This is a genomic window from Streptomyces sp. NPDC025651 (genome assembly GCF_055558735.1).
On sequence record NZ_JBVHLZ010000001.1, the window covers coordinates 1,262,810 to 1,375,276 of the forward strand.

The window sequence follows — 112,467 nt, forward strand, 5'->3', positions numbered from 1 at the left end:
GGTGAGCCGGAGGAGGCGGCCGATCGCATCGTCACCCTGCTCGGTGACGCGGAGCTGCGGGCCCGCATGGGGGAGCGGGGCAGGGCCTGGGTGGAGGAGAAGTGGCGTTGGGACCTGTTGGCGGAGAGGCTGAAGGAGCTTTTGTAGCGCCTACTGGGCTGCCGCCGGGGGTGCGTTGGCGACTTTCCGCCGTCATGGGCTGATCGCGCAGTTCCCCGCGCCCCTAAAGCATTGGGGCTGCGCCCCGCTTTCTGCTGGAAGCGGGGCGCAGCCCGCCTTCCAGGGGCGCGGGGAACTGCGCGAGCAGCCAGAGCGGACCCGTGGTCGCACACGAGCGCACGGCCCCCACGGCGAGTGGGCGCGTCAGCCCCGATAGATCGCTTCAATCTCGTCGGCGTAGTCCTTGGCCACGACGTTCCGCTTGAGTTTCAGCGAAGGCGTCAAGTGCCCCGACTCCTCCGTGAACTGCGAAGCCAGCACACGGAACTTACGCACCGACTCCGCCTTGGACACCGCCGCGTTGCCGTCGTCCACCGCGCTCTGGATCGCGGCGAGGAGATCCGGGTCCTCCCGGAGCGACGCCGCCGTGGAGCCCGCCGGCTTCCCGTGGTCGGAGGCCCAGCGGCCCAGGAACTCGTCGTCGACCGTGACAAGGGCGCCCACGAAGGGGCGGCCGTCGCCGACGACCATGCACTCCGCGACCAGCGCATGCGCGCGGATGCGGTCCTCGATCACCGCGGGAGCGACGTTCTTGCCGCCCGCGGTGACGATGATCTCCTTCTTGCGGCCGGTGATCCGGAGGTAGCCGTCCTCGTCGAGCGTGCCGATGTCGCCGGTGTGGAACCAGCCGTCGGCGAGGGCCTCTTCGGTGGCCCCCTCGTTGTTCCAGTAGTGCGAGAACAGGTGCTCGCCGTGGAGCAGGACCTCGCCGTCGTCGGCGATGCGGACGACCGAGCCCGGCAGCGGCTGCCCGACCGTGCCGATCTTCTGGCGGTCCCACGGGTTGAAGGCGGTGGCGGCACACGACTCGGTCAGGCCGTAGCCCTCCAGGACCGTGAAGCCGATGCCGCGGAAGAAGTGGCCGAGGCGCTCGCCGAGCGGGGCGCCGCCGGAGATCGCGTACTCGCCGCGGCCGCCGAGGACGGCGCGCAGCTTGCTGAAGACCAGCTTGTCGAAGACCTTGTACTTGATCCGCAGGCCGAGGGACGGACCCGACGGGGTGTCGAGCGCGCGGCTGTACGCGATGGCCGTGTCCGCGGCCTTGTCGAAGATCTTGCCCTTGCCGTCGGCCTGGGCCCTGGCGCGCGCGGCGTTGTACACCTTCTCGAAGACGCGCGGGACGCCGAGGATCAACGTCGGCTTGAACGCGGCCAGTTCATCGGTGAGGTGCTTGATGTCCGGCGCGTGGCCGAGTTTGATCGGCGCCATCAGCGCGGCGACCTCGACCAAGCGCCCGAAGACGTGCGCGACGGGCAGGAAGAGCAGGACCGAGCACTCGCCCGTGCGGAAGAGGGGCTTGAGGCGCTCCACGACGTTGCCGCACTCCGCGAAGAAGCTGCGGTGCGTGAGGACGCAGCCCTTGGGGCGGCCCGTGGTGCCCGAGGTGTAGACGATGGTGGCCGGGTCGTCGGCGCCGGCGACCGCGCTGCGCTCGTCGACGGTCTCGTCGGGGACGTCGGCACCCGTGCGGTGCAGCTCCTCGACGCCGCCCTTGTCGATCTGCCAGACATGGGCGAGGGAGGGCAGCCTGTCGCGCACGGACTCGACGGCGGCGGCGTGCGTGTCCAGCTCGACGACGCAGGCCACGGCGCCGGAGTCGCCCAGGATCCACTGGATCTGCTCGGCCGAGCTCGTCTCGTACACCGGCACGGTGACCGCGCCCGCGCTCCAGATGGCGAAGTCGAGGAGCGTCCACTCGTAGCGCGTGCGGGACATCAGGCCGATGCGGTCGCCGGGGCGCACGCCCGCGGCGATGAGCCCCTTGGCGGTGGCGCGCACGTCGGCGAGGAAGGCCTTGGCGGTGACGTCCTGCCAGGTGCCGTCGACCTTGCGGCCGATGACGGCGACATCCGGGTGCTGCGCGGCATTACGGCGGACGATGTCGGTCAGATTGCCGTCCGCTGGGACCTCGTACAGGGCCGGAAGGCTGAACTCGCGCAAGACTGCTGCTCCTACATAGGGCGCCGGCGCCACGACGTTGTGTGCTGCGACGGTGCGGTCCAAGATCGGGCAGGTGCTCGAACAGTGGGGGGCTGAGCACTACTGGACTGCCCGGACGTTACCCATCGGTATGGCTGGTTCGGTAGGGGGGCAGGGCCAGATGTTCGGTGCGTCACACGTCGTTGTGGTCTGAATCGCACAGTACGCCACCGTCTTCCCGACTCGGAAGTAACCGCAGGTCCGGCCGCTGTCCCGAGCCTCTACCGCCCGTGCGGCGGCCGTCCTAGGGTGATCTGTATGCCAGCTTTCCGGGTCAATGTGGTCAGTGACGTGCACGGCAACGCCGAAGGCCTCGCCCGTGCGGGGGACGGCGCGGACGCGCTCGTCTGCCTCGGTGACCTCGTGCTCTTCCTCGACTACGCCGACCACTCGCGCGGCATCTTCCCCGATCTCTTCGGCGCGCGGAACGCGACCAGGCTGGTGGAGCTGCGCACCGAGCGCCGCTTCGACGAGGCCAGGGAGTTCGGCAGGGAGCTGTGGGCGGGCCTCGACCGCGTCCCCGCGATCGAGGCGGCGGTCCGCAAGCAGTACGCCGAGATGTTCGCCGCCTTCCCGACCCCTACGTACGCCACGTACGGCAATGTCGACATGCCGACCCTCTGGCCCGAGTACGCGGGCCCCGGCACCACCGTCCTCGACGGCGAGCGCGTCGAGATCGGCGGCCGCGTCTTCGGGTTCGTCGGCGGCGGCCTGCGCACCCCCATGCGGACGCCCTACGAGATCAGCGACGAGGAGTACGCCGCCAAGATCGAGGCCGTCGGCGAGGTCGACGTCCTGTGCACCCACATCCCGCCGGACGTCCCCGAGCTCCTCTACGACACCGTCGCGCGCCGCTTCGAGCGCGGCAGCAGGGCGCTGCTCGAAGCCATCCGCAGGACCCGTCCGAAGTACGCCCTCTTCGGCCACGTGCACCAGCCCCTGGTCCGGCGCATGCGCGTCGGCGCGACCGAGTGCGTGAACGTCGGGCACTTCGCCGGGTCGTCGAGGCCCTGGGCCCTGGAGTGGTGACCACTCCACGCGCGGTAGCCTTCACGCGGTAGACACCCCCTTATTCCGGACCGCACCTGGAGGAGCCACAGCGATGGCGGAACACACCAGCTCGAGCATCACGATCGAGGCGGCACCGGCCGAGGTCATGGGGGTGATCGCCGACTTCGCCCGCTACCCGGACTGGACCGGAGAGGTGAAGGAGGCCGAGGTGCTCGCCACCGACGCCCAGGGCCGTGCCGAGCAGGTCCGCCTCGTCATGGACGCGGGCGCGATCAAGGACGACCAGACGCTCGGCTACACCTGGACCGGGGACAACGAAGTCAGCTGGACCCTCGTCAAGTCCCAGATGCTGCGCTCCCTGGACGGCTCCTACCTCCTGAAGCCCGTGGGCTCCGGCACCGAGGTCACCTACCGGCTGACCGTCGACGTCAAGATCCCGATGCTCGGCATGATCAAGCGCAAGGCGGAGAAGGTCATCATCGACCGCGCGCTGGCGGGGCTGAAGAAGCGGGTGGAGTCGGGCAAGGAGTAAAGAGGGGAGCGGGGCGCAGCCCCTGCTCCAGGGGCGCGAGGAACTGCGCGAGCAACCCCCGACGACCGGGAGTCGCGAAACAACACAGCTCCCCACGGCGAATGGGCGCCCCCGGCACCCGCGCACGCGCTCACGTACCGTTCACCCTTATGCGCACCCTCCTCGTCACTGGCCCCGGTGGCTCCGGGCGAACCACCGTCGCCGCCGCCACCGCGCTCGCCGCGGCGCGCTCCGGTCACCGGGTCCTCGTGCTGTCCGCCGACCGCGCCGACACCCTCGGCGCCGCGCTCGGCGGACCGGGACCGGACGCGCACCCCGGGCTCACCACCCGGCACCTCGCCCCCGACGACCGGTTCCGGGACGACCTGCTCGCCCTGCAGGAACGTGCCGCCTCCGGGCTCGACCTGCTCGGCGCCGACCGGCTCGACGGCGAGGAGCTGACCCCGCTGCCCGGCAGCGAGGAGCTGGCCCTGCTGCGGGCCCTGCGCGACGCCGCCCACGACGACGCGTACGACACCCTGGTCGTCGACCTGCCGCCCGCGCCGAAGGCCCTCGCCACCCTCGCCCTGCCCGAGCAACTGCGCCGCTATCTGCGCAGGCTGCTCCCGCCCGAGCGGCAGGCGGCCCGCGCCCTGCGCCCCATGCTCGGCCGCCTCGCGGGCGTCCCGATGCCGGCCACCTGGCTGTACGAGACCGCCGCCCGCTGGGAGGACGAACTCGCCGCCGCGCAGGCCGTGCTCGAAGCTCCCGGCACCACCGTCCGCCTGGTCGCCGAGCCGGGCCCCGCGGGCGCCGACGCCGTGCGCACCGCCCACGCGGGCCTCGCCCTGCACGGCCTGCGCACCGACCTCCTGATCGCCAACCGGATCCTCCCGGACGCGAGCGCCGACACCTGGCTGGCCGGGCTCTTCGCCCAGCAGCACAAGACGCTCTCCGAGTGGGAGACCGCGTACGACCAGGTCGTCAGGGCCCCGCACCTCGGCCGCGACCCACGCGGCACCGACGACCTCGCCGCCCTCGGTCTCGCGGCGCCCGCCGCCGCCCCCGACCCCGCCGCCTGGCCCGTCACCGAGGCCCCCGACGGCGACGGGAGCCACGCGTACGTCTGGCACATCCCGCTCCCCGGCGTCGTCCGCGACGAGCTCGGCCTGATCCGGCGCGGCGACGAACTCGTCGTCACCGCGGGCCCCTTCCGCCGCATCGTCACCCTGCCGTCCGCGCTGCGCCGCTGCACCGTCGCCGGGGCGGGCCTGCGCGAGGGCGAGCTGCGGGTGCGGTTCGCGCCCGATCCGGACCTGTGGCCGCGCGACCGCTGAATCCGCCGCCGCGCACACGGTGAACGGGCTACCGCCATTCGGGTAACGTCGTAAGACATGAGCGATGCCACCGAGCGCGAAGCCCCCGAAGCCGACGCCGACGCCTGGGAGAAGGCGTGCGCCGAGGACCTGGAGGCGGAGAAGGCACGCCGCCGCGCGCAGTACGGCCCGCCGCCCGGGTCGGCCGCCGAGGAGCTGCGCAAGCTCGTCGACGCCGTCTCCGACAAGCTCTCCGGACTCCAGGCCCCGCTGCTCGGCGCGGTCGCACAGGGTGCCGTCGAGCAGACCCTGAAGCAGGTCGTCAGAGAGGCGAAGGCCGTCGTCGAGCCGGTCATCGAGCGCAACCCCGACGTCTTCGACCACCTCGCGGCGGCCGGATCCGAGCTGCTCGCCGCCTACCGTTCGGCGGTCGAGGGCCAGGAGAGCCGGTGGACCCGCGGCGAGCGCACGGGCGGCGACGCGCCGGGCGCGGACCGCGGCGACGAGGGCCCGTCGGCGGGCGAACACATCGATCTGGACTGACCCCCCTCGGGTACGGTGGGCCGTAGCGGGGCTCGATCGAACTGAGGGATTCATGGGACTCACCATCGGCGTCGACATCGGCGGCACCAAGATCGCGGCCGGAGTGGTCGACGAGGACGGCAACATCCTCTCGACCTTCAAGGTGCCGACCCCTGGTACTTCCGAGGCCATCGTCGACGCGATCGCCTCCGCCGTGGAGGGCGCCCGGGCCGGGCACGAGATCGTCGGCGTCGGCATCGGCGCCGCCGGCTACGTCAACCGCCAGCGCTCCACGGTCTACTTCGCGCCGAACATCGACTGGCGGCAGGAGCCGCTCAAGGACGAGGTCGAAAAGCGCGTCAGCCTGCCGGTCGTCGTGGAGAACGACGCCAACGCCGCGGCCTGGGGCGAGTACAAGTTCGGCGGCGGCAAGGGCCACCGCAACGTCATCTGCATCACGCTGGGCACCGGCCTCGGCGGCGGCATCATCATCGGTAACAAGCTGCGCCGCGGCCACTTCGGCGTGGCCGCCGAGTTCGGCCACATCCGGATGGTGCCGGACGGGCTGCTGTGCGGCTGCGGCTCGCAGGGCTGCTGGGAGCAGTACGCCTCCGGGCGCGCCCTCGTGCGGTACGCCAAGCAGCGCGCCAACGCCACCCCCGAGAACGCCGAGTACCTCCTCTCGCTGGGCGACGGCACCCCCGAGGGCATCGAGGGCAAGCACATCTCGATGGCCGCCCGGCAGGGCGACGCGGTCGCGGTCGACTCCTACCGCGAGCTGGCCCGCTGGGCCGGTGCCGGCCTCGCCGACCTGGCCTCGCTCTTCGACCCGTCCGCGTTCATCATCGGCGGCGGCCTCTCGGACGAGGGCGAGCTCGTCCTCGACCCGATCCGCAAGTCCTTCAAGCGCTGGCTCGTCGGCAGCAACTGGCGCCCCGAGGCCCAGGTCATCGCCGCCCAGCTGGGCAACAAGGCGGGTCTCGTCGGCGCGGCCGACCTGGCGCGGGAGCCCGACCCGGTCATGTGACCGCCCCTGTGCGCACCGCCGAGCGCCCGTCACGTCCCCCAAGGACGCGGCGGGCGCTCGGCGTATCCGACGCACGGTGACCGGGTGCCCGGCGTATCTTGATCGCCATGGTCAGCGATTCGCTTCCCAACTCCCGCACCGAACCCGACGGTTCGGCCGTCGTCCGGGTGCTCAGCTACAACATCCGCTCGATGCGCGACGACACCGCCGCGCTCGCCCGGGTCATCGCCGCCTGCGCCCCCGACCTCGTCCTGATCCAGGAGGCGCCGCGGTTCTTCCGCTGGCGCAAGAAGCTGGCCCGCCTCGCGCGCGCCGCCGACCTGGTGATCCTCTCCGGCGGCGGCACCGCGTCCGGACCCGCGCTGCTCTGCTCGCTGCGGGCCACGGTCGAGCGCACCGAGGACGTGCTGTTGCCGCTGACCCCCGGGCTGCACCGCCGTGGTTTCTCCACCGCGGTCGTACGGTTCGGGCGCGCGCGCCTCGGCGTCCTGAGCTGCCATCTCTCGCTGCAGACCGACGAGCGCCACGACCAGGGCGGCATGCTGCTCGACCGGCTCGCGGGCATGGGCGCGGAGCACACGGTCGCGGGCGGCGACCTCAACGAACGGCCGAACGGCCGCACGTTCAAGCTGCTCGCGGGCGCGCTCCAGGACTGCTGGGCGGTCAAGCCCTGGGGCGGCGAGTACTCCTCGGAGGCCGACAACCCGCGCCAGCGCATCGACGCGATCTTCGCTTCGCGCGGGGTCGAAGTCCTGGGCTGTGGCGTCCCGTTGGACCTCCCCGGGGTGACCGGCGCGGACCTGAGGGCGGCCACGGACCATCTGCCGGTCCTGGCCGCCCTCAGGGTTCCCCCTTCCCGGTGAGGCCCACGAGGCGGGCGCCCGGTGAGACCTACGGGCGCTGCCTCACCTTGTCGACGATCCCCCACTCGACCGTGTGCGACAGCTGGGTGTACGTCTTCTTTCCGTCACGCGAGGCCCGCTCGTCGCGGAAGCCCAGGAATTCGTAGGACTTCGCGTCGAAGATGAGGTACCTGCCCTTGAAGTGGCCGGGGTAGGCGACCCCCACACCGGTGCGCCCGGCGGAGTCCTCGACCCCTTCGACCGTCCTGACGCCGGGCACGAGCGCCAGCCCTTCGTAGGCCGCGGCGCGCAGCCCTTCGGGCAGTACCGGCGACTTCAGGAGCTCGCCGAGCAGGAAGTAGGCCTCCCGCCGCTCGTCCTTGGTGAATGCGCTGATCGGCTTGTCGGAGGTGCCCATGGAAACGATGGCCGGGACGAGCTTCTCGGGGTCGGTGGGCAGCTCCTTCAGCTCGTCCCACCTGCGGGGCGGCCACACTCCCTCGCCCTCGCCCAGGGGCTCCTCCCACATGACGTTGCCGAGCTCCATGGTCAGGGAGCGCCGGGAGCCGTCCACCGAGTCCCACATCTCGTCGGTGTAGGTCCTGACCTTGCCGGTCCTCCGCTCCGTCTCCTTGATGATCCGCTTGGAGTAGATGAACTGGTCGTCGCGGGGCACCACGGTCTGCTTCTCGTGCTTGCGCTCCCAGGCGGCCGCGCCGTTGAGCACCTCCGTCACGGCGACGTTGGCCACGTTCGGGGAGCTGCCGGAGGGCGGCTTGGCCTGCTGCCCTTCCTGCGCGCCGTCGACGGTGACCAGGACGGTCGCCGCCACCGCGGCCGTCACGAGGCCGGTCAGGGCGATACGCAGCACCGGCCGGCGTCCCAACCGCCGTACCGCTGCGGGCTGTTCGTTCATCGCGGCGAAGAGACGGACCCGCGCGCGGTGGCGCGCGTCGTCGTCCAGCGGGGGAGCCCCGGCGTCCCAGTCGCGCAGTTCATCGAGCTCGTTCATGGGCGTGTGCCTCCTGGAAAGCTGTCGGGTCGGATCCGCCCAGTGCTTCGCGCAATCTGCTGCGAGCCCGGTGCAGCCGTGATCTGACGGTGCCGACGGGCACCCCCAACGCCTGGGCCGCCTCTTCGTAGTTGAGGTCGGCCCACGCCACCAGGAGGACCACGTCGCGGTGGCGGGCGGAGAGCCCGGCGAGGGCCGCCGCCAGGTCGCTCCGTATCCCCTCGGCACCCGCGCGGGCGACCGCGAGGTCGGCGACCGGCTCGTCGTGCGACACCGGGGCGGGCAGCTGGGCGAGCGCCTTGAAGCGCCGCGCCTCGGCCCTGCGGTGTCTGCCGATGAGGTTGGTCGCGATGCCGAACAGCCAGGGGCGGGCGTCGTCCCGCGCCAGGTCGTAGCGGTGGCGCTGTTTGAAGGCGGTGACGAAGGTGTCCGCCATCAGGTCTTCCGCCGCCTCGGGGCCGAGCCGGCGGGCCGCGTACCGGTGGACGGCGTCGGCGTGCCGGTCGTAGAGGGCGGCGAACTGCTCGGGCTCCTCCCGGGACCGCTCGATGGACCAGGCGTCACTCTGCGCGCGCTGCCCCGTGCGAAGGGGGACGCCGGGCTCGACGGTCATCGGGGCTCCTTTCGTTCGTCCGAACGCCTCGAAGGCTTGGGCTCGTGCGGATGGTTCACCTCTCCTTCGCCGCTCGGCCGGATCGGGTTCCATCGGCGCGGCCCACGACGCCGAAGGCCCGCCCGGAGCATCTCCGGGCGGGCCTCTCGCGGTGCACGTAGGGGTGCCTACAGGTACGGGTCAGACGACGGCGCCGCGCCCCGGGTCGTCGTCCTCGTCGTCGTCCCCGCTGTTCATCCGGGTCACGAGCGTGGCGAAACCGCCCAGGAAGCCGCCGATGCCGAGCGTGGCCAGCCACCACGTCATCTGCCAGCCGAACAGCACGGCGAGCAGGATCAGCAGGGGGCCGCCGAGCACGGCGAGCCAGGCGAACTTCGCCGTCACGTCGGCCTCGGGCAGCGGCGGCGGCTCCGGAGGCACGAAGTGCCCTTCGTCGTCCGGGTCGAAGTCGTCCTCGGAGGGCTCCGGCGTGGTGTAGTCACGCGGGCCGCCGACGCCCGGCGCGAAGGAGACGGAGCTGCCGAGCGGTTTGTCCTTGCCGGTGCCGGCACCGGACTTGGCGTCGGGGTCCTTGTCGGTGTCCCGGCCCGCGGCGCCTTGCGCGGGGGCGTCCTTGGCCGGGCCGTTCGTCTCCGTCTCCAGGAGCGCCAGGTCCTCGACCGACTTGAAGGGCTTGGCGCCGGGCGGGTCCGCGGGCTCCTCGCCGTACCCCGCGACGATCGCCCGCCAGGCGGCCTCCTCGTCCAGGGGCACCCCGTCGCGGGGAGTCCCGCTCTCGGGGCTCTTCTCCGGGTCGCGGCTCTCGTCGCGGTCCGCCTCGTGCTCAGCCACCGGTGGCCGTCCCTTCCTTACCGACGCTGGGGGCGAGCCGGCCGATGAACGCGTAACTCTCCTCGAAGATCCGGTCCGCGTCGTGGTCCAACGTCGCGACGTGGTAGCTCTGTTCCAGCAGGATCTCCCTGACGTCCGTCGAGGAGACGCGGCTGAGGATCCGGACCGAGTCGGCGGGCGAGACGACGTGGTCGCGCGGGCTGTGCAGGACCACCAGCGGCTGGGTCACCTGCGGCAGCTCACCGTCGACCAGGCGGTAGAACATGCGCAGGGAGTTCGCCGCGTGCAGGGGGACGCGGTCGTACCCGAGCTCGTCCTCGCCCTCCTTGGCGATGTCGTTGACGATGCCCTTCGTCGTCCGTACGAGATGGCGGGCGACCGGCAGCGCGTACGGCGCGAGGCCGTGCAGTTTGTTGCCCGGGTTGACCACGACGACGCCGCTGATCGCGTCCCCGTGCTTCGCCGCGAGGCGCAGCGTGAGCGTGCCGCCCATGGAGAGGCCGAAGACGAAGACCTGCTTGCACCGCTCCAGGAGGGCGCGCAGCTCGCGCTCCACCTCGGCGTACCAGTCCTGCCAGCCCGTGATCGCCATGTCCTCCCAGCGCGTGCCGTGCCCCGGCAGCAGCGGCAGGGCGACGGTCAGGCCGCGCTCCGCGAGGTACTCGGCCCAGGGGCGCATCGACTGCGGGGATCCGGTGAAGCCGTGGCAGAGGAGGACGCCGACCTCGCCGCCTTCGTGGCGGTACGGCTCGGCTCCGGGGCGGACCGGCACGTTCGGTCTCCTTCGTGAGATGTGGCGGGGGGGGGAGAGCGGGAGTTTCGAGGGGTACTTCACCGTACGCGACCGGACTGACACCGACCAGGGTCGTCGGGCCCATTGCCCGCACCCCGGGTTAAGGTCTGATCCACAGAAACAGGAGGCACTCGGTTTGATCTACGGCGCAATGAAGGTTGCCATCGGAGGGCCGCTGAAGCTCGGCTTCAGGCCCTGGGTGGAGGGCCTTGAGAACGTCCCCGCCGAGGGCCCCGCGATTCTGGCGAGCAATCACCTGTCGTTCTCGGACTCCTTCTTCCTTCCCGCGGTCCTCGACCGCAAGGTCACCTTCATCGCCAAGGCGGAGTACTTCACCTCGCCCGGCGTGAAGGGCAAGCTCACCGCGGCCTTCTTCAAGGGTGTCGGCCAGCTCCCGGTGGACCGCTCCGGCGCGCGCGGCGCGGGCGAGGCGGCCATCAAGAGCGGCATCGAGGTCCTGGAGCGCGGCGAGCTCTTCGGCATCTACCCCGAGGGCACGCGTTCGCCCGACGGACGGCTCTACCGCGGCAAGCCGGGCGGCCTCGCGCGCGTGGCGCTCGCCACCGGCGCTCCCGTGCTGCCCGTCGCGATGATCGACACGGAGAAGATCCAGCCGCCCGGCAAGGTGGTGCCGAAGCTGATGCGCCCCGGCATCCGCATCGGCAAGCCCCTCGACTTCACGCGCTACCAGGGCATGGAGCAGGACCGCTTCGTGCTGCGGGCGCTGACCGACGAGGTCATGTACGAGATCATGAAGCTCTCCGGCCAGGAGTACGTCGACATCTACGCGACGGCCGCGAAGCGCCAGATCAGCGAGGCGGCGAAGGCGGCCAAGGCCGGGGAGAAGGCCGCCGAGAAGGACAAGGCGCAGGACGGGGAACGGTCCGGCTCCTAGCCGCGTCCGTTCAGGGGTGGGGGACATGGCCAAGCGCGAGAGAGTCATGAGGATGTCGGTCGAGCAGCCGCTGTGGCGTGCGCTCACCGGCTACCGCGTGCTGACGATGCTGTACGCGATCGGGCTCTTCGTGGCGGCCCACGAGAAGCTCGACCACCCCTGGGTGGCGATCGCGTACTACGCGGTGCTCGCGCCCTGGACCCTGGCCACCCTGCCCCGCGTCGCGAACGCGGCGAGCTGCACCCGGCGCTTCCTCGTCGCGGACTTGACCATCGCCATCGTCGGCATCCTGCTGACCCCGCTCGCCGACTCGCACCAGCGGATCGTCGACGGCGGCCCGACGCTGCCCTCGATATGGACCGCGGGCGCCGTCCTCGCGTACGCGATCAAGGGCGGCTGGCGCTGGGCGGCGTGCGCGTCGCTCCTGGTGGGCGTCGCCAACGTGGTGCAGCGCGGGGCGTTCAGCCGCGACACCCTGCACAACGTCCTGCTGGTCTGCATCGCCTCCATCGCCATCGGCTACGTCGTGGAGGTGGCCCGCGCCTCCGAGCGCACCCTGGCCCGCGCCCTGGAGATCGAGGCCGCGACCCGCGAGCGCGAGCGGCTCGCCCGTGACATCCACGACAGCGTCCTGCAGGTCCTCGCCATGGTCCAGCGGCGCGGCACGGCCATCGGCGGCGAGGCCGCGGAGCTCGGCAGACTCGCGGGCGAGCAGGAGGTCGCGCTGCGCACCCTGGTCGCCGGGGGCCTGGTGCGCACCTCGTACGCGTCGGAGGACGCCTCGCAGGGCGCCGTCGTCCGCGCCGTCGAGGTGCCGGACGACGAGCCCGACGACACGGCGCCCCTGGACCTGCGCACGCTCCTGGCCCCGCACGCCGGGTCGAAGGTGACCCTCTCCGAGCCGGGCGCGCCGGTGTTCCTCGTGCCGCGGGCCGCGGGCGAACTGGCCGCCGCCGTCAGTGCCGCACTGGACAATGTCCACCGGCATGCCGGAGCGGACGCGCGCGCCTGGATCCTCGTCGAGGACGAGCCGGACGAGGTGGTCGTGACGGTCAGGGACGACGGTCCCGGCATCCCCGAGGGGCGGCTCGCGGAGGCCGAGGGGGAGGGGCGCCTCGGCGTCGCCCTGTCGATCAGGGGGCGGCTGCGGGACATCGGGGGCACGGCCGAGCTGATCTCGGTGCCGGGCCAGGGCACGGAAGTGGAACTGAAGGTCCCGCGTGAACAGGCGCGGGAGCCACGGGGGAAGGCAGGAAAGGCACGATGAGCGAGCACCAGCAGGAACTGGCCACGCGGGCGACGCGGGCCCCGGAGGCCGTCGCGGGGGACGCGGCCGCAGAGCCGATCAAGGTCATGGTCGTCGACGACCACCCCATGTGGCGCGACGCGGTCGCCCGCGACCTGGCCGAGGCGGGCCTGGACGTGGTCGCCACCGCGGGCGACGGCGAGCAGGCGGTCCGCCGCGCGCAGGCCGCGGCCCCCGACGTCCTGGTCCTCGACCTGAACCTCCCGCTGAAGCCGGGCGTCCAGGTCTGCAAGGAGCTCGTCGGCGCCAACCCGGCCCTGCGCGTCCTGGTCCTCTCCGCGAGCGGCGAGCACGCCGACGTCCTGGAGGCGGTCAAGTCCGGTGCCACCGGCTATCTCCTGAAGTCGGCCTCCACCGAGGAGCTGATCGACGCGGTGCGCCGCACGGCCGTCGGCGACGCGGTCTTCACACCGGGCCTCGCGGGCCTGGTCCTCGGCGAGTACCGCCGCCTGGCCACCGAGCCCGCGGCCGGCACCCCGGACGACCCGAAGGCCCCGCAGCTCACCGACCGCGAGACGGAGGTCCTGCGCCTGGTCGCCAAGGGCCTGAGCTACAAGCAGATCGCCGAGCGCCTGGTCATCTCGCACCGCACCGTGCAGAACCACGTCCAGAACACCCTGGGCAAGCTCCAGCTGCACAACAGGGTCGAGCTCGTGCGGTACGCGATAGAGCGGGGCCTCGACGACGCGTGACCCCCGCGGAGGGCGCCGAGGCCCGACCCTCATAAGGGTGAACACGCGTGATCAACTCCCCAGTACCGCACGGGAATTGACCGTTCGCCCCGTCCCGGAGTGACCTGGATCACCATTAGCGTGACTCGCATCAGGTCACTGAGGCGAAGGGACTTTTCCATGACGGCCAACAAAATCGGAGTACTGACCGGAGGCGGCGACTGCCCCGGGCTCAACGCCGTCATCCGGGGCATCGTCCGCAAGGGCGTGCAGGAGTACGGCTACGACTTCGTCGGCTTCCGGGACGGCTGGCGCGGTCCACTGGAGGGCGACACCGTCCAGCTCGACATCCCCGCGGTCCGCGGGATCCTGCCGCGCGGCGGCACCATCCTCGGCTCCTCGCGCACCAACCCGTTCAAGGCGGAGAACGGCGTACGGCGCATCAAGGAGCAGCTCGCCAAGAACGAGGTCGACGCACTGATCGCGATCGGCGGAGAGGACACGCTCGGCGTCGCCGCGCGCCTCACCGACGAGTACGGCGTCCCGGTCGTCGGCGTCCCCAAGACCATCGACAACGACCTCTCCGCCACCGACTACACCTTCGGCTTCGACACGGCCGTCGGCATCGCCACCGAGGCGATCGACCGCCTGCACACCACCGCCGAGTCCCACATGCGCGTCCTCGTCGTCGAGGTCATGGGCCGGCACGCGGGCTGGATCGCGCTGCACTCCGGCCTCGCCGGCGGCGCGAACGTCATCCTCATCCCCGAGCAGCGCTTCGACCTCGACCAGGTCTGCGCCTGGGTGACCTCGCGCTTCAAGGCGTCGTACGCCCCCATCGTCGTCGTCGCGGAAGGGGCCATGCCCAAGGACGGCGAGATGGTCCTCAAGGACGGCACGCAGGACTCCTTCGGGCACGTCAGGCTATCCGGCGTCGGCGAGTGGCTGGCCAAGGAGATCGAGGGGCGCACCGGCAAGGAGGCGCGCACCACCGTCCTCGGACACGTCCAGCGCGGCGGCACCCCCAGCGCCTTCGACCGCTGGCTGGCCACGCGCTTCGGGCTGCACGCGATCGAGGCCGTGCGGGACGGCGACTTCGGGAAGATGGTCGCGCTGCGCGGCACGGACGTCGTGCGCGTCCCGATCGCCGAGGCCACGGCGAAGCTGAAGACGGTGGACCCGGCGCTGTACACCGAGGTCGGCGTCTTCTTCGGCTGACCGGAGCGCTTCCTCACGCGGGCAGACACGGCGGGACGGCCCCGGCTCCGGGTGCCGTCCCGCCGGACCGTCCCTAGACTCACGCCCATGGAGATCCTCGCCTTCGGTGTCCAGTCCGACGAGAAGCCGCTGATCGAGAAGGCTTTCGAGGGGCATCACGACGTCCGCTGTCTCGACGTCTTCCTCAACGAGGACACCGCCCCCATCGCCGCCGGGTACGAGATCATCTCCTCCAGCGTCAACGCCACCCTGGACAACCGCGTCCTGCAGACCCTCGCCGCCGGCGGGACGCAGATGATCGCCCAGCGCTCCACCGGGTTCAACAACATCGACCTGCGGGTCGCCGAGCGCCTGGGCCTGACCGTCGCCCGTGTCTCGTACTACTCGCCGTACTCCGTGGCCGAGTTCGCCTGGACCCTCGCGATGGCCGTCAACCGCCGCATCGTCCGCGCGAGCAACCGCACCCGCGACTTCGACTTCCGCCTCGACGGCCTGATGGGCCGCGACCTGCGGGGCCGCACGGTCGGCGTGCTCGGCACCGGCAAGATCGGCGAGGCGTTCACCCGCATCGCGCACGGCTTCGGCATGCGCCTGCTCGGCTGGGACGTCGCGGAGAACCCCGCCTGCGTCGAGCTCGGCATGAAGTACGTCGACAAGGACCAGCTGTTCACCGAGGCCGACCTGGTCAGCCTGCACGTCCCGCTGCTCCCGGCGACGCAGCACATCATCGGCGCCGACGCGCTGCGGGCGATGAAGGACGACGCGATCCTGGTGAACTCCAGCCGCGGCGGCCTGATCGACACCGAGGCGCTGGTCGCGGAGCTCCGCGCGGGACGCTTCACGGGCGTGGGTCTGGACGTGTACGAGGCCGAGGCGGGGCTCTTCTTCCTCGACAAGTCCCTCGAGGTCGTCGAGGACGACACCCTGGCCCGCCTCGTCACGTTCCCGAACGTCGTGGTCACCTCCCACCAGGCGTACTACACCGTGGACGCGGTCGGGCAGATCATCGAGACCACGGTGCAGAACGTCCTGGACTATCAGGCGGGCCGCCGCTCGGAGAACGTCCTGGTGCCCGCCGCGGCCAGGAGCTGACCGAGCAGCTCCCGCACGATCCGCGACCCCCGCAGCGTCAGGACCGACTCCGGGTGGAACTGCACACCCGCGAACCCCGGCCCGCGCACCGCGTGCACCTCGCCGCTCGCCGCCTCCCTGCTGACCTCGACGCCGTGCGCGGCCAGCTCCGCCGCGGCCTCGTCGTCGCAGCGCGCCACAAAGCTGTTGTAGAACCCGACGGTCTCGGCCCTCCCGAACAGCTCGACCTCCGTCTGCGCGCCCTGGTACGGCACTTCCTTGCGTACGATCTCCAGGCCGAGCTCGGCGGCGATCAGCTCGTGCCCCAGGCAGACGCCGAGCACGCCGTGCCGGTGCTCCCGGATCACCTCCGCCGCAAGCGAGCGCAGCAGCCGCATCTTCGGGTCGGCGAGGTCGGACGGGTTGCCGGGACCCGGGCCGAGCACGACGGGCCCCTCGTGCGCGAGGACGGTCTCCCTCAGCCCCTCCTCGTCGTAGCGCCGCACGGACACCCGCAGGCCCGACGAGCGCAGCACGTGCGCGAGCATCGCGGTGAACGTGTCCTCGCCGTCCACGACGAGCGCGTGCCCGGTCAGCTCGTGCCCTTGTTCCTGCATCCGCAGCCAGAACGGCGCGAGGGCCGCGCGCCGCCCGTCCAGTGCCGCCCGCACCCGCGGGTCGTCGGCGAGGGCGGGCCGCTCGCCCTCCTCGCGCGGGCGCCCGGGGCGCACGCCGAGGGCGGCAAGCACCCCCGCGGCCTTCGCGTGCGTCTCGGCGACCTCGCCCATCGGCTCGGAGCCGCGCACCAGCGTGGCGCCCACCGGCACCCGCAGCGCCCCGGCCGCGGAGATGTCGGCGGTGCGGATCAGGATGGGGGAGTCCAGGGTCTGCGCGCCGCCCGCGTCACGGCCGATGAGGGCGAGGGCGCCCGCGTAGTAGCCGCGGCCCCCGGCTTCGTGGCGCTCGATGACCCGGCACGCGTTCTGCACGGGTGAGCCGGTGACGGTCGCCGCGAACATCGTCTCCTTCAGGACCTCGCGCACGTCCAGCGACGACCTGCCCCTCAACTCGTACTCGGTGTGGGCGAGATGGGCCATCTCCTTGAGCCGGGGGCCGATGACGACACCGCCCATGTCGCCGACCGTGCACATCATCTTGAGCTCCTCGTCGACGACCATCGAGAGCTCCTCGATCTCCTTGCCGTCGGAGAGGAAGGCGAGCAGATCCTCCGCCGTGGGCCCCTTCGCCGGGTAGCGGTAGGTGCCGCTGATGGGGTTCATGACGACGGTCCCGCCGGACATCCGCACATGCACCTCGGGGCTGGCCCCGACCAGGGTCCTGTCCCCGGTGTGCACGACGTACGTCCAGTAGGCGCCGCGCTCCCCCACGAGCAGCCGCCGGAAGAGCGCGAGGGCGTCCGCCCTGCCAAAGCCCGGGATCCGGCCCTCGTACGTACGCCGGATGACGAAGTTGGCGCCCTCGCCCCGCCCGATCTCCTCGCGGAGCACCCGGCCCACGATGTCCGCGTACGCCGCGTCGTCCACGTCGAAGGCGCCCTCCTCGACCCGGACGTCGTGCGCGGGCAGCGCCGCGAGGGCCTCGGCGAGCGGGATCTCGTGGGTCTCCTCGGGGGTCAGGACGGTCAGCGGCGTGCCGTCGTCGCGGACGTCGAAGCCGCGCTCCCCGATCTGCCGGAAGGGGACGAGGGCGAGCCCTTCGGGGATGTCCGCGAGGCGTTCGTACGTATCCGTCGGGCCGATGAGGACCTCGACGGTGTCGTGGTCGCGGCCGGGCGTGCGGCGGCGCAGAAGAGCGAAAGGGGTCTGCTCGTGGAGCAGCCGGTTGAGGGGGGTGGCGGGCGACGGGCGGTCGTCGGGCAGGAGGCTGGTGAGCTCCATCGGTTCTGTTCCTTCTCACTCGGAGAGGAACGGCCCGGTCCCGGATGGTCCGGAGAACACTGAAGGCCGCCCCTCGGGCGGCCTTCGCGAGTCTGTGTGCGCGCAGAAGTCAGTGGGCCGCCGGATGAGCGGGCCACCACCAGTTCTGGTTCGTCGGGAACGACGTCTGCGCGAGCATGTCCGGCACCCTACCCGATCCCGGGACGCAGCAGCGGGGCGATGACGGAGTCGAGATAGGCGTCCAGCTCCTCGCCGGCGGGGAGCGCCGAGGGCACGGCGTGGGCGAGCTGGGTGTGGCCGAGGTAGGCGCTGTAGCCGAGCAGGCCGCGGCGGCGGGCCTCCGCGGGCGCGAAGCCGAGCTCCTCGAAGAGGCTCGCCACGTACGCGACGCGCCGCTCGGTCACCCGGCGCAGCACCGGTTCCACCCGGGGGTCGTCGGCGGTGGCCAGCAGGGAGACCTCCAGGGGGTCGACGGCCGCCGAGCGCACGGCCTCGGTGAGCAGCAGGCGCAGCTTCCGCTCGGCGTCGGGCTCGGCCTCGACCGCCGTGATCACGTGCTCCGTCTCGGTCTCGGCCCAGCGGGCGAGCGCGGCATCGACGAGGGCGTCCCGGTTCGCGAAGTGCCAGTAAAAGCTGCCCTTGGTGGTCTTGAGCCGGGCGGCGAGCGGCTCCACGGCGACGGCCGCGAGCCCTCCCTCGCGCATGGCGGCGAGCGCGGCGTCGGCCCAGTCCTCTGCGCTGAGGCGGGGTTTCGCGGGGTTCTTCGGCTGCCGTTGCACCATGACCGTACGGTACCGTACGGTGAACCATACGCCAGCGTATGGAGGTGCCTCATGAGTGTGGTGCGCAACGAGCACGAGCGGATCGTCGAGGCCCCGGCGCGGAAGGTCGGGGCCCTGATCGACCGCCTCTCCGCCGAGGACGACCCCGTCTTCCCCGCGCCCGCCTGGCCCGCGATCGCCTTCGACCGCCCGCTCGGCGTGGGCGCGGTCGGCGGCCACGGCCCGGTGCGGTACGAGGTCACGGTCCACGAACCGGGCCGCCGCCTCCGCTTCGACTTCACCGAGCCGGCGAACGGCTTCCACGAGATCGTCGTCGAGCCGCTGGGGGAGGGCAGGTGCCGGGTGCGGCACGTCCTGGAGATGCGGCCGCGCGGCATGGAGCGCCTGCTGTGGCCGGCCGTCGTACGGTCCGTGCACGACACGATGATCGAGGAGCTGCTCGACAACGTGCAGCGCGCCGCGACCGGCCGTCTGCCCCGCCCCACCCATTGGCCCCGCCGTGTGCGGCTCTTCAACCGCCTCGCCTGGGACCGCCCCGAAGCGGTCGGCATCCCCGAAGGCGCCCGCCTGATCCGCGCCGCCCTGGACCGCCCCGCCTATCGCGACGCCTACCGCATGGAGCTCCTGCCGGGCCTGCCCCGCGACCCCGCCGCCTGGACGGCGGTCCTGCGCGACGCCTTCCCGGTCCTGGCCCGCGAGGGCGGCGAACTGCTCATGGACGTGGACACGGCGGGAGTGACGGCCCGCGCCTCGATCCTCGTCGATGAGAGCCACGTCACACTCAGCACCGTCGCCCGCGCCGACACCGTGCGCGGCCGCCTCTACTGGGGTGTGGTGAGGCTCGGTCACCCGTTCATGGCGCGCCTCATGTTGCGTCGTACGCATCGTGCGTTCGCCCTCGCGGCGCCGAGCGCGGCGGAGCGCGCGGCGAGTGCGCCGGTGAGGTCGACGGGAACCGATCACTCCACTGTGTCTGCTCCGTCTCACTTCGTGAGCGGGTGACTGGACGGCGCGCCGGACCCCTTAATGTTGACCGGGTGACCGTGAACGCTAAGTCCACCGCAAGCGGTGGCAACACCTGGCGAAACCTGCCCGCGGCGCAGCAGCCCGAGTACCCCGATGCCGAGGCTCTGCGCGATGTGATCGCGGACCTCGAGTCGTATCCGCCGCTCGTCTTCGCGGGCGAGTGCGACCAGCTGCGCGCCCGACTGGCCTCTGTCGCCAAGGGAGAGGCGTTCCTGCTCCAGGGCGGCGACTGTGCCGAGGCCTTCGACGCCGTGTCGGCCGACCACATCCGGAACAAGCTGAAGACCCTGCTCCAGATGGGCGCCGTCCTCACGTACGCGGCCTCCGTGCCCGTCGTGAAGGTCGGCCGCATCGCGGGGCAGTACTCCAAGCCGCGCTCCAAGCCGACCGAGACCCGCGACGGCGTGACGCTCCCGACCTACCGGGGCGACTCCGTCAACGGCTTCGACTTCACCGAGGCGGCCCGCGTCCCGGACCCCGAGCGCCTGAAGCGGATGTACAACGCCTCCGCCTCCACGCTCAACCTGGTGCGCGCCTTCACCACCGGTGGCTACGCGGACCTGCGCCAGGTGCACGCCTGGAACCAGGACTTCGTGAAGTCGTCCCCCTCCGGCCAGCGGTACGAGCAGCTGGCCCGCGAGATCGACAACGCGCTGAACTTCATGCGGGCCTGCGGCACCGACCCGGAGGAGTTCAAGACCGTCGAGTTCTACGCCTCCCACGAGGCGCTCCTGCTCGACTACGAATCGGCGCTGACCCGCACCGACTCCCGCACCGGCAGGCTGTACGACACCTCGGGCCACATGGTCTGGATCGGTGAGCGCACGCGCCAACTGGACCACGCGCACATCGAGTTCGCCTCCCAGGTGCGCAACCCCATCGGCGTCAAGCTCGGCCCGACCACGACGGCCGAGGAGGCGCTGCAGTACATCGAGCGCCTCGACCCCGACCGCGAGCCCGGCCGGCTGACCTTCATCGTCCGCATGGGCGCCGACAAGGTCCGCGACAAGCTGCCCGAGCTGGTCGAGAAGGTCACCGCGTCCGGCGCGACCGTCGCCTGGATCACCGACCCGATGCACGGCAACACCTACGAGGCGGCCTCCGGCCACAAGACCCGCCGCTTCGACGACGTGCTCGACGAGGTCAAGGGCTTCTTCGAGGTCCACAAGGGCCTCGGCACCCACCCGGGCGGCATCCACGTCGAGCTCACCGGCGACGACGTCACCGAGTGCGTGGGCGGCGGCGACGAGATCTTCGTCGACGACCTCCACCAGCGCTACGAGACGGCCTGCGACCCGCGGCTCAACCGCAGCCAGTCGCTGGACCTGGCGTTCCTGGTGGCGGAGATGTACCGCGACCAGTAGTTCTCGCCCGTACGTACGTGTGGGGCGCGGATCCGTGTGATCCGCGCCCCACCGGCGTATCCGGGGCTTTTGCGCGCCCGACGTCGCGGGTAAGGTTAGGTTAGCCTCACCGATCAATCGGGACGGCGCTACCGATAAGTCCTGTCCGGGAGGTGAACCGCGTGTACGTCTGCAACTGCTTCGGGGTCACCGAGGCGCAGGTGAAGAAGCACGCGGCGGACGGTGCCTGCACCCCCCGCCAGATAGCGTCGGCCTGCAAGGCGGGCACGGACTGCGGTTCGTGCGTGCGGCGCATCCAGGCGCTGCTCGGCCGGGGCGCGTGCCCCCGTCGTGAGCTCGTGGACCAGGGGGAGCCGGTGCTCTCCGACCTGGACGAGGCGGCCTAGCCCCTCTCCGCGAGGTGCCCCGTCTCCGCGGGGCCCTCAGCCCTCCGGCTGCTCGATGAGCTGCGCGATGTAGAGCGCCTCGCCCAACTTCTCGACCAGTTCGAGCTGGGTGTCCAGATAGTCGATGTGGTGCTCCTCGTCCTCGAGGATCGACTCGAAGATGTTCGCGGACGTGATGTCCCCCTTGCCGCGCATCACCTCGATCCCGCGCTTGAGGCGGTCGATCGCCTCGACCTCGACCTGCCGGTCGGCCTGGAACATCTCGGTGACCGTCTGGCCCACGCGGACGTGGAAGAGCCGCTGGTAGTTGGGCAGGCCGTCGAGGAACAGGATCCGGTCGGTCAGCACCTCCGCGTGCTTCATCTCGTCGATCGACTCGGACCGGGTGTACTTCGCGAGCTTCGTCCAGCCGAAGTTTTCCTGCATCTTGGCGTGGAGAAAGTACTGGTTGATCGCCGTGAGTTCGGCGGTCAGCTGCTCGTTGAGAAATTCGATGACCTCGGGGTCGCCCTGCATCGCAGAGGCTCCTTCCACACGGGTGACTGGGCAGGTAGCGCGCATCCTTGCACCGGCGTTCGGAGGCCGTCCAGTAAGTGCACGCTTAGTAGGAGTTGCCCCAATCCATGCGCCCGGGGCATCGCCTGGTCACGTCCACCGCCCCGGGTCTGTCAGGATGGAGTCATGGGTCAGCCGGCGGAACGCGCATCTCGACAGGCAGCGGAGCCGGAGCTTCCGCCGGGGCAGCGGCTGCAGCGCGGCTGGCCGGTCACGCACTACGGCCCGGTGCCGAAGTTCCGCCCGGAGCGCTGGGAGTTCAGGGTCTTCGGGGCCACCGCGGACGGTGAGAAGCACTGCTGGACGCACGAGGAGTTCTCCGCCCTGCCGTACGACACGGTGGTCGCCGATCTGCACTGCGTCACGAAGTTCAGCATGCTGGGCGCCGAGTGGGGCGGTGTGCCCGCCCGCACCCTCCTGGAGATCGCGCCCCCCGCACCGAACGCCACCCATGTGATGGTCTGGGCCGAGTACGGCTTCAGCTCGAATCTGCGGATGGCGGACTTCGCCTCGGAGCGCGCGATTTTCGCCACCCACAAAGGCGGCGAACTGCTCACCGCGGAGCACGGTTTCCCGCTCCGCCTCGTGGTCCCTCACCTCTATGCGTGGAAGGGCCCGAAGTGGGTCCGCGGCATCGAGTACATGACCGCCGACCGCCGCGGCTTCTGGGAGGAACGCGGCTATCACAACATCGGCGACCCCTGGCGGGAGCAGCGCTACTCCTACCAGGAAGAGCCCGGGGACGGTCCCGAGCTCTAGTCCTGCGGGTCTGTCGTGATCAGTGGTGGTACTGGTGCACCACGGCGTGGCCCTTGCCGCGGCCGATCATCCACTTGTTCACCGGGGTCGTGATCACGAACGCGGCGGCCAGGGCGATGGCGAGGATCCACCAGAACATCGGGTCCGACAGGTGCGCTTCCATGGCGCCGGGCCACAGGGCGATCACGCCGTTGTCGATCAGTTCCATCACGGCGATGGACAGGGTGTCGGCGGCGAGCGCGACGCGGAACGCCGTCTTGAAGTCGACGCCTGCCGTGAGGATGCCGCGCAGCGTGAGGGCGTACCCGAAGGTGAAGGCCAGGGCGATCGCGAGGGCCATCGTCGGTACGTTGCCCCAGCCGAGCGCGGTGCCGATGATCATGCCGAGCACCTCGCCGATGGCGCAGCCGGTGAGGCAGTGGAGGGTGGCCTGAGCGGCCGTGCGCCAGCTGACCTTGCCCATGCCGTGGTGGTGATGGTGCTGGTGTCCGTGGTCATCGTGGTGGCCGTGATGCGTGTGTCCGGCGTGAGTGTCGTGCCGCATGGAATTCCCCCAACGTAGGACAACGGTTCCTGTCACCCGACAGGAACCGTATACCCCTGGGGGGTATTCCTCAAGGGTCGTCGACCGCCCCTCAGCCCCTCAGCCCTTCAGTTCCTCAGCCCCTCAGCTCCTTGAGCCGAGCCACGTCCGCGGCGTGCCCCTCCTTGCCGCCGGGCGTCTCGATGACCAGCGGCACGCCTTCGGTGGCGGGGTGGGCCATCAGCGCGCGGAAGGGCTCCTCGCCGATGTGGCCGGTGCCGATGTTCTCGTGGCGGTCCTTGTGGGCCCCGACGACGTCCTTGGAGTCATTGGCGTGCACGAGCTTGAGGCGGCCCTCGCCGACGGTCTCCACGAGCAGGTCGAGGGTCTGCTTCATGCCGCTGGGCCCCGTCAGGTCGTGGCCCGCCGCGAAGATGTGGCAGGTGTCCAGGCAGACGCCCAGCTTCGGGTGGGCGTCGAGCGCCTCGAAGTACGGACCGAAGTCCCAGGTGCGGGAGCAGAGCGAGGAGCCCTGGCCGGCGGTCGACTCCAGGAGCAGGAACGGGTCGTCGTCGTGTGTCAGTTCGTCGAGCAGCGGCAGCATGTGGTCGCGCACCTGCTTCAGGGCCACCGAGCGGTCCCGGCCGCCGGTCGCCGAGCCGGTGTGCACGACGACGCCGAGCGCGCCGATCTCCCGGCCCCTGCGCAGCGAGTGGCGCAGCGACTCCACGGACTTCTCGACGGTCGCCTCGGTGTGCGAGCCGAAGTTGATGAGGTAGGGCGCGTGGACGTACGCGGGAATGTTCTCGGCGGCACAGGCCGCGCGGAACTCCTCGTCCTGCTTCGGGTTGCCGGGCGGGGTCGCCCAGCCGCGGGGGTTGGCGACGAAGACCTGGACGGTCTCGGCGCCGAGCTCACGGGCGTACGAGAGCCCGACGGAGGCGAGCCCGCCGGCCACGGGGACGTGGCCGCCGACGGGGTTGCGGGACGCTGGATCAAGGGACTTGTTGCTGCTCACGCGCTCAAGGGTGACACGCGCGCGGGTGCACCCCTGAAACGGTCCCGAGTTCCATCGGCGGCAGCCCCTCCGGCGAACCCGCAGACGAACCCCGAGCACGGACCTCCGCCGAGCCGGGCGGAGCGGAGCGGAGGCTCAGCGGATCACGATGGTGATCGACGAGCCCTTCTCGGCCTCGTCGCCGCCCTCCACCGACTGGCTCTTCACGGTGTCCCCGAAGAGCCCGAGCAGCCCGCGGTCCACGTCGACCTCGAAGCCCGCACCCTCCAACTTGTCCGTGGCCTCGCCGATCTTCATGCCCGTCACGTCCGGGACCTCGACCATCGGCGGGCCCTTGGAGAGCGTCAACTCGACCGTGTCGCCCTTGGCGAGGGGCCGGCCCTCGGGGACGGACTGCTTGACGACGGTGCCCTTGTCCTCGTCGGAGGCGACCCGCTCCTCGGCGATCTCGACCTTGAGCCCGGACTCCTCCAGCTCGCTGGTGGCGTCCGCCTGGGAGTCGCCGATCACGTCCGGGACCTCGACGGCCTCGCCCTTGCTGACGACCAGGGCGACGGCCGAGCCCGCCTTGCGGGTGAAGCCGGCCCGCGGGTCCGTGCTGATCACGGAGCCCTTCTTGACGCTGTCGTCGAAGCGCCTGGTCACCATGCCCGGTTCGAGCCCGGAGTTCTTGAGCTCCTTCTTGGCCGTGGCCAGCGGGATGTTCTTCACGTCCGGGACCTTCACGGTCTCCGGGCCCAGCGAGACGGTCAGCGTCACCTTGCCGTTGTGCCGGATGCGGTCGCCCGCGGCGGGGTCGCTGTCCATGACCGTGCCGCGCTTGTCCGTGTCGCTGTACTCGCGCTTGATGTCCTTCACTTCGAGCCCGGCCTCGTCGAGCCGCTGCTTCGCCTGCGCCTCGGTCTTCGCGAGGAGGGGAGGGACCTTCGTGAACTGGCCGGAGTTGATGTACCAGACGCCGGTGCCGACGCCCAGCACGAGCAGGACGGCGGCTATCAGCGTGACCGTGCGGCGGCGCGGGTCGAAGCGCCGACGGGAGGCCCGGCGCCCGGCGGGCGGTCCGGGCGGTCCCTGCGGCGGGGGCGCGAGGATGCTGGTGCGGTTCAGGGCGTCCTGGCCGCTCTGCCCGCCCTGCTCGCCCTCGGCGGGCAGCGAGAGCTGGACGGAGCGCACCGCGCGCGGGATCACGCTCGTGCGGTCCTCGGCGTTGTCGTGCCCGGTCGCGTGCGCCTGCGGGGGCACCGCGTCGAGCTGCTCCTCGGTCAGGGCGGCCCGTGCCTCCCTGAGCTGGGCGAGGAGCGCCACGGCGTCGTAGGGCCGGACGTCGGGGGTGCGCGCGGTGGCGGAGGCGACCAGCTCGTCCAGCTCGAAGGGGAGCCCGGGGACGGCGGCCGACGGCGGCGGCACGTCTTCGTTGAGGTGCTGGTAGAGGACCTGGGCCGGGGAGTCGCCGGAGTGCGGCTTGCCGCCGGTCAGCATTTCGTAGAGGACGACGCCGCACGCGTACACGTCCACGCGGGTGTCCGCCGTGCCGTGCTCGATCTGCTCGGGGGCGAGGTAGGAGACGGTGCCGAGGACGGTGCCCGTCGTGTTCGTGACGGTGTCCACCGCGCGGACGAGCCCGAAGTCGGCGACCTTCACACGGCCGTCGTCCCCTATGAGGACGTTCTCGGGCTTCATGTCGCGGTGCACGAACCCGGCGCGGTGCGCGGCGCCGAGCGCGGCGAGGACCGGCTCCAGGATGTCGAGCGCGGCCCGGGGCTGCAGGGCGCCCCGCTCGCGCAGGACGTCGCGCAGGGTGCAGCCCGCGATGTACTCCATCGCGAGGTAGACGTACGACCCGTCGGTGCCCTGGTCGAAGACACCGACCACGTTCGGATGGGACAGGCGCGCCACCGACTTGGCCTCGCGGATGAAGCGGTCGACGAAGGAGGCGTCGGCCGCGAGCGTCGGGTGCATGACCTTGAGCGCGAGCACACGGTCGAGGCGGGTGTCCACGGCCCGGTAGACCGTGGCCATCCCGCCGACCGCGATGCGCCCGTCGATCCGGTAACGGCTGTCGAGCAGCTGCCCGACGAGGGGGTCCTGAAGGGTCGTGTCCACGGAGGGGAGTCTACGAGCCGACGCCGACAGCCCATCCCGTCCGGGGGGATTCACAGCCGTACTGCAGCCGAGCTGTAACAGGGCCCCCGGCTTCCCGGTCCCTCAGAACGCGGGCCGCTCAGGATCGAGCCGCGCCATGCCCTCCGCGGGCGACGACGCCTCCGCGAAGTGCCGCCGCGGGATCCGCCCGGCCCGGTGCGCGAGGCGCCCCGCCTCGACCCCGTGCCGCATGGCCTCGGCCATCAGGACCGGCTCCTGCGCCCGCGTCACCGCGGAGGCGAGCATCACGCCCGCGCACCCCAGCTCCATCGCGAGCACCGCGTCGGACGCCGTGCCCGCGCCCGCGTCCAGGATCACCGGCACGCGCGCGTGCTCGACGATCAGCTGGAAGTTGTGCGGGTTGCGGATGCCGAGCCCGGAGCCGATGGGGGAGCCGAGCGGCATGATCGCCGCGCACCCCGCGTCCTCCAGCTTCCGGGCGAGCACCGGGTCGTCGTTCGTGTACGGAAGGACCGTGAACCCGTCGTCGACCAGCGTCTCGGCGGCGTCCAGGAGCTCGATCGGGTCGGGCAGCAGGGTGCGCTCGTCGGCGATCACCTCCAGCTTCACCAGGTCCGTGCCGAGCGCCTCGCGCGCCAGCCGGGCGGTGAGGACGGCCTCGCCCGCGGTGAAGCAGCCCGCCGTGTTGGGCAGCACGCGGATGCCGAGCCGGTCGAGGACGGAGAGCACGGAGCCCTGCACGCCCGGGTCCAGGCGGCGCATCGCGACCGTCGTCAGCTCCGTGCCGGACGCGACGAGGGAGCGCTCCAGGACGTCGAGGCTGGGCGCCCCGCCCGTACCCATGATCAGGCGCGAGGAGAGGGAGAGCCCGCCGATGAGGAAGGGGTCGTCTGCCATGGCCGGTTCAGCCTCCCTGGACGGCGGTGAGTACTTCGACGCGGTCGCCCGAGGCGAGCGTCGTGGTGGACCACTGCGCGCGCGGGACGACGGTTTCGTTGAGGGCGGCGGCGACACCGGAGTGGGCCGCGGTGAGGGTGGCCACGAGGGCTTCGAGCGTGGTGCCCGAGGCCACGTCGCGTGCCTCCCCATTGACGGAGACACGGACGGAAACGGCGGAAGGCGTGCTCATGCGGGCTGCTCCGTGAGGGACTGCGTGGGGGATGCGAGAGGGGCGCCGGTGAAGCGGCGCGGGGTGAACGGAAGCGCCTCGTCCGGCAGTTCACCCGTGGTCAGCGCGTGCGCCATGACGTCGCCGGTGAGGGGCGTCAGGAGGACGCCGTTGCGGTAGTGCCCGGTGGCCAGCTGGAGCCCGTCGAGCCGGGTCGGGCCGAGCAGCGGCGCGTTGTCGGGGGAGCCGGGGCGCAGGCCGGCGCGGGTCTCGGTGAGCGGCAGCTCCGTGATGCCGGGCACGAGTTCGTGGGCGTCCCGCAGGAGTTCGTACACGCCGCCCGCGGTGACCGTGGTGTCCCAGCCGAGCTCCTCGCTGGTCGCGCCGACGACGAGCTCGCCGTTCTCGCGCGGCACCAGGTAGACGTGGCTGCCGCGCACGACCGCGCGCACGGTGCGGCTCAGGAACGGCGCGTACGGCTTCGGCACCGTCAGGCGCAGCACCTGCCCCTTCACCGGGCGCACGGGCGGCAGGACGTCGTCGGGGACGCCCGCGAGGCGCCCGCTGAGGCTGCCCGCCGCGAGCACGGTCTGCTCCGCGCCCAGCTCGGTGCCGTCCGCGAGGACCACGCCGCGCGCCCGCTCGCGCACGACCGAGAGCCGCTCGGCCCAGGCGCGGTGGAAGACCACGCCCGCCCGCTCGCAGGCGACCAGGAGCGCCGCGGCGAGCCTGCGCGGGTCGATCTGGTGGTCGCCGTCGACCCGGAGCCCGCCGCGCACCCCAGGCGCGAGCATCGGTTCGAGGCGCCGGCACTCGCGGCCGCTCAGCCACTCGGAGTCGAGCCCCGAGCGGCGCTGCAGGGCGTGCAGCTCGCGCAGGTGGGCGCGGTCGTCCGCGTCGAGCGCCACGGCGAGCGTGCCGCACGCGCGATAGCCGAGGTCGCGCCCGCTCGCCTCGGTCAGCTCGGCGGCGAAGGCGGGGTATCGGCGGGCGGATTCGAGGTTGATGCCGAGCAGCGTCTGCTCGCCGTAGTGCAGTTCGGTGACGGCGGCCAGCATGCCCGCCGCGACCTGCGCCGCGCCGCCGCCCGGCTCGGGGTCGACGACCCCTACGGAGAGCCCGCGCAGCGCGGCCCGCCAGGCCGTGACCAGGCCGATGACACCGCCTCCGACGACCAGGACGTCAGAGGTGGCGGATGGTGTTGTCGTACGTGGATGCATGGGCGTCCAGCCCCTCCCTTCGCCGGCATGACCCGGATCAGGTTCGTACGGTCGGAGGCCGTCCCAGCCTCCCTCTCAGCCCGGTGCGTCCGGGCTCCCGCGAGTGCTCTGCACCGGCCACCCTAGCCCGTCGCCCCGCGCGGCAGTAGGGGGAGCCGCCCGGGTACGGGCGGTGACCATGTGTCAGAGATCTCCTCGTCGGCCCCTGAGGACGTCAGCGCCCGCCGCCCTACAGTGATCGGGTGAGCGAGCAGCAGAGGCAGAGCGAACAGCGGCCGGACGGCCGGCACAAGCAGCCGGAGCGGCACGTCGTCATCGTCGGCGCGGGGATGGCCGGCGTACAGACCGCCGTGGCCCTGCGCGAGCAGGGATTCACCGGCGCGGTCACCCTCATCGGGGCGGAGCCGCACCAGCCGTACGACAGGCCGCCGCTGTCCAAGGCGGTGCTGCTCGGCAAGGCGGAGGGCTCCGCCTTCGACATCGACTTCGAGGCGCTCGGCATCGAGCTGAGCCTGGGCCGCGAGGTCACCGGGGTGCGCCCGGCCGACCACGAGCTGATCACCGGGTCGGGCCCGGTCGCGTACGACGTGCTGGTCCTCGCGACTGGCGCCGAGCCGATCCGGCTGCCCGGCACGGAAGGCGTCCCCGGGGTCCACCTCCTGCGCACCCTGGACGACGCCGAGCGGCTGCGGCCCGTACTCGCCGAGCAGCACGACGTCGTGGTCGTCGGCGCGGGCTGGATCGGCGCGGAGTTCGCGACCGCCGCGCGCGAGGCGGGCTGTTCCGTCACCGTGGTCGAGGCCGCCGAACGGCCGCTGGCCGGGGCTCTGCCCGCCGAGGTCGCGGCTCCCATGGCGAGTTGGTACGCGGACTCCGGAGCGGTCCTGCGCACCCACGCGCGCGTGGAGCACGTCGAGCCGGGCACGGTGGTCCTCTCCGACGGGACCCGGCTGCCCGCGGGCGCCGTCGTCGTCGGCATCGGGGCGCGGCCCGCCACGGACTGGCTGACCGGTTCCGGCATCGAGCTCGGCATCCACAAGGAGGTCGTGACCGACGACCGTCTGCGCACGTCGGCGCCGGACGTGTACGCGGTCGGCGACTGCTCCTCCTTCCCTTCGGGAAGGTACGGCGAGCGCCTTCTCGTGCACCACTGGGACAACGCCGTCCAGGGCCCGCGCACGGTGGCGGCGAACATCATCGGCGAGACCCCGGCGCCGTACGACCCCGTGCCGTACTTCTGGTCGGAGCAGTTCGGCCGCTTCGTGCAGTACGCGGGACACCACGCGGCGGCCGACGAGCTGGTCTGGCGCGGCGACCCGGCGGGCATGGCCTGGTCGGTGTGCTGGCTGCGGGAGGGCGCCCTGGTGGCGGTCCTCGCGGTGGGCCGTCCCCGGGACCTGGCCCAGGGCCGCAAGCTCATCGAGGCGGGCACCCGCCTGGACGCGGCCAAGGTCGCGGACCCCTCGATTCCGCTGAAGAAGGCGGAGTACGCGTAAGGAGTGAGGGCAGGGGGAGCGCGAAGGGCGGGGGCCGGCCCGGACGGGGTGAGTGCCCGCGCCCCGGCCTGTGCGCCCGAGCGGCGATACGCTGGACCATGTGACCGAGATTGACGCAAAGACCGATGCTCTCGTCCCCGCCTGGCTCCACCTCCCCGACATCGCGGAAATGCTCGATGTCGAGGTGACGCGCGTGCGCCAGCTGGTCAAGGAGGGCCAGCTGATCGCCGTGCGCCGTGGTGAGAACCGCGCGCTTCAGGTGCCGGCCGCCTTCATCGACGGCGACAAGGTCGTCAAGGGCCTCGCGGGCACCTTGACGCTCCTGAAGGACGACGGTTTCTCCGACGAAGAGATGCTCGAGTGGCTCTTCACCCCCGACCCGACCCTGCCCGGCACCCCCGCGCAGGCACTGAGCGAGAATCGCGGCACGGAGGTGAAGCGCCGCGCCCAGGCGCTCGCCGTCTGAGCAGGCGCTTGGCCGTCTGACCTGAACACCATCGTCCGGCGCGGGAGCCGCGTGACACCACGCGGCTCCCGCGCCACCGACAACGGGGGGACTTCTCCATGGCTGCCGACCACCGCGCTCAGCTCGCCGACGCCCGGCTCTATCTGTGCGTGGACGCCCGCAGGCGTCAGGGAGACCTGCCGGAGTTCCTCGACGCCGTCCTCGCGGGCGGTGTCGACATCGTGCAGCTGCGGGACAAGGGCATGGAGGCGGGCGAGGAGCTCGAACACCTCCAGGTCTTCGCCGACGCCGCGCGGCGGCACGGCAAGCTCCTCGCGGTGAACGACCGCGCGGACGTCGCGCACGCCGTCGGGGCCGACGTGCTCCACCTCGGCCAGGGCGACCTGCCCGTCCCCGCGGCCCGCGCCATCCTCGGCGAGGACGTGCTCATCGGCCGCTCCACGCACGCCGAGTCCGAGGCCGCGGCGGCCGCCGTCCAGGACGGCGTGGACTACTTCTGCACCGGTCCCTGCTGGCCCACGCCCACCAAGCCGGGCCGTCACGCCCCGGGCCTCGACCTGGTCCGCTACACCGCCTCGCTCGGCACGGACCGCCCCTGGTTCGCCATCGGCGGCATCGACGCGGGCAACCTCGACGAGGTGCTCGAAGCGGGCGCCCGCCGGGTCGTGGTCGTACGGGCGATCACCGAGGCCGACGACCCGGGCGCCGCCGCGGCGGAGTTCGCGAAGCGGCTCCGCACGGTCTGAGCGCCGAGCGCGCGGATGCGTACGCGTGTGTGAGCAACAGCCCGGGAGTGTCCGATCCGTGGACAACAAACCGGCAAACCGGCCAAATCTCCCAGGCCTGGTTGGGTGACCGCCGCCGCCTGGCTAACCTGCGGGTATGGCCCTAGGTACAGCTTCCACCAGGACTGACCGCGCACGCACCGTGCGCGACATGCTCGCGACCGGCAAGACGACGTACTCGTTCGAGTTCTCCGCGCCGAAGACCCCGAAGGGCGAGCGGAATCTGTGGAACGCGCTGCGCCGGGTCGAGGCGGTGGCCCCGGACTTCGTCTCCGTGACCTACGGCGCGGGCGGTTCGACCCGCACCGGCACGGTCAAGGAGACCCAGCAGATCGTCGCCGACACGACGCTCACGCCCGTCGCCCACCTGACCGCGGTCGACCACTCGGTGGCCGAACTGCGCAACATCATCGGGCAGTACGCGGACGCAGGCATCAGGAACATGCTCGCGGTCCGCGGCGACCCGCCCGGCGACCCGCTCGGCGACTGGATCGCGCACCCCGAGGGCCTCACCTACGCCGCCGAACTGGTCGAGCTCATCAAGGAGTCGGGCGACTTCTGCGTGGGCGTCGCCGCCTTCCCCGCGATGCACCCCCGGTCGCCCGACTGGGAGTCCGACACCCGGCACTTCATCGACAAGTGCAGGGCCGGCGCGGACTACGCGATCACGCAGATGTTCTTCGACCCCGAGGAGTATCTGCGGCTGCGCGACCGCGTCGAGGCGGCGGGCTGCGAGACGCCGATCATCCCCGAGATGATGCCGGTCACCAACGTCCGTCAGCTCGACCGGCTGCCCCAGCTCAGCAACGCGGTGTTCCCGGCCGCGCTGAAAGAGCGGATCCTCTCGGTCAAAGACGATCCCGCCGCTGTACGCTCCATTGGCATCGAGTTCGCGACGGAGTTCTGCGCGCGGCTGCTGGCCGAAGGTGTGCCGGGGCTGCACTTCATCACGCTCAACAACTCCACGGCGACGCTGGAAATCTACGAGAATCTCGGCCTGCACCAGCAGGCCTGAACGGCGCTACCCCCACGGGCGGCGGCCGTAGGGGAGAGGGGCGTACATGGGCTGGACGGTCCTCTATGTCGCGTTTGGCTTCGTCGCGTTGTGGCTGCTCGGCGAGGTCCTGCTGCAGTACAAGGCCCGGCTGCGCTGGCGCCTGCTGGCCTTCGCGGGCTTCCTCGGCGTCGTCCTCGGGGTGCTGATCCCCTCGGTGTGGGTCATCGGGGCGGGCGCCATCGCCTTCGCCGTCGGCCAGACGTACGTGACGCTGTCGTTCCGCCGGGGCTTCTCCACCGGCTGGGCGCTCGGCGGGCAGCCGGGCCTGAGCAAGCGCCGCAGGTCGCCGCGGCAGGACGCCGCCAAGCAGGAGCCGACGCTGCAGGTCTCCGACCTGGAGTACGAGCAGGTCCCGCCGCCGCCCGCCCACGACCCCGGGGTCTACGAACCCGAGCCGATGCCCGACGACACCGGGCAGTACGGCGTCTACGACGACGCGGCGTACGCCCCGCCGACCGCGGGCGACGCCTATCAGAACGACGGCTACCAGAGCGACGCGTACGGCTACGACGCCGCGGCCTACACCGGCTACGACCAGCAGAGCTACGGCTACGACGAGACCGGCCAGCAGCAGTACGCCGCGTACTCCGACCCGTACATCGGCACCCAGACCTACGGCGCCCGCCAGAGCTACGACAGCTACGGCGACCAGCAGGGCTACGCCCCGTACGGCGGCGACACCTACGGCGGTCTCGGCGAGACGTACAACGAGACGCCGCCCGGCGGCGTCTGGGTGCCGCACCAGCGCACCACCGACGAGCCGTACAGCGGTGAACTGCCGCCGGAGCAGCCGTATCCGTACCAGGGCGGGAACGCCGGGGGGAACGACGGCTCGGGGCACAACGAGCAGCAGTACCGGTACTGACACCGGAGCGCCGCTGCCGGCGCTCCGGTCACTGGGAGCCGCGGAACTCCGGCCCCTCGACGATCAGGCCCGCGACCAGCGTGCCCGACATGCCCGCGTGGGGGAGGCCCCCGCCGGGGTGCGCCCAGCCGCCGACCGCGAACAGCCCCGGCAGCCGGGTGCTGTTGGACGGGTGCAGGAGCTTGCCGCCGGCCGCGGCGAGCGTCGGCGCGGGCACCGCACCGCCGTCGGCGCCGGTGGCCTCGGCGATGTCGGCGGGGGTGCGGACCTCGTGCCACAGGAGGCGGCTTCGGAGGTCAGGGATCGCCGCCTCGGCGCGGCAGACGACCCGCTCCACCTCCGCGGCGCCGACCTCCAGACCCGCGGGCACCGTGGCGGTGAGCGTCACCGCCTCATGCGCTCCGTCCGGCGTCAGGTCCGGGTCGTCGGGGCGCAGCACGGTGAGCGTGGGGGAGGCGGGGAGGCCGGGCGCGCCCCCGAAGACGCGGTCGAGCTCGTCCTGCCGGTCGGCCGAGTGCACCACCGTCCGGTGCGGGGCGCCGCCGGGGCGTGCGCCGGACAGGGCGAGCAACACCGTCAGCCGACTGGGCATCCCGGAGCGCGCGGGGACGTCACCCTTCGCCCGTATGTCCACCCCGGGCAGCATTCCGTCCAGGACGGCGGGCGCGACGCCGGCGACCACGAAGTCCGCCTCCGCCGTGCTGCCGTCCGCGAGCTCCACACCCGCTGCCCTGCCGTCCTTCTCGACGATCCGGGTCACCGCCGCGTCGAACACGAACTCCACCCGCCGGGCCAGGCACCGCTCGTACACCGCTTGTGCCAGCGCGCGCATGCCGCCGCGCACCGCCCAGACGCCGAAGGTCTGCTCCATGTACGGCAGGACGGCCGCGCTCGCCGGGGTCGTACGGGGATCCAGGCCGTGCGCGAGTGCGAACTGCTCCAGGAGTGCGACCAGGCGCGGGTCACCGCCCAGTTCGAGAGCGCCGACCTCAGCGAGCGTGGCCGCGCGGCGCTCGCGGCGCAGCAGGCGCTTGTGCGGCACCGAGGGGTAGGGCTCGCGGTCGGCGAGCACCTCCCAGTTCGGCCAGAGGGGCTCTTCCAGAAGGGGGCGGCGGGTGCGGTCCCAGGCCTCCCGGGCGCGGTTCATGAACGCCGACCAGCGCGCGCCCGCGCCGGCGCCGAGGGCCGTGTCCAGGGCCTCGCCCACTCCCGCGCGCGAGGCGTTCGGCAGGTCGGCCGTGGTGCCGTCCGCGAAGACGTGGCGCACGGCGGGCTCCACCTGGGAGAGCTCGACGCACTTCTCCAGGGGCTCCTTGCCCGTCTTGACGAACAGGTCGCGGTAGACCGCGGGGAGCTGGAGCAGCCCCGGTCCGGTGTCGAAGGAGAAGCCGTCCCGCTCGACGAGGCCGAGCGCGCCGCCGTACGTCGCGCCGCGTTCGTACACCACCACCCGGTGGCCCGCGACGGCCAGCCGGGCGGCCGCCGTCATCGCGCCCATCCCGGCGCCGATCACCACAATCCGTGCCATGCCAGGGACTTTATCGGCCGCCACTGACAGTCACGAAGGAGCCCCGGTCCCCCCGGATCTCAGGGCGGCGGGGGCCCTGTGCGGCCCGCGAGCCGCTTCTCCTCGCGCCGCTGCGCCCTGCGCCGCAGGAACCGCCGGATCCGCGAGACCAGGAAGAACAGCAGGAACAGGCCGAGCAGCAGGAGCACGGCCGCGATGATCGCCGCCGCCTCGGGATGGAACATCGCGAAGGTGATGATCCCGCCGACCCCGAGATCCTCGGCCGTGCTCATGACGAAGTTGCTGAACGGCTCGGGCGAGGTGTTGACCGCCATCCGCGTCCCGGCCTTCACCGCATGGCTGGCCAGCGCGGTCGACCCGCCCACCGCGCCCGCGGCCAGATCCGAGAGGGACCCGCTCTGCCCCGCGAGCAGCGCGCCCACCACGGCACCGGACACCGGCCGGACCACGGTGTGCACCGTGTCCCAGACCGAGTCGACGTACGGGATCTTGTCGGCGACGGCCTCACAGGCGAAGAGCACACCGGCGGCGATCAGGACGTCGGGCCGCTGGAGGGACTCCGGGACCTCGTCGCTGATCCCGGTCGCACCGAAGACGCCGAGCAGCAGGACAACGGCGTACGCGTTGATCCCGCTCGCCCAGCCGCTGGTGAACACCAGGGGGAGTACGGACACGGACGCGATCGTAACCAGTCGGGGGCGAGGCGGCCTGGGGATGAGTGCGTACGTCTGAGTATCCGTACCTAGTGAGTGAGATGAGTACGCGCGCGGATGGGGCCCCACCTGCGAAGACGGAAGAGTGAGGGGCACGGAGAAGGGCGCGGCACCGGTACCGCCGACACGGGGCGGCGGAACGGTGCAGCGCCCTTGACCGCTCCTTCTGCCGCGAGGCGGAAGTGAGGTACGGGGGTGACTCGGGGGGACGACCACACGGGGGTCGAACGGGGGTTACGGGGGGACACGAAGAAAGCGCCGGTCCGGTGCCGCCTGGCGACAGGGGCACCGGACCGGCGCCTTCGTGTGCGCACGCATCTCTGTGACGTCCCTACGCGCGCGTGCCGCTGACCCGGCCCTGGAGCAGCCGCGAGAGCGCCGCGTGCACGTCGTCGAGGGAGCGCTCCGGCTGGAAGGCCTGCCAGTCGAGGGCGGCGACCAGCACCATCCCGACGAGCGCGGCGGCCGTCAGAGGGATGTCGATCTCCTCGCTGAGCTCGCCGTTCCCGACGCCCTCCCGCAGGACGTCCTCGACCACCGCGACGGCCTGCTGCCTGACCACCAGGAGGGTGGACTGCCAGGCCCGGTTGGTCCGCCACAGCTCGGCGACGTAGAGCTGGGTGAAGGCCGGGTACCGGTTGATGAAGACGAGGCCCGCCCTGATCATCGCGTCCAGGGCGTCGACCTTGCTGCCGCCGTCGCGGCCCACTGACTCGGCCGCCTCCTTCAGGGAGGCGGTGAGCAGGCCGACGCCGTGCCGCAGCAGCTCTTCGAAGAGGACCGATTTGCTGGCGAAGTTGTAGTAAACGGTGCCCTTCGCGACCCCGGCCCGCTCGGCGATCTCGTCGACCGTCGTGGCGGAGAACCCCTGTTCCGCGATGAGGGTGACGGCGGCCTCGTAGAGCTTCTGCCGGGTGGCCTCGCGCCGGGTGCTGCCTGCACTGCTGTCCATGGCCTTGATTCTCACAGGTCTCGCCGTGCCCTCAGGACCGGCCGCCGCCGGGGCGCTCACAGGCTCAGCTCCGGGTGCAGCCGGTCCAGGGTCCACACCTGCTTGCGGCGCGCGGAGAGCGCGGTCAGCGCGAGGGCGCCCAGGGTGAAGGCCGCAAGGACCGCGCACGCCTGCCAGACGGGGCCGAGCCCACCGCCCGTGATGAGCCTCCGGAGTGCGTCGACGACGTAACTCATCGGCAGGAAGGGGTGGATCCAGTTGAAGAAGCCGGGGCTCGTCTGTACGGGGTACGTGCCGCCGGCCGAGGTCAGCTGCAGCATCAGCACGGCCAGGACGAGGATCCGCCCGGCCGCTCCGAAGCGGGCGTTCAGCCACTGCACGATCGCGGCGAAGCACGCCGTCACCAGGCAGAGGAAACCGGCCGTCCCCGCGGCCCGTGCCATCTGGAGGCCGAGCCCCCAGTGCAGGACCGAGAGCAGGGCCGCGGTCTGGAGCACGCCCAGGGCGGCCACCGGCAGCCAGCCCGCGAACGCGATCCGCCAGGCGGAGGCACCGGCGGCGAGCGCACGCCGGTTGAGCGGCTGGATCAGCATGTACGCCACCATCGCGCCGACCCACAGGGACAGCGGGATGAAGTACGGCGCGAAGCCGGTGCCGTAGTTGGGCGCCTTGTGCAGCGACTGGGAGGCGAGCTGGACGGGGTCGGCCATGACTCCGGTGCGCTCGTCGCGGTCCTTCTTGTCGTAGTCGGGGATCTTCTTGACGCCGTCGTGCAGCCCGCCGGAGAGCTCCGCGGAGCCGTCGGCCAGCTTGAACATGCCGCCCTTGAGGTCGCTCGCGCCCGTCTCCAGCTTGCCGACGCCGGTGTCGAGGTCGGTCGCGCCGGTCTTGGCGGTGCCGAGGCCCGTGTGCAGCTTCTTGGCGCCCGCCGCGACCTTGCCCGCGCCCTTGTTGAGGTCGTTGATCTGCGTGACCGCCGTCTCCAGGTCCTCGTCGAGGTGCGGGGCGCGGTCGGCCAGGGCCTGCGACTTCTTCTGCAGCGTGGCGAGGTGCTTGTCGAGCTGCTTGACGTCGCTGTTCTGGTCCTTGATGACGTCGTTCAGGTCGTCCGCGATGGTCGACACGTTCGCGGACGCCTCCTTGCCCTCCTTGAGGGCCGGGCAGAGGGGGCCGGGCTCGGCAGGCGGTTCGCAGTACTTGATGTAGAGCCCGCTCAGCTTCTCGGAACTCTCCTTCGCGCGCTCCGCCGCCCCGGGCGCGATCTTGACCCAGGTGCTCAGGTTGCGACGCATCGCCTTGGAGGAGTCGGCGACGAGCTGGGCGGTGTCCCCGATGGTCTTGCCGTTGTCCTTGAAGAAGGGCCGCACCTGGTCCGCCGTGCCGTTCACCTTGCCGGCCAGCTTCCGCGTGCCCTCCGCGACCTTCTTGGAGCCGTCCTCCAGGTCGCCCGCGCCCTTGTGGAGCTTCTTGATGCCACCGGCCAGGTCGCCGCTGCCGTCCTTGGCGTCCTTCAGGCCGTTGGCGAGGTCCTTGGAGCCCTTCTTCGCCTTGCCGATGCCGTCGTCGAGCTTGTCGGCGCCGTCGGCGGCCTTCTTCGTCGCGCCGTGGATGTCCGAGAACGAGATGAAGATCTTGTCGAGGAAGGAGCGCGACGCCTTCGTGGACGCGGCGGTGCGCACCTCGGAGAAGACCGTCCGCGAGATCTGCCCGACGATGTAGTTGTTGGCGTCGTTCGTACGGACCTGAAGGGCGCCCGTCTCCGGAGAGTCCCCCGAACTCGACGCGATGCGCTTGCTGAAGTCCGAGGGCATCGTCAGCGACAGGTAGTACGTCCCGTCCTCGACGCCCTTGCGGGCCTCGGCCTCGCTCACCTCGTGCCAGTCGAAGGTCTCGCTGTCGCGCAGCTTCTCGACGATGTTGTCGCCCGCCGTGAGCTTCTTGCCCGCGGCGGTGGCTCCCTTGTCGTCGTTGACGAGCGCCACGGGGATGCGGTCGAGGCGGCCGTACGGATCCCAGAAGGAGCACAGGTACAGCGCGCCGTAGAGCAGGGGCAGCAGCAGGAGGGCGACGAGCGCCGCGCGCGGCAGCTTCCCCCTGCCGAAGCGCCTGAGCTCAAGCGCGGCCAGCTTCGGCGAGCGCATCCGCCGTCTCCTTGTCGTCGTCGGTGCTGCCGTCGGGCTGGTCCCGCTCGGTGTCCTTGGCGCCGGTGTCCGTGGCGCCTGTGTCCTCGGTGGTGCCGGTGTCCTTGGTGGCGCCGGTGCGCACCACGACCGCGCCGTCGGGTGCTTCGCTGCACACCGCCACGACGGTCGTCCCGCGCTCGGCGAGGGACTTCAACAGCCCCCAGGCCTCGGCCCGTTCGGTCTCCGAGAGCTTCAGGTCGGTGTCGTCCACGCCGAGCACGCGCGGCCGGCTGATCAGGGCGAGCGCGATGGAGAGCCGCAGGGCCTCGAGCCGCTCCAGGTCGCGCACGGAGGTGCGCCGCCCCTTGGGCAGCGTCTCCATGTCGAGCCCGGCGGCGGCCAGCGCGGTGTCGATGCGCAGCCGCGTCTCGTTCGTCCGCTCGGCACGCGGCCGCAGGAGCCCGCGCAGCGACCCGCTGAACCGCCGCTCCAGGAGAGCCCGTTCGTGCAGGTGCTCGGCGACGGTCAGGGCCGGGTCGAGGTCGGTGACGCCGGGCACGGGACCGAGCCCGCTGATCCGGCGCACCGAGGCCAGCTGCTTGGGCAGCCCGAAGCGGCCCACGGACGCCTGTCCCTCGGTGGCGCGCATACGTCCCGTGAGGGCGAGCAGCAGACAGGTGCGGCCCGACCCGGAGGGGCCTTCCAGCGCGATCAGCGACCCGGGCTCGGCCCGTATGCCGATGCCGCGGAACGCCCAGCCCCGCGGCCCCTTGAGCCCGAAGTTCTCGGCGGTGACGGCGGCTCCGCGCGCGCCGTCGGTCGGACCGTCCACAGTCCCCCCTGACCCCTCTTTTGAACTGACTGGTCAGTGCAAAAGTAAGCCCGAACCCCCGATCGAGGCAAAAGCCCAGGTCAGGGCCGATTGTCAGTGGCGTACTCCACGATGGGCACATACGGCCACTGCGCCGTCACACGACGACAGGAGGTTCGTCATGGCCAGTACTTCCGCAGCAGCCGCACACCGGCACCGCGCCGTCGGCCCTGCCCCCTCACTGACCGGCCCGGCGAGCGATGTCCACCCCGTCCTGCGCCGCGCCACGGCACCGCCGGCCGCCCTCGAACTGCTCGCCCAGGCCCGCGCCGGGATCGACGAGGCCGCCCGCCTCGACGCCCCGAACGAGCGCTATGCCACCGCCCACCTCGCCGCCCTGCGCACCGCGGCCGCGGTCCTCGCCGCGCGCGGCCGCCCCGAGACGACCCCGCGCCGCAGGCAGCGCATCCGAAGCGCCTGGGAAGTCCTGCCCGAGATAGCCCCCGAACTGACCGAGTGGAGCGCCCTGTTCGCCTCGGGCGCCGCCCGCCGTGCCCGCGCCGAGGCGGGCATCCAGGGCGCCGCCACCGTCCGCGACGCCGACGACCTGCTCCGTGACGTGGCGATGTTCCTGCGTATCGTCGAGCGGATGCTGGTGCTCCAGCCCGTGCTGCCCCAGCCCAGGCAGGAGTCGCAGGACGCGGGCAGGGAGCCGCCGGACGCGGGCTGACCGGCGGGTCCTCGCCGGGAGAGGCATGGCCGGGGCAGTGCGCGGCAGGCAATAGGGTGGGGGTAATCGAACCCCACGCGACGAGGAGTCAACTGCCGTGTCGGACCCGATGCGCCCGCCCGTCTCCCACCACCGCCCTGAAGCGGCGTCGCTGCGCTCCGACACCCCCCGTCCGCGCGCCTCTCTCCGTACCGCCGTGGTCTGGGACGTCCTGGAGGACGCCCTGGACCGCCGCGTCAAGGCCACGGGCCGGGAGTCACTCGACGTACTCGACACGGGAGGCGGCAGCGGCAACTTCGCGGTGCCGGTCGCCCGCCTCGGTCACCGCGTCACCGTCGTCGACCCCAGCCCGAACGCCCTCTTCGCGCTGGAGCGCCGGGCCGCCGAGGCGGGCGTCGCCGAGCGCGTGCGCGGCGTCCAGGGCGATGTGCTCGGCCTCTTCGACGTCGTCGAGCGCGGCGGCTTCGACGCCGTCCTGTGCCACGGCGTCCTGGAGTACGTGGACGACCCGGCCGAGGGCGTGCGCCTCGCCGTCGACGCGCTGCGCCCTTCCGGGATCCTCAGCCTGCTCGGCGCGGGACTCGGCGGGGCCGTGCTCGCGCGGGCCCTCGCCGGGCACTTCAAGGAGGCCCGGACGGCGCTCACCGACCCGGCGGGCCGCTGGGGCGCGGGCGACCCCGTGCCGCGGCGCTTCACCGCCGACCAGCTCACCGAGCTGGTCGAGGCCGCGGGTGTGCGCGTCGGCGCGGTGCACGGCGTCCGGGTCTTCGCCGACCTGGTCCCCGGCGTCCTCGTCGACACCGAGCCCGGCGCCCTGGAGGCGCTCCTGAAGCTGGAGGCCGCCGCGGCCGAGTTGCCCGCGTTCCACTCCGTGGCCACCCAGCTGCACGTGCTCGGTGAGGCGCGAGGCGCCGACGAGGCCTGAGGTGCGCCTGCGGCTGCCCCGCTGATCAGCGGCGCAGCCGCACATGGAGTACGCCACAGGACCCCCGAACGGGCTACGGGCGCCGTATGATCGAGGGACACCGTCCTGCATGACGGTTCGGCCGCTGGGGAATGCACGCTTCAGCGAGCCGGAGCGGCGTGAAGGTCCGGTTTGGCGAAGTTGGCGCAGAGGGGCGGGTTTCACGGGGGCGATTCCCTGCCTATCCTGAAGGGGACCCCCGGTCGCCCCGGCGACTGCACGATGAGGAGGACTCCGTGCCGCTCTCGGAGCACGAGCAGCGCATGCTCGAGCAAATGGAGCGAGCGCTGTACGCCGAAGATCCCAAGTTCGCGACAGCGCTTGAGGGAAGCGGGCTGCGTACGTACACCCGGAAGCGGGTCTACCAAGCGGTCGCGGGCTTCCTGGTGGGTATCGCCCTCCTCATGGCCGGAATGGTCGCCCAGCAGATCTGGATCAGCGTGGTGGGCTTCCTCGTCATGCTGGGCTGCGCGGTGCTGGCCGTCACCGGTTGGCGCAAGGCGCCGAAGCCGGGTGAACAGCCCTCGGGCGCGGCAGCCGCGCAGGGCGGACAGGCGGCCCGTCGGCAGACGAGGCAGCGCCGTTCCGTCATGGACCGCATCGAGCAGCGGTGGCAGCGCCGCCGCGACGAACAGCAGGGCGGTCAGTGAGCCGGACCGCTCGGCACTGACCGAACAGACTTCTTCATGCATGTGTGAGGGGCGACCACCCACCGGGTGGTCGCCCCTCACACATGTCCTGGCCGCTCGGCCGACGGCCGGCTTCCGCAGGGTGTGGTCGGGGACCCGGCCCTCGGGCCCCCGGACCTGCGGCTCAGCCCTCCTGCGGGGTCCGGCGCGGCAGCTTGCGCGTCAGTGCCGTCCACCGCTTGGCGATCCGCTCGCCCCAGCGCGCGCCGAACGCGTCCCACCGGTCCGACACCGCCCACACCACCCGTGCGGCCGAACGCGGCGCGAGCGTCGCCCGCAGACGGCCGGTGCGGTTCGCCGAGGCGTTCAGCCCGTCGTGCACCCGCCGTACGTCATCGGCGAGGCCCGAGACCGGCTGCGGGCGCGGGGCGTAGAGCACCTGCTCCACCGCGGCCGCCACCCGATGGACGGCCTCCGCGGGCCCGGCGGTCAGCTCCCCGACGCGGACGATCCGCGCGGCCGCCTTCCGAGGGGTCAGTGACTCGTCCGGCTCAATGCCGTGGTCCCAGGCCGTGTCGGTCACTTCGAGCCAGGCCGCAAGGGTCCGCGCCGCCCCGTCCGCCTCGGTACGGCCACCGGATCCCAGCCGCACCGCCCGCACCCTGGTGCGCCACAGCATCGGCAGGAAGGGCACCGCGAGGATCAGCAAGGCCGTCAGAGAGACGCCCACGATCATCCCGATGGGTGGCCCGTCGCCGCCCGAACCGGCCGCGACCTGCGGGGCCGCGCTCGTGCAGCCGCCCTGCTGCCGCATGTCGGCCGGGCAGCTGTCGGACGCCGAGGGGGCCGCGGACGGCTCGGAGGAGGTGGAGGGCTCGGGGGTGTCCGGGTCGCTCGCGCCACCGGAGGGGGCGTCCGAGCGGGTGTACTCGGGCAGTGTGCCGCGGGTCGGCGTCGGCTCGAAGCGGGTCCAGCCCACGCCCTCGAAGTACAGCTCGGGCCACGCGTGCGCGTCCCGGAGCCCGACCGACATGCTGCCGTCCGCCTGCGCGGAGCCCGGTGTGAAGCCCACCGCGACGCGGGCCGGGATCCCCAGCGTCCGCGCCATGGAGGCCATCGCGAAGGAGAAGTGGACGCAGAACCCTTCCTTCTGCTCCAGGAACCGGCCGATCGCGGCGGAACCGCTGCCCGCCCGCACCTGGACGCTGTACCGGAACCCGCCGTCCGACGCGAAGTAGTCCTGGAGCTTGACCGCCTGCTCGTACGGGTTCGCGGCGCCCTTGGTGACCTGGCGTGCCCGGTCCGCGACCACGTCGGGCAGCGAGTCCGGCACCTTGGTGAACTCGCGCCGCAGATCGTCGGGCGGCGGGGGCGCGCTCGCCAGCTGCTCGGCCGTGGGCTCCACGACCAGGCTCTTGACCTCGTACTGCTTGCCGCGCGTGGTCTGGCCGCGGTCGCCGACGAGAGCGCGGCCCACCGGCTCGTACCGCCAGCGGCCGTCGATCTTCACCTGGCTGGCCGGGTAGGGCATGGGCAGCCAGTTCTGCGCGTAGCCGTCGGCGGCCGAGATATTCGTCTGGATCTCGGTCCTGCGGACGTCCGGGCGCAGGCCCTGCGGGGTCGGCAGCGGCGAGGGCACGTCCTCGATGCGCCGGACGGTGGTCTTCCACGTCGTGCCGTCGAACTGGTCGAGCGAGACGATCCGCAGATACAGCCCGTCGGTCTGCTCGGCGTTCGTGCGGTACGAGAGGACCTCGCGGTCCTCCGGCTGGTTCAGGCTGTCCTGGAGCGCGACCAGCGGGTTCACCGCGGAGATCGTTCCACCGCCGCCCGAGCCGTCGCCTCCGGGACCGCCGGAGCCGCCGAGGAGGCCGCCGTCCAGGGCGGGCAGGGCGAGCGGCACCACCAGCGCGACGCCCAGCGCGACCGCGCCGATGCGCCGTCCCGTGCGGACCGGGGCGACCGCTCCCGTGTTGCTCTCCAGACCGCCGGAGACGCGCCCCGGCGTGCGCGGCGAACCGCCGAACACCCGGCCCCACTGGGAGAGCCGGTCCCTCCCCTCCGCCAGGAGCAGCAGCAGATAGCCGGCCGCCGCGAGCAGGAACCACAGCCATCCGGCGCCGTCCCCGGAGAGCCCCGCAGCCACCGAGTACAGCGCGAGCAACGGCAGTCCGGCGGGCGCCGCCGTGCGGAACGTCACCGCGAGCGCGTCCACCGCGAGGCCGATCACCAGGACGCCGCCGACCAGCATCAGCCGGATCCCGTCGCTGAGCGGCGCCGGGATCGCGTACCGCCCGACGTCATTGCCGCCCGCCTCCAGGAGCACGCCGAACCGTTGGAACACGTCGGGTCCCGGCAGGATCCCCGCGATGGCCTGCTCACGGGCGAACACCAGGGTGAGCAGCAACAGCGTCACCAGTGCCTGCACCGCCACGGTGAGCGGCCGGGCCAGGGGCACCCGCCGGGCCAGCGCGCCCACCCCGCTCTGCAGGACGAGCAGGATCACCGCCTGCAGGTACCACGTCGCCGGATCGACGAGCGGCAGCAGCGCTCCCGATGCCATCAGCGTGGCCGCGGTGGCACACAGCGCGAGCCGCGCGCGTCCGCTCATGACCGTCCCCCCACTGTCGTACGTACTCCTGTCGAGCCGTGGCGCCCCCTCATGCCCAGCCTCCGGTGGTCGTTCCGGCGGCGGGCGCGGGGCCCGCGCTCGTGCGCGCGCGGTCCGCCTGGCGCCACAGGTCCGCGAGCCCCGCGCCCGGCGGCACCACGAGGGCCGTCCAGCCCGCCTCGCGCAGCATCCGCACCCGCGCGTCGCCGGCTTCGGAGGGCAGGCCTCCGGGACCCTGTGCCCACGCCGCGCCGTCCAGGACGAACGCGACCGCGGAGCCGCTGCGCTGACGCATCTTGGCGACCACCGCCGCCTGCTCCTCGTCGAGGTCGCCGAGGAAGGCGACGAGCAGGCCTTCGTTGCCGCCGCGCAGGACGTCGTAGGCCCTGGAGAGTCCGGCGCCGTCCGAGTGGTCGACCACCGCGAGGGTGTCCATCATCAGCCCGGCCGCGTCCGCCGACTCCTGGCTCGCGCCCGCGAAGCCGTCCGAGCCCTCGCCCGGCACCGAGGTGCCGGTGTCGGTCAACAGCCGTACCGAGAAGCCCCGTTCGAGCATGTGCACAAGGGCGGACGCCGTGCCCGACACCGCCCACTCGAAGGCCGAGTCGGGTCCCGCGCCCCGGAAGCCGGCGCCCCGGGTGTCCAAGAGCACCGTGCAGCGGGCCCGCTGCGGCTGCTCCTCGCGGCGCACCATCAGCTCGCCGTAGCGCGCGGTGGAGCGCCAGTGCACCCGGCGCAGGTCGTCGCCGTGGCGGTACCCGCGCGGGATGACGTCGTCCTCGCCGGCCAGCGCCAGCGAGCGGTTGCGCCCGTCGCCGTACCCCTTGGCCTCGCCCGTGAGCCGCACCGGAGGCAGCGGCTCCACGCGCGGGATGACCGTCAGGGTGTCGTACGTCGAGAAGGAGCGCGTCAGTTCGCACATCCCGAACGGGTCCGTCAGGCGCAGCTGCAGCGGCCCCAGCGGATAGCGCCCGCGCAGGTCGGAGCGGACGCGGTAGGACACCTCGCGGCGCCCGCCCGCCTCGACCCGGTCGAGCACGAACCGGGGGCGCGGCCCGAGCACGTAGGGCACGCGGTCCTGGAGCATCAACAGGCCCGTGGGCAGCCGCGAGACGTTGTCCATCCGCAGGTGGACGCGGGCCTCCGAACCGGCCGGCACGCGCCCGGGGGAGAGCCTGCGGCTGCCCGCGACGCGGTAGCGGGTGCGGAACAGGACGAGGGCGCAGATCAGCGGCAGCACGGCGAGCAGCAGCCCGACGCGCAGCAGGTCGCTCTGGCCGAGGACGTAGGCGCAGATGGCGGCGGCGATGCCGGCCGCCAGGAAGGAACGCCCGCGGGTGGTCAGGCCCGCGAGAGCCGTGCGGAGCCCGCCCTTGTCGCCCTCGGCGTGGCCCGTCGGCTTCCCCCCTGCCGTCATCACAGCCTCCGCGCGCCGGGCGGCTGCTGGTTGAAGTAGGCGCCGGGACCGGGCTGCGCGTTGGCGGGCACCGGGGTGCGCTGCAGGATCTCCAGGACGACCGATTCTGCTGTACGGCGGTTCAACTGGGCCTGCGCGGTGGGCAGCAGGCGGTGCGCGAGGACCGCGACGGCCAGGGCCTGCACGTCGTCCGGCAGGGCGAACTCACGGCCGCTGAGCGCGGCGGAGGCCTTGGCGGCGCGCAGCAGGTGCAGCGTCGCGCGCGGGGAGGCCCCGAGTCTCAGGTCCGGGTGGTTGCGGGTCGCGGCGACCAGGTCCACCGCGTAACGCCGCACGGAGTCGGCCACGTGGACCGTGCGGACGGCGTCGATGAGCTTCACGATGTCGTGCGCGTGCGCCACCGGCTGGAGGTCGTCCAGGGGCGAGACGCCGCCGTGGACGTCGAGCATCTGCAGCTCGGCCTCCGGGTTGGGGTAGCCGATCGAGACCCGCGCCATGAACCGGTCGCGCTGTGCCTCGGGCAGGGGGTAGGTGCCCTCCATCTCGACGGGGTTCTGCGTGGCCACCACCATGAAGGGGCTGGGCAGTTCGTAGGTCTGCCCGTCGATGGTGACCTGGCGCTCCTCCATGGACTCCAGGAGCGCGGACTGCGTCTTCGGAGACGCGCGGTTGATCTCGTCGCCGATCACGATCTGCGCGAAGATCGCGCCCGGCTTGAACTCGAAGTCCCTGCGCTGCTGGTCGAAGATGGACACACCCGTGATGTCCGAAGGCAGCAGGTCCGGAGTGAACTGGATCCGCCGCACGGAGCAGTCGATGGACCGCGCGAGCGCCTTGGCGAGCATGGTCTTGCCGACGCCCGGCACATCCTCGATGAGCAGGTGCCCCTCGGCGAGGAGCACGGTCAGCGAAAGCCGTACGACCTCCGGCTTGCCCTCGATCACACCCTCCACCGACCCGCGGACACGCTCCGCTGTGGTGGTCAGATCTGTGAGGCTCGCTCGATCGTCATAGGTCGTCACCCGGCCCTCCTCGGCCCGTTCTCCGGGCCGGCGTTCACACGCGCGGCCCGGTCCACCCCGAATTCACCGACACCACGCGTGAATGGGCCGCGTGATGTCACCCCCGCATTGTTGTTGGGCATAGCGGGTCGTGTCACTCGCCTGTGGATAACTGGCGCCGATTTGTCGGGTCTTGCAACCCTTTGTCAGTCACGCAGGGTCGATCTCCCGCAGCAGACCGGTGGTGACGTCGAACACGAATCCGCGGATGTCGTCGGTGTGCAGGAGGAACGGCGAGGTCCGCACGCGCTGCATCGACTGCCGAACGTCCTGGTCGACGTCGCGGAAGGACTCCACCGCCCACGTCGGCCGCTGCCCGACCTCGTTCTCCAGGTCCTGCCGGAACTCCTCGGTGAGGGACTCCAGGCCGCAGCCGGTGTGGTGGATGAGGACGACGCTGCGGGTGCCGAGGGCGCGCTGACTGATGGTCAGGGAGCGGATGACGTCGTCCGTGACCACACCGCCTGCATTGCGGATGGTGTGGCAGTCGCCCAGCTCCAGGCCGAGCGCGTCGTGCAGGTCGAGACGGGCGTCCATGCAGGCCACGACGGCGACGTGCAGCACGGGACGGGCGTCCATGCCGGGATCGGTGAACCCGGCGGCGTACGTCTTGTTCGCCTCGACCAGACGGTCGGTGACGGTGCCGACGACCATGTCGCCGATCGGTTCTGCGGGAGTGCGGTCCGAAGGGGATGCGGAAGTCGACATGGCTATGACGTTAGTGCGCACTGATCGCGGGGGCCCGCCGTGAGGAAGGACAAAGAACGTCAAAGACTCTTGTTGTGAGGTAACCCACAGGAGTGCCGAGGCTGCGGCCGGACGGGTGACTCCGCCGGTTTCGCACCCCCGCCCCGGACCCGTCTGCGACGCGCAGGCCGGTTGATTGACCGGGCGACAGCGTGGACTAAAGTGGCGCGAAGCGGGAGAGGTGACCTGCTCCCTGCGGACTGCACATCACGGAGATTTTCTGAATCCCCCCACGTGCGCGGCGCGTACGTACGGCTCGGCCTCCTCCCGCTCCCGGTCGGCTGACGCCACTTCCCCGGCGCCAGCAGGCCATTCCCCTTCACAGAGCGGGCGGGGACCCGGCAGTGCGTACGAACGCCGCGCCGGACCTGAGAGGGCCCTTTGAGCGACAACAGCCGACACGTCCCGGTGATGCTCCAGCGGTGCCTGGACATGTTGGCCCCCGCACTCGCCGAGCCGGGAGCGGTCGTCGTCGACTGCACCCTCGGTCTCGGCGGCCACAGCGAGGCGCTCCTGTCCACGTTCCCGTCGGCGCGGCTCATCGCCCTCGACCGCGACAAGGAAGCGCTGCGCCTGTCCGGCGAACGGCTCGCCCCCTACGGCGACCGGGCCACCCTGGTGCACGCCGTCTACGACGAACTGCCCGACGTACTCGAGCGCCTCGACGTCCCGCGCGTCCAGGGCGTCCTGTTCGACCTCGGCGTCTCCTCCATGCAACTCGACGAGGCGGACCGGGGGTTCGCGTACGCCCAGGACGCCCCCCTGGACATGCGCATGGACCAGACGACCGGCATCAGCGCGGCCGAGGTCCTCAACACGTACGCACCCGGCGAACTGGTCAGGATCCTGCGGGCGTACGGCGAGGAGAAGCAGGCCAAGCGCATCGTGAGCGCCGTCGTGCGCGAGCGCGAGAAGGAGCCGTTCAGTAACAGCGCGCGGCTCGTCGAACTCATCCGCGACTCCCTGCCGCAGGCCGCCAAGCGCACCGGCGGCAACCCCGCCAAGCGCACCTTCCAGGCCCTGCGCATCGAGGTCAACGGCGAGCTGAGTGTCCTGGAGCGGGCCATCCCCGCGGCCGTCAAGGCGCTCGCCGTCGGCGGCAGGATCGCCGTCCTGTCGTACCACTCGCTGGAGGACCGCCTGGTCAAGCAGGTGTTCGCGGCCGGTGCCGCGACGACGGCGCCGCCCGGCCTGCCCGTCGTCCCCGAGCGCTACCAGCCGCGGCTCAAGCTTCTGACCCGCGGTGCCGAACTGCCCACCGAGGAAGAGGTCGCCGAGAACCGCAGGGCGGCACCGGCCCGGCTGCGGGGCGCCCAGCGCGTCCGCGAAGACGTCGAGTGAGCCGTCGGGCGGGCCGCCGCCCGCGCACCGGCTCCTGAGCATCGTCCGCTGAGCAGAACCAGCTGAGCAGAACCCGCTGATCAGAGTCCGCGAGGAGGCTCCATGAGCAAGAAGCCCGAGCTGAGGGGGAGGGCCGCCCGCCTCGCGCGGCTGCTGCCACAGGGGCCGACGCAGGCCGCGCGCACGCCCTTCGTCCTGCTCGTCGTGCTGCTCCTCGGCGGTGGCCTGATCACGCTGCTCATCCTGAACTCCTCCCTGAACGAGGGCTCGTTCCAGCTGAGCGAGCTCAAGAAGGAGACGAAGGAGCTCACCGAGGAGGAGCAGGAGCTCCAGCGCGACGTGGACGGCTATGCCGCGCCCGACGCCCTCCAGCGCCGCGCCCGCGAGCTCGGCATGGTCCCCGGCGGCGACCCGGCCTTCCTGAACCCCGACGGGACCGTGCGCGGCGTGCCCGGCGTCGCGGCCCGGCCCTCGTCGCTGCGGCAGCCCGCGCCGCGCCCGCAGGAGGCGGCCTCCCCGGCGCCCGCCGTTCCCGCCCCCGAGCCGCCTCCCGCGTCGCCCAGGCCCCCCGCCCCGGCGAGCCCCGCCGCGGAGCCGACCACGCAGCCCACGAAGCCCGCCCGTACCACCCCCGCCGCCCCGCAGCGCCCCACCGCGCAGGGCGCGGTGCCCGGCCCCACGACGACCTCCGGCAGGTGACGTAAGTGTCCGAAAGGCAACCCCCGCGGCGCAGGGTGCCAGGACCCGCGAGGCCCGCGCGCCCCGCACGGCCCGGCGCGCCCCGGCGCCCGTCGTCCGGCGGGCGCCCCGCAGGCCGCCGCCCCGCCGCCAAGGGCAAGGCCCGCACCATCCGCCTGGGCAGCCCGCGGCCGCGTCTGCGCATGGTCAGCCTCGGACTGACCCTGGTGATGCTGGCCTTCGTCGTGCGGCTGCTCCAGGTGCAGGCCGTCGACGCGAGCGCGTACGCCGCCAAGGCCGAGAAGAACCGCTACTTCACGCACACCCTGGCGGCCGAGCGCGGGCGCATCACCGACCGCGGCGGCGTCGAGCTGGCCGCGAGCGTGGACGCGTACGACATCACGGCCGACCCCACGCTGTTCACGCCGAAGGAGACCAAGACCAAGGACGCGCCCGAGCAGGCGGCCGCGCTCCTCGCGCCGATCCTCGGCAAGGACGTCGAGGAGCTGACGAAGAAGCTCAAGACCCCCGACACCCGCTACGTCCTTCTCGCCCGCCGCCAGACCCCCCAGGTCTGGAAGCAGATCAAGGACCTGCGCGGCGCGCTCGCCGAGAAGGCGGGCACGGACCCGAAGTCCCCGAACGTCCTTGCCGGCGTCCTCGCCGACCCCAGCAGCAAGCGGGTCTATCCGAACGACGACCTGGGCGCCGGGATACTGGGCTGGGTCAACGCCGACGGCAAGGGCGCGGGCGGCCTGGAGCAGCAGCTCGACAAGCAGCTGGCCGGCGAGGACGGCAAGATCCGCTACGCCCAGTCGGGCGGGCGCCGCGTGCCGACCGCGGGCTCCACGGAGACGCCCGCCGTGCCCGGCTCCGACGTCGAGCTCACCATCGACCGCGACATCCAGTGGGCCGCGCAGAACGCCATCAGCGAGCAGGTCAAGAAGTCCAAGGCCGACCGCGGCTACGTGATAGTGCAGGACACGCAGACCGGCGAGGTCCTCGCGATGGCCAACGCCCCCGGCTTCGACCCGAACGACCTCTCGCAGGCCAACGGCGCCGCCCTCGGCAACGCCGCGCTCCAGGACGCCTTCGAGCCCGGCTCCACCGCCAAGGTCATGTCGATGGCCGCCGTCCTCGAGGAGAACGCGGCCACGCCCGGCACGCACGTCACGGTGCCCAACCGGCTGCACCGCGGCGACCGCCTCTTCCAGGACGACATCGACCACCCGACCTGGCACCTGACGCTCAACGGCGTGCTCGCCAAGTCCTCCAACATCGGCACGATCCTCGCCACCGGCGAACTGGGCAGGACGCAGAAGGAGGCCAACGAGTCCCTCTACTCGTATCTGCGCAAGTTCGGCATCGGCAAGGAGACCGGGCTCGACTTCCCCGGCGAGACGTCCGGAATCCTCGCGCCCCCCGCCAAGTGGTCCACCTCGCAGCAGTTCACGATCCCGTTCGGCCAGGGCGTCTCGATCAACGCCATGCAGGCGACCTCGGTCTACTCGACCATCGCCAACGGCGGCGTACGCATCGAGCCCACGCTGGTGCGCGGCACGAAGGGCCCCGACGGCCGCTTCACGCCCGCGCCCAAGCCGAAGAAGACCCGGGTGGTGAGCGACAAGACCGCGAAGACCGTGTCGCAGATGCTCGAATCCGTCGTCGACGACGAAGAGGGCACCGGCACCAAGGCCCGCATCCCGGGCTACCGCGTCGCGGGCAAGACCGGCACGGCCAACCGGGTCGACCCGGCCACCGGCCGCTACAAGGGCTACACCTCGTCCTTCGCCGGCTTCGCGCCCGCGGACAAGCCGCGCGTCACCGTCTACTGCGCCATCCAGAACGCCACCAAGGGCAGCTACTTCGGCGGGCAGATCTGCGGACCCATCTACAAGGAGGTCATGGAGTTCGCCCTCAAGACGCTCCAAGTCCCGCCCACCGGAAGCACCCCGGCCCGCCTTCCGGTGACCTTCAAGCCCTGAGACCCACCAGGAACAGCCCGTGACAACCATCACGCCCGGCACGGGGAACCACCCCTCGCCACGCCCCTCACTTCGCTCCGAGAGGGGTACGCCCGGTACGCTCACCGCCGTGCCACACGCTGATCAGTCCCAAACCACCCAGAAGGGCGTTCCCGTGACCTATCCGGGACCGCCGCGGCCGGACCAGGTCTCCGCGACCTCACTGACGGAGCTCGCGGGCCAGCTGGGCGTCGCCGTCCCGGGCAGCGCGGAGATCACGGGCATCACGCACGACTCGCGCGCGGTGCGCCCCGGCGACATCTACGCCGCCCTGCCCGGCGCCCGGCTGCACGGCGCCGACTTCGTCGCGCAGGCCGCCGACCTCGGTGCCGCCGCGGTGCTCACCGACCCGACCGGCGCCGAGCGCGCGGCCGCGACCGGCCTGCCGGTCCTGGTCGTCGACGACCCGCGCGGAAGCATGGGCGAGCTGGCGGCGACGGTCTACGGCCACCCCGGCCGCGACCTCCTCCAGATCGGCATCACCGGCACCTCCGGGAAGACCACGACCGCGTACCTCATCGAGGGCGGTCTCAAGCGCGTCCGCGCGACCGGCCTCATCGGCACGGTCGAGATGCGCATCGGCGACGAGCGCATCAAGTCGGAGCGCACGACCCCCGAAGCCACCGACCTGCAGGCGCTGTTCGCGGTGATGCGCGAGCGCGGCGTCGAGGCGGTCGCCATGGAGGTCTCCAGCCACGCGCTGGTGCTCGGGCGGGTGGACGGCTGCGTCTTCGACGTCGCCGTCTTCAACAACCTCAGCCCGGAGCACATGGAGTTCCACTCCGACATGGAGGACTACTTCCAGGCCAAGGCGCAGCTGTTCACCAAGCGGCGCTCCCGGGTCGGCGTGGTCAACTTCGACGACGAGTACGGCCGCCGGCTCGTGACCGAGTCCGAGGTCCCCGTCACCACCTTCTCCGCCGAGGGCCACCCCGACGCCGACTGGCGTGCCGAGGACGTCGAGGTCGGGCCGCTCGACTCGACGTTCGTCGCGGTCGGTCCCAAGGGCGAGCGGATCACCGCCACGTCGCCGCTCGCGGGCCCCTTCAACGTCGCCAACACCCTCGCCGCGATCGTCTCGCTGGCCGTCGCGGGCATCGACCCGCAGCAGGCCGCCGACGGCGTCGCCGCGGTGCCCGGCGTGCCCGGCCGCCTGGAGCGCGTCGACGTCGGCCAGCCCTACCTCGCCGTCGTCGACTACGCCCACAAGACGGACGCCGTCGAATCGGTCCTGCGCGCGCTGCGCAAGGTCACCGAGGGCAAGCTGCACATCGTGCTCGGCTGCGGCGGCGACCGCGACAAGACCAAGCGGATGCCGATGGGCGCGGCCGCGGCCCGCCTCGCCGACACCGCCGTACTGACCTCCGACAACCCCCGTGGCGAGGACCCCCTCGCGATCCTCGCCACGATGCTCGCCGGCGCCGCCGACGTGCCGGCCCACGAGCGCGGCGAGGTCGCCGTCTTCGAGGACCGCGCCGCCGCCATCCGAGCTGTCGTCGCCCACGCTGGCCCGGGCGACACCGTCCTGGTCGCGGGCAAGGGCCACGAGCAGGGGCAGGACATCGCCGGGGTGGTGCGTCCCTTCGACGACCGCCAGGTGCTTCGCGAAGCTATCCAGCAAACCCAGGGATGAAGTTGTGATCGCCCTCTCCCTCGCCGAGATCGCCACCGTCGTCGGCGGGCAGACGTACGACATACCGGATCCGGCCGTCCAGGTCACCGGATCCGTCGTCCGGGACTCCCGTGAGGTGGAGCCCGGCAGCCTCTTCGTCGCCTTCGTCGGCGAGCGCGTCGACGGCCACGACTACGCGGCCGACGTGGTCGCCAAGGGCGCGGTCGCCGTGCTCGCGTCGCGGCCCGTCGGGGTGCCCGCCATCGTCGTCGACGACGTGCAGACGGCGCTCGGCGCCCTCGCGCGCCACGTCGTGGAGCGGCTCGGCGCGACCCTGGTGGCGCTGACCGGCTCCGTCGGCAAGACCAGCTCCAAGGACCTGCTCGCCCAGGTCCTTCGCCGCCACGCGCCCACCGTCTGGACGCCGGGCTCGCTCAACAACGAGATCGGGCTGCCGCTGACCGCGCTCAGCGCCACCGACGAGACGAAGTTCCTCGTGCTCGAAATGGGAGCGCGCGGAATCGGCCACATCCGGTACCTCACCGGTCTCACGCCGCCGAGGATCGGCCTCGTCCTGAACGTCGGCACCGCCCACATCGGCGAGTTCGGCGGACGCGAGAAGATCGCGGAAGCGAAGGGCGAGTTGGTGGAGTCGCTGCCCGACGACGGCGCCGCGATCCTCAACGCCGACGACCCGCTCGTGCGCGCGATGGCCTCGCGTACGAAGGCCCGCGTGCTCCTCTTCGGAGAGTCCGAGGACGCCGACGTACGGGCCGAAAATGTCCGGCTCACAGAGAACGGACAGCCTGCTTTTACGCTGCACACACCCTCCGGGTGCAGCGACGTGACGTTGCGGCTGTACGGTGAGCACCACGTGTCGAACGCGCTTGCCGCGGCCGCCGTCGCCCATGAGCTGGGCATGTCCGTGGACGAGATCGCCCTCGCGCTCTCCGAGGCGGGCACGCTGTCCCGCTGGCGGATGGAGGTCACCGAGCGCCCGGACGGTGTGACGGTCGTCAACGACGCCTACAACGCGAACCCCGAGTCCATGCGAGCGGCGCTGCGCGCGCTCGTGGCCATGGGCAAGGGGCGTCGTACGTGGGCGGTGCTCGGGCAGATGGCCGAGCTCGGGGACGAGGGTCTCGCCGAGCACGACGCGGTCGGACGCCTTGCCGTCCGGCTCAACGTGAGCAAGCTCGTGGCAGTCGGGGGCAGGGAAGCGTCCTGGCTCCAACTGGGCGCATACAACGAGGGTTCGTGGGGTGAGGAGTCGGTGCACGTGTCCGACGCACAGGCGGCGATCGACCTGCTGCGCAGCGAGCTGCGCGCGGGAGACGTCGTACTGGTGAAGGCGTCCAGATCGGTCGGTCTCGAGCGGGTCGCCACGGCGCTGCTCGACGACGCCGCGGTGTCTTCTGAGGGGCAGGTCTCCGGCCGATGAGGCAGATCCTCTTCGCGGGTGTGATCGGGCTCTTCCTGACCCTGGTCGGCACCCCGCTGCTGATCAAGCTCCTGGCCCGCAAGGGTTATGGCCAGTTCATCCGGGACGACGGCCCGCGCGAGCACCACAGCAAGCGCGGTACGCCGACCATGGGCGGCATCGCCTTCATCCTGGCCACGCTCATCGCGTACTTCCTCACGAAGATCCTCACCGGCACGGAGACCACGCTCTCCGGTCTCCTGGTGCTCTTCCTGATGGCGGGCATGGGCCTCGTCGGCTTCCTCGACGACTACATCAAGATCGTCAAGCAGCGCTCGCTGGGTCTGCGCGCCAAGGCGAAGATGCTCGGCCAGCTGATCGTCGGCATCGGCTTCGCCGTGATGGCGCTCAACTGGCCGGACAACCGCAACCAGACGCCGGCCTCCACCAAGCTGTCGTTCGTCACGGACTTCGGCTGGTCTATCGGCCCGGTCCTGTTCGTGGTCTGGGCGCTGTTCATGATCCTCGCGATGTCGAACGGCGTGAACCTCACCGACGGTCTGGACGGCCTCGCCACCGGCGCCTCCGTGATGGTCTTCGGCGCCTACACCTTCATCGGTGTCTGGCAGTACCAGGAGTCCTGCGCCAACTCGGCGACGCTGATCAACCCGCAGGCCTGCTACGAGGTCAGGGACCCGCTCGACCTCGCGGTCGTGGCCTCCGCCCTGATGGGCGCCTGTTTCGGCTTCCTGTGGTGGAACACCTCGCCCGCCAAGATCTTCATGGGTGACACCGGTTCGCTCGCCCTCGGCGGCGCGCTCGCCGGCCTCGCGATCTGCTCCCGCACGGAGCTGCTCCTCGCGCTGCTCGGCGGCCTCTTCGTCCTGATCACCATGTCGGTCGTCATCCAGGTCGGTTCGTTCCGCCTCACCGGCAAGCGCGTCTTCCGCATGGCGCCACTGCAGCACCACTTCGAACTCAAGGGGTGGTCCGAGGTCCTTGTGGTGGTCCGCTTCTGGATCATCCAGGGCATGTGCGTGATCGTCGGCCTCGGTCTCTTCTACGCGGGATGGGCAGCCGAAAAGTGACCACAGCGTCCGACTGGCAGGGCAGGAACGTCACCGTCGCCGGTCTCGGCGTGAGCGGCATCAGCGCCGCCCGCGCCCTGGCCGGCCTCGGCGCGACGGTGACCGTCGTGGACGGCGGCTCCGGCGAGGCACACAGGGAGCGCGCCGCCTCTCTTGAGGGCGACGGCATCTCCGTACGCCTGGGAGACGCGGAAACGCTTCCCGAGGGCACCGACCTGGTGGTCACCTCGCCCGGCTGGAAGCCGTCGTCGCCGCTCTTCGCCGCGGCCGCCGCCGCGGGCGTGGACGTCGTCGGAGACGTCGAGATCGCCTGGCGCCTGCGCGGCCCGGACGCCGCTCCCTGGCTCGCCGTCACGGGCACCAACGGCAAGACCACGACCACGCAGATGCTCGCCTCGATCCTGACGGCGGAGGGGCTGCGCACGGCCGCCGTCGGCAACATCGGCACCCCGATCGTGGACGTGGTCCTGGAGGGCGACGACGCGTACGACGTGCTCGCCGTCGAGCTGTCCTCGTACCAGCTGCACTGGGCGCCCTCCCTGCGCGCCCACTCCGCGACGGTCCTGAACCTCGCGCCCGACCACCTCGACTGGCACGGCTCCATGGAGGCGTACGCCGCCGACAAGGGCCGCATCTACGAGGGCAACCGGGTCGCCTGCGTCTACAACGTGTCCGACAAGGCCACCGAGGACCTGGTCCGCGAGGCCGACGTCGAAGAGGGCTGCCGCGCCATCGGATTCACGCTGAACGCGCCCGCGCCCTCGCAACTGGGCGTCGTGGACGGCATCCTGGTCGACCGTGCCTTCGTGCCGGACCGCCAGAAGCAGGCCCAGGAGCTCGCCGAGATCTCCGACGTCCAGCCGCCCGCTCCGCACAACATCGCCAACGCGCTGGCCGCGGCGGCCCTCGCGCGCGCCTTCGGCGTGCGGGCGACGGCCGTGCGCGAGGGCCTGCGCGCCTTCCGCCCGGACGCCCACCGCATCGAGCACGTCGCCGACGTGGCCGGTGTCGCGTACGTCGACGACTCCAAGGCCACCAACACCCACGCCGCGCAGGCGTCGTTGGCGGCGTACGAGTCGATCGTCTGGATCGCGGGCGGGCTCGCCAAGGGCGCCACCTTCGACGAGCTCGTGGGCACCGCGGCGAAGCGGCTGCGCGGCGCCGTCCTGATCGGCGCCGACCGCGAGCTGATCCGCGAAGCCCTCGCGCGACACGCGCCCGAGGTCCCGGTCGTCGACCTCGACCGCACCGACACTGGTGCGATGTCCGAGGCGGTACGGCGTGCGGCGGAGCTGGCTCAGCCGGGGGACACCGTCCTGATGGCTCCGGCCTGTGCGTCGATGGACATGTTCACCAACTACAACAAGCGTGGTGAAGCGTTCGCGGACGCCGTCCGCGAACTCGGCTCCACAAGCGCCTGACCGGGCTTTCTGTCCGGCGGGGCGCCGGGCACACCCTTGGGAGGGGAACGTGGCCAGGTCTTCCGTGCGGGTCGCCAGACGACCGGCTCCGGTACGCGCCAGAGGTGCCTCCCACCCTCCGGGCGAGAGCGGGCCCCGGCGGCTCTACACCAGGGCTCGCCGGGCGTGGGACAGGCCGCTCACCGCGTACTACCTCATCTTTGGCAGCAGTCTGCTGATCACGGTGCTGGGCCTGGTGATGGTCTACTCGGCGTCGATGATCCAGGCGCTGCAGCTGGACCTGCCCGCCTCGTACTTCTTCCGCAAGCAGTTCGTGGCCGCCGTGCTCGGCGCGATCCTGCTGCTCGTCGCCATGCGGATGCCCATCAAGCTGCACCGCGCGCTCGCCTACCCGATGCTCGCGGTGACCGTCTTCCTGATGGTCCTCGTGCAGATCCCGGGGATAGGGCGCAGCGTCAACGGCAACCAGAACTGGATCTACCTGGGCGGCCCGTTCCAGCTGCAGCCCAGTGAGTTCGGCAAGCTCGCCCTCGTCCTGTGGGGCGCCGACCTGCTCGCGCGTAAACACGACAAGCGGCTGTTGACCCAGTGGAAACACATGCTGGTGCCGCTCGTCCCGGTCGCCTTCATGCTGCTCGGACTCATCATGCTCGGCGGCGACATGGGGACGGCGATCATCCTCACGGCGATCCTTTTCGGACTGCTGTGGCTCGCGGGGGCGCCGACACGGCTCTTCGCCGGCGTGCTCGGCGTCGCGGCCGTGCTCGGTGTGATTCTCATCAAGACCAGCCCCAACCGCATGGCCAGGCTGGCGTGCATCGGCGCCACGGATCCGGGCCCCGGGGACCAGTGCTGGCAGGCCGTGCACGGCATCTATGCCCTGGCCTCCGGCGGATTCTTCGGTTCCGGTCTCGGCGCGAGTGTGGAAAAATGGGGTCAACTGCCTGAACCGCACACCGACTTCATCTTCGCCATCACGGGGGAGGAACTCGGCCTGGCAGGGACACTGTCGGTGCTCGCTCTGTTCGCGGCTCTAGGCTATGCGGGTATCCGCGTGGCCGGACGCACGGAGGACCCCTTCGTGAGGTATGCCGCGGGAGGTGTGACCACCTGGATCACGGCCCAGGCCGTGGTCAACATCGGTGCGGTGCTCGGTCTGCTGCCGATCGCCGGTGTCCCGCTCCCGCTGTTCTCCTACGGGGGTTCGGCCCTGCTGCCGACCATGTTCGCCATCGGACTCCTCATCGCCTTCGCGCGATCGGACCCCGCGGCGAAGGCGGCCCTGGCCATGCGGCAACCTCGGGTGAGATGGAACACGATGCGACGGCGCGTCAAGGCGCGTTCGTCCGGAGAGCGGTGAATTTCGGTGCATGTCGTACTCGCCGGTGGGGGGACCGCCGGCCACATCGAGCCCGCGCTTGCCCTCGCGGACGCCCTGCGCAGGCAGGACCCGACCGTGGGCATCACGGCCCTGGGCACGGAGCGTGGACTCGAGACCCGACTCGTACCCGAGCGGGGCTACGAACTCGCGCTGATCCCGGCCGTACCGCTGCCGCGCAAGCCCACTCCTGAGCTGATCACCGTCCCGGGACGGCTGCGCGGCACCATCAAGGCGGCCGAGCAGATCCTGGAGCGCACCAAGGCGGACTGCGTGGTCGGCTTCGGCGGCTATGTCGCCCTGCCCGGCTACCTCGCGGCCAAGCGGACCGGGACGCCGATCGTGGTGCACGAGGCCAACGCGCGCCCCGGCCTGGCCAACAAGATCGGTTCGCGGTACGCGCACGGGGTGGCCGTCGCCACACCGGACAGCAAGCTGCGCAACTCCCGCTACATCGGCATCCCGTTGCGCCACACCATCGCCACGCTCGACCGGGCCCGGGTCCGCCCCGAGGCGCGCGCCGCGTTCGGCCTCGACCCGAACCTGCCGACCCTGCTGGTCTCCGGCGGTTCCCAGGGCGCCCGCCGCCTGAACGAGGTCATCCAGCAGGTCGCTCCGGTCCTGCAGCGTGCGGGCATCCAGATCCTGCACGCGGTCGGCCCGAAGAACGAATTGCCGCAGGTGCAGCAGATGCCGGGGATGCCCCCGTACATCCCGGTACCGTACGTGGACCGGATGGACCTCGCGTACGCCGCGGCCGACATGATGCTCTGCCGCGCGGGCGCGATGACCGTCGCCGAACTCTCCGCCGTCGGGCTCCCGGCCGCGTACGTCCCGCTGCCGATCGGCAACGGCGAACAGCGGCTCAACGCCCAGCCGGTGGTCAAGGCGGGCGGCGGACTGCTGGTCGACGACGCGGAACTGACGCCCGAGTGGGTCCAGGGCAACGTCCTGCCCGTGCTCGCCGACCCCCACCGGCTGTACGAGATGTCCCGAGCCGCCTCGGAGTTCGGCCGCAGGGACGCCGACGAGCTTCTGGTCGGCATGGTGTACGAGGCGATTGCGTCACGCCGTAACGCGTGAGAAGGCAGGGGACCGTGGCCGGACCGACCACCGCCGAACGGCAGCAGCAGAAGTCCGGCCCGCCCCGCCCGCAGCGCACCCGCCGCCTCGGGCTGCCCCGTTCGCGCACCCTGATCATCTGCCTGGTCCTCGCGGTGCTGCTCGGCGCGGGCGGCGTCTGGGTGCTCTACGGCTCGCAGTGGCTGCGCCTGGAGCGTGTGACGACGTCCGGCACCCGGGTGCTGACGCCCGAAGAGGTGCGCGAAGCGGCCGACGCCCCCGTCGGGGCACCACTGATTTCGGTCGACACTGACGCCCTCGAAGACCGCCTCCGCTCGAAATTGCCCCGAATTGACTCGATTGACGTCGTGCGGTCCTGGCCGCACGGAATCGGGCTCAAAGTGACGGAACGTAAGCCGGTTCTCCTCATCGAAAAGGGCGGAAAGTTCGTCGAAGTGGACGCCAAGGGAGTGCGATTCGCCACGGTCGAGCGCGCTCCGAAGGGCGTACCGCATCTCGAATTGACGCCGGATCAGGAGAGCGGCGCGGCCAGCCTGCGCCGGTTCGGCGCCGACCGGCTGCTGCGCGAGGCGGTGCGGGTCGCCGGCGACCTGCCCGAGTCCGTGGCCCACCGGACCAGGAACGTCAAGGTCCGGTCGTACGACTCCATCTCGCTGGAGTTGGGCGACGGACGCACGGTCGCGTGGGGGAGCGGCGAGAAAGGTCGGGCCAAGGCCGCGGCCCTCACCGCCCTGATGAAAGCGGCACCCAAGGCACGGCACTTCGATGTGAGCGTTCCCACCGCCCCTGCGTCAGCGGGGAGTTGACGCATATCGTCGCAGGCCAGCACCCTGGTTCGGCAGCGCTACGGCTGATCACATAGGGTGAAAAGAAAAACGGGAGGTTCGGCGTGTTCGTTGAACGTGCGCCACTTGTCGACTTAGTGTCCTGTTCGGAAGAGTCCAGGGAACAGACACACTGGTAACCCTAAACTTCAGCGTTAGGGTTCGGGTCGGCGTTCGGACCGTCCCATTCGGCATCAGTCGTCGCATCGCGTCAGAGCGAAACGGCGACACGTAACTCGAGGCGAGAGGCCTTCGACGTGGCAGCACCGCAGAACTACCTCGCAGTCATCAAAGTCATCGGTGTCGGCGGCGGTGGTGTCAATGCCATCAACCGGATGATCGAGGTCGGTCTCAAGGGCGTCGAGTTCATCGCCATCAACACCGACGCGCAAGCCCTGTTGATGAGCGACGCCGACGTCAAGCTCGACGTCGGCCGTGAACTCACCCGCGGACTCGGCGCCGGCGCCAACCCGGCCGTCGGCCGCAAGGCCGCAGAGGACCACCGCGAGGAGATCGAGGAGGTCCTCAAGGGGGCCGACATGGTCTTCGTCACCGCCGGCGAGGGCGGCGGCACCGGCACCGGCGGCGCACCCGTCGTCGCCAACATCGCGCGCTCGCTCGGCGCCCTCACCATCGGTGTGGTCACGCGGCCGTTCACCTTCGAGGGCCGTCGCCGCGCCAACCAGGCCGAGGACGGCATCGCGGAGCTGCGCGAAGAGGTCGACACCCTCATCGTCATCCCCAACGACCGGCTCCTGTCCATCTCGGACCGCCAGGTCTCGGTCCTCGACGCCTTCAAGTCGGCGGACCAGGTCCTGCTCTCCGGTGTCCAGGGCATCACCGACCTCATCACCACGCCCGGCCTGATCAACCTCGACTTCGCCGACGTCAAGTCGGTCATGTCCGAGGCCGGTTCGGCCCTCATGGGCATCGGCTCGGCCCGCGGCGACGACCGCGCGGTGGCCGCCGCCGAGATGGCGATCTCCTCGCCGCTCCTCGAGGCGTCCATCGACGGCGCCCGCGGTGTGCTGCTCTCCATCTCCGGTGGGTCGGACCTCGGCCTCTTCGAGATCAACGAAGCGGCCCAACTGGTCAGCGAGGCCGCGCACCCCGAGGCCAACATCATCTTCGGCGCGGTCATCGACGACGCGCTCGGCGACGAGGTCAGGGTCACCGTCATCGCGGCGGGCTTCGACGGCGGACAGCCACCGTCCAAGCGGGACAACGTCCTTGGCTCGGCGTCAGGATCGGCCAAGCGCGAGGAGCCCGCGGCACCCACGCGTCCTGCCGAATCGTCCCGCCCGGCCTTCGGCGGCCTCGGCAGCGTCACGTCGCGCGAGGAGCCCTCGACGCCGGAGCCCGCGGAGGCACCCCCGGTGAGCGAGGCCCCGTCCGCGCCCGCGACGGCGCCGCACGTCCCGCCGGCCCGTCCCTACCAGGACAGCCAGGCCGAAGAGCTGGACGTGCCGGACTTCTTGAAGTGATAAGCAAGCACAGCACCGTGAGCGGCGCGCACTTCGCCTTCACCGACAGGTGGGGCGGGGTGAGCGCCGTTCCGTACGAAGAGCTCAACCTCGGCGGCGCGGTCGGCGACGACCCGGAGGCCGTGCGGACCAACCGCACGCTGGCCGCCAAGTCCCTCGGCATCGACCCGGTCAGGGTCGTCTGGATGAACCAGGTCCACGGCCGCGACGTCGCCGTGGTCGACGGGCCCTGGGGGTCCGACGCCGAGATCCCGGCCGTCGACGCGGTGGTGACCGCCCGCAGGGGCCTCGCCCTCGCCGTCCTCACCGCGGACTGCACGCCCGTCCTGCTCGCCGATCCGGTCGCCAAGGTCGCGGCCGCGGCGCACGCCGGACGCCCCGGCATGGTGGCGGGCGTCGTTCCCGCCGCCGTCGAGGCCATGGTGCGGCTGGGCGCGGACCCGGCCCGCATCGTCGCCCGCACCGGGCCCGCCGTCTGCGGGCGTTGCTACGAAGTGCCGCAGGCGATGCGCGCCGACGTGGCCGCCGTCGAGCCGGCGGCGTACGCCGAGACGAGTTGGGGCACGCCCGCGGTCGACGTGACCGCCGGGGTGCACGCCCAGCTCGAGCGGCTCGGCGTGCGCGACCGGGAGCAGTCGCCGGTGTGCACGCTGGAATCCGGTGACCACTTCTCGTACCGCCGCGACCGCACCACCGGTCGTCTCGCGGGCTATGTCTGGCTGGACTGATAGGGCATGACGGAGCGTAAGTCTCAACTCGCCGCAAATCTGGCGCAGGTCGAGGAGCGCATCGCCGCGGCGTGCGCCGCGGCCGGGCGCAAGCGGGAAGAAGTGACCCTGATCGTGGTCACGAAGACCTACCCCGCGAGCGATGTGCGGATCCTGTCGGAACTCGGTGTGCGTCATGTCGCGGAGAACCGCGACCAGGACGCGGCACCGAAGGCGGCCCAGTGCACGGACCTTCCCCTCAGCTGGCACTTCGTCGGTCAGTTGCAGACCAACAAGGTCCGTTCCGTGGTCGGTTATGCCGATCTGGTGCAGTCAGTGGATCGTCCCAAGCTCGTCACAGCTTTGTCGAAGGAAGCGGTGCGCGCGGAGCGCGAGCTCGGCTGCCTGATCCAGGTCGCGCTCGACGCGGAGGAGAACGGCCGGGGCGAGCGCGGGGGCGTGGGGCCGGGCGGAATCGAAGAGTTGGCCGACCTCGTGGCCGGGGCGCCGGGGCTGCGGCTCGACGGTCTGATGACCGTCGCGCCGCTCACCGGACCGTACGCGGGGCGGCAACAGGCGGCGTTCGAGCGGTTGATGGAATTCTCAACCCTCATGCGCGCGGCTCATCCGGCTGCGAACATGGTGTCGGCAGGGATGAGTGCGGACCTCGAACAGGCCGTTGCGGCCGGGGCGACACATGTGCGCGTCGGTACGGCGGTACTCGGAGTCCGACCCGGGCTCGGGTAACGTCGCCAAGAAGTCGGACCACAGCAGAAAATATGGTCATTCTCGCTGTTGGGCGGGGATACCTCGTGGATCGCGGGCAGTTGGTGACGACAGCCGATCCACCACAGAGCGGAGGACTCAGAGCATGGCCGGCGCGATGCGCAAGATGGCGGTCTACCTCGGCCTCGTGGAGGACGATGGGTACGACGGTCCGGGGTTCGACCCCGATGACGAGTTCGAACCCGAGCCGGAGCCCGAGCGCGACCGCAGGCGGCATGAACCGCCGCATCAGTCGCACCAGCCCCATCAGCCTCAACGGGACGAATCGGTACGAGTGGTGCAGCCGCCCGCCCAGCGCGAGCCGGCGGCCCATTCGTCCTCGCTGGCCGCGGAATCCGGACGTCCGGCACGAATCGCCCCCGTGGCATCCATCACACCTGAACGTCAGAGCCTGGAGAAGAACGCACCGGTGATCATGCCCAAGGTCGTGTCCGAGCGGGAGCCCTACCGCATCACCACATTGCACCCCCGGACCTACAACGAGGCCCGTACCATCGGGGAACACTTCCGCGAGGGCACTCCGGTGATCATGAATCTGACCGAGATGGACGACACGGATGCGAAGCGACTTGTCGACTTTGCCGCCGGTCTGGTCTTCGGTCTGCATGGCAGCATTGAGCGCGTGACGCAGAAGGTGTTCCTGTTGTCGCCTGCTAACGTCGATGTAACGGCGGAGGACAAGGCTCGCATCGCAGAGGGCGGGTTCTTCAACCAGAGCTGAGACGCAAGTGACGCAGTAGCAGTACCGGATCGAGCAGCACGGATACATGGGGAGAGGGAAGCGCGAAGATGGGCGTTGTTGGACAGGTGCTCTACATCGCGTTGATGTGTTTCCTCGTCGTGCTGATCTTCCGGTTGGTCATGGACTACGTCTTCCAGTTCGCCCGCTCATGGCAACCCGGCAAGGCGATGGTGGTCGTTCTGGAGGCCACCTACACTGTCACTGATCCACCGCTCAAGCTTCTGCGGCGGTTCATTCCGCCGCTGCGTCTCGGGGGCGTGGCGCTCGACCTGTCCTTCTTCGTATTGATGATCATCGTCTACATCCTGATCACCATTGTGAGGTCGGTGTTGGTGTGAACGATACGGTCTTGCCGAATGCCGACGACTACGTTGAGGTGAAGAGATGCCGTTGACCCCCGAGGACGTGCGGAACAAGCAGTTCACGACCGTCCGCCTCCGAGAAGGCTATGACGAGGACGAGGTCGATGCCTTCCTCGATGAGGTCGAAGCCGAACTGACCCGTCTCCTCCGTGAGAACGAGGACCTGCGCGCCAAGCTCGCCGCGGCCACCCGTGCCGCCGCGCAGAACCAGCAGCAGGGCGGAATGCGCAAGGGCCCCGACGGGCCCCAGGACCAGCGCGGTCCCGGCGCGCCCGTGCCTGCCGCAATATCTGGCCCGCAGCCGGTCCCGCCGCAGCAGCAGATGGGCGGCCCGATGGGCGGCCCGCCGCAGCTGCCGGGCGGTGCGCCGCAGCTGCCCGCAGGCCCCAGCGGCCACGGCCCGCAGGGCGGTCCGCAGGGTCCGGGACCGATGGGTCAGGGTCCGATGGGTGGCCCGATGGGCGGTCCCATGGGCGGCCACGGTCCGCAGATGCCGCAGCCCGGTCAGGGCCCCGGTGGCGACAGCGCCGCCCGTGTCCTCTCCCTTGCGCAGCAGACCGCCGACCAGGCGATCGCGGAGGCCCGTTCCGAGGCCAACAAGATCGTCGGCGAGGCCCGTTCGCGCGCCGAGGGCCTCGAGCGTGACGCCCGTGCCAAGGCCGACGCCCTGGAGCGGGACGCGCAGGAGAAGCACCGCGTCGCGATGGGCTCGCTGGAGTCCGCCCGCGCCACGCTGGAGCGCAAGGTCGAGGACCTGCGCGGCTTCGAGCGCGAGTACCGCACGCGTCTGAAGTCCTACCTGGAGTCGCAGCTGCGTCAGCTGGAGACCCAGGCCGACGACTCGCTGGCCCCGCCGCGCACTCCGGCCACCGCCTCGCTGCCGCCGTCCCCGGCGCCGTCGATGGCCCCGGCCGGCGCAGGTGTCCCGTCCTACGGCGGCAACCAGTCGATGGGCGGCAACAACCAGCCCGCCGGCGGTCCGTCCTACGGCGGCCAGCAGCAGATGTCCCCGGCGATGACCCAGCCGATGGCGCCGGTGCGGCCGCAGGGTCCCGCGCCGATGCAGCAGGCTCCGTCGCCGATGCGCGGCTTCCTCATCGACGAGGACGACAACTGACGGGCGTGAGCACGCCATAGGCGTCGGCAGCGTTCAGGGCCGGGCCCCCAGAGACTCTCTGGGGGCCCGGCCCTTTTGTGCGCGGTGGTTGCAGAAACGTTCATCTGTACGTGGGGACGCAACGCCGAAGGCCCGGTCCCGCCAAGATCTTTGGCGGGACCGGGCCTTCGTACGACTGCTTGCGCCTTGCGCCTTACGCCTTGCGGAGGCGGAACTCCAGCTTCAGGGAGTCGTCGGTGAACGGCTGCCCGAAGGTGTCGTCCGCCTCGCCCTGGGCGAAGTCCGTGGCGAGGACCTCGTCCGCGATGAGCTCGGCGTGCTCGGACAGGGCCGTCAGGACCGCCGGGTCCGTGGAGGTCCAGCGCAGGGCGATCCGGTCCGCGACGTCCAGGCCGCTGTTCTTGCGGGCCTCCTGGATCAGGCGGATCGCGTCACGGGCCAGGCCCGCGCGGCGCAGCTCCTCGGTGATCTCCAGGTCGAGCGCGACCGTGGCGCCGGACTCGGACGCCACCGACCAGCCCTCGCGCGGGGTCTCGGTGATGATGACCTCGTCCGGGGCCAGCGTCACCTTCTCGCCGTCGACCTCGACGAAGGCCGTGCCCTCGCGCAGGGCCAGGGACAGCGCGGCCGCGTCCGCCTCGGCGACGGCCTTGGCGACCGCCTGCACGCCCTTGCCGAACCGCTTGCCGAGTGCACGGAAGTTCGCCTTCGCGGTCGTGTCGACCAGGGAACCGCCCACTTCGGAGAGCGAGGCCAGCGAGGAGACGTTGAGCTCCTCGGTGATCTGGGTGTGCAGCTCCGGGTTGAGCGACTCGAAGCCGGTCGCCGCGATCAGCGCGCGGGACAGCGGCTGGCGGGTCTTGACGCCCGACTCGGCGCGCGTGGCACGGCCGAGCTCGACGAGGCGGCGGACGAGAACCATCTGCTTGGACAGCTCAGGGTCGATGGCGGAGAGGTCCGCCTCCGGCCAGGAGGAGAGGTGCACCGACTCCGGGGCGTCCGGGGTGACCGGCACGACCAGGTCCTGCCAGACGCGCTCGGCGATGAACGGCGTCAGCGGGGCCATCAGCTTCGTGACCGTCTCGACGACCTCGTGCAGGGTGCGCAGGGCCGCCTTGTCGCCCTGCCAGAAGCGGCGACGGGAGCGGCGTACGTACCAGTTGGAGAGGTTGTCGACGAAGACGGACAGGAGCTTGCCGGCCCGCTGGGTGTCGTAGCCCTCCAGGGCCTGGGTGACCTGGTCGGTGAGCGCGTGCAGCTCGCTGAGCAGCCAGCGGTCCAGGAGCGGGCGGTCGGCGGGCGCCGGGTCGGCGTCGCTGGGGGCCCACTTCGACGTACGGGCGTACAGGGCCTGGAAGGCGACCGTGTTCCAGTACGTCAGGAGCGTCTTGCGGACGACCTCCTGGATGGTGCCGTGGCCCACGCGGCGTGCGGCCCACGGGGAGCCGCCGGCCGCCATGAACCAGCGCACGGCGTCGGCGCCGTGCCGGTCCATCAGCGGGATGGGGTCGAGGGTGTTGCCCAGGTGCTTGGACATCTTGCGGCCGTCCTCGGCGAGGATGTGGCCGAGGCAGACCACGTTCTCGTAGGACGACTTGTCGAAGACCAGGGTGCCGACGGCCATCAGCGTGTAGAACCAGCCGCGGGTCTGGTCGATGGCCTCCGAGATGAACTGCGCGGGGTAGCGGCTCTCGAAGAGCTCCTTGTTCTTGTACGGGTAGCCCCACTGCGCGAACGGCATCGAGCCCGAGTCGTACCAGGCGTCGATGACCTCGGGCACGCGCACCGCTTCGAGGGAGCAGCCCTCGTGGGTGCAGGTGAAGGTGACGTCGTCGATGAACGGGCGGTGCGGGTCCAGGGCCGACTGGTCGGTGCCGGACAGCTCGGAGAGCTCCGCGCGCGAGCCGACGCAGGTGAGGTGGTTCTCCTCGCAGCGCCAGATGGGCAGCGGGGTGCCCCAGTAGCGGTTGCGGGACAGCGCCCAGTCGACGTTGTTGGTCAGCCAGTCGCCGAAGCGGCCGTGCTTGACCGAGTCCGGGAACCAGTTGGTCTTCTCGTTCTCCTGGAGGAGACGGTCCTTGATGGCCGTGGTGCGGATGTACCAGGACGGCTGCGCGTAGTAGAGGAGGGCCGTGTGGCAGCGCCAGCAGTGCGGGTAGCTGTGCTCGTACGGGATGTGGCGGAAGAGCAGACCTCGGTCCTTGAGGTCCTCGGTCAGCTGTTCGTCCGCCTTCTTGAAGAAGACACCGCCCACCAGCGGTACGCCCTCTTCGAAGGTGCCGTCGGGGCGGACGGGGTTCACCACAGGGAGGCCGTACGAGCGGCAGACCTTGAGGTCGTCCTCACCGAAGGCGGGGGACTGGTGGACCAGACCGGTGCCGTCCTCGGTGGTGACGTAGTCGGCGTTGACCACGAAGTGGGCCGGAGCCGGGAACTCCACCAGCTCGAAGGGACGTTGGTAGGTCCAGTGCTCCATCTCGGCGCCGGTGAAGGTCTCGCCGGTCGTCTCCCACCCCTCGCCGAGAGCCTTCTCGACGAGCGGCTGGGCGACGACGAGCTTCTCGGGATTCTCTGAGCCCTTCGTCGCGACGACGTACGTGACGTCGGGGTGCGCGGCGACGGCCGTGTTGGACACCAGCGTCCAGGGGGTCGTCGTCCAGACCAGGAGGGCGGCCTCGCCCGCGAGCGGACCGGAGGTGAGGGGGAAACGGACGTATACGGACGGGTCGACGACCGTCTCGTAGCCCTGTGCGAGCTCGTGGTCGGACAGGCCCGTGCCACAGCGCGGGCACCAGGGCGCGACGCGGTGGTCCTGGACGAGGAGGCCCTTCTTGAAGATCTCCTTCAGGGACCACCAGACCGACTCGACGTACTCCGGGTTCATCGTGCGGTACGCGTCGTCGAGGTCGACCCAGTAGCCCATGCGGGTCGTGAGCGCGGCGAAGGCGTCGGTGTGCCGGGTCACGGACTCGCGGCACTTGGCGTTGAAGTCGGCGATGCCGTACGCCTCGATGTCCTTCTTGCCGTTGAACCCGAGTTCCTTCTCGACGGCGAGCTCCACCGGGAGGCCGTGGCAGTCCCAGCCGGCCTTGCGGGCCACGTGGTAGCCGCGCATGGTGCGGAAGCGCGGGAAGACGTCCTTGAAGACGCGGGCCTCGATGTGGTGGGCGCCCGGCATGCCGTTGGCGGTGGGCGGGCCCTCGTAGAACACCCATTCGGGGCGGCCCTCGGACCGCTCGAGGCTCTTGGCGAAGATCTTCTGCTCGTCCCAGAATTCGAGCACGGCGTGCTCAAGGGCGGGCAGGTCGACCTGGGCGGGCACCTGGCGGTACTGCGGCGGCGTCATCAACGAGCTCCTCCAACGGATGTGCTGCCTTCCGTCGGAGGGACGAGAGCCGATCGCGCCGTGCTGGGGCGCGCTCCCGCGGTACCACCCTCCTTGGCTCTCCGGAACGGGGTCTGTGCCGGTGAGCCCCCTCATTGGGGTCGCGAAACCGGGTCTACTCGCCTGGGCTTGCGGCTTCGGCTTTCTTCCGGCGGCTCCGGGGTGATCTTCACGTCGCGCTGGCCCCCGGGCTCACACCGTCCCCGGGTCGCTCATGGCTGCGTACGCCGCTACTCGTCCCCATCCACGCTTTTCGCTGTGGCCCAGTGTACGGCGCCCGGGGAGGGGTGGCCGACCGGTTTTCCGGGAGCCGTGCGGGGCGCGGGGGCGCGGGTGTGGAGTGACCCGAATGGCGACATGCGGGTCGGACGGATCCCGGCGCGCGTCGGCCGGCGGATTACCCGGCAGGGAGTTGGGCACAACGCATGCAGGCTCGCCGCGCGGCACCCGCGGGGCGGGCGAATCGGGCGGCGTGCCCCGTTGCCGCGGGCCTGGAGTCGATTTATCGTCCCAGCACGATTCGCGAGCAAGATCACAATATGTGAAGGGGCCGCGGCCATGGTGGCGAAGAAGACCGCCGTACAGCAGTCGGCGTCCGGCAGATCCACAGGCGCGGCCGCCGGGACGGCCAAGAATGTGAACGGCAAGAAGAGCACGCACGGGGCCAAGGCGTCGACGTCCGGGGAGGCGGAGCCAGGGGCGCCGAAGGCCGCGGCCACGAAGAGCACCGCCAAGAAGGCTGTCGCCAAGAAGACGGCGGCCAAGAAGGTCACGGCTACGAAGGCAGCGGCCACCAAGACGGCGTCTACGAAGGCAGCGGCCACCAAGACGGCCGCTACGGAGGGCACCGCGAAGAAAGCCGCCGCCAAGAAGACGGCGGCCAAGAAGACCACCGCCAAGAAGACGGCGGACAAGGAGGCGGTCGTCAAGAAGGAGGCGGTCGCTCAGGACGCAGGGGCCGGCACGGCCTCTGAGAGCGCTGCCAAGAAGGCCGCCCCCGCGAAGAAGGCGGCCGCGAAGAAGAGCACCGCGACAAAAAGCACGGCCAAGAAGAGCACGGCCAAGAAGACGGTCGCGTCCGCGGCCGAGGATGCGGCTGAGGCCGCGGAGACGACGGGAGCCACGACGGTGGTTGCGAAGAAGACTCCGGGCACGGCGACGGCAGCGAAGAAGCCGACGGCGGTGCCCAAGGCGCGTGCCGCCGCGGTGGAGCCCGGCGAGCTCGCGGTCCGGCCCGGCGAGGATCCCTGGACTCCGGAGGAGGTCGCGGAGGCCCGTGCGGAGCTCCAGAGCGAGGCGCTGCGGCTGAGCAGCGAGATCGCGTCCTCCGAGGAGTCCCTGGCGGGCCTGATGCGGGACTCCGGCGACGGTGCGGGCGACGACGACGCGGACACCGGCACGAAGAACATCACGCGGGAGCACGAGATGGCGCTCGCCGCCAACGCGCGCGAGATGCTCGTGCAGACCGAGCGCGCCCTGGAGCGCCTCGACGCGGGGACCTACGGCCTCTGCGAGAACTGCGGCAATCCCATCGGCAAGGCGCGGATGCAGGCCTTCCCGCGCGCGACGCTGTGCGTGGAGTGCAAGCAGAAGCAGGAACGGCGTTACTGAGCGCGGCCTGGACGCCTGGGCCCGTACGTGTGTGCCGTACGCTCGTCCCCAGTCAGGTACCTAGGTTGAGGGACTCACGTGGCAGAGGCGGAGCGCATCATCGGTACGCCGGACATCCCTGAGGCGGCTGGGGCCGAGACGGAGCAGTCCGACTCGGCCCGCGACGAGACGGCGGCGGGCACGTCCGCGTCCGGCGACGCCACGGGCGAGAAGTCCGGCGGTGCGGCGGCAGACAAGTCCGAGGACGCCTCGGCGGAGAAGTCCGCCGGGGCCGCGGCCGCCGAGCCTGCCGAGGGCGAGGACGGGGAGAAGCCCAAGGGCAAGCGCAAGATCGCCGTGCTGTTCGCGGTGGCCGCCTTCGCGTACGCCCTCGACCTGATCAGCAAGATGATCGTGGTCGCCAAGCTGGAGCACCACGAGCCGATCGAGCTCATCGGCGACTGGCTGCGCCTCTCGGCCATCCGGAACGCGGGCGCGGCCTTCGGCTTCGGCGAGGCCTTCACCGTGATCTTCACCTGCATCGCGGCGGCGGTCATCGTGGTGATCGCCCGGCTCGCGCGCAAGCTCTACAGCCTGCCCTGGGCCATCGCGCTCGGCATGCTGCTCGGCGGCGCGCTGGGCAACCTCACCGACCGGCTGTTCCGCGCGCCCGGCGTCTTCGAGGGCGCGGTGGTCGACTTCATCGCGCCCAAGGGCTTCGCGGTCTTCAATCTCGCGGACTCGGCGATCGTCTGCGGGGGCATCCTGATCGTGCTGCTGTCCTTCCGCGGCCTGGACCCGGACGGCACCGTCCACAAGGACTGAGCCCCTCGGCCGCCGGGGGCCGGGAGCCCTCGGCGGGAGCCTGTGGTGCGGGAGTGTCGGTGGGCTCCTGCATACTCAATGGGTGAGCACGATTCCCGAGATCCGTACCCTGCCCGTGCCGGACGGCCTGGAGGGCGAGCGCGTCGACGCCGCCATCTCGCGCATGTTCGGGTTCTCCCGTACGAAGGCCGCCGAGCTCGCCGCGGCGGGGAAGGTCACGGTCGACGGCTCGGTGGTCGGCAAGTCCGAGCGGGTGCACGGCGGCGCCTGGCTGGAAGTGGAGATGCCGCAGGCGCCCGCTCCGGTGCAGATCGTCGCGGAGCCCGTCGAGGGCATGGAGATCGTGCATGACGACGACGACATCGTCGTGATCGTCAAGCCGGTCGGCGTGGCCGCGCACCCGAGCCCGGGCTGGACCGGGACCACCGTGATCGGCGGCCTCGCCGCTGCCGGGTACCGGATCTCGACCTCCGGCGCCGCCGAGCGCCAGGGCATCGTGCACCGCCTGGACGTCGGCACGTCCGGCCTGATGGTGGTCGCCAAGTCGGAGCGCGCGTACACCTCGCTGAAGCGCCAGTTCAAGGAGCGCACGGTCGACAAGCGCTACAACGCGCTGGTGCAGGGCCACCCCGACCCGATGAGCGGCACCATCGACGCCCCCATCGGCCGCCACCCGAACCACGACTACAAGTGGGCGGTCACGGCCGAGGGCAAGCCCTCCGTGACGCACTACGACCTCATCGAAGCCTTCCGCGCCGCCTCCCTGCTCGACATCAAGCTGGAGACGGGGCGCACCCACCAGATCCGCGTCCACATGTCGGCCCACCGACACCCGTGCGTGGGCGACCTGACGTACGGCGCGGACCCGACGCTCGCCAAGCGCCTCGGCCTCACGCGCCAGTGGCTGCACGCCGTCAGGCTCGGCTTCGAGCACCCCGGCGACGGCCAGTGGGTGGAGTTCGAGAGCCAGTACCCCGACGACCTCCAGCAGGCGCTCGACCGGGTGCGGGCGGAGAGCTCGTGACCGGTGTGACGGTCCGGGTCGCCGAGGGTGCGGACGACCTGGAGGCCTGCTTCGCGGTCCGCAAGGAGGTCTTCGTGGTCGAGCAGCAGGTGCCGGAAGACCTCGAGTACGACGCGTACGACGCCGGAGCGCTGCATGTCCTCGCCCTGCGCGAGGACGGCTTTCCGCTGGGCACGGGCAGGCTCCTGACCGGCGTCGCCGCGGCCGCCAAGAACGGCGGGGACGCCGGCGTCGGCGCGCTCGGCCGACTCGCGGTGACGCGGGCCGCGCGCGGCCTCGGCGTGGGCGCCTCCCTGGTCCGGGCCATCGAGGACGCGGCACGCGCGCGTGGCCTGACGGCGGTGGACCTGCACGCGCAGACCCACGCCCTCGGGTTCTACGAGCGCCTGGGGTACGAGGCCTACGGGCCGGAGTTCCCCGACGCGGGGATTCCGCACCGGGCGATGCGGAAGTCGCTGCGCTAGCCGGGCAGTTGGGCAGTGGGTGGCTGTGGGGCGGGTGCCGCTCCGGCGGCGCCAAGGGGGCGGTCGCGACGCCAAGGGGGCGGTCGCGGTGCCCAAGGGGGCGGTCGCGGCGTATCTGAACGGCGCCAAGGTAGGGCGCGGCTACGAGGACGTTGCTCCCTGAGTCGCCCTTGAGCGGCCCTTGAGTGACCCCTGAGCCGCGTGTGGGCTGTCTCCGCGCCAGCCCTGAACGGAGGGCATTGGTCCGGTTCGCGGTGAATGCGTGGCAGGGTTGAGGTCTTGATCGTCCGAGTCTCGACCGTCCGGAGGGCGCACCGTGGATCAACTGGCGCTGGTGCTCATCTTGTTGCTCGGTGCCGTGGTCACCGTGCCCCTGGGGGACCGGCTCGGGCTGCCCGCGCCGGTTCTGATGACGCTGGCCGGGATCGGCATGGCACTGCTGCCGTTCGTGCCCAATGTCGAGATCCCGCCGGACTACATCCTTCCGCTGGTGCTGCCGCCGCTGCTCTACGCCTCCGTGCAGCGCACCTCCTGGCGGCAGTTCACGGCCAACGTACGCCCCATCCTGCTGCTCGCCGTGGCCCTGGTGTTCGTCACGACGGCGGCGGTCGCCGCGGTGGCCAACGCCGTCGTGCCGGGGCTGCCGATCGCGGCGGCCGTGGCGCTCGGCGCGCTCGTCGCGCCGCCCGACCCCGTCGCCGCGACCGCGGTGGCCGGGTCCCTCGGGCTGCCCCGCAGGCTCGTCTCGATCCTGGAGGGCGAGGGGCTCTTCAACGACGTCACGGCGATCGTGCTCTACCACGTGGCGATCGCCGCGGCGCTGAGCGGGACCTTCTCCTGGCCGTCCGCCGTGGGCCTGCTGGTGCTGTCGGCCGTGGTCGCGGTCGCCGTCGGCCTCGTGCTCGGCTGGCTCACCAACAAGCTCATGGGGCTGCTCGGCGACGCCACCCTGCAGACCGGCCTGACGCTGCTCGTGCCGTTCGTGAGCTATGTGCTGGCCGAGGAGCTGCTCGGCTCCGGTGTGCTCGCCGTCCTCACCACCGCGCTCTACCTCGCGGAGAACGCCGTGGACGCCGACGACGTGCTCGGGCGGATCACCGGGCAGACCTTCTGGCAGATCGTCGACACCCTGGTCACCGGCATCGCGTTCGGGCTCATCGGCCTCGAACTGCACAACGTGTTCGGCATCGCGAGCGGCCGCGAGTGGGAGATGTTCGGCTGGGGCGCGGTGATCGTCGCGGTCGTCGTCGGCGTACGCCTGTTGTGGCTGCTGCCCGCGACCTGGCTGGCCAAGCGGTTGCACAAGCGGCGCGACGTCGACGAGGAGATCCCGACCAGCTGGCGCGAGACCGTCGTCATGTGGTGGTCGGGGATGCGGGGCGTGGCGTCCGTGGCGCTCGCGCTCGCCATTCCGCTCAAGACGGACGACGGGTCTCCGTTCCCGGCCCGCGAAGAGATCATCTTCATCGCGTTCTGCGTGATCATGGCGACTCTCGTCGCCCAGGGACTCACCCTGCCCTGGCTGGTGAGGAAGCTCGGGGTGCGGGCGGACGCCGACGCGGAGCGGGAGCTGGAGCGCGAGCTCGCGTTCCGCGCCGCCAAGGCCGCCAAGCGCCGCCTCAAGGAGATCGAGGAGGTCGAGGAGCTCCCGGAGGACGTCGCCGAGCGGCTGCAGCGCGGCGCGTTCGACATCGGGGCCAGGATCAGCCCCGACCTGGTCGACGACGAGCGGCGCGAGCGCTACGCCAAGCGCGTCGACCGGCTGAAGGCGGTCCAGCGCATCCAGCGCGAGATGATGTCGGCCGCCCGCCACGAGGTGCTCGCCGCGCGCAGCGAGCCCGGCGCCGACCCGGAGATCGTCGACCGGGTCCTGCGCCACCTCGACGTACGCAGTCTGAGGTGACCGTCGCCGAGGGGCGCGGGCTCAGCCGCGGCCGGTCCGCGGCACGTCCGGTGCGAGCGGCTCGGGCCGCGGGCGGTGGCCGTTGGGCATCGGCTCGGCCGTGGCCGTGGTGACCTTCGGCAGCGCGTACTGATGGTGCTCGGCCAGCCAGCGGATCAGCTGTTCGCGCACCGTGACCCGCACCGTCCAGATGTCGTCCGCGTCCTTCGCGGTGACCAGGGCGCGGACCTGGATGGTGGTCGGCGTCGTGTCGGTGACCGCGAGGCCCCAGTCCCTGCCGTCCCACGCGGCGCACTCGCGCAGGATGTCGTGGAGCTTGTCGCGCATCTGCGCGATCGGCGCGGAGTGGTCCAGCTGGAAGAAGACCGTGCCGGTCATCTGGGCGCCGCCCCGCGACCAGTTCTCGAAGGGCTTCGACGTGAAGTACGAGACGGGCATCGTGATCCGGCGCTCGTCCCAGGTGCGGACGGTCAGGAAGGTGAGCGTGATCTCGTCGATCGTGCCCCACTCGCCGTCCACCACCACCGTGTCCCCGAGTCGCACCATGTCGCCGAAGGCGATCTGCAGGCCCGCGAAGAGGTTGCCGAGGGTGGACTGGGCGGCGACACCGGCGACGATGCCGAGGATGCCGGCGGAGGCGAGCAGCGAGGCCCCCGCGGCCTGCATCGCGGGGAAGGTCAGGAGCATCGCGGCGACGGCCACCACGGCGACGATCGCGGTGACCACCCGCTGGATGAGTGTCACCTGCGTACGGACCCTGCGGACCCGGGCCGGGTCGCGGTGGGCGGCGGCGTAGCGCGCGTACGACGACTCGACGACGGCCGCGGCGATCCGCACGACGAGCCAGGCGGTGGAACCGATGAAGACGAGCGACAGGGCGCGGCCGATACCCGCCTGGTGGTCCTCGAATATCTTCGTCTGGCGGTAGGAGCCTCTCAGCAGGGCGGTGCACAGGACGAGCTGCAGCGGTATGCGGCTGCGGCGCAGCAGCCCCCACAGCGGGGTCTCGCGGTGCCGTTCGTCGGTCCGGCGCAACAGCACGTCGACCAGCCAGCCGACGACCACCGTGAGCACGACCGAGCCGCCGATCACGATCAACGGACGCAGTACGTTCTCCATGCCTCCGAGAGTAGGGGTCCGGGGGTGGATGGCACGATGGCCCCATGAACATCGTGCTTTTCCATTCGACGTACGGTCTGCGGCCCGCGGTGCACGCGGCGGCCGACCGGCTCCGTGCCGCGGGGCACGAGGTGTGGACCCCCGACCTCTTCGAGGGCCGCGTCTTCGACGACGTCGAGGAAGGCAGGGCCTTTCAGAGCGAGCTCGGCAAGGACGAGCTCCTGAAGAGGGCGATCCTCGCCGCCGCCCCCTACTCCGAGCGGGGGCTCGTGTACGCCGGCTTCTCGCTGGGCGCCGCGACCGCGCAGACCCTCGCCCTCGGCGACGAGAAGGCGCGCGGCCTGCTGCTCCTGCACGGCACCTCCGACATCGCGGAGAACGCGTCCGTGGACGAGCTGCCGGTGCAGCTGCACGTCGCCGAGCCCGACCCGTTCGAGCCCGACGACTGGCTGAGCGCCTGGTACCTCCGGATGGGGCGGGCGGGGGCCGACGTGGAGGTCTACCGCTACGCGGGCGCGGGCCACCTCTACACCGACCCGGACCTCGACGACTACGACGAGGAGGCGGCGGAGGCCACCTGGCGCACGGCGCTCGGCTTCCTGGAGACGCTCTGAGGCCGGGTAGGCCCTACGCGCGCGTGCACCTGCCCACCGGGGCGCTCGCGGGCGGTTTGCACTGCAGGCCGTAGTCCGCGCTGTCGCGGCTGAGATAGCGCCCGACGCAGGTGTTGCCGGTGGTCCTGCCGCGCTCGGCGCAGAATCGCAGGGCCGCGCGGCCGTCCTTGAAGGGGCCGGGGGCGTAGATCACCCAGAAGCCGGGGCGCAGCGAGGCGTAGTCGTCGCTGTGCAGGTAGCGGGCCTCGGGCACGTCCTCGCGCACGGCCGCGAGGCGGCGGTCGCGGGTGGCGGTGCCCGAGGTGTCCGGCTCGGAGAAGAGCTGGGCGATCCATGTGCCCGAAGCGGGTGGCTCGGCGGGGCCGGGTGATGACGGGGACGGGCTCTTGGTGGGGGCCGTCGTGGTGGAGGTCTCCGGGCTCTTCGACGGCTTCTCCGGAGACGTACGACTCGCGGAGGCGGGCACGGAACCCGCTTCGGTGCTCTCCCTCTCGCCGCCCTTGCCCTCCGTCCCCGAACCGTCCCGCAGGGCGAACACCAGCGCCGCGCCGGCCACCAGCGCGAGGGCCACGGCCAGCGCCGCGGCGACCACGGGCATACGTCTGCGGGGCTCGGGAGACGGGGGAGGCGCGGGAGGCGGTGGCCCGACCGTGACCGCCGGGCGCTCCGCGGTCTCGGTCGGCTGCCGGGCGATGCCCTCGGCCACCGCGGCGAGCATCGCGTCGAGCCGGGCGGCGTCCGGGCGCAGCGCCGGGTCCCGCACCAGGAGCGCGGTGAGGACCGGCGCGAGCGGGCCGGAGCGCACCGGAGGCGGCACCGGGTCGTCGAGGACCGCCGCGAGGGTGGCCAGGGTCGTGGCGCGGCGCAGCGGACTGACGCCTTCCACCGCCACGTACAGGAGCAGGCCGAGCGACCACAGGTCGGCCGCGGGGCCCTCGCCGGTGCCGCGGATGCGCTCGGGCGCGATGTACTCCGGTGAGCCGATGAGGTCGCCGGTGGCGGTGAGGCGGGTGGTGCCGCTCAGGGAGGCGATGCCGAAGTCGGTGAGGACCACGGAGGGGGCGTCCTCGGGGCCGCGCAGCAGGACGTTGGCCGGTTTGATGTCGCGGTGCAGGATGCCGGCGGTGTGCGCGACGCGCAGGGCCGAGAGCAGTTCGCGGCCGACGCGGGCCGCCTCCTGGGGCGGCAGGGTGCGCTCCTCCAGGAGGTCCTGGAGGGTGCGGCCGGGCAGCAGCTCCATCACCAGCCAGGGGTGGGAGTCCGGGGCCGTGTCGATGATCTGGTGGATCGTCACGACATGCGGGTGGTTGAGCCGGGCGAGGGCGCGGGCCTCGCGCAGCACCCTCTCGCGCAGGACCGCGGAGTCATCGGCGGCCGGATCCGGGCCCGCGGGCCTGACCTCCTTGAGGGCCACCTCGCGGTGGAGCACGGTGTCGCGGGCCCGCCACACCGTGCCCATGCCGCCGCTGCCGAGCCGCTCCAGCAACTCGAAGCGTCCGTCCACCACATCCCCCGGGCCGCTCATGGGACAAGCGTAGAGGGCGGGTGTGACAGTGCGTGCGCGCTCGGTCAGCGCACGGGCGCGTGCACCCGCTCGACCTTCTGCGTGCCGCTGAGCGTGCGGTACGAACGGGCCCAGGACGAGGTCGCCTTGGGGTCGGTCCGGTCGGAGACGACGTAGTAGTCCATCTGCGAGCGCTCGGCGGTGACGTCCAGGACGCCGTAGCCGTGCGAGTCCATGTCCAGCCACTTCACATGGCGGTTGGCGGCCTTGACGGCGCCCGCGGCCACGAGGGAGAGCGTGTGCGGGGCGACGTGGAGCATGTCGTCGACGTTGTCGGAGGTCACCGAGGTGACGACGAACTCCGTCGCGGCCGACGCGGACACGGGGTACGTGGCCGCCTTGACCGGCACGTCGTTCGCCCAGGCCATGTGGATGTCGCCGGTCAGGAAGACCGTGTTGCGGATGTTGTTGTCGCGCAGGTGGGAGATGAGCTCCTTGCGGTCGTCCGTGTAGCCGTCCCACTGGTCGGTGTTGACGGCCAGGCCCTCCTTGGGCAGGCCGAGCAACTCCGCGAGGGGCTTGAGGAGATGGGCCGGCAGGGAGCCGAAGGCGACCGGCGAGATCATCACCGAGGTGCCGACCAGCTTCCACGCCGCGTCCGAGGAGGCGAGGCCCGACTTCAGCCAGTCGAGCTGGGCGCGGCCCGTGATCGTGCGGTCCGGGTCGTCGACGTCGCCGCTGCCGAAGCCCACCTGCTCGGAGCGGAAGGAGCGCAGGTCGAGCAGGTGCAGGTCGGCCAACTTGCCGTAGCGGACGCGGCGGTAGACGGTGCCCTCGGTGGAGGCGCGCACGGGCATCCACTCGAAGTACGCCTGCTTGGCCGCCGCCATGCGCCGCGACCAGTCGCCCTCGGTCTCGGGGGCGTGGTTCCCCGCGCCGCCCGACCAGGAGTTGTCGGCGAACTCGTGGTCGTCCCAGATCGCGACGACCGGGTGCGTGGCGTGCATGGCCTGTGCGTCGGCGTCGGTCTTGTGGACGCCGTGCCGGGTGCGGTAGTCGGCGAGCGTGAGGATCTCGTGCTTCGGCTCGTGCTCGCGTACGACGTACTTGGCGGCGGGGTACTCGCCGGTCGGGTACTCGTAGATGTAGTCCCCGAGGTGCAGGACCGCGTCGAGTTCGGTGCGGGCCGCGAGGTGGCGGTAGGCGGAGAAGTAGCCCGACTCCCAGTTGGCGCAGGAGACCACGCCGAAGCGGACGCCGTGCGCGGAGGCGTCGTGCGCGGGGGTGGTGCGGGTGCGGCCCACGGGGGAGCGCACCGGGGAGCCGTCCCCTACGGAGAAGCGGAAGTAATAGGTGGTCGCAGGGCGCAAGCCCCTTACGTCGGCCTTGATCGTGTGGTCGGCCGCCGCCCGTGCCGTGGTGCTGCCGCGCCCGACGATCCGGGTGAAGCCCTTGTCCTCGGCGACCTCCCACGTCACCTCGGTGTCGGGGCCCTTGCCGGATCCCGGCACGGCGTCCGGCGTGGGCGTCACACGGGTCCACAGCAGGACGCCGTCCGGCAGTGGGTCCCCCGAGGCGACTCCGTGATGGAAGGCCGGTCTCTCCGCGGCGTGCGCCGGGAGAGAGGCGAGTGGGGCGGCGAAGGCGGCGGTGGCGGCCGCCGCCTTGACGACGGTACGGCGGCGCGGGGCGCGGAAGTTGAGCTTCTCGGCGTCGAGCTCCCGGGCTCCGGGCGGCTGGGCGTCGAGCGACGACTGGACATCATTTCGACTGGTCACGGGCGATCACCTTACTGAGCGGTAATCGCAAAGAGCGGGCCAACTCCATGAGTTCGCCCGCTCTTTTGCCACGCGCCTTGTCGGCGCGGGGCGTTGTGCGTCGGTTCAGCCGGTGTTACCCGCTACGTCCGGTACGGCCGGCTCAGCCCTTGAGGGCCTTGTCGATCGCGGCCTTGTAGTCCTCGACCGTGCTGGGCGCGGTCTTCGAGCCGGGCCCGGTCAGCTGCTTGCCGTCCATGACGAGGGAAGGCGTGGCGTCGACGCCGTCCTTGTTGTCGTCGAACGCCTTCGACATCTCCAGGGCCCACCGGTCGAAGGTCCCGTCCTTGACGTCCTTCTGGAAGGCCTTGTTGTTCTTGAGGGCGGGCACCTGGTCGGCGGCCTTGAGGAGGTACGAGTCGTCCTTGAACTTGTCGTCCTGCTCCGAGGGGTGGATCTTCGCCGAGTACAGCACCTTCTTGAAGTCGAGGAAGGCGTCGTCGCTGACGTTCAGGGCCGCGCCCATCGCGCTCAGGGCGTTCCTGGAACCTTCGCCGGGGATGTTCCGGTCGAGGAAGGTGGCGCCGACGAACTGGACCTTGTACTTGCCGTCCTTGAGGTCCTTCTCGATGGTCGGGCCGACGGTCTGCTCCAGGCCGGCGCAGATCGGGCAGCGCGGGTCCTCGTAGATCTTGAGGGTCTTCTTCGCGGAGTCCTTGCCGAGGACGACGGTCGTGCCGTTCTTGCCCGAGGAGTTGGCCGGCTTGACCAGCTTCTTGTCCCCGGCCTCTTCCCAGTAGCCGGGCTTGTTGGACTGCATGACGGCGTAGCCGACGCCGCCGGCTATCGCGAGGACGCCGACGATCGAGACGCCGACGATCGCGGCGCGCTTCCGCTTCTCCCGCTTCCGCTCGGCTTCCTGCTGTGCGCGGATCCGCTCACGGGCGGCGGACTTGGCGGCCTGGCTGTTGCGCTTGCTCATGGTGGTTTCTCCGTGTGGGTGACTGCGTGGGGCTGTGCTCAGGCGAAGACGGCCGAGCACGGCGGTCCGCGCCGCCCCACGAAGTGCACGAGCAGCCGCGTGCGCGCCGCCCGCACCCGGCGCGCGGGGCGCGGGGCGCGGCGAACGGGCATGCGGGACGTCGCCACCGCGGCGACCGCGATCAGCAGCGGCCGGAACGTGGCGGCGGCGACCGCGCGAAGGAGCTGCCCCAGGGCGCGCTCGCCGCGCCGGAGCCAGGCCGCGGCGAGCAGGCCCACGCCGACGTGCGCGCCGAGCAGCAGCCAGGCGGCGCCGGGGTCGGCCTCGGCGAGCAGTGCGCCCGCGCCGCCGTGGCCCTCGGCGGTCATCCGGGCCAGCGGGGTTCCGATGGGCGCCCCGCCGCACAGCACGTCGAAGCCGACCGAGCGCAGCGGACCCGCGACCGGGCCGCCCGCCTCGCCGTAACAGACGTGCTGGCCCGCGGTGAACACGGTGTCGGCGGCCAGCTCGAGCGGGATCAGCAGGGCCGCGATCCGGCCGTAGCCCCGCTCGCGTCCCGCCAGGGCGTACGCGATGACGAAGACGGCTGCGGCGATCGCCGCGACCGTGGTCAGCGGCAGGGGGACGCGGGACAGCAGCACGTGCGACGCGGCGGAGAGCGTCACGACGATCGCCGTGAACAGCGCCGCGCGCACGGCTCTGAGCTGGGTCCCTGATATGTCCATCGCGGAGGAGTGTGCCATGTGTTCCTGTGGGAGGTCCCCAAAGGGTGCCCAAGAGTTCCACATCGGCCGGTGGATGCCTACAGACCCGGGATCCGACCGTTGCGGAACAGGTCGACGAAGATCTGGTGGTCCGCACGCGCGCGTGCCCCGTACGTGTGCGCGAAGTCCACGAGCAGGTCCGCGAAGCCGGCCTCGTCGGCCGCGATGGCGGCGTCGATGGCGCGCTCCGTGGAGAACGGCACCAGGTCCGAGTGGCCGCTCTCGTCGTCCGCCGCGGCGTGCATCGTGGCCGTGGCGCGGCCGAGGTCGGCGACGACCGAGGAGATCTCCTCCAGGTCGTCGATGTCGGACCAGTCCAGGTCCACCGCGTACGGCGAGACCTCGGCGACCAGCTGGCCCGCGCCGTCCAGCTCGGTCCAGCCGAGCCACGGGTCGGCGTGCGCCTGGAGAGCGCGCTGCGAGATGACCGTGCGGTGCCCCTCGTGCTGGAAGTAGCCGCGGATCGCCGGGTCCGTGATGTGGCGCGAGACCGCCGGGGTCTGGGCCTGCTTGAGGTAGATCACGACGTCGTTCTCCAGGGCGTCGCTGTTGCCCTCCAGGAGGATGTTGTACGAGGGCAGGCCCGCGGAGCCGATGCCGATGCCGCGGCGGCCGACGACGTCCTTCACGCGGTACGAGTCGGGGCGGGTGAGCGAGGACTCCGGGAGCGTCTCCAGATAGCCGTCGAAGGCCGCGAGCACCTTGTAGCGCGTGGCGGCGTCGAGCTCGATGGAGCCGCCGCCCGGCGCGAAGCGGCGCTCGAAGTCGCGGATCTCCGTCATCGAGTCGAGCAGCCCGAAGCGGGTCAGGGAGCGGGCGTCGCGCAGCGCGTCCAGGAGCGGGCCCTGGGCGGTGTCCAGCGTGAAGGGCGGCACCTCGTCGCTCTTGGCGCCCGTCGCCAGGTCGTGGATCCGCTCGCGGTACGCCGCGGCGTAGATCCGCACGAGGTCGGTGATCTGCTGGTCGCCCAGCGCCTTGGTGTAGCCGATCAGGGCCACGGAGGCGGCGAAGCGCTTCAGGTCCCAGGTGAAGGGGCCGACGTACGCCTCGTCGAAGTCGTTCACGTTGAAGATCAGGCGGCCCTGGGCGTCCATGTACGTGCCGAAGTTCTCGGCGTGCAGGTCGCCGTGGATCCACACGCGGCCGGTGCGGTCGTCCAGGTAGGGGCCGCCGTGCTGCTCGCGCTCCTGGTCGGCGTAGAAGAGACAGGCCGTGCCGCGGTAGAACGCGAAGGCGGAGGAGGCCATCTTCCGGAACTTCACCCGGAACGCGGCGGGGTCCGCGGCAAGCAGCTCGCCGAACGCGGTGTCGAAGACGGCGAGGATCTGCTCGCCGCGCTGCTCAGCCGTGGGCTGCGGGACCGACATCGCTGGGTGCCTCCTGGTACAAGGTGGTGCGTGACATGGGGACGGGCGGGCCACCCCCGTGGGACAGATGTTCCGCCCCTTCCAACGCTCGACCGTACTCCCGAGTGCCCGTCGACTGTCAGTGCTCCGGATTAGACTTCCACGCTGTCCCCCCAGACTGTCCGCAGCCTGTCTCCCACCCGTCTCCCGACCGCCACCCCTGACCGAGGCGCTTCGCGCCGCAGCACTCATTCGGAGGCCTTCCGCCGTGACCAAGCCGCCCTTCACGCACCTGCACGTGCACACGCAGTACTCGCTGCTCGACGGTGCCGCGCGGCTCAAGGACATGTTCAACGCGGCCAATGAGATGGGCATGACGCACATCGCGATGTCCGACCACGGCAACCTGCACGGTGCGTACGACTTCTTCCACTCGGCGCAGAAGGCGGGTGTGACGCCGATCATCGGGATCGAGGCGTACGTCGCCCCGGAGTCGCGCAGGAACAAGCGGAAGATCCAGTGGGGCCAGCCGCACCAGAAGCGCGATGACGTCTCCGGTTCGGGTGGTTACACGCACAAGACGATCTGGGCGGCGAACAAGACCGGTCTGCACAACCTGTTCCGGCTCTCCTCGGACGCGTACGCCGAGGGCTGGCTGCAGAAGTGGCCGCGGATGGACAAGGAGACCATCTCCCAGTGGTCGGAGGGGCTCATCGCCTCCACCGGCTGCCCGTCCGGTGAGCTGCAGACCCGTCTGCGCCTCGGCCAGTTCGACGAGGCGCTGAAGTCGGCGGCGGAGTACCAGGAGATCTTCGGCAAGGACCGGTACTTCCTGGAGCTGATGGACCACGGCATCGAGATCGAGCGCCGGGTCCGGGACGGGCTCCTCGAGATCGGCAAGAAGCTCGGCATCCCGCCGCTGGTGACGAACGACTCGCACTACACGTACGCGCACGAGTCCGTCGCCCACGACGCCCTGCTGTGCATCCAGACCGGCAAGAACCTCTCGGACCCGGACCGCTTCCGCTTCGACGGCACCGGCTACTACCTGAAGTCCACGGACGAGATGTACGCCATCGACTCCTCGGACGCCTGGCAGGAGGGCTGCCGGAACACGCTGCTCGTGGCCGAGCAGATCGACACGACCGGCATGTTCGAGAAGCGCGACCTGATGCCGAAGTTCGAGATCCCGGAGGGCTTCACCGAAGTCACCTGGTTCCAGGAAGAGGTCCGCCGCGGCATGGCGCGCCGCTACCCGGACGGTGTCCCGGACGACCGGCAGAAGCAGGCCGAGTACGAGATGGACATCATCATCCAGATGGGGTTCCCCGGGTACTTCCTCGTGGTCGCCGACTTCATCATGTGGGCCAAGAACAACGGCATCGCGGTCGGCCCCGGCCGAGGCTCCGCGGCCGGTTCGATCGTCGCGTACGCCATGGGCATCACCGACCTCGACCCGATCACGCACGGACTGATCTTCGAGCGGTTCCTCAACCCCGAGCGCGTCTCCATGCCCGATGTCGACATCGACTTCGACGAGCGCAGGCGCGTCGAGGTGATCAGGTACGTGACGGAGAAATACGGCGCCGACAAGGTCGCCATGATCGGCACGTACGGAAAGATCAAGGCGAAGAACGCCATCAAGGACTCCGCGCGCGTGCTCGGATATCCGTACGCGATGGGCGACCGCCTCACCAAGGCGATGCCCGCCGACGTCCTCGGCAAGGGCATCGACCTCTCCGGCATCACCGACCCCAAGCACCCGCGCTACAGCGAGGCGGGCGAGATCCGGGGGATGTACGAGAACGAGCCGGACGTGAAGAAGGTCATCGACACCGCCAAGGGCGTGGAGGGCCTGGTCCGGCAGATGGGTGTGCACGCGGCCGGCGTGATCATGTCCAGCGAGCCGATCGTCGACCACGCCCCGATCTGGGTGCGGCACACCGACGGCGTGACCATCACGCAGTGGGACTACCCCCAGTGCGAGTCGCTCGGCCTGCTCAAGATGGACTTCCTGGGCCTGCGCAACCTCACCATCATGGACGACGCCGTCAAGATGGTGCGGGCCAACAAGGGCATCGACCTGGAGATGCTCTCCCTCCCGCTCGACGACCCCAAGACCTTCGAACTGCTCTGCCGCGGCGACACACTCGGCGTCTTCCAGTTCGACGGCGGCCCCATGCGCTCGCTGCTGCGCCAGATGCAGCCCGACAACTTCGAGGACATTTCCGCCGTCTCGGCCCTGTACCGGCCGGGCCCGATGGGCATGAACTCGCACACGAACTACGCCGAGCGCAAGAACGGCCGCCAGGAGATCACGCCGATCCACCCGGAGCTCGAAGAGCCCCTGAAGGAGACGCTGGGCCTCACCTACGGCCTCATCGTGTACCAGGAGCAGGTGCAGAAGGCCGCGCAGATCATCGCCGGCTACTCGCTCGGCGAAGCCGACATCCTGCGCCGCGTGATGGGCAAGAAGAAGCCCGAGGAGCTGGAGAAGAACTTCGTCCTCTTCCAGGCGGGCGCCCGCAAGAACGGCTACTCCGACGCCGCGATCCAGGCCCTGTGGGACGTCCTGGTCCCCTTCGCCGGCTACGCGTTCAACAAGGCGCACTCCTCCGCGTACGGCCTGGTCACCTACTGGACCGCCTACCTGAAGGCGAACTACCCGGCCGAGTACATGGCCGCGCTGCTCACCTCGGTGAAGGACGACAAGGACAAGTCGGCCGTCTACCTCAACGAGTGCCGGCGCATGGGCATCAAGGTCCTCCCGCCGAACGTGAACGAGTCGGTGCACAACTTCGCCGCCCAGGGCGACGACGTGATCCTCTTCGGCCTGGAGGCCGTCCGTAACGTCGGTACGAACGTGGTCGAGTCGATCATCCGGTCGCGCAAGGCGAAGGGGAAGTTCACCTCCTTCCCCGACTACCTCGACAAGGTCGAGGCGACCGCCTGCAACAAGCGCACCACCGAATCGCTGATCAAGGCGGGCGCGTTCGACACGATGGGCCACACCCGCAAGGGCCTGACCGCGCAGTACGAGCCGATGATCGACAACGTGGTCGCGGTCAAGCGCAAGGAGGCCGAGGGGCAGTTCGACCTCTTCGGGGGCATGGGCGAGGAGTCCGGCGGCGACGAGCCGGGCTTCGGACTCGACGTCGAGTTCTCCGAGGACGAGTGGGAGAAGACGTATCTGCTCGCCCAGGAGCGGGAGATGCTCGGCCTGTACGTCTCCGACCACCCGCTCTTCGGCCTGGAGCACGTGCTCTCCGACAAGGCGGACGCGGGCATCGGGCAGCTGACCGGCGGCGACTTCTCCGACGGCTCGGTCGTCACCATCGGCGGCATCATCTCGGGCCTGCAGCGCAAGATGACCAAGCAGGGCAACGCCTGGGCCATCGCCACCGTGGAGGACCTCGCGGGCTCCATCGAGTGCATGTTCTTCCCGGCCACCTATCAGCTGGTGTCGACCCAACTCGTCGAGGACGCCGTGGTGTTCGTCAAGGGCCGCCTCGACAAGCGCGAGGACGTGCCGCGGCTCGTCGCCATGGAGATGCAGGTCCCCGACCTGTCGAACGCGGGCACCAACGCGCCCGTGCTGATCACCATCCCGACCGTCAAGGTGAGCCCTCCGATGGTCACCCGTCTCGGCGAGATCCTCAGCCACCACCGGGGCAACAGCGAGGTGCGGATCAAGCTCCAGGGAGCGCAGAAGACCACCGTGCTGCGGCTCGACCGACACCGGGTGAAGCCGGACCCGGCGCTCTTCGGCGACCTCAAGGTGCTGCTCGGCCCGTCCTGCCTGGCGGGCTGACCCAAGGGCTGGTGCAGGCGCTGGCCCACGGGCCGACGTAAGAGAAGCGCGTGAGGGGCGCACCCGTATCGGGTGCGCCCCTCATGTGTGCCTGGGTGTGCGTCAGTTGTGGCCGAAGCGACGCTGGTGCTTACGGGCAACATCAGCGGGGCTGCCCTGCGCCTGCGACTGCACGGCCGACTGGGCGTCGGAGGCGGCCGACTTGGCCTGCTCGGACGCCTGCTCGGCCGCCGAGGCGCGGTTCTGCTGGCCGCCCTGCTTGCGGTTCTTGTTCTTGGCCATGGTGATCTTCCTCCTGAGGGGGATCTGGGGGCCAGGACGCGACCAGATTCACATATGGCGACAAGGTGTGCATTTCGGAGAATTACCGTGTGTGACAAGGGCTCTCGGAGCGTTGTCCGCGGTTGCGCCACGCCGAAGATCGAGTTCGGGCCGTTAACCTCCGCCGGGTCGGGCAGACTCGAAGAAACCCGACGTGGACCCGTACCCCTGATTCGTTGTCGTTACAGGGTGTGTTCGTGGGCCTTCGAGGGAACGTCCAGGAACCTCCGGGCACTTTTCGGGAACTTCCAAGAACGTCAGGGAACCTCCAGGGAAAGAGGGTGGATCGCGTGGACCGCTGCATCGTCCTGGTGGACGCCGGGTATCTGCTGGGTGCCGCCGCGAGTCTCCTCGCCGGCGAACCGTCCAGATCCCGGATCACCGTCGATCACACCGCCCTGATCCAGGGCCTGCGCGAACGCGCGGAATCGGACACCGAACGCCCCCTGCTGCGCATCTACTGGTTCGACGGGGCCCCTGACCGCGTGCCGCAGCCCGAGCACCGCCGACTGCGCGTGATGCCGCGCGTGACGGTCCGGCTCGGCGCCCTGACCCGCAGCGACGGGCGCTGGGCGCAGAAGGGCGTCGACGCCGCGATGCACGCCGAGCTCACCGAGCTGGCCCGCAACCGCGCCTGCTCGGACGTCGTGCTCGTCACCGGCGACGGCGATCTGCTGCCCGGCATGATGGCCGCGAAGGAGCACGGCGTCGCCGTCCACCTGTGGGCCGTCCAGGCCGCCGACGGCGACTACAACCAGTCCGAGGACCTGGTCGCCGAGGCCGACGAGCGGCGCGTGCTCGACCGGGCCTGGATCACCAAGGCCGTACGCCCCAAGGAGCTCACCGGCACCTGCGCGCCGCCGCCCGCGCCGCGCCCCGAGATCGCCGCGATCCTCTCCGCCCCGCTGCCGGAGTCCGCGCTCGCCGCCGCCGCGCAGCGCGCCGAGGAGGAGGCACCCGTCCGGCACGCCGACGCCTCGGCCAACGGCCAGGACGCCGAGGAGCACCGCATCCCCGCGGGCAAGGGCGTGCCCACCCCCAAGGACCTGGCCGCCCTGCGCGGCCCCGGCACCCAGGTCGCGCAGCACCCCACGAACGCGACGCTGCGCTGGTCCTCCGACAAGGGCTGGGTCGAGCGGCCCGGCGTCGCCTCCGAGAGCCCCGAGGCCGCCGCGCTGCCCACCCTCGCCCAGCTGACCACGGCCGAGCAGCGGTGGGCCGACCGCGAGGAGGACATCACCACCGTCGGCGGCGACCCGTACGAGGTCGGACAGGTGTTCGCGCGGCGCTGGATGGCGCGGCTCCCGGAACAGCACAACCTGCAGAAGCTGTCGACGATGTACCCGCGCATCCCGCACCGCATCGACGGCGAGCTGCTGCGCTATGCCGCGCGTTTCGGCCTGCTCGCCCACAAGGACGACCAGATCGACGAGCACGACCGGTACGCGATCCGGGCCGGTTTCTGGCGGGAGATCGACGTGCGGACGGCCGCCGAGCACGCGCCCGTGGGGGACCGGGCAGGTGACTGATACGGGGCGTACGGGGCGCCCCGGGCGTCGTCGGTGCCCGCGGACCCCGTAGTCTCGTCCTTCGTGAGTACGCGCCCGGCACCGGCAGTCCGACAGGGGCTCCGCAAGGAACACGGCATCGACGCCGTCTGCGCGGTGCGCGACCTGGTCAAGACGTATCCGGCCGCCCGCCGCAGGCGCGGCAGACCCGCGACGCCCGAGGTCCGCGCGACCGACGGGATCTGTCTGACGGTGGGGCGCGGGGAGATCTTCGGGCTGCTCGGCCCCAACGGCGCAGGCAAGTCCACCCTCGTACGCCAGCTGACCGGCCTGATGCGGCCCGACGGCGGCAGCGTCGAGATCCTCGGGCACGACATCGTGCGCCACCCCGAACGGGCCGCGCGGATCCTCGCCTATCTGGGGCAGGAGTCCACCGCGCTGGACGAGCTGACCGTGTCGCTCGCCGTCGAGACGACCGCGCGGCTGCGGGGGCTCGACGTGCGGCAGGCGCGCGCCGAGCGGGACGCGGTCCTCGACGAGCTGGGTCTTGTGGCGCTGGCCTCGCGCCCCCTGAAGAAGCTCTCCGGCGGACAGCGCAGGCTCGCCTGCTTCGCCGCCGCGCTGGTGGGGGAGCGGCAGCTGCTCGTCCTCGACGAGCCGACCACCGGGATGGACCCCGTCGCGCGGCGCGCCGTCTGGTCGGCGATCGACCGGCGCAGGGCCGAGCGCGGGACGACCGTTCTGCTGGTGACCCACAACGTCATCGAGGCCGAGACCGTGCTCGACCGCGTCGCCGTGCTCGACCGCGGCAAGGTCATCGCCTGCGACAGCCCCGCCGGGCTCAAGGAGAAGGTCGCCGACGAGGTCCGCGTGGAGCTCGTGTGGCGGGAGCGGGCGCCGCTGGACGTCCCCGAGGTGGCCGCGTTGCGATCCTCCGCGGTGGAGTCGGGGCGGCGGTGGTCCCTGCGGCTCGCGCCCGACGAGGCGCGGGCCGCGGTCGCCGCGGTGACGGGCGGGGCCGCGTTCGCCGCGCTGGACGACTTCACGCTGGCCACGCCGAGCCTTGAGGACGTCTATCTTGCGTTGGGCGGCAGCAGCAGAGGGTTGGTGAAGGCGTGACTTCTGCCGCGGGTTCGCCGGGGTCTTCCTGTGCCGCCGCCTCGCGGCGGATGTTCCCCACCCACCTGCCCGACACTCCGCGCCGAGGTGTGTACGTAGGGACAGCTACAGAAGGGTTCTGCGGTGAGTGCCGTTCCGCTTGAAGTCGTGGTGCGGGGCGAAGGGCGTGCCGAGCCGGACATCGACGGGCCCGCGCCCCTCGGGCCCCCCGCCCGGCTCCTTCCGGCGCTGTCCGCCGTCTACCGCGCCCAGCTGTCCCGCGCGCGGGTCGCGCGGATACCGCTGCTCTTCGTGGCGACCTTCCAGTCCGTCGGGATCATGATCCTGATGCGGGGCGTCGTCGACGGGGGCGGGGAGGCGCGGGCGGTCGTCGCCGGTTCCTCCGTGCTCGTCGTCGCGTTCGTCGCGCTCAACCTGCTCGCCCAGTACTTCGGGCAGCTCCGTGCCGACGGCGGCCTCGACCACTACGCCACGCTGCCCGTGCCGCCCGCCGCCGTGGTCCTGGGGGCCGCGGCCGCGTACGCCTCGTTCACGGTGCCCGGCACCTTCGTCACGGCGATCGTCGGGTGCGGGCTCTTCGGGCTTCCGCTCACGCACCTGTGGGTGCTCGTCGCGGTGATCCCGCTCGCCGGTGCCGCGCTCGCGGGGCTCGGCGCGGCCCTCGGGCTGCTCGCGCCACGGCCCGAACTGGCCACGCTGCTCGGTCAGATGGGCATGTCGGCGGCGCTGCTGCTCGGCGTGCTTCCGGCCGACCGCATGCCCGCGGTGCTGCAGTACGCGCGTGACCTGCTGCCCTCGACGTACGGCGTGGAAGCCTTCGCCCACACGTTCGGGCCGGATCCGGACTGGGCGGTCGTCGCCCTCGATCTGGCGGTCTGCGCGGGGGTCGGCGTGGTTTCGCTCGCGGTCGCCACCTGGGCGTACCGCCGGGCGGCCGTCCGGTGACGCGCCGCACAGGGACTGCTGGCACGATGTGGGGGTGACCGCACCGCTGACACCCTCCCAACCGCCGCACGACCAACCCCCGCACGACCCCTGGCAGGCAGCCGCGCAGCCGTCGGGAGCCACGCCTCCTTACGGATACGAGGAGGACGGTCCCGGAATGAAGACCGAAGTGCGGCAGGCCGCAGTGATCATGGTCGCGGTGGCCGTGAGCGGCGTCCTGCTCGGACTGCTGTGGATGTGGCTCGCGCCGCGTGTGCCGCTCATCTCGGACGGCAAGGTGGTGTTCCTGGAGGACACCGAGGGCGAGCAGGCGATCGGCGTCGACGGAACGTTCACCCTGCTCGCGCTGGGCTTCGGCGCCGTCAGCGGCGTCGTCGTCTTCCTGCTGCGCAGGCGCGGCGGCATTCCGCTCGTCGTCGGTCTCGCGCTCGGCAGCCTGCTGGGCGCGCTGCTCGCGTGGCGGGCCGGGATCTGGCTCGGCCCCGAGACGGACGTCGCGGCGCACGCCAGGTCCGTCGGCAAGGGCGTCGTCTTCGACGCCCCGCTCGAACTCAAGGCCAAGGGCACGCTCCTCGCCTGGCCGGTGGCGGCGCTTGCCGTGCACCTCGGCCTCACCGCGCTGTTCGGCCCGCGGGACCCGGATCCGTACGCGGAGCCCGCGCCCTATGAAGGCCCCCGGAGCGACGGTCACCCCGAGGGCCTGGGTTCCTAGGCGGGACGCTTCCCGTGGTTGGCCTTGCGCTTCTTCGCCCGCCACTTCCGCATGCGCGTCTTCTTCGACATGCCCTCGGTACTAGTCCGGCGCGGGGCATGTGTCGAGGGCGCTTTCACGTCGTACGCGCGCGAGGCGGTCAGGCCCTGCCGATCGGCGCGAGCACCGCGCCGGTGAGGCCCGCCAAGTCGCCCGGCGCCAGCTCGACCTCGAGGCCGCGGCGCCCCGCGGAGACACAGATCGTGGCGTGCGCGGACGCCGAGTCGTCCAGGACCGTACGCAGCTTCTTGCGCTGGCCGAGCGGTGAGATGCCGCCCCGCACATAGCCCGTGGTGCGCTCGGCGGCGGCCGGGTCGGCCATCACGGCGCGCTTGCCGGAGACCGCGGCGGCCAGCGCCTTCAGGTCGAGGGAGCCCGCGACGGGGACGACGGCGACGGTCAGTTCGCCGTCGACCTCGGCCACCAGCGTCTTGAAGACCCGGTCGGGGGAGACGCCCATCGCCTCGGCGGCCTCGTCGCCGTACGAGGGGTGGGACGGGTCGTGCTCGTAGGAGTGGACGGTGAAGTCGGTGCCCGCCGCGGTCAGGGCGACCGTGGCCGGGGTGCCGCCCGGCTGCTGCTTCTTCTGCTTCTTCGCCAAGGTGCTCGCGCCTTATGTCAGGTGAGGCCGTACGTCGGCCGGCCCGGTCGTCAGTTGAGGCTGGTCGTCCCGCGGGTGAGGTCGATCGCGGGCAGCGACGGCAGGTTACGGATGATCGCGGTCTCGGCGCGCAGCATTTTCAGCTCGTCCCGCAGCCGCGCCGCGGTGTCCGGGGCCTCCAGGAGCCGCTGCTTGGTGGGGGTGTCCAGGACGGCCGCCGCGGCGACCAGGTACGACACGACGGACGGGTCGTCCGGCAGCTCCGCCCCCGTCGACAGCGAGCGCTCCCGGGCCCCGGCAAGACGCTTCTGGTAGGAGCGGAAGGCGCGCAGGACGCCCTCGGCCAGGGCGCCCGCGCCGTCGCCCGGCTCCTCGGGGACCTCCTCGACCTCGGCGGTCAGGAAGGCGCCGGAGGCGTCGACCGAGTGGATCCGCACCCGGGTCGTGCCCGTGGCGAGGACCTCGAAGCCGCCGTCGGGGCGCTCCCTGATCGTCGCGGCGTCCGCCACGCAGCCCATGCCGTGGAAGGCCTTGATCGGGTCGTCGCCGAAGCCGGCGGCGGGGCCGCCCTCGGGCAGCGCCGTCTGGTCGGGGAGTCCTGGCGCGCTCGGCGCCACCTCCAGGCCGTCGCGGATCGCGACGACGGCGAACTGGCGCTGCTCCTCCTCGGGGGTCTTGAGCAGCTCGCGCATCATGGCGCGATATCGCTCCTCGAAGACGTTCAGCGGCAGCACGAGGCCGGGGAACAGCACCGAGTTGAGCGGGAAGAGCGGAAGCCGGGTGGTCACGACCGGCAAGCCTAATGCTCGCCGGAGCGGTCGCGTTCGCCCGGAGCGCGCAGCGGCGTCATCGACGCCACTTCGATGCGCACGCCGTCGCGCAGTTCGAGGAACTGGCCGAGCGGATCCTCCGCCATCCGGTCCCAGGGGAAGGACGTCGCGTACGGGCCGATCAGACGCAGCTGTTCCAGGGCGTCCTGCCAGCGCTCCAGGCGGACCAGGACGTACGTGAGGAGATTGCGGACCTCGGCGGGCCACGGATCCCCGGCGCCGTACTCCCGTGAGAGCCTGATCGCGAGGTCGGCCGCCGCGTCCAGGCGCTCGCGCGGCACCTTGCCCGAAGGGGAGGTCAGATACGCGAAGGCCGCGCGGGCGGGAAGGACCTGTATCAACGAGCCGGGCAGGGCGTCGGCCGCCGCGCGCTCGGCGAAGTCGAAGCACTCGCGGTGCGAGCCGTACCAGGCGGCGGAGAGGTACTGCAGGGCGGAGGCGTGGCAGCCGTAGTGGTACGAGGAGCGGCGCACCGCCTCCTCCCACAGCCGCTCGAAGACGGTGTGCGGGGCGTGCGTGCCGCGGGCGTGGTCCAGGGCGATCCGCCAGGGCACCGGGTCGCGCGGATCGGCCTCGGCGGCGGCGGTCAGGAGCGGGCCCGCGTCGCGCAGGAGCTCGGCGCGCGCCGGTGACTCCCAGCCGCGGACGACCGCGAGCTCGGCCTTGACGAGGAGGGCGTCCGGGTCGTGCGGGGACGCGCCGAGCCAGGAGTCGAACCACTCGGGGCGGGAGCGGGCGAAGGCGGCGAGCCGCATGGTGTAGCGGTCGCGGTTCTCCCACTCGGCGGCCTCGCGGGTGGTGGCGAGGACCTTGGCGGCCGGGCCGTAGTCGCCCCGGCCCGCGGCGACGAGCGCGGGGGCGAGCCGTTCGTCGGGCACGTCGAGGAGCACCTCGTCGTCCGGCGGCAGCCCCTCGGCAAGGCGCGGGGTGTGCCTGACCATGCGGGCGGTACGGATGAAGGCACGCAGCACCGTGCCCTCCTTTGCGCCTCAACCGGCACCGCTCGCGCGGGGGTCGCCGGTCACCGTCGTGGTTGCCCAATTGTTCGTTGCGCAGGGATGACGGTCAAAGGGCCGGGATGGTTGCCTGCTGTCCGATAACGGTTCAGCCGCGGCGGCCGCGGGGGCGTGATCCGGCCGCGCGGGCAGCCGCGGAGAAGGGTCTCAGCTGCGCCGCAGCAGTCGTGTCGCCCCCGCGGCCACCGTCGTCGCAAGGATCCAGCCGAGCAGGATCAGGACCGTCGAGAACCACTGCCAGCCGCCGCGCAGCTGCCAGTAGCTGTCCTGGCCGAGGTTGATGACGGGCAGCAGCAGGTCGAGGGCGAACAGCGCGGGGTTCCAGTGCGGGTGCTCGCCCGGTTTGATCGCCGGGTGGTCGGCGCGCGAGAAGGCCACCGCGCTCACCGCCCAGAGCACCGCCATCCAGACCGCGGCCCGGCCGGGACGGTAGCCGTACGCGACCGTCCAGTCCTGGGCGTACCCCCACAGCTTCGCCGCCAGCGGCAGCGTCTCGCGGCGCCTGCGCTGCTTGGCGAGGAGGACCTCGCGGGCGTCGGCGTCCTCGCCGCCGTTGCGCAGGACGGTGGCCAGCTTCTCGTACGGCTCGGGGTTGTACTCGGCGGTCGCGGCCGCCACCCAGCTGAGCCGCCGGGAGAGCGGGAAGCTGCCCTGCGGCACGAGGTTCTCGTAGGTGAACCCGCCCATCTGGAGGCCGCCAGGGCCCGGCCAACTGGTCGACTTGTCGATGAGGTTGACGACCCGGGCACCGGAGAGCACGACCTTGCCGCGCTGCGGCGCCTCGCCGAGGAAGCGCAGCTCGGGCGTCTGGACACGGCGCAGCGAGATCTCCTGGTCGTTCTGGAGCGTGAAGCGGGCCTGCGCGAAGTCGATGGCGTCCCCGAAGCGGCCGTCGTCCAGGCGGATGCCGCCCTCGGCCTCGAAGCGCTGCACGCGGGTGCCGCGCGCCGGGGTGGTGCCGCTGGTCTGCGGCGGATTGCCGACGGCGGCCGGCGTCAGGTAGAGGGTGCGCTCGACGGTCAGCTGCGGGGCGTTGAGCGCCTGCCTGCCGTACTGGTTGATGAGCTTGCTGCCGCGCAGGCTGAGCGAGACGCCGACCTTCGCGCCGCGCAGGCTCAGCTCGCCGTGCGACTCCATCATCTCGGCCTGCAGGTCCTGGCCGACGGTGAGGCCGTCGCCGGTGATGGAGCGGCTGCGCCGGTCGCGGTAGACCACGGCCTGGTTCAGGAGCAGGTCGGTGCCGATCTGGGCGTCGGTCAGGCGGATGCCGTTGTGCACGCGGCAGCGCGGCAGGTGCAGATCGCCCTCGGTGTGCAGCCGGGCCGCCTCGATGCGCGGGATCGAGCAGTCGACGAGGCGCAGCGTGGTGAAGCGGGCCTCGGGGAGCAGGACCTCCTTCTCGAAGCGGCAGTGCTTCATCTCGGCGTACGGCACGACGGTGCCGCCCGCGAGATCGAGTACGTCGGTGATCTGCACGCCCGCGAGCTTCAGCGAGGAGACCCGGCCCGCCAGGGCGGGCGGTCCGTCGAGCAGCAGCCAGCACACGATGCGCGCCCGCACGCTGCGCTCGGGGCCCCAGGGGTGGCCGCCGTGCGGATCGTCGGCCGCCGCGTCGCCCGACCTGAGGTCGTAGACGCTGCCGTTGCGGAACGCCTGCCACATGCCGATCTCCGCGGCGGTAAGACCGTCCGGCGGGTCCCCGGCGCCGACGTCGTCGACCACTGCTGTTGCCCTCCCCGTCCTGGTGGCACACCTGTGCCTCGTACATATGTCTAATGCCCGTTCGGTGACCGGCTGAACGCTAGTGGTGAACGTCGTCTTCCGGGCTCCATATCAGCCAGTGATACGGGCGTCCGGCGTCGAAAGAAGGTCTGAGAGAATTGGCCATGTGATCTCTCGAATCGATCTGCGCGGCGATGCCCTCACGGAGTTTCCGTCGGGTCCCGCCCTGCGCGCCCTGCTGCCCCGTGCCGACTTCGACGTCGCGGCCGCCCTGGAGAAGGTGCGGCCCATCTGCGAGGACGTGCATCATCGTGGCGACGCGGCGCTGATCGAGTACGCGGAGAAGTTCGACGGCGTGCGCCTGGACCGGGTGCGCGTGCCCGCCGCCGCGCTCACCGAGGCGCTGGCCGGTCTCGACCCCGAGGTCCGTGCCGCGCTGGAGGAGTCGATCCGGCGTGCCCGTCTCGTCCACCGCGAGCAGCGCCGCGCCCCGCACACCACCCAGGTCGTGCCCGGCGGCAAGGTCACCGAGAAGTGGGTACCGGTCGAGCGCGTCGGGCTCTACGCACCCGGCGGCCGCTCCGTCTACCCCTCCTCCGTGATCATGAACGCGGTCCCGGCGCAGGAGGCCGGTGTCGAGTCCATGGCGCTCGCGTCCCCGCCGCAGAAGGAGTTCGGCGGGCTTCCGCACCCGACGATCCTCGCCGCCTGCGCGCTCCTCGGCATCGACGAGGTGTACGCGGTCGGCGGCGCCCAGGCCGTCGCCATGTTCGCGTACGGCACCGAGTCCTGCGTCCCCGCCAACATGGTCACCGGCCCCGGCAACATCTGGGTCGCGGCCGCCAAGCGCTACTTCACCGGGCGCATCGGCATCGACACCGAGGCGGGCCCGACCGAGATCGCGGTCCTCGCGGACGACACCGCCGACCCGGCGCACGTCGCGTCCGACCTGATCAGCCAGGCCGAGCACGACCCGCTCGCGGCGGCCGTGCTCGTCACCGACTCCGTGGCGCTCGCCGACGCGGTCGCCGCGGAGCTGGAGCCGCAGGTCGCCGCCACCAAGCACGTCGAGGACCGGATCGTCCCCGCGCTCAGCGGCCGCCAGTCCGCGATCGTCCTGGTGGACGGCCTGGCGGAGGGTCTCAGGGTCGTCGACGCGTACGGCGCCGAGCACCTGGAGATCCAGACCGCGGACGCCACCGCCGTCGCCGACCGCGTCAAGAACGCGGGCGCGATCTTCGTCGGCCCCTGGGCGCCGGTCTCCCTCGGCGACTACTGCGCGGGCTCCAACCACGTCCTGCCGACCGGCGGCTGCGCCTGCCACTCCTCGGGGCTGAGCGTCCAGTCGTTCCTGCGCGGCATCCACATCGTCGACTACACCCGCGAGGCCCTGGCCGACGTGGCGCACCACGTGGTCACGCTCGCCGAGGCCGAGGACCTGCCGGCGCACGGCGCGGCGATCAAGGCGAGGTTCGGATGGAAGGTGCCGGAGAGCAAGTGACCAGGATCGACGACCTCCCCGTCCGCGACGAGCTGCGCGGCAAGTCCCCCTACGGCGCGCCCCAGCTCGACGTACCCGTACGCCTGAACACGAACGAGAACCCCTACCCGCTGCCGGACGCCCTGGTCGACCGCATCGCCGAGCGCGTGCGCGAGGCCGCCCGCGACCTGAACCGCTACCCCGACCGGGACGCGGTCGAGCTGCGCACCGAGCTCGCGCGCTATCTCACCTCCACCTCCGGGCACGAGGTCGCCCTCGCCAACGTCTGGGCGGCCAACGGCTCGAACGAGGTCATCCAGCAGCTCCTGCAGACCTTCGGCGGGCCGGGCCGTACGGCCATCGGTTTCGAGCCCTCGTACTCGATGCACGGCCTCATCGCCCGCGGCACCGGCACGGCCTGGATCTCGGGCCCGCGCCACGACGACTTCACGATCGACGTCGACGCGGCCACGAAGGCCATCGCGGAGAACCAGCCGGACGTCGTGTTCATCACGACCCCCAACAACCCCACGGGCAACGCCGTTTCGGCCGAGACCGTCCTCGCGCTGTACGACGCCGCGCAGGCCGCGAAGCCGTCCATGGTGGTGATCGACGAGGCGTACGTCGAGTTCAGCCACGGCGACTCGCTGCTCCCGCTGATCGCGGGGCGGCCGAACCTCGTCGTCTCGCGCACCATGTCGAAGGCCTTCGGCGCGGCCGGGCTGCGCCTCGGCTACCTCGCCGCCGACCCCGCGGTCGTCGACGCGGTGCAGCTGGTGCGCCTGCCGTACCACCTGTCGGCCGTCACGCAGGCCACCGCGCTCGCCGCCCTGGAGCACACCGACACGCTCCTGAAGTACGTCGAGCAGCTCAAGGCCGAGCGCGACCGGCTCGTCACCGAGTTGCGGGCGATGGGCTACGAAGTGACCGACTCCGACGCCAACTTCGTGCAGTTCGGACGGTTCGCCGACGCCCATGAGGTGTGGCGGCGGATCCTCGACCGGGGCGTCCTGGTCCGGGACAACGGAGTGCCGGGATGGCTGCGGGTCTCCGCGGGAACCCCCGCCGAAAACGACGCGTTCCTCGATGCGGTACGCGAACTGAAGAAGGAGCAGAGCGCATGACTCGCGTTGGGCGTGTTGGAAGAATCGAGCGGACCACCAAGGAGACCTCCGTCGTCGTCGAGATCGACCTCGACGGCACCGGCAAGGTCGACGTGTCGACCGGGGTCGGCTTCTACGACCACATGCTCGACCAGCTCGGCCGCCACGGCCTCTTCGACCTCACGGTCAAGACCGAGGGCGACCTGCACATCGACTCGCACCACACCATCGAGGACACCGCGCTCGCCCTCGGCGCCGCGTTCAAGCAGGCGCTCGGCGACAAGGTCGGCATCTACCGCTTCGGCAACTGCACGGTCCCGCTGGACGAGTCGCTCGCCCAGGTGACCGTCGACCTCAGCGGCCGCCCCTACCTCGTGCACACCGAGCCCGAGAACATGGCGCCCATGATCGGCGCCGAGTACGACACGACGATGACCCGGCACATCCTGGAGTCCTTCGTCGCGCAGGCGCAGATCGCCCTGCACGTCCACGTGCCGTACGGGCGCAACGCCCACCACATCGTGGAGTGCCAGTTCAAGGCCCTGGCCCGCGCCCTGCGCTACGCCTGTGAGCACGACCCGCGCGCGGCCGGCATCCTTCCCTCCACGAAGGGTGCGCTGTAAAGCCATGAACGGTCTCAACACCATCCTGATCGTCGTCGGTCTCTTCCTGATCGGCGGCGTCATCTCCTTCGTCAAGCAGGGCATGCCGAAGAGCCTGATCACGCTGCTCTCCATCGGTGCCGTGATGTGTCTGGCCGCGGGCATCCTGCGGCTCGACTACTGGAACTGACGGGAGGCGTACGCGACATGAGCACTCCCAAGAAGGTCGTCGTCTTCGACTACGGCTTCGGCAACGTCCGCTCCGCCGAGCGCGCCCTCGCGCGCGCGGGAGCCGACGTCGAGATCACCCGCGACTACGACAAGGCCATGAACGCCGACGGCCTCCTCGTCCCCGGCGTCGGCGCCTTCGCCGCCTGTATGAAGGGGCTGAAGGAGGCGCGCGGCGACTGGATCGTGGGCCGCCGCCTGTCCGGCGGACGCCCCGTGATGGGCATCTGCGTGGGCATGCAGATCCTCTTCGCGCGCGGCATCGAGCACGGCGAGGAGACCGAGGGCCTGGACGAGTGGCCCGGCACGGTCGAGCCCCTCAAGGCCGACATCGTCCCGCACATGGGCTGGAACACGGTCCAGGCCTCCGCGGGGTCCACGCTCTTCAAGGGCCTGGACGACGACGCCCGCTTCTACTTCGTGCACTCCTACGCCGTGTCCGACTGGTCCCTCGAAGTCGCGAACCCGGCGATGCGCGCCCCGCGCGTCACCTGGTCCACGCACGGCGAGCCCTTCGTGGCGGCCGTCGAGAACGGCGCCCTGAGCGCCACCCAGTTCCACCCCGAGAAGTCCGGCGACGCCGGCGCCCAGCTCCTCACCAACTGGATCGGAACCCTGTGAGCACCCTCGAACTCCTTCCCGCCGTCGACGTCCGCGACGGCCAGGCCGTGCGCCTCGTCCACGGCGAGTCCGGCACCGAGACCTCCTACGGCTCGCCGCTGGAGGCCGCACTCGCCTGGCAGCGGGCGGGCGCCGAGTGGCTGCACCTGGTCGACCTGGACGCCGCGTTCGGCACCGGCGACAACCGGGACCTGATCGCCGAGGTCACCAGGGCCATGGACATCAAGGTCGAGCTCTCCGGCGGCATCCGCGACGACGCCTCGCTGGCCGCCGCCCTCGCCACCGGCTGCACCCGCGTCAACCTCGGCACGGCCGCCCTGGAGACCCCCGACTGGGTCGCCAAGGTCATCGCCGAGCACGGCGACAAGATCGCGGTCGGCCTCGACGTCCGCGGCACGACCCTGCGCGGCCGCGGCTGGACCCGCGACGGCGGCGACCTCTACGAGACCCTGGAGCGCCTCAACTCCGAGGGCTGCGCGCGCTACGTGGTCACCGACATCGCCAAGGACGGCACGCTGCAGGGCCCGAACCTGGAGCTCCTGAAGAACGTCTGCGCGGCGACGGACCGCCCGGTCGTGGCGTCCGGCGGGGTGTCCTCGCTGGACGACCTGCGCGCCATCGCCGAGCTCGTCCCGCTCGGCGTCGAGGGCTCGATCGTCGGCAAGGCGCTCTACGCCAAGGCGTTCACGCTGGAGGAAGCGCTGGAGGCCGTGGCGCGATGAGTGGCGTACGACGAGTGCAGAGCGGGAGCCCCTGGGAGGAGGCCTTCGGCTTCGCCCGTGCCGTCGAGGCGGGCGACCGGGTCGTGGTCGGCGGCACCACCTCCTTCAAGGGCGACGTCCTGTACGGCGAGGGCGACCCCTACGAGCAGGCGCGGGTCGCGATGGCGGGCGCCCTGGACGCGATCGCCGAGTTCGGCCTCGGGGTCGAGTCCGTCATCCGCACCCGGATGTTCCTGACCCACGCGCGGGACGCCGAGGAGGTGGGCCGGGCGCACAAGGAGGTCTTCGGGGCCGCGCGCCCGGTGACGACCATGGCGGTCGTCTCCGGCTTCGTCGACCCGCGCATCCTGGTCGAAGTGGAACTGGAAGCCTTCCGAGGAGCCCCCGCATGACGCTCGCGGTCCGTGTGATCCCCTGCCTGGACGTGGACAACGGCCGGGTGGTCAAGGGAGTCAACTTCCAGAACCTGCGCGACGCGGGCGACCCCGTCGAGATGGCGAAGGTGTACGACGCCGAGGGCGCCGACGAGCTCACCTTCCTGGACATCACGGCCTCCTCCGGCAACCGCGAGACGACGTACGACGTGGTCCGCCGCACCGCCGAGCAGGTCTTCATCCCGCTCACGGTGGGCGGTGGCGTGCGCACCGCGGAGGACGTCGACAAGCTGCTGCGCGCGGGCGCGGACAAGGTCGGGGTCAACACCGCGGCCATCGCGCGCCCCGACCTGATCCGTGAGATCGCGGAGCGCTTCGGGCGCCAGGTGCTCGTCCTTTCGGTGGACGCGCGGCGGACCGAGTCCGGGTCCTTCGAGGTGACGACCCACGGCGGCCGGAAGTCCGCCGGGATCGACGCGGTCGAATGGGCCCACCGGGCGGCCGAGTTGGGCGCGGGCGAGATCCTGCTGAACTCGATGGACGCCGACGGCACGAAGGACGGCTACGACATCGAGATGATCGAGGCGGTGCGGAGGCACGTCACGGTCCCGGTGATCGCCTCCGGCGGCGCGGGCAGGCTGGAGCACTTCCCGCCGGCCGTCGCGGCGGGCGCGGACGCGGTCCTCGCGGCGTCGGTCTTCCACTTCGGCGATCTGCGGATCGGCGAGGTCAAGGAGACGCTGCGGGAAGCCGGGCACCCGGTGCGGTAGCCCTCCGGGCGGATTCCGGGCCCCGGTCGCCCCTGCGGGGTGGCCGGGGCCCTTTCGCGCAGTGATACGAAGGGAAAGTTGTGCAATATTTGTTGTGCAATTTTCCCTTCGTATCTACGGTGAGGGGCATGAGCAGACAACAGCGCCGCCGCGTCACCGACGTGGGCACCCTCAAGGCCTTCGGCCACCCGCTGCGGCTGAAGCTCTACGGCGCGTTGAAGGTCGCCCGCGCCGCCACCGCGTCCCAGCTCGCCGACGAGGTGGACGAGGCGGTCTCCCTCGTCAGCTACCACCTGCGCAAACTCGCCGAGCACGGCCTCATCGAGGAGGCGCCGCAGGCCCAGCGGGGCGACGGGCGCGAACGCTGGTGGACGCCCGCGCAGGAGACGCTCTCGATCCACAGCGCGGACTTCGAGGACACCCCCGAGAAGGCCGCCGCACTGGCCGCCGTGACCCGCACGCTCCACGAGCAGCAGGCCCACCTCTTCGACATCTGGCTGGGCCACCGCTCGGCCTGGAGTCCCGAATGGCGCTCCGCCGCCGACAACTCCGACTTCCTCGCCCGCTACACGGCGGCCGAACTCACCTCGCTCACCGAGGAGTTGCACGCCGTGGTCCGTAAGTACGAGGAGCGGGCCAGGGCGGCCGAAGAGGCCGGGGAGACGGACGGGCGGGAGAACGTCCTGCTGTACATGCACTCCTTCCCCTTCCGGTCGCTGTGACCGGCATGGCCCCGGCCGCCGTCACCGGGGCCCCCGCCCACCGCGACGGCAACGTCCTGCGCTGGCTCAGCGCCTACACCGCCTCGATGGTCGGCGACAGCGTCTACTTCGTGGCGCTGTCCTGGGCCGCGACCCGCGGCGGAAGCCCCGCCCAGGCCGGGCTCGTCCTCGCCGTCGGTGCCGTGCCGCGGGCCGCCCTCATGCTCGGCGGCGGGGTCCTCGCCGACCGCTTCGGGCCGCGCCGCGTCGTCATCGGCAGCGACGCCGTGCGCTGCCTGGTGATCCTGGGCGTGGCCGCGCTGCTCCTCGTCACCGCGCCCGGCATCTGGCTCCTCGCCCTCGTCGCCCTGGTCTTCGGGGCCGTGGACGCGCTGTTCATGCCGAGCGTCGGGGCCCTGCCGCCGCGCATCACCGCGCCGGGGCAGCTCGCCCGGGTGCAGGGGATGCGCGGGGTCGCCGCCCGCGTCGCCACCGTGGCGGGCGGCCCGCTGGGCGGCATCGCGGTCGCCACCGGCGGCTCGCCCGCGGCCTTCGGGGTCGCCGGGGCGCTCTTCGCCGGGTCGCTGGTGCTGCTGCTCGCCGTACGGGTGAGGGAGTTGCCCGGCGACGACACGGCGACGGGGGAGAGCCCCTCGGCGTGGCGCGAGCTGGTCGACGGGCTGCGGTACATCCGCGGCCACCGCGTCCTGGCCCCGCTGATGGTCGTGATCGCGGTCGGCGAGCTGGGCTTCGCGGGGCCCGCCAACATCGGGCTCGTGCTGCTCGCCGAGGAGCGCGGCTGGGGTGCGGCGGGGCAGGGCTGGATCCTCGCCGGGTTCGGCGTCGGGGCGGGGCTCGCCTCGCTGCTGCTCGCCGTGCGCGGCCGGGTGCCGCGCGCCGGAGCCATGCTGTCCTGGGTGGCCTTCCCCGGCACGGCGGCCCTCGCGGCGCTCGGCTTCGTGCCCTCGGTGGCCGGCGCGGTCGTGGCCGCCGTCCTCCTGGGTCTGCTGCTCGGCCTGTGCGGCGCCCTGTGCGGGGCGCTGGCCCAGACCGTCAGCGACCCCGCGTACCTGGGCCGTGTCACCTCGGTGGGCAGCCTGTTCACCCTGGGCGTCGCCCCGCTCAGCTACCCCGTGGTGGGCGCCGCGATCGGCGCGTGGGGCATCGAGCCGGTGTTCGTGGCGAGCGCGGCGCTCAGCGCGGCGGGCGGTGTCGTCGGCCTGTGCTCCAGGTCGCTGCGCCGGGCCGAACTCCCGCGCTGAGCACGGCGGTTCGGCCGGGCAGGGCGGCTCAGAGGCCCAGCTGCTTCGTCTCGTGCAGCGTGGCGATCGCGTCCTTGTCGCCGTCGAGCTCGACGTCGGCGACCTCCTGCCTGCCGTACACGAACATCAGCAGCTCCGAGGGCTCGCCGGTCACCGTCACCACCGGCGTGCCCCGGTGCGCCACCGCCGTCTGGCCGTCCGGGCGGCGCAGCACCAGGCCCACCGGAGCCTTGCGGCCCACCAGGCGGGCCGTGCGCTCCAGGCGGGACCACAGGGTGTCCGAGAAGACCTTGTCGAGTTCGCGGGGCGCCCAGTCGGGCTGCGCGCGGCGCACGTCCTCGGTGTGGACGTAGAACTCGACGGCGTTCGACAGCTCGTCGACCTGCTTGAGGGAGAAGGGCGAGAAGCGCGGCGGTCCCGTCCTGATCAGCTGGATCAGTTCCTCGTACGGCTTCGCGGCGAACTCGGCCTGCACCCGCTCCAGACGCCCGGCGAGCTGTTTGATCAGGATTCCGCCCGCGGCGTCCGCGCGGCGCTCGCGCACCACCACATGGGCCGCGAGGTCACGGGTCTTCCAGCCCTCGCACAGGGTGGGGGCCTCCGGGCCCCGCGCCTCCAACAGGTCGGCGAGGAGAAGTCGTTCACGCTTGGCATGGGTCGACATACCGCCAGCCTACGACCGCCCACCCGGTCCGGACAGTGGACGGCCGTCGGCCGGACCCGGCGAGCGCGGCACAATGGCCCCATGAGCAGCGTTCCCCCGCCCAGCAGCGGCCTCGACCCGGAGATCGCCGCGCGCCTCAAGCGCAGCGCCGACGGCCTCGTCCCCGCCATCGCCCAGCAGTACGACACCGGTGAGGTGCTGATGCTCGGCTGGATGGACGACGAGGCGCTGCACCGCACCCTCACCACGGGCCGCTGCACCTACTGGTCGCGCAGCCGCCAGGAGTACTGGGTCAAGGGCGACACCTCGGGACACTTCCAGTACGTCAAGGAAGTGGCCCTGGACTGCGACGCCGACACCGTCCTCGTCCAGGTCGACCAGGTCGGCGCGGCCTGCCACACGGGCACGCGCACCTGCTTCGACACCGACGTGCTGCCCGTGTCCGGCACCTCGGCGCCCGCTCAGTAGGGTCGGCTCCCATGGACCTCGAGACCTTCCGCAAGCTGGCCGCCGACCGCCGCGTCATCCCCGTCAGCCGCAGGCTCCTCGCGGACGGCGACACCCCCGTCGGCCTCTACCGCAAGCTCGCCGCCGAACGCCCCGGCACCTTCCTCCTGGAGTCCGCGGAGAACGGCCGCGCCGGGTTCCTGTGGTCCCGCTACTCCTTCGTCGGCGTGCGCAGCGCCGCCACCCTCACCGTCCGCGACGGCGAGGCCCACTGGCTGGGCAGCCCGCCCGTCGGAGTGCCCACGTCGGGCGACCCGCTCGCCGCGCTGCGCGCCACCGTCGAGATGCTGCACACCCCGCGCGACGTGGTCAGCGCCGACCAACTGCCGCCCTTCACCGGCGGCATGGTCGGCTACCTCGGCTACGACATCGTGCGCCGCCTGGAGAAGATCGGCCCGGGGGAGCGGGACGACCTGCGGCTCCCCGAGCTGACCATGCTGCTCACCAGCGACCTCGCCGTCCTGGACCACTGGGACGGCTCGGTCCTGCTGATCGCCAACGCGATCAACCACAACGACCTCGACACGGGCGTCGACGAGGCCTACGCCGACGCGGTCGCCCGCCTCGACGCCATGGAGAGCGACCTCGCCCGGTCCCTCTCCCAGCCCCCGGCCGCGCTCCCGCCCTCCGAGCTCCCCGAGTACACCGCGCTGTGGGGCGGCGAGCAGTACCAGGAGGCCGTCGAGGACATCAAGGAGCGCATCCGGGCCGGCGAGGCCTTCCAGGTCGTCCCCTCCCAGCGCTTCGAAACCCCCTGCACGGCAAGCGCGTTGGACGTCTACCGCGTGCTGCGGGCCACCAACCCGTCGCCGTACATGTACCTCTTCCGCCTCGACGGCTTCGACGTGGTCGGCTCCTCGCCCGAGGCCCTGGTCAAGGTCGAGGACGGCCGTGCCATGGTCCACCCCATCGCGGGGACCCGGCACCGCGGCGCCACCCCGCAGGAGGACCAGGCGCTCGCCGAGGAGCTGCTCGCCGACCCCAAGGAGCGCGCCGAGCACCTGATGCTCGTCGACCTCGGCCGCAACGACCTGGGCCGGGTCTGCGAGCCCGGCTCCGTCGAGGTCGTCGACTTCATGTCCATCGAGAAGTACTCCCACGTCATGCACATCGTCTCGACGGTCACCGGACAGGTCGCCGAGGACCGCACCGCCTTCGACGTGCTCACCGCCTGCTTCCCCGCGGGCACCCTCTCCGGCGCCCCCAAGCCGCGCGCGATGCAGATCATCGACGAGCTGGAGCCGTCCCGGCGCGGCCTGTACGGCGGCTGCGTCGGATACCTCGACTTCGCCGGCGACTCCGACACCGCCATCGCCATCCGCACCGCCCTGCTCCGCGACGGCACGGCGTACGTGCAGGCCGGGGCCGGGGTCGTCGCCGACTCGGACCCCGTCGCCGAGGACACCGAGTGCCGCAACAAGGCCGCCGCCGTGCTGCGCGCCATCCACACGGCGAACCGGCTGCACGGCAGTTCGGGCCGTGAGGGATAGTGGACGGGTGACTTCTGCAGTACCACCGCCCCGTACCGAGGCCCCGTCCGAGAGCCCGGCCCAGCGCGGCAGCAGGCGCAGCATCGCCGCCGCGCTGCTGCTCGGCGCCGTCGGCGCGGCCCTCGCGCTGCTCGCGTCCCGCCAGTCCTGGGCCCACGGGACCGTGTCGGTGGCGGGCGGCAAACTGCCGCTGACCGCCAACGGCGGCGACGTCACGGGCGTGCCCGCGGCCCTCGCGATAGTGGGCCTCGCCGCGCTCGTCGCCGTCTTCGCGGTCCGCCGCACCGGTCGCGTCCTGGTCTCCCTGCTCCTCACGCTCAGCGGCGCGGGCACCGTGGCCGCGGCCCTGCTCGGCGCGGGCGACAGGGACGCCCTCGACGAGAAGGCCGCCACCGCCTCCGGCGACGCCGCCGCCACCATCGGCGACCTCACCCACACCGGCTGGCCGTACGCCGCGGCCGCCGCGGGCGCGCTGCTCCTGCTCGCGGGGCTGCTCGCGCTCACCTACGGCCGCTCGTGGCCCGCGATGTCCGGGCGCTACGAGCGCGACGGCACGCCCAGGCCCCGCAAGGCCCGCCGCGCCCCCGACCCGGAGCGGCCCGAGGAGATGTGGAAGGCGCTCGACCGCGGCGAGGACCCCACCCGCGGGGGGTGAGCGGCGCGACGCGCGAAGCGTGACCCCGCGCTCACGGCATACGCGCGGGTACGGGACAATGAGCGGGAGCGTCCGACCCGCGCGGTGACGTACCATCCACCACCACGCACACAGCCAACGAGGAGCAAGTCATGTCCAGCCACGGACACACCCCGGCCGCCTGGACCGGTGTCATCATCGCCTTCATCGGTTTCTGCGTCGCGGGTGCCTTCATGGTGATGGCCAACGTGCCCGGGTTCTGGGCCGGCATGGCCATCATCGCCATCGGTGGCCTCGTGGGCGGCGCCATGCGCATGGCGGGCCTCGGCCAGGCCAAGCGCCCGCAGCGTCAGGTCGCGCGCTCCGAGAGCTGATCTTCGTCGTACGCGAGCCGTACGCACGTCGCACATGAAGAGGCGGTCCGGCAGCAGCCGGGGCCGCCTCTTCGCGCGTCACCGGCACCCGACGCGCGCAGCCACCGGGCGGCGGGTCCCGGGGCGGGGCAGAATGCACGGGTGACCGCCGAAACCGAGCGCGCCGCGCCCGCCGTCCTGACCCGCCTGCTCGTGCCCGCCGGGCTGCTCGCCGCGGTCGCGGGCGCCTTCGCGTACGTCGGCGTGGTCGACCCCAACGAACCCGGTCACTACCCGGCCTGCCCCCTGCTGCGCCTCACCGGCATCTACTGCCCCGGCTGCGGCGGCCTGCGCAGCGCCCACGCCTTCGTCCACGGCGACATCGCGGCGGCCCTCGGGGCCAACGCGCTCGCCGTCGTCGGGTACGGCGTCTTCGCCGTGGTGTGGACCGTATGGGTGGTCAAGGCGGTGCGCGGGCGGCCCCTGCGAATCGCGTTGGGGCCGGTGCAGCTGTGGGGTTTCGGCGCCCTGGTCGCGGTCTTCACCCTCGTGCGCAACCTGCCGTTCGGATCCTGGCTGCACCCTTGAACGCGCAGGCCACGGGGCCGGTGAATGTCCAGGTCGTGGGACGGGCGTCAACCGGATGCGGGGCCTTCGCCCTCCTGCGGATACCATCGCAGTGACCAGCTTGAACGTCAGCTTCAACCGTCAGGGAAGGGGGCCGCTCGCGTGAGTGTGCTCGACGAGATCATCGACGGAGTCCGTGCCGACCTCGCGGAGCGGCAGGCGCGCGTCAGCCTCGACGAGCTCAAGGAGCGCGCGGCCAAGGCTCCCGCGGCCAAGGACGGCGCGGCAGCCCTGCGCGGCGACGGCGTCAAGGTCATCTGCGAGGTCAAGCGCTCCAGCCCCTCCAAGGGCGCGCTCGCCGCGATCGCCGACCCCGCGGGGCTCGCCGCCGACTACGAGGCGGGCGGCGCCGCCGTCATCTCCGTGCTCACCGAGGAGCGCCGCTTCGGCGGCTCGCTCGCCGACCTGGAGGCCGTCCGGGCCAAGGTCGACATCCCGGTGCTCCGCAAGGACTTCATCGTCACCTCGTACCAGCTGTGGGAGGCCCGTGCGTACGGCGCCGACCTCGCGCTGCTGATCGTGGCCGCCCTGGAGCAGCCCGCCCTGGAGTCCCTCATCGAGCGTGCCGAATCGATCGGCCTCACGCCGATCGTCGAGGTGCACGACGAGGACGAGGCCGAGCGCGCCGTCGACGCGGGCGCCCGTGTCATCGGCGTCAACAACCGCGACCTCAAGACCCTCAAGGTCGACCGCTCCACCTTCGAGCGCATCGCGCCCGAGCTGCCGGACGGCGTCGTCAAGATCGCCGAGTCCGGTGTGCGCGGGCCGCACGACCTGATCGCCTTCGCCAACGCGGGCGCCGACGCGGTGCTCGTGGGCGAGTCCCTGGTCACCGGCCGCGACCCGAAGGCCGCGGTCTCCGACCTCGTCGCCGCGGGCGCGCACCCGGCGCTGCGCCACGGACGGGGCTGACCTTCCCGATGTCCCTTGCCGCCCGCCTCGCCCCCGGCTGCCGCCCCCGCGGCTGCCGGGCCCCCGCACGCCGTGTGCGGGGCAGGCGCGTGCGGTACCACATCGGTTCGGAACCGGGCCAGATTCCTGGGATGCGATGGCGACGGCGCCTTGAGCGCCGTCCGAGCTGAGTGAAGCGCCCCGTCAGGGGCGCGGGGAACTGCGCGATCAGCCCACCACGAGCTGCAGTCGCAAGGGACCCGTGACCAGCAACGGCGCCAAGGCGTACTCATGCCGAAATGCACACGCCAACGCCAAGCATCAGCGAGGTTTCCGCATGCCCAGCGAGTACTTCATCCCGGACCCGGAGGGTCAAACCCCCAGCGCCGAAGGCTACTTCGGCGCATTCGGCGGCAAGTTCATCCCGGAGGCCCTGGTCGCCGCCGTGGACGAGGTCGCCGTCGAGTACGACAAGGCGAAGAGCGACCCCGCCTTCGCCGCCGAGCTGGACGACCTGCTCGTCAACTACACAGGCCGTCCCAGCAGCCTCACCGAAGTCCCCCGTTTCGCCGCGGAAGCGGGTGGCGCCCGCGTCTTCCTCAAGCGCGAGGACCTGAACCACACCGGCTCGCACAAGATCAACAACGTGCTCGGCCAGGCCCTGCTCACCAAGCGCATGGGCAAGACCCGCGTCATCGCCGAGACCGGCGCGGGCCAGCACGGCGTCGCCACGGCCACCGCCTGTGCGCTCTTCGGGCTCGAATGCACCATCTACATGGGCGAGATCGACACCCAGCGCCAGGCCCTGAACGTGGCCCGGATGCGCATGCTGGGCGCCGAGGTCGTCGCCGTGAAGTCGGGCAGCCGCACCCTCAAGGACGCGATCAACGAGGCGTTCCGCGACTGGGTCGCCAACGTGGACCGCACGCACTACCTCTTCGGCACCGTCGCGGGACCGCACCCCTTCCCGGCCATGGTCCGCGACTTCCACCGCGTCATCGGCGTCGAGGCCCGGCGCCAGATCCTGGAGCGCGCCGGACGCCTGCCCGACGCCGCGATCGCCTGCGTGGGCGGCGGCTCCAACGCCATCGGCCTCTTCCACGCCTTCATCCCGGACACGGACGTACGCCTCATCGGCTGCGAGCCCGCGGGGCACGGCGTCGAGACCGGCGAGCACGCGGCCACGCTGACGGCGGGCGAGCCGGGCATCCTGCACGGCTCCCGCAGCTACGTCCTCCAGGACGAGGAGGGCCAGATCACCGAGCCCTACTCGATCTCGGCCGGACTCGACTACCCCGGCATCGGCCCCGAGCACGCCTACCTCAAGGACAGCGGCCGCGGCGAGTACCGCGCCGTCACCGACGACGCGGCGATGCAGGCCCTGCGGCTCCTGTCCAGGACCGAGGGCATCATCCCGGCCATCGAGAGCGCCCACGCGCTCGCCGGTGCCCTGGAGGTCGGCAAGGAGCTCGGCAAGGACGGGCTGATCGTCGTCAACCTCTCCGGGCGCGGCGACAAGGACATGGACACGGCCGCCCGTTACTTCGGCCTGTACGACACGGACGCCACCGTCGACGCGGACGCGTCCGCCACCGGTGCGGAGATCGAGGGGGACGCCAAGTGAGCGGCAACATCCAGCTGTTGAGCGACACCCTCAAGGCCGCGAAGGCCGAGGGCCGTTCCGCCCTCATCGCCTATCTGCCCGCCGGTTTCCCGACGGTCGACGGCGGCGTCGAGGCGGTCAAGGCCGCCTTCGAGGGCGGCGCCGACGTGGTCGAGGTGGGCCTGCCCCACTCCGACCCGGTCCTGGACGGCCCGGTCATCCAGACCGCCGACGACATCGCGCTGCGCGGCGGCCTCAAGATCCGCGACGTGATGCGCACGGTCCGCGAGGCCTTCGAGGCGACCGGCAGGCCGGTGCTCGTCATGACGTACTGGAACCCCATCGACCGCTACGGCGTCGAGCGCTTCACCGCCGAGCTCGCCGAGGCGGGCGGCGCCGGCTGCATCCTGCCCGACCTGCCCGTGCAGGAGTCGGCGCTGTGGAGGGAGCACGCCGAGAAGCACGGCCTGGCGACGGTCTTCGTCGTCGCGCCGAGCAGCAAGGACGAGCGGCTCGCCACGATCACGGCGGCGGGTTCCGGCTTCGTCTACGCGGCCTCCCTGATGGGTGTCACCGGCACCCGTGCCTCGGTGGGCGAGCAGGCGCAGGAGCTGGTGCGGCGCACCAAGGCCACCACCGACCTGCCGGTCTGCGTCGGGCTCGGCGTCTCCAACGCCCGGCAGGCCGCGGAGGTCGCGGGCTTCGCCGACGGCGTGATCGTCGGCTCGGCCTTCGTGCAGCGGATGCTCGACGCCCCGGACGAGGCGGCGGGACTGGCCGCCGTCCGCGCCCTCGCGGGTGAGCTCGCGGACGGCGTACGCGGCAAGGCCTAACCCATACGGGTGGACCTGGGACCGGGGAGGCACGCTCGTGCCTCCCCGGTTCGTTGGCGGGGTGTGAGCGAGAAGAACCGTGAGGGAAAGCGTGCGGCCCGCGAGCGGCTGGCGGAAGAGCGAGAGCGGCAGAAGAGCCGGGACAAGCAGCGCCGGGCGCTGATCGTCGGCGCCGCAGTGGTAGGAGTTCTGGGTCTGGCCACAGTGGTGGGCCTGCTCGCCTCCAACTCCGGAGACGACAAGAGCGACACATCGGGCCCGGTCGTCGTCCCCAAGGGGGCGAACGGCAAGGACCAGCTGTCGATCCCCCTCGGCAAGGACAGCGCCAAGTCGACCCTCACCATCTGGGAGGACTTCCGCTGCCCCGCCTGCAAGCAGTTCGAGGACGCCTACCGCTCGACGATCAATGAACTGGCCGACAAGGGCCAGCTGAAGGTCGAGTACCACTTGGCGACGCTCATCGACAACAACCTCCGCGGCGAGGGCTCCCTGCGCGCGGCCAACGCCGCGGCCTGCGCCCAGGACGTCGGCAAGTACCCGCCGTACCACGACGTGCTCTTCAAGAACCAGCCCGAGGAAGCGGACGACGCCTACGCCAAGAACAGCAGGCTCATCGAGCTCGCGGGCGAGGTCGACGGACTGGTCACGGACTCCTTCAAGAAGTGCGTGGAGGACGGGAAGCACGACAGCTGGGTCGGCAAGTCCGACAAGGCCTTCCGGGACGCGAAGCTGCAGGGCACGCCCACCGTGCTGCTCGACGGCAAGAACATCTTCGGGGACCAGAAGAACCCGCTGACGCCTCAGAAGCTGAAGAAGATGGTGGAGGACGCGAACAAGGGCTAGCGGCTGGGGCCGGTGCGCCTGTTATGGAGCCGTAGCCGGGCTGGTTGCCGTCCCCGCCGCCCGGCACGGTAGCGTCGGACCTGCCATGGACCTTGCCTTCATTCCCAGTCCGTCGCGCGGTGTGGTCGAACTCGGCCCCATTCCGCTGCGCGGCTACGCGTTCTGCATCATCATCGGCGTCTTCGTGGCCGTCTGGCTCGGCAACAAGCGGTGGGTCGCCCGCGGGGGCCAGTCCGGCACCGTGGCCGACATCGCCGTGTGGGCCGTGCCGTTCGGCCTCGTCGGCGGGCGTCTCTACCACGTGATCACGGACTACCAGCTGTACTTCAGCGAGGGCCGTGACTGGGTCGACGCCTTCAAGATCTGGGAGGGCGGCCTCGGCATCTGGGGCGCGATCGCGCTCGGCGCGGTCGGCGCGTGGATCGGCTGTCGCCGCCGCGGCATTCCGCTGCCGGCCTGGGCCGACGCGCTGGCTCCCGGCATCGCCCTCGCGCAGGCCATCGGCCGCTGGGGCAACTGGTTCAACCAGGAGCTGTACGGCAAGCCCACGGATCTGCCCTGGGCGCTGAAGATCACTTCGGCGGAGGACGGCCGGGTTCCCGGCACGTACCACCCGACCTTCCTGTACGAGTCCCTGTGGTGCATCGGCGTCGCCG

108 protein-coding genes and 1 riboswitch (2 of these 109 only partly in view) are annotated in these 112,467 nt (G+C 71.5%); of the genes, 72 read left to right on the plus strand and 36 right to left on the minus strand.

Annotated elements, in window-relative coordinates; translation table 11 throughout:
- On the plus strand, positions 1-147 hold the 3' portion of the coding sequence (locus tag ACZ4D5_RS05875; RefSeq protein ID WP_467771079.1) for a glycosyltransferase family 4 protein. 996 nt of this gene lie to the left of the window's left edge; the window shows 147 of its 1,143 coding nt (coding positions 997-1,143); its start codon lies beyond the left edge, outside the window; it ends in the stop codon at positions 145-147.
- Positions 148-363: 216 nt separating this feature from the next.
- On the opposite strand, the gene ACZ4D5_RS05880 is transcribed toward ACZ4D5_RS05875, so the two are convergent.
- Positions 364-2,160 (minus strand): AMP-dependent synthetase/ligase, encoded by a 1,797-nt coding sequence (locus ACZ4D5_RS05880; RefSeq protein WP_467771080.1) that lies wholly within the window; start codon positions 2,158-2,160, stop codon positions 364-366.
- Between the two features lie 297 nt (positions 2,161-2,457).
- On the opposite strand from ACZ4D5_RS05880, the gene ACZ4D5_RS05885 reads away from it, so the two are divergent.
- From ACZ4D5_RS05885 to ACZ4D5_RS05910, 6 genes are all read left to right on the plus strand, one after another.
- Complete coding sequence (locus tag ACZ4D5_RS05885; RefSeq protein WP_467771081.1) at positions 2,458-3,228, plus strand: metallophosphoesterase family protein; 771 nt, start codon at positions 2,458-2,460, stop codon at positions 3,226-3,228.
- A 73-nt stretch (positions 3,229-3,301) separates the two neighbouring features.
- Positions 3,302-3,742, plus strand: coding sequence for an SRPBCC family protein (locus ACZ4D5_RS05890; protein WP_467771082.1), 441 nt, complete (start codon positions 3,302-3,304; stop codon positions 3,740-3,742).
- Positions 3,743-3,891: 149 nt separating this feature from the next.
- Positions 3,892-5,058, plus strand: a complete 1,167-nt coding sequence (locus ACZ4D5_RS05895) for an ArsA family ATPase (protein WP_467771083.1) — start codon at positions 3,892-3,894, stop codon at positions 5,056-5,058.
- Positions 5,059-5,115: 57 nt separating this feature from the next.
- On the plus strand, positions 5,116-5,580 hold the full coding sequence (locus ACZ4D5_RS05900) for a DUF5304 domain-containing protein (protein WP_467771084.1): 465 nt from the start codon (positions 5,116-5,118) through the stop codon (positions 5,578-5,580).
- Positions 5,581-5,632: 52 nt separating this feature from the next.
- Positions 5,633-6,586: an ROK family glucokinase gene (locus tag ACZ4D5_RS05905; RefSeq protein WP_362340553.1), complete on the plus strand. Its 954-nt coding sequence runs from the start codon at positions 5,633-5,635 to the stop codon at positions 6,584-6,586.
- Positions 6,587-6,693: 107 nt separating this feature from the next.
- A complete protein-coding gene (locus tag ACZ4D5_RS05910; protein ID WP_467771085.1) occupies positions 6,694-7,449 on the plus strand; it encodes an endonuclease/exonuclease/phosphatase family protein in 756 nt (251 codons plus the stop codon).
- Between the two features lie 28 nt (positions 7,450-7,477).
- On the opposite strand, the gene ACZ4D5_RS05915 is transcribed toward ACZ4D5_RS05910, so the two are convergent.
- From ACZ4D5_RS05915 to ACZ4D5_RS05930, 4 genes are all read right to left on the minus strand, one after another.
- On the minus strand, positions 7,478-8,440 hold the full coding sequence (locus ACZ4D5_RS05915) for a CU044_5270 family protein (protein WP_467771086.1): 963 nt from the start codon (positions 8,438-8,440) through the stop codon (positions 7,478-7,480).
- On the minus strand, positions 8,424-9,053 hold the full coding sequence (locus tag ACZ4D5_RS05920; protein WP_467771087.1) for an RNA polymerase sigma factor: 630 nt from the start codon (positions 9,051-9,053) through the stop codon (positions 8,424-8,426). The genes ACZ4D5_RS05915 and ACZ4D5_RS05920 overlap by 17 nt, the downstream gene beginning before the upstream one ends.
- Before the next feature lie 180 nt (positions 9,054-9,233).
- On the minus strand, positions 9,234-9,884 hold the full coding sequence (locus tag ACZ4D5_RS05925; RefSeq protein ID WP_467771088.1) for a hypothetical protein: 651 nt from the start codon (positions 9,882-9,884) through the stop codon (positions 9,234-9,236).
- Positions 9,877-10,656 carry an alpha/beta hydrolase gene (locus tag ACZ4D5_RS05930; RefSeq protein ID WP_467771089.1) on the minus strand — a complete coding sequence of 260 codons (780 nt, stop codon included), beginning with the start codon at positions 10,654-10,656 and terminating at the stop codon, positions 9,877-9,879. The genes ACZ4D5_RS05925 and ACZ4D5_RS05930 overlap by 8 nt, the downstream gene beginning before the upstream one ends.
- Positions 10,657-10,828: 172 nt before the next feature.
- Between ACZ4D5_RS05930 and ACZ4D5_RS05935 the strand changes: the two genes are divergently transcribed.
- The 5 genes from ACZ4D5_RS05935 to ACZ4D5_RS05955 all read left to right on the plus strand — a co-directional run bounded on the left by ACZ4D5_RS05935 (position 10,829) and on the right by ACZ4D5_RS05955 (position 15,859).
- Positions 10,829-11,572, plus strand: coding sequence for a lysophospholipid acyltransferase family protein (locus ACZ4D5_RS05935; protein WP_467771090.1), 744 nt, complete (start codon positions 10,829-10,831; stop codon positions 11,570-11,572).
- A 25-nt stretch (positions 11,573-11,597) separates the two neighbouring features.
- Positions 11,598-12,839, plus strand: a complete 1,242-nt coding sequence (macS, locus tag ACZ4D5_RS05940; RefSeq protein ID WP_467771091.1) for a MacS family sensor histidine kinase — start codon at positions 11,598-11,600, stop codon at positions 12,837-12,839.
- An 86-nt stretch (positions 12,840-12,925) separates the two neighbouring features.
- On the plus strand, positions 12,926-13,570 hold the full coding sequence (locus ACZ4D5_RS05945; protein WP_467771493.1) for a response regulator: 645 nt from the start codon (positions 12,926-12,928) through the stop codon (positions 13,568-13,570).
- Between the two features lie 159 nt (positions 13,571-13,729).
- Complete coding sequence (locus ACZ4D5_RS05950) at positions 13,730-14,767, plus strand: 6-phosphofructokinase (RefSeq protein WP_467771092.1); 1,038 nt, start codon at positions 13,730-13,732, stop codon at positions 14,765-14,767.
- Between the two features lie 87 nt (positions 14,768-14,854).
- Complete coding sequence (locus tag ACZ4D5_RS05955) at positions 14,855-15,859, plus strand: 2-hydroxyacid dehydrogenase (protein ID WP_467771093.1); 1,005 nt, start codon at positions 14,855-14,857, stop codon at positions 15,857-15,859.
- Here the strand turns inward: ACZ4D5_RS05955 and ACZ4D5_RS05960 are convergent.
- Complete coding sequence (locus ACZ4D5_RS05960; RefSeq protein WP_467771094.1) at positions 15,805-17,736, minus strand: anthranilate synthase family protein; 1,932 nt, start codon at positions 17,734-17,736, stop codon at positions 15,805-15,807. The genes ACZ4D5_RS05955 and ACZ4D5_RS05960 overlap by 55 nt on opposite strands.
- Positions 17,737-17,924: 188 nt before the next feature.
- The gene (locus tag ACZ4D5_RS05965) at positions 17,925-18,518 is read right to left on the minus strand and encodes a TetR/AcrR family transcriptional regulator (RefSeq protein ID WP_467771095.1); all 594 of its coding nucleotides are present in this window, start codon (positions 18,516-18,518) and stop codon (positions 17,925-17,927) included.
- A 51-nt stretch (positions 18,519-18,569) separates the two neighbouring features.
- Here ACZ4D5_RS05965 and ACZ4D5_RS05970 point away from each other — a divergent pair, with 51 nt between their 5' ends.
- The 3 genes from ACZ4D5_RS05970 to ACZ4D5_RS05980 all read left to right on the plus strand — a co-directional run bounded on the left by ACZ4D5_RS05970 (position 18,570) and on the right by ACZ4D5_RS05980 (position 21,294).
- Complete coding sequence (locus ACZ4D5_RS05970) at positions 18,570-19,520, plus strand: SRPBCC family protein (protein WP_467771096.1); 951 nt, start codon at positions 18,570-18,572, stop codon at positions 19,518-19,520.
- A gap of 35 nt (positions 19,521-19,555) precedes the next feature.
- Positions 19,556-20,908 carry a class II 3-deoxy-7-phosphoheptulonate synthase gene (locus ACZ4D5_RS05975; protein WP_467771097.1) on the plus strand — a complete coding sequence of 451 codons (1,353 nt, stop codon included), beginning with the start codon at positions 19,556-19,558 and terminating at the stop codon, positions 20,906-20,908.
- A 152-nt stretch (positions 20,909-21,060) separates the two neighbouring features.
- The gene (locus ACZ4D5_RS05980; RefSeq protein ID WP_467771098.1) at positions 21,061-21,294 is read left to right on the plus strand and encodes a (2Fe-2S)-binding protein; all 234 of its coding nucleotides are present in this window, start codon (positions 21,061-21,063) and stop codon (positions 21,292-21,294) included.
- Positions 21,295-21,330: 36 nt separating this feature from the next.
- Here the strand turns inward: ACZ4D5_RS05980 and bfr are convergent, their stop codons facing one another.
- A complete protein-coding gene (gene bfr, locus ACZ4D5_RS05985) occupies positions 21,331-21,810 on the minus strand; it encodes a bacterioferritin (protein ID WP_362340582.1) in 480 nt (159 codons plus the stop codon).
- A gap of 165 nt (positions 21,811-21,975) precedes the next feature.
- Between bfr and ACZ4D5_RS05990 the strand changes: the two genes are divergently transcribed.
- Positions 21,976-22,608: a sulfite oxidase-like oxidoreductase gene (locus ACZ4D5_RS05990; RefSeq protein ID WP_467771099.1), complete on the plus strand. Its 633-nt coding sequence runs from the start codon at positions 21,976-21,978 to the stop codon at positions 22,606-22,608.
- Positions 22,609-22,627: 19 nt separating this feature from the next.
- Here the strand turns inward: ACZ4D5_RS05990 and ACZ4D5_RS05995 are convergent, their stop codons facing one another.
- From ACZ4D5_RS05995 to thiO, 6 genes are all read right to left on the minus strand, one after another.
- On the minus strand, positions 22,628-23,152 hold the full coding sequence (locus tag ACZ4D5_RS05995; protein WP_467771100.1) for a DUF4396 domain-containing protein: 525 nt from the start codon (positions 23,150-23,152) through the stop codon (positions 22,628-22,630).
- A gap of 115 nt (positions 23,153-23,267) precedes the next feature.
- Positions 23,268-24,149 (minus strand): deoxyribonuclease IV, encoded by an 882-nt coding sequence (locus tag ACZ4D5_RS06000; protein WP_467771101.1) that lies wholly within the window; start codon positions 24,147-24,149, stop codon positions 23,268-23,270.
- Positions 24,150-24,284: 135 nt separating this feature from the next.
- Positions 24,285-26,252 carry a Stk1 family PASTA domain-containing Ser/Thr kinase gene (gene pknB / locus ACZ4D5_RS06005; protein ID WP_467771102.1) on the minus strand — a complete coding sequence of 656 codons (1,968 nt, stop codon included), beginning with the start codon at positions 26,250-26,252 and terminating at the stop codon, positions 24,285-24,287.
- Positions 26,253-26,354: 102 nt separating this feature from the next.
- Positions 26,355-27,149 carry a thiazole synthase gene (locus ACZ4D5_RS06010; protein ID WP_467771103.1) on the minus strand — a complete coding sequence of 265 codons (795 nt, stop codon included), beginning with the start codon at positions 27,147-27,149 and terminating at the stop codon, positions 26,355-26,357.
- A gap of 7 nt (positions 27,150-27,156) precedes the next feature.
- Complete coding sequence (gene thiS / locus ACZ4D5_RS06015; protein WP_467771104.1) at positions 27,157-27,381, minus strand: sulfur carrier protein ThiS; 225 nt, start codon at positions 27,379-27,381, stop codon at positions 27,157-27,159.
- Positions 27,378-28,580, minus strand: coding sequence for a glycine oxidase ThiO (gene thiO / locus ACZ4D5_RS06020; RefSeq protein WP_467771105.1), 1,203 nt, complete (start codon positions 28,578-28,580; stop codon positions 27,378-27,380). The genes thiS and thiO overlap by 4 nt, the downstream gene beginning before the upstream one ends.
- A riboswitch (TPP riboswitch) is annotated at positions 28,578-28,691 on the minus strand. Its footprint overlaps the gene before it by 3 nt.
- A 131-nt stretch (positions 28,692-28,822) precedes the next feature.
- Here thiO and ACZ4D5_RS06025 point away from each other — a divergent pair.
- From ACZ4D5_RS06025 to ACZ4D5_RS06045, 5 genes are all read left to right on the plus strand, one after another.
- Positions 28,823-30,076 (plus strand): NAD(P)/FAD-dependent oxidoreductase, encoded by a 1,254-nt coding sequence (locus ACZ4D5_RS06025; protein WP_467771106.1) that lies wholly within the window; start codon positions 28,823-28,825, stop codon positions 30,074-30,076.
- Between the two features lie 100 nt (positions 30,077-30,176).
- Positions 30,177-30,542, plus strand: coding sequence for an Rv2175c family DNA-binding protein (locus ACZ4D5_RS06030; RefSeq protein WP_362340596.1), 366 nt, complete (start codon positions 30,177-30,179; stop codon positions 30,540-30,542).
- 98 nt (positions 30,543-30,640) lie between these two features.
- Entirely contained in the window at positions 30,641-31,288 is a 648-nt protein-coding gene (gene thiE, locus ACZ4D5_RS06035; RefSeq protein WP_467771107.1) for a thiamine phosphate synthase, read from the plus strand.
- A 136-nt stretch (positions 31,289-31,424) separates the two neighbouring features.
- Positions 31,425-32,342, plus strand: a complete 918-nt coding sequence (gene metF / locus ACZ4D5_RS06040) for a methylenetetrahydrofolate reductase [NAD(P)H] (RefSeq protein WP_467771108.1) — start codon at positions 31,425-31,427, stop codon at positions 32,340-32,342.
- A gap of 46 nt (positions 32,343-32,388) precedes the next feature.
- Positions 32,389-33,249: a hypothetical protein gene (locus ACZ4D5_RS06045; RefSeq protein ID WP_467771109.1), complete on the plus strand. Its 861-nt coding sequence runs from the start codon at positions 32,389-32,391 to the stop codon at positions 33,247-33,249.
- A gap of 28 nt (positions 33,250-33,277) precedes the next feature.
- On the opposite strand, the gene ACZ4D5_RS06050 is transcribed toward ACZ4D5_RS06045, so the two are convergent.
- From ACZ4D5_RS06050 to ACZ4D5_RS06070, 5 genes are all read right to left on the minus strand, one after another.
- Positions 33,278-34,777, minus strand: coding sequence for a phytoene desaturase family protein (locus ACZ4D5_RS06050; protein WP_467771110.1), 1,500 nt, complete (start codon positions 34,775-34,777; stop codon positions 33,278-33,280).
- Positions 34,778-34,836: 59 nt separating this feature from the next.
- Complete coding sequence (locus ACZ4D5_RS06055) at positions 34,837-35,451, minus strand: DUF4126 domain-containing protein (protein ID WP_467771111.1); 615 nt, start codon at positions 35,449-35,451, stop codon at positions 34,837-34,839.
- Between the two features lie 370 nt (positions 35,452-35,821).
- Positions 35,822-36,442 (minus strand): TetR/AcrR family transcriptional regulator, encoded by a 621-nt coding sequence (locus ACZ4D5_RS06060; RefSeq protein ID WP_467771112.1) that lies wholly within the window; start codon positions 36,440-36,442, stop codon positions 35,822-35,824.
- 56 nt (positions 36,443-36,498) lie between these two features.
- A complete protein-coding gene (locus tag ACZ4D5_RS06065) occupies positions 36,499-38,583 on the minus strand; it encodes a YhgE/Pip family protein (RefSeq protein ID WP_467771113.1) in 2,085 nt (694 codons plus the stop codon).
- Positions 38,555-39,397 (minus strand): ATP-binding cassette domain-containing protein, encoded by an 843-nt coding sequence (locus ACZ4D5_RS06070; protein ID WP_467771114.1) that lies wholly within the window; start codon positions 39,395-39,397, stop codon positions 38,555-38,557. Before ACZ4D5_RS06070 ends, ACZ4D5_RS06065 begins: the two co-directional genes overlap by 29 nt.
- 160 nt (positions 39,398-39,557) lie before the next feature.
- On the opposite strand from ACZ4D5_RS06070, the gene ACZ4D5_RS06075 reads away from it, so the two are divergent.
- From ACZ4D5_RS06075 to ACZ4D5_RS06085, 3 genes are all read left to right on the plus strand, one after another.
- The gene (locus ACZ4D5_RS06075; RefSeq protein ID WP_467771115.1) at positions 39,558-40,106 is read left to right on the plus strand and encodes an SAV_6107 family HEPN domain-containing protein; all 549 of its coding nucleotides are present in this window, start codon (positions 39,558-39,560) and stop codon (positions 40,104-40,106) included.
- A gap of 97 nt (positions 40,107-40,203) precedes the next feature.
- The gene (locus ACZ4D5_RS06080; RefSeq protein WP_467771116.1) at positions 40,204-41,031 is read left to right on the plus strand and encodes a class I SAM-dependent methyltransferase; all 828 of its coding nucleotides are present in this window, start codon (positions 40,204-40,206) and stop codon (positions 41,029-41,031) included.
- Positions 41,032-41,306: 275 nt separating this feature from the next.
- Complete coding sequence (locus ACZ4D5_RS06085) at positions 41,307-41,720, plus strand: DUF3040 domain-containing protein (protein WP_467771117.1); 414 nt, start codon at positions 41,307-41,309, stop codon at positions 41,718-41,720.
- Positions 41,721-41,883: 163 nt separating this feature from the next.
- On the opposite strand, the gene ACZ4D5_RS06090 is transcribed toward ACZ4D5_RS06085, so the two are convergent.
- The 4 genes from ACZ4D5_RS06090 to ACZ4D5_RS06105 all read right to left on the minus strand — a co-directional run bounded on the left by ACZ4D5_RS06090 (position 41,884) and on the right by ACZ4D5_RS06105 (position 47,496).
- Complete coding sequence (locus tag ACZ4D5_RS06090) at positions 41,884-44,310, minus strand: transglutaminase TgpA family protein (protein WP_467771118.1); 2,427 nt, start codon at positions 44,308-44,310, stop codon at positions 41,884-41,886.
- Positions 44,311-44,359: 49 nt separating this feature from the next.
- On the minus strand, positions 44,360-45,727 hold the full coding sequence (locus ACZ4D5_RS06095) for a DUF58 domain-containing protein (RefSeq protein WP_467771119.1): 1,368 nt from the start codon (positions 45,725-45,727) through the stop codon (positions 44,360-44,362).
- Positions 45,727-46,749: an AAA family ATPase gene (locus tag ACZ4D5_RS06100; RefSeq protein ID WP_467771120.1), complete on the minus strand. Its 1,023-nt coding sequence runs from the start codon at positions 46,747-46,749 to the stop codon at positions 45,727-45,729. Before ACZ4D5_RS06100 ends, ACZ4D5_RS06095 begins: the two co-directional genes overlap by 1 nt.
- Before the next feature lie 189 nt (positions 46,750-46,938).
- Positions 46,939-47,496 (minus strand): beta-class carbonic anhydrase, encoded by a 558-nt coding sequence (locus tag ACZ4D5_RS06105; RefSeq protein ID WP_467771121.1) that lies wholly within the window; start codon positions 47,494-47,496, stop codon positions 46,939-46,941.
- Between the two features lie 420 nt (positions 47,497-47,916).
- On the opposite strand from ACZ4D5_RS06105, the gene rsmH reads away from it, so the two are divergent.
- The 16 genes from rsmH (at position 47,917) to ACZ4D5_RS06185 (ending at position 65,602) form a co-directional block, all read left to right on the plus strand.
- On the plus strand, positions 47,917-48,876 hold the full coding sequence (gene rsmH, locus ACZ4D5_RS06110; RefSeq protein ID WP_467771122.1) for a 16S rRNA (cytosine(1402)-N(4))-methyltransferase RsmH: 960 nt from the start codon (positions 47,917-47,919) through the stop codon (positions 48,874-48,876).
- A gap of 102 nt (positions 48,877-48,978) precedes the next feature.
- Positions 48,979-49,575, plus strand: coding sequence for a cell division protein FtsL (ftsL, locus tag ACZ4D5_RS06115; protein WP_467771123.1), 597 nt, complete (start codon positions 48,979-48,981; stop codon positions 49,573-49,575).
- A gap of 5 nt (positions 49,576-49,580) precedes the next feature.
- Positions 49,581-51,539, plus strand: coding sequence for a peptidoglycan D,D-transpeptidase FtsI family protein (locus ACZ4D5_RS06120; RefSeq protein ID WP_467771124.1), 1,959 nt, complete (start codon positions 49,581-49,583; stop codon positions 51,537-51,539).
- A 19-nt stretch (positions 51,540-51,558) separates the two neighbouring features.
- Entirely contained in the window at positions 51,559-53,211 is a 1,653-nt protein-coding gene (locus ACZ4D5_RS06125) for a UDP-N-acetylmuramoyl-L-alanyl-D-glutamate--2,6-diaminopimelate ligase (protein WP_467771125.1), read from the plus strand.
- Between the two features lie 4 nt (positions 53,212-53,215).
- A complete protein-coding gene (locus ACZ4D5_RS06130) occupies positions 53,216-54,631 on the plus strand; it encodes a UDP-N-acetylmuramoyl-tripeptide--D-alanyl-D-alanine ligase (protein WP_467771126.1) in 1,416 nt (471 codons plus the stop codon).
- Entirely contained in the window at positions 54,628-55,698 is a 1,071-nt protein-coding gene (gene mraY / locus ACZ4D5_RS06135; protein ID WP_362340636.1) for a phospho-N-acetylmuramoyl-pentapeptide-transferase, read from the plus strand. Before ACZ4D5_RS06130 ends, mraY begins: the two co-directional genes overlap by 4 nt.
- Complete coding sequence (murD, locus tag ACZ4D5_RS06140) at positions 55,680-57,119, plus strand: UDP-N-acetylmuramoyl-L-alanine--D-glutamate ligase (RefSeq protein WP_467771127.1); 1,440 nt, start codon at positions 55,680-55,682, stop codon at positions 57,117-57,119. Before mraY ends, murD begins: the two co-directional genes overlap by 19 nt.
- A 49-nt stretch (positions 57,120-57,168) precedes the next feature.
- Positions 57,169-58,479, plus strand: coding sequence for a putative lipid II flippase FtsW (gene ftsW / locus ACZ4D5_RS06145; protein ID WP_467771128.1), 1,311 nt, complete (start codon positions 57,169-57,171; stop codon positions 58,477-58,479).
- 6 nt (positions 58,480-58,485) lie between these two features.
- The gene (murG, locus tag ACZ4D5_RS06150; protein WP_362340641.1) at positions 58,486-59,580 is read left to right on the plus strand and encodes an undecaprenyldiphospho-muramoylpentapeptide beta-N-acetylglucosaminyltransferase; all 1,095 of its coding nucleotides are present in this window, start codon (positions 58,486-58,488) and stop codon (positions 59,578-59,580) included.
- Between the two features lie 14 nt (positions 59,581-59,594).
- Positions 59,595-60,386: a cell division protein FtsQ/DivIB gene (locus ACZ4D5_RS06155; RefSeq protein WP_467771129.1), complete on the plus strand. Its 792-nt coding sequence runs from the start codon at positions 59,595-59,597 to the stop codon at positions 60,384-60,386.
- Positions 60,387-60,661: 275 nt separating this feature from the next.
- Positions 60,662-61,888, plus strand: coding sequence for a cell division protein FtsZ (gene ftsZ / locus ACZ4D5_RS06160; RefSeq protein WP_467771130.1), 1,227 nt, complete (start codon positions 60,662-60,664; stop codon positions 61,886-61,888).
- Positions 61,889-61,905: 17 nt separating this feature from the next.
- Positions 61,906-62,616, plus strand: a complete 711-nt coding sequence (gene pgeF, locus ACZ4D5_RS06165) for a peptidoglycan editing factor PgeF (RefSeq protein ID WP_467771131.1) — start codon at positions 61,906-61,908, stop codon at positions 62,614-62,616.
- Between the two features lie 6 nt (positions 62,617-62,622).
- On the plus strand, positions 62,623-63,342 hold the full coding sequence (locus ACZ4D5_RS06170) for a YggS family pyridoxal phosphate-dependent enzyme (RefSeq protein ID WP_467771132.1): 720 nt from the start codon (positions 62,623-62,625) through the stop codon (positions 63,340-63,342).
- A gap of 124 nt (positions 63,343-63,466) precedes the next feature.
- Entirely contained in the window at positions 63,467-64,102 is a 636-nt protein-coding gene (locus ACZ4D5_RS06175) for a cell division protein SepF (protein WP_055699897.1), read from the plus strand.
- A gap of 68 nt (positions 64,103-64,170) precedes the next feature.
- Entirely contained in the window at positions 64,171-64,461 is a 291-nt protein-coding gene (locus ACZ4D5_RS06180) for a YggT family protein (protein WP_467771133.1), read from the plus strand.
- 46 nt (positions 64,462-64,507) lie between these two features.
- Complete coding sequence (locus ACZ4D5_RS06185; protein WP_467771134.1) at positions 64,508-65,602, plus strand: DivIVA domain-containing protein; 1,095 nt, start codon at positions 64,508-64,510, stop codon at positions 65,600-65,602.
- A gap of 193 nt (positions 65,603-65,795) precedes the next feature.
- On the opposite strand, the gene ileS is transcribed toward ACZ4D5_RS06185, so the two are convergent.
- Positions 65,796-68,948: an isoleucine--tRNA ligase gene (ileS, locus tag ACZ4D5_RS06190; protein WP_467771135.1), complete on the minus strand. Its 3,153-nt coding sequence runs from the start codon at positions 68,946-68,948 to the stop codon at positions 65,796-65,798.
- A gap of 597 nt (positions 68,949-69,545) precedes the next feature.
- On the opposite strand from ileS, the gene ACZ4D5_RS06195 reads away from it, so the two are divergent.
- From ACZ4D5_RS06195 to ACZ4D5_RS06215, 5 genes are all read left to right on the plus strand, one after another.
- A complete protein-coding gene (locus tag ACZ4D5_RS06195; RefSeq protein WP_467771136.1) occupies positions 69,546-70,598 on the plus strand; it encodes a TraR/DksA family transcriptional regulator in 1,053 nt (350 codons plus the stop codon).
- A gap of 78 nt (positions 70,599-70,676) precedes the next feature.
- The gene (gene lspA, locus ACZ4D5_RS06200; RefSeq protein ID WP_467771137.1) at positions 70,677-71,402 is read left to right on the plus strand and encodes a signal peptidase II; all 726 of its coding nucleotides are present in this window, start codon (positions 70,677-70,679) and stop codon (positions 71,400-71,402) included.
- 82 nt (positions 71,403-71,484) lie between these two features.
- Entirely contained in the window at positions 71,485-72,426 is a 942-nt protein-coding gene (locus ACZ4D5_RS06205; protein WP_362340658.1) for an RluA family pseudouridine synthase, read from the plus strand.
- Positions 72,423-72,890 (plus strand): GNAT family N-acetyltransferase, encoded by a 468-nt coding sequence (locus ACZ4D5_RS06210; RefSeq protein WP_467771138.1) that lies wholly within the window; start codon positions 72,423-72,425, stop codon positions 72,888-72,890. The genes ACZ4D5_RS06205 and ACZ4D5_RS06210 overlap by 4 nt, the downstream gene beginning before the upstream one ends.
- Before the next feature lie 316 nt (positions 72,891-73,206).
- Positions 73,207-74,793 (plus strand): Na+/H+ antiporter, encoded by a 1,587-nt coding sequence (locus ACZ4D5_RS06215; protein ID WP_467771139.1) that lies wholly within the window; start codon positions 73,207-73,209, stop codon positions 74,791-74,793.
- A 21-nt stretch (positions 74,794-74,814) separates the two neighbouring features.
- On the opposite strand, the gene ACZ4D5_RS06220 is transcribed toward ACZ4D5_RS06215, so the two are convergent.
- On the minus strand, positions 74,815-75,912 hold the full coding sequence (locus ACZ4D5_RS06220) for a mechanosensitive ion channel family protein (RefSeq protein ID WP_467771140.1): 1,098 nt from the start codon (positions 75,910-75,912) through the stop codon (positions 74,815-74,817).
- Between the two features lie 44 nt (positions 75,913-75,956).
- On the opposite strand from ACZ4D5_RS06220, the gene ACZ4D5_RS06225 reads away from it, so the two are divergent.
- Positions 75,957-76,526 carry a dienelactone hydrolase family protein gene (locus ACZ4D5_RS06225; RefSeq protein ID WP_362340668.1) on the plus strand — a complete coding sequence of 190 codons (570 nt, stop codon included), beginning with the start codon at positions 75,957-75,959 and terminating at the stop codon, positions 76,524-76,526.
- Between the two features lie 13 nt (positions 76,527-76,539).
- On the opposite strand, the gene ACZ4D5_RS06230 is transcribed toward ACZ4D5_RS06225, so the two are convergent.
- The 5 genes from ACZ4D5_RS06230 to ACZ4D5_RS06250 all read right to left on the minus strand — a co-directional run bounded on the left by ACZ4D5_RS06230 (position 76,540) and on the right by ACZ4D5_RS06250 (position 82,900).
- A complete protein-coding gene (locus tag ACZ4D5_RS06230) occupies positions 76,540-78,051 on the minus strand; it encodes a serine/threonine-protein kinase (RefSeq protein ID WP_467771141.1) in 1,512 nt (503 codons plus the stop codon).
- A gap of 44 nt (positions 78,052-78,095) precedes the next feature.
- Positions 78,096-79,808, minus strand: a complete 1,713-nt coding sequence (locus ACZ4D5_RS06235) for an alkaline phosphatase D family protein (protein ID WP_467771142.1) — start codon at positions 79,806-79,808, stop codon at positions 78,096-78,098.
- A 142-nt stretch (positions 79,809-79,950) separates the two neighbouring features.
- Positions 79,951-80,769 (minus strand): thioredoxin domain-containing protein, encoded by an 819-nt coding sequence (locus ACZ4D5_RS06240; protein ID WP_467771143.1) that lies wholly within the window; start codon positions 80,767-80,769, stop codon positions 79,951-79,953.
- 38 nt (positions 80,770-80,807) lie between these two features.
- The gene (locus ACZ4D5_RS06245) at positions 80,808-81,494 is read right to left on the minus strand and encodes a hypothetical protein (RefSeq protein ID WP_467771494.1); all 687 of its coding nucleotides are present in this window, start codon (positions 81,492-81,494) and stop codon (positions 80,808-80,810) included.
- Between the two features lie 77 nt (positions 81,495-81,571).
- Positions 81,572-82,900 (minus strand): DUF2252 domain-containing protein, encoded by a 1,329-nt coding sequence (locus ACZ4D5_RS06250; RefSeq protein WP_467771144.1) that lies wholly within the window; start codon positions 82,898-82,900, stop codon positions 81,572-81,574.
- 247 nt (positions 82,901-83,147) lie between these two features.
- Here ACZ4D5_RS06250 and dnaE point away from each other — a divergent pair, with 247 nt between their 5' ends.
- Positions 83,148-86,690, plus strand: a complete 3,543-nt coding sequence (dnaE, locus tag ACZ4D5_RS06255; RefSeq protein ID WP_467771145.1) for a DNA polymerase III subunit alpha — start codon at positions 83,148-83,150, stop codon at positions 86,688-86,690.
- Positions 86,691-86,792: 102 nt separating this feature from the next.
- Here dnaE and ACZ4D5_RS06260 read toward each other — a convergent pair whose 3' ends face one another.
- Positions 86,793-86,972 carry a hypothetical protein gene (locus ACZ4D5_RS06260; RefSeq protein ID WP_467771146.1) on the minus strand — a complete coding sequence of 60 codons (180 nt, stop codon included), beginning with the start codon at positions 86,970-86,972 and terminating at the stop codon, positions 86,793-86,795.
- A gap of 329 nt (positions 86,973-87,301) precedes the next feature.
- On the opposite strand from ACZ4D5_RS06260, the gene ACZ4D5_RS06265 reads away from it, so the two are divergent.
- The 4 genes from ACZ4D5_RS06265 (at position 87,302) to ACZ4D5_RS06280 (ending at position 91,295) form a co-directional block, all read left to right on the plus strand.
- Positions 87,302-88,540, plus strand: coding sequence for an NYN domain-containing protein (locus tag ACZ4D5_RS06265; RefSeq protein WP_467771147.1), 1,239 nt, complete (start codon positions 87,302-87,304; stop codon positions 88,538-88,540).
- Positions 88,541-88,657: 117 nt separating this feature from the next.
- Positions 88,658-89,638, plus strand: a complete 981-nt coding sequence (locus ACZ4D5_RS06270; protein ID WP_467771495.1) for an ABC transporter ATP-binding protein — start codon at positions 88,658-88,660, stop codon at positions 89,636-89,638.
- Positions 89,639-89,761: 123 nt separating this feature from the next.
- On the plus strand, positions 89,762-90,583 hold the full coding sequence (locus ACZ4D5_RS06275) for an ABC transporter permease (RefSeq protein ID WP_467771148.1): 822 nt from the start codon (positions 89,762-89,764) through the stop codon (positions 90,581-90,583).
- 34 nt (positions 90,584-90,617) lie between these two features.
- Positions 90,618-91,295, plus strand: a complete 678-nt coding sequence (locus tag ACZ4D5_RS06280) for a DUF2567 domain-containing protein (RefSeq protein ID WP_467771149.1) — start codon at positions 90,618-90,620, stop codon at positions 91,293-91,295.
- Positions 91,296-91,434: 139 nt separating this feature from the next.
- On the opposite strand, the gene ybaK is transcribed toward ACZ4D5_RS06280, so the two are convergent.
- From ybaK to ACZ4D5_RS06300, 4 genes are all read right to left on the minus strand, one after another.
- On the minus strand, positions 91,435-91,935 hold the full coding sequence (gene ybaK / locus ACZ4D5_RS06285) for a Cys-tRNA(Pro) deacylase (RefSeq protein WP_467771150.1): 501 nt from the start codon (positions 91,933-91,935) through the stop codon (positions 91,435-91,437).
- Between the two features lie 50 nt (positions 91,936-91,985).
- The gene (locus ACZ4D5_RS06290) at positions 91,986-92,732 is read right to left on the minus strand and encodes an LON peptidase substrate-binding domain-containing protein (protein ID WP_467771151.1); all 747 of its coding nucleotides are present in this window, start codon (positions 92,730-92,732) and stop codon (positions 91,986-91,988) included.
- Between the two features lie 2 nt (positions 92,733-92,734).
- Positions 92,735-93,706 (minus strand): hypothetical protein, encoded by a 972-nt coding sequence (locus ACZ4D5_RS06295; protein ID WP_467771496.1) that lies wholly within the window; start codon positions 93,704-93,706, stop codon positions 92,735-92,737.
- Positions 93,707-93,928: 222 nt separating this feature from the next.
- Positions 93,929-95,443 (minus strand): oxidoreductase, encoded by a 1,515-nt coding sequence (locus tag ACZ4D5_RS06300; RefSeq protein ID WP_467771497.1) that lies wholly within the window; start codon positions 95,441-95,443, stop codon positions 93,929-93,931.
- A gap of 226 nt (positions 95,444-95,669) precedes the next feature.
- Between ACZ4D5_RS06300 and hisD the strand changes: the two genes are divergently transcribed.
- The 10 genes from hisD (at position 95,670) to ACZ4D5_RS06350 (ending at position 103,366) form a co-directional block, all read left to right on the plus strand.
- Positions 95,670-97,004 carry a histidinol dehydrogenase gene (gene hisD, locus ACZ4D5_RS06305; protein WP_467771152.1) on the plus strand — a complete coding sequence of 445 codons (1,335 nt, stop codon included), beginning with the start codon at positions 95,670-95,672 and terminating at the stop codon, positions 97,002-97,004.
- Entirely contained in the window at positions 96,980-98,107 is a 1,128-nt protein-coding gene (locus tag ACZ4D5_RS06310; protein WP_467771153.1) for a histidinol-phosphate transaminase, read from the plus strand. The genes hisD and ACZ4D5_RS06310 overlap by 25 nt, the downstream gene beginning before the upstream one ends.
- Positions 98,104-98,709 carry an imidazoleglycerol-phosphate dehydratase HisB gene (gene hisB, locus ACZ4D5_RS06315; RefSeq protein ID WP_467771154.1) on the plus strand — a complete coding sequence of 202 codons (606 nt, stop codon included), beginning with the start codon at positions 98,104-98,106 and terminating at the stop codon, positions 98,707-98,709. Before ACZ4D5_RS06310 ends, hisB begins: the two co-directional genes overlap by 4 nt.
- A gap of 4 nt (positions 98,710-98,713) precedes the next feature.
- The gene (locus ACZ4D5_RS06320) at positions 98,714-98,878 is read left to right on the plus strand and encodes a hypothetical protein (RefSeq protein WP_055699920.1); all 165 of its coding nucleotides are present in this window, start codon (positions 98,714-98,716) and stop codon (positions 98,876-98,878) included.
- 17 nt (positions 98,879-98,895) lie between these two features.
- Positions 98,896-99,537, plus strand: coding sequence for an imidazole glycerol phosphate synthase subunit HisH (hisH, locus tag ACZ4D5_RS06325; RefSeq protein WP_467771155.1), 642 nt, complete (start codon positions 98,896-98,898; stop codon positions 99,535-99,537).
- Positions 99,534-100,259, plus strand: coding sequence for a bifunctional 1-(5-phosphoribosyl)-5-((5-phosphoribosylamino)methylideneamino)imidazole-4-carboxamide isomerase/phosphoribosylanthranilate isomerase PriA (gene priA / locus ACZ4D5_RS06330; protein WP_467771156.1), 726 nt, complete (start codon positions 99,534-99,536; stop codon positions 100,257-100,259). Before hisH ends, priA begins: the two co-directional genes overlap by 4 nt.
- On the plus strand, positions 100,256-100,651 hold the full coding sequence (locus tag ACZ4D5_RS06335) for a RidA family protein (RefSeq protein WP_467771157.1): 396 nt from the start codon (positions 100,256-100,258) through the stop codon (positions 100,649-100,651). Before priA ends, ACZ4D5_RS06335 begins: the two co-directional genes overlap by 4 nt.
- Entirely contained in the window at positions 100,648-101,403 is a 756-nt protein-coding gene (gene hisF, locus ACZ4D5_RS06340) for an imidazole glycerol phosphate synthase subunit HisF (protein ID WP_467771158.1), read from the plus strand. Before ACZ4D5_RS06335 ends, hisF begins: the two co-directional genes overlap by 4 nt.
- A 128-nt stretch (positions 101,404-101,531) precedes the next feature.
- Positions 101,532-102,125 carry a winged helix-turn-helix domain-containing protein gene (locus tag ACZ4D5_RS06345; protein ID WP_467771159.1) on the plus strand — a complete coding sequence of 198 codons (594 nt, stop codon included), beginning with the start codon at positions 101,532-101,534 and terminating at the stop codon, positions 102,123-102,125.
- A 5-nt stretch (positions 102,126-102,130) separates the two neighbouring features.
- The gene (locus tag ACZ4D5_RS06350) at positions 102,131-103,366 is read left to right on the plus strand and encodes an MFS transporter (protein ID WP_467771160.1); all 1,236 of its coding nucleotides are present in this window, start codon (positions 102,131-102,133) and stop codon (positions 103,364-103,366) included.
- A gap of 28 nt (positions 103,367-103,394) precedes the next feature.
- Here ACZ4D5_RS06350 and ACZ4D5_RS06355 read toward each other — a convergent pair whose 3' ends face one another.
- Positions 103,395-104,030 carry a TIGR03085 family metal-binding protein gene (locus ACZ4D5_RS06355; protein WP_467771161.1) on the minus strand — a complete coding sequence of 212 codons (636 nt, stop codon included), beginning with the start codon at positions 104,028-104,030 and terminating at the stop codon, positions 103,395-103,397.
- An 81-nt stretch (positions 104,031-104,111) separates the two neighbouring features.
- On the opposite strand from ACZ4D5_RS06355, the gene hisI reads away from it, so the two are divergent.
- The 11 genes from hisI to lgt all read left to right on the plus strand — a co-directional run.
- Positions 104,112-104,498: a phosphoribosyl-AMP cyclohydrolase gene (hisI, locus tag ACZ4D5_RS06360; RefSeq protein ID WP_467771162.1), complete on the plus strand. Its 387-nt coding sequence runs from the start codon at positions 104,112-104,114 to the stop codon at positions 104,496-104,498.
- Between the two features lie 11 nt (positions 104,499-104,509).
- Positions 104,510-106,027, plus strand: coding sequence for an anthranilate synthase component I (locus ACZ4D5_RS06365; RefSeq protein ID WP_467771163.1), 1,518 nt, complete (start codon positions 104,510-104,512; stop codon positions 106,025-106,027).
- A gap of 7 nt (positions 106,028-106,034) precedes the next feature.
- Positions 106,035-106,682, plus strand: a complete 648-nt coding sequence (locus ACZ4D5_RS06370) for a TIGR02234 family membrane protein (RefSeq protein ID WP_467771164.1) — start codon at positions 106,035-106,037, stop codon at positions 106,680-106,682.
- A gap of 131 nt (positions 106,683-106,813) precedes the next feature.
- A complete protein-coding gene (locus ACZ4D5_RS06375; RefSeq protein WP_467771165.1) occupies positions 106,814-107,035 on the plus strand; it encodes an HGxxPAAW family protein in 222 nt (73 codons plus the stop codon).
- Between the two features lie 141 nt (positions 107,036-107,176).
- On the plus strand, positions 107,177-107,602 hold the full coding sequence (locus tag ACZ4D5_RS06380) for a DUF2752 domain-containing protein (RefSeq protein WP_467771166.1): 426 nt from the start codon (positions 107,177-107,179) through the stop codon (positions 107,600-107,602).
- Positions 107,603-107,743: 141 nt separating this feature from the next.
- Entirely contained in the window at positions 107,744-108,553 is an 810-nt protein-coding gene (gene trpC / locus ACZ4D5_RS06385) for an indole-3-glycerol phosphate synthase TrpC (RefSeq protein WP_467771167.1), read from the plus strand.
- An 8-nt stretch (positions 108,554-108,561) separates the two neighbouring features.
- Complete coding sequence (trpM, locus tag ACZ4D5_RS06390; protein ID WP_467771168.1) at positions 108,562-108,723, plus strand: tryptophan biosynthesis modulator TrpM; 162 nt, start codon at positions 108,562-108,564, stop codon at positions 108,721-108,723.
- Positions 108,724-108,869: 146 nt separating this feature from the next.
- Positions 108,870-110,156: a tryptophan synthase subunit beta gene (gene trpB, locus ACZ4D5_RS06395; RefSeq protein WP_467771169.1), complete on the plus strand. Its 1,287-nt coding sequence runs from the start codon at positions 108,870-108,872 to the stop codon at positions 110,154-110,156.
- On the plus strand, positions 110,153-110,968 hold the full coding sequence (trpA, locus tag ACZ4D5_RS06400) for a tryptophan synthase subunit alpha (protein WP_467771170.1): 816 nt from the start codon (positions 110,153-110,155) through the stop codon (positions 110,966-110,968). The genes trpB and trpA overlap by 4 nt, the downstream gene beginning before the upstream one ends.
- 63 nt (positions 110,969-111,031) lie before the next feature.
- A complete protein-coding gene (locus ACZ4D5_RS06405; protein WP_467771171.1) occupies positions 111,032-111,811 on the plus strand; it encodes a DsbA family protein in 780 nt (259 codons plus the stop codon).
- Positions 111,812-111,896: 85 nt separating this feature from the next.
- Positions 111,897-112,467 carry the 5' portion of a prolipoprotein diacylglyceryl transferase gene (lgt, locus tag ACZ4D5_RS06410; RefSeq protein ID WP_467771172.1) on the plus strand. 380 nt of this gene lie beyond the right edge of the window, so 571 of the gene's 951 nt are visible here — the first part of the coding sequence; the start codon lies at positions 111,897-111,899; its stop codon lies off the right edge, out of view.

What these genes read in the sequence shown, in the direction of transcription:
- ACZ4D5_RS05885 (WP_467771081.1), top strand. Translation starts at nt 2,458, where the DNA reads ATGCCAGCTTTCCGGGTCAATGTGGTCAGTGACGTGCACGGCAACGCC.
- ACZ4D5_RS05890 (WP_467771082.1), top strand. Translation starts at nt 3,302, where the DNA reads ATGGCGGAACACACCAGCTCGAGCATCACGATCGAGGCGGCACCGGCC.
- ACZ4D5_RS05895 (WP_467771083.1), top strand. Translation starts at nt 3,892, where the DNA reads ATGCGCACCCTCCTCGTCACTGGCCCCGGTGGCTCCGGGCGAACCACC.
- ACZ4D5_RS05900 (WP_467771084.1), top strand. Translation starts at nt 5,116, where the DNA reads ATGAGCGATGCCACCGAGCGCGAAGCCCCCGAAGCCGACGCCGACGCC.
- ACZ4D5_RS05905 (WP_362340553.1), top strand. Translation starts at nt 5,633, where the DNA reads ATGGGACTCACCATCGGCGTCGACATCGGCGGCACCAAGATCGCGGCC.
- ACZ4D5_RS05910 (WP_467771085.1), top strand. Translation starts at nt 6,694, where the DNA reads ATGGTCAGCGATTCGCTTCCCAACTCCCGCACCGAACCCGACGGTTCG.
- ACZ4D5_RS05915 (WP_467771086.1), bottom strand. Translation starts at nt 8,440, where the DNA reads ATGAACGAGCTCGATGAACTGCGCGACTGGGACGCCGGGGCTCCCCCG.
- ACZ4D5_RS05920 (WP_467771087.1), bottom strand. Translation starts at nt 9,053, where the DNA reads ATGACCGTCGAGCCCGGCGTCCCCCTTCGCACGGGGCAGCGCGCGCAG.
- ACZ4D5_RS05935 (WP_467771090.1), top strand. Translation starts at nt 10,829, where the DNA reads ATGAAGGTTGCCATCGGAGGGCCGCTGAAGCTCGGCTTCAGGCCCTGG.
- macS (WP_467771091.1), top strand. Translation starts at nt 11,598, where the DNA reads ATGGCCAAGCGCGAGAGAGTCATGAGGATGTCGGTCGAGCAGCCGCTG.
- ACZ4D5_RS05945 (WP_467771493.1), top strand. Translation starts at nt 12,926, where the DNA reads ATGGTCGTCGACGACCACCCCATGTGGCGCGACGCGGTCGCCCGCGAC.
- ACZ4D5_RS05950 (WP_467771092.1), top strand. Translation starts at nt 13,730, where the DNA reads ATGACGGCCAACAAAATCGGAGTACTGACCGGAGGCGGCGACTGCCCC.
- ACZ4D5_RS05955 (WP_467771093.1), top strand. Translation starts at nt 14,855, where the DNA reads ATGGAGATCCTCGCCTTCGGTGTCCAGTCCGACGAGAAGCCGCTGATC.
- ACZ4D5_RS05960 (WP_467771094.1), bottom strand. Translation starts at nt 17,736, where the DNA reads ATGGAGCTCACCAGCCTCCTGCCCGACGACCGCCCGTCGCCCGCCACC.
- ACZ4D5_RS05965 (WP_467771095.1), bottom strand. Translation starts at nt 18,518, where the DNA reads ATGGTGCAACGGCAGCCGAAGAACCCCGCGAAACCCCGCCTCAGCGCA.
- ACZ4D5_RS05970 (WP_467771096.1), top strand. Translation starts at nt 18,570, where the DNA reads ATGAGTGTGGTGCGCAACGAGCACGAGCGGATCGTCGAGGCCCCGGCG.
- bfr (WP_362340582.1), bottom strand. Translation starts at nt 21,810, where the DNA reads ATGCAGGGCGACCCCGAGGTCATCGAATTTCTCAACGAGCAGCTGACC.
- ACZ4D5_RS05990 (WP_467771099.1), top strand. Translation starts at nt 21,976, where the DNA reads ATGGGTCAGCCGGCGGAACGCGCATCTCGACAGGCAGCGGAGCCGGAG.
- ACZ4D5_RS05995 (WP_467771100.1), bottom strand. Translation starts at nt 23,152, where the DNA reads ATGCGGCACGACACTCACGCCGGACACACGCATCACGGCCACCACGAT.
- ACZ4D5_RS06010 (WP_467771103.1), bottom strand. Translation starts at nt 27,149, where the DNA reads ATGGCAGACGACCCCTTCCTCATCGGCGGGCTCTCCCTCTCCTCGCGC.
- thiS (WP_467771104.1), bottom strand. Translation starts at nt 27,381, where the DNA reads ATGAGCACGCCTTCCGCCGTTTCCGTCCGTGTCTCCGTCAATGGGGAG.
- thiO (WP_467771105.1), bottom strand. Translation starts at nt 28,580, where the DNA reads ATGCATCCACGTACGACAACACCATCCGCCACCTCTGACGTCCTGGTC.
- thiE (WP_467771107.1), top strand. Translation starts at nt 30,641, where the DNA reads ATGGCTGCCGACCACCGCGCTCAGCTCGCCGACGCCCGGCTCTATCTG.
- metF (WP_467771108.1), top strand. Translation starts at nt 31,425, where the DNA reads ATGGCCCTAGGTACAGCTTCCACCAGGACTGACCGCGCACGCACCGTG.
- ACZ4D5_RS06045 (WP_467771109.1), top strand. Translation starts at nt 32,389, where the DNA reads ATGGGCTGGACGGTCCTCTATGTCGCGTTTGGCTTCGTCGCGTTGTGG.
- ACZ4D5_RS06050 (WP_467771110.1), bottom strand. Translation starts at nt 34,777, where the DNA reads ATGGCACGGATTGTGGTGATCGGCGCCGGGATGGGCGCGATGACGGCG.
- ACZ4D5_RS06060 (WP_467771112.1), bottom strand. Translation starts at nt 36,442, where the DNA reads ATGGACAGCAGTGCAGGCAGCACCCGGCGCGAGGCCACCCGGCAGAAG.
- ACZ4D5_RS06065 (WP_467771113.1), bottom strand. Translation starts at nt 38,583, where the DNA reads ATGCGCTCGCCGAAGCTGGCCGCGCTTGAGCTCAGGCGCTTCGGCAGG.
- ACZ4D5_RS06075 (WP_467771115.1), top strand. Translation starts at nt 39,558, where the DNA reads ATGGCCAGTACTTCCGCAGCAGCCGCACACCGGCACCGCGCCGTCGGC.
- ACZ4D5_RS06090 (WP_467771118.1), bottom strand. Translation starts at nt 44,310, where the DNA reads ATGAGCGGACGCGCGCGGCTCGCGCTGTGTGCCACCGCGGCCACGCTG.
- ACZ4D5_RS06095 (WP_467771119.1), bottom strand. Translation starts at nt 45,727, where the DNA reads ATGACGGCAGGGGGGAAGCCGACGGGCCACGCCGAGGGCGACAAGGGC.
- ACZ4D5_RS06105 (WP_467771121.1), bottom strand. Translation starts at nt 47,496, where the DNA reads ATGTCGACTTCCGCATCCCCTTCGGACCGCACTCCCGCAGAACCGATC.
- ftsL (WP_467771123.1), top strand. Translation starts at nt 48,979, where the DNA reads ATGAGCAAGAAGCCCGAGCTGAGGGGGAGGGCCGCCCGCCTCGCGCGG.
- mraY (WP_362340636.1), top strand. Translation starts at nt 54,628, where the DNA reads ATGAGGCAGATCCTCTTCGCGGGTGTGATCGGGCTCTTCCTGACCCTG.
- murD (WP_467771127.1), top strand. Translation starts at nt 55,680, where the DNA reads ATGGGCAGCCGAAAAGTGACCACAGCGTCCGACTGGCAGGGCAGGAAC.
- ACZ4D5_RS06170 (WP_467771132.1), top strand. Translation starts at nt 62,623, where the DNA reads ATGACGGAGCGTAAGTCTCAACTCGCCGCAAATCTGGCGCAGGTCGAG.
- ACZ4D5_RS06175 (WP_055699897.1), top strand. Translation starts at nt 63,467, where the DNA reads ATGGCCGGCGCGATGCGCAAGATGGCGGTCTACCTCGGCCTCGTGGAG.
- ACZ4D5_RS06180 (WP_467771133.1), top strand. Translation starts at nt 64,171, where the DNA reads ATGGGCGTTGTTGGACAGGTGCTCTACATCGCGTTGATGTGTTTCCTC.
- ACZ4D5_RS06185 (WP_467771134.1), top strand. Translation starts at nt 64,508, where the DNA reads ATGCCGTTGACCCCCGAGGACGTGCGGAACAAGCAGTTCACGACCGTC.
- ileS (WP_467771135.1), bottom strand. Translation starts at nt 68,948, where the DNA reads ATGACGCCGCCGCAGTACCGCCAGGTGCCCGCCCAGGTCGACCTGCCC.
- ACZ4D5_RS06195 (WP_467771136.1), top strand. Translation starts at nt 69,546, where the DNA reads ATGGTGGCGAAGAAGACCGCCGTACAGCAGTCGGCGTCCGGCAGATCC.
- ACZ4D5_RS06220 (WP_467771140.1), bottom strand. Translation starts at nt 75,912, where the DNA reads ATGGAGAACGTACTGCGTCCGTTGATCGTGATCGGCGGCTCGGTCGTG.
- ACZ4D5_RS06225 (WP_362340668.1), top strand. Translation starts at nt 75,957, where the DNA reads ATGAACATCGTGCTTTTCCATTCGACGTACGGTCTGCGGCCCGCGGTG.
- ACZ4D5_RS06230 (WP_467771141.1), bottom strand. Translation starts at nt 78,051, where the DNA reads ATGAGCGGCCCGGGGGATGTGGTGGACGGACGCTTCGAGTTGCTGGAG.
- ACZ4D5_RS06240 (WP_467771143.1), bottom strand. Translation starts at nt 80,769, where the DNA reads ATGAGCAAGCGCAACAGCCAGGCCGCCAAGTCCGCCGCCCGTGAGCGG.
- ACZ4D5_RS06245 (WP_467771494.1), bottom strand. Translation starts at nt 81,494, where the DNA reads ATGGACATATCAGGGACCCAGCTCAGAGCCGTGCGCGCGGCGCTGTTC.
- ACZ4D5_RS06250 (WP_467771144.1), bottom strand. Translation starts at nt 82,900, where the DNA reads ATGTCGGTCCCGCAGCCCACGGCTGAGCAGCGCGGCGAGCAGATCCTC.
- ACZ4D5_RS06260 (WP_467771146.1), bottom strand. Translation starts at nt 86,972, where the DNA reads ATGGCCAAGAACAAGAACCGCAAGCAGGGCGGCCAGCAGAACCGCGCC.
- ACZ4D5_RS06295 (WP_467771496.1), bottom strand. Translation starts at nt 93,706, where the DNA reads ATGGTCAGGCACACCCCGCGCCTTGCCGAGGGGCTGCCGCCGGACGAC.
- ACZ4D5_RS06300 (WP_467771497.1), bottom strand. Translation starts at nt 95,443, where the DNA reads ATGTGGCAGGCGTTCCGCAACGGCAGCGTCTACGACCTCAGGTCGGGC.
- ACZ4D5_RS06310 (WP_467771153.1), top strand. Translation starts at nt 96,980, where the DNA reads ATGGAAGGTGCCGGAGAGCAAGTGACCAGGATCGACGACCTCCCCGTC.
- hisB (WP_467771154.1), top strand. Translation starts at nt 98,104, where the DNA reads ATGACTCGCGTTGGGCGTGTTGGAAGAATCGAGCGGACCACCAAGGAG.
- ACZ4D5_RS06320 (WP_055699920.1), top strand. Translation starts at nt 98,714, where the DNA reads ATGAACGGTCTCAACACCATCCTGATCGTCGTCGGTCTCTTCCTGATC.
- hisH (WP_467771155.1), top strand. Translation starts at nt 98,896, where the DNA reads ATGAGCACTCCCAAGAAGGTCGTCGTCTTCGACTACGGCTTCGGCAAC.
- ACZ4D5_RS06335 (WP_467771157.1), top strand. Translation starts at nt 100,256, where the DNA reads ATGAGTGGCGTACGACGAGTGCAGAGCGGGAGCCCCTGGGAGGAGGCC.
- hisF (WP_467771158.1), top strand. Translation starts at nt 100,648, where the DNA reads ATGACGCTCGCGGTCCGTGTGATCCCCTGCCTGGACGTGGACAACGGC.
- ACZ4D5_RS06345 (WP_467771159.1), top strand. Translation starts at nt 101,532, where the DNA reads ATGAGCAGACAACAGCGCCGCCGCGTCACCGACGTGGGCACCCTCAAG.
- ACZ4D5_RS06350 (WP_467771160.1), top strand. Translation starts at nt 102,131, where the DNA reads ATGGCCCCGGCCGCCGTCACCGGGGCCCCCGCCCACCGCGACGGCAAC.
- ACZ4D5_RS06355 (WP_467771161.1), bottom strand. Translation starts at nt 104,030, where the DNA reads ATGTCGACCCATGCCAAGCGTGAACGACTTCTCCTCGCCGACCTGTTG.
- hisI (WP_467771162.1), top strand. Translation starts at nt 104,112, where the DNA reads ATGAGCAGCGTTCCCCCGCCCAGCAGCGGCCTCGACCCGGAGATCGCC.
- ACZ4D5_RS06365 (WP_467771163.1), top strand. Translation starts at nt 104,510, where the DNA reads ATGGACCTCGAGACCTTCCGCAAGCTGGCCGCCGACCGCCGCGTCATC.
- ACZ4D5_RS06375 (WP_467771165.1), top strand. Translation starts at nt 106,814, where the DNA reads ATGTCCAGCCACGGACACACCCCGGCCGCCTGGACCGGTGTCATCATC.
- trpM (WP_467771168.1), top strand. Translation starts at nt 108,562, where the DNA reads ATGTCCCTTGCCGCCCGCCTCGCCCCCGGCTGCCGCCCCCGCGGCTGC.
- trpB (WP_467771169.1), top strand. Translation starts at nt 108,870, where the DNA reads ATGCCCAGCGAGTACTTCATCCCGGACCCGGAGGGTCAAACCCCCAGC.